The following is a 113102-nucleotide window of genomic DNA, read 5'->3' as shown; positions in this document are numbered from 1 at the left end:
GTTCGTGGTGTCGTTCATCTCGAACGTGTTGGTGGCGGGTCTGATCGTGTATCTGGGTGACCAGTTGGGGGTGGGTGGGCAGTTGTCCACGGGTGTGGTGGTCGTGTTGGGGGTGCGGATCTTCGGGAACGTGGCGGCGATCCGTCGGCACCTGTTCCGGGCGTAGGTTGGTGTCGTGAGCGACGAGCATCGGGAGACGGGTACCGGGTGGCCGCAGCAGCCGGTGGAGCCTGCGGGCCCGGAGGTTGAGCCTGATCCGCGGCCGGACGCGCCGGATGCGGACGAGTTGAGTCCGTTGGTGCCGGAGGAGGCGCCCCGGGAGCAGCCGGCGGAGTCGGGTGGCGACGACGGTGCGACGGTGAACCTGGCGGAGGCGGCGTCGGCGGAGGCGGTTGAGGGTCCGGCGGCGGGTGCGGCGGGGCGGAGGGTGTCTCCGGCGGGGGTGATGATCGCGACGTTGCTGGCGTTGTTGGGGTTCACGTTGGTGGTGCAGTTGAAGACGACCTCGACGGACCCGACGTTGGCGGCGACCCGGCAGGAGGATCTGGTGCGGATCTTCTCGGATCTGGATTCCCGGGAGAAGCGTCTGCAGCAGGACATCGAGGGCCTGGAGGACAGTCAGCGGCAGTTGCGTTCGGGTGAGCAGGGTCGGCAGGCGGCGTTGGAGGAGGCGACGAAGCGGGCCGACGAGTTGGGCATCCTGGCGGGTACGTTGCCGGCGCGGGGGCCGGGGTTGGCGGTGCGGTTCGAGCCGGGTGGCAAGCCGATCCGGGCGGACCGGGTGTTGGATGCGGTGCAGGAGTTGCGGGGTGCGGGTGCGGAGGCGATGCAGATCTCGGGTGGGGATCGGGCGTCGGCGCGGATCATCGCTTCGACGTACTTCCTGGACGGGGCGGGGGACGTGTTGGTGGTGGACGGGCGGCCGTTGACGGGTCCGTACACGATCACGGTGATCGGTGATCCGGAGACGATGCGTACCGCGTTGAACATTCCGGGCGGGGTGGCCGCATCGGTTCGCGGTGACGGCGGTAACGTGAGCGTCGAGGAACGTGAGGTGGCCGAGGTTTCGGCGCTACACGCGCCGTTGAAGCTGGAACACGCCCGTCCGGTCTCCTGACCGGCGCGGCCGCGCCGGGTGGTCCCGGTGCACCGATGGATGAGGGACGCGCTGGTGATTCCTGAGGATCTGCGTTACACCGCCGAGCACGAGTGGGTGGTGGGTGCCGAGGGCGGTAACGTCCGGGTGGGTGTCACCCAGTTCGCGCAGGATGCGCTGGGTGACATCGTGTTCGTCCAGTTGCCGGACGCCGGTGCGGTGGTGGAGGCCGGTGAGTCGTTGGGTGAGATCGAGTCGACCAAGAGTGTGTCGGAGATCTACGCGCCGGTGAGTGGGACGGTGTCGGCGCGCAACGAGGCGTTGGCCGACACTCCTGAGGTGATCAATTCTGATCCGTACGGTGCGGGTTGGTTGGTGGAGATCGTGCCGGCGGACCCGGCGGCGGTGGACGGGTTGTTGACCGCTGACGCGTACCGTGAGCTCACCGAGAGCTGAGTGGTGTCGTGCCGGGCGTGGGTGTTTCTGCCGCGCGTCCGGTTGCCCTGCATTTCGGCGCTGGCTAGGCTCGCCCAGTCGACCGAGAACCCCAAATTGGTGCAGCGTTGGGTAATTGCCTTCCTGGGCAGGGGGAGCCAGCCGTCGGGTGATCTTCCCGGGGGCCGTACCCACCGTTATCCTGTGCTGACCGAAACTGATCCGTGAGGTGGTCCCATGACGCGCCCAGGCGACGAGTTCCCCCCGCTCGACGTCACTTCGACGCTCAATCTCGGTTCGTTGGACGAAGTGCTGGAGGGTCCGGACACCGATGTGGTGCCGAGTCGGATGTCCGGCTCGTTGCCGCCGGGGATGGCGCTGCTGGTGGTTCGTCGGGGCCCGAATGCGGGTGCCCGGTTCCTGTTGGACCATGATGTGACGACGAGTGGCCGGCATCCGGACAGTGACATCTTCCTGGACGATGTGACGGTGTCGCGGCGGCATGCGGAGTTCCATCGGGATTCCGGGACGTTCACGGTACGGGACGTGGGGAGTCTGAACGGCACCTACGTGAACCGGGAGCGGGTGGAGGCTGCCACGTTGAGCAATGGTGACGAGGTGCAGATCGGTAAGTTCCGGGTGGTGTTCATCGCCGGTCCTCGCCCGGAGGAGGAGGCCGGCCGGGGGTGAACGAGCCTGCGGCCTCCATGCCGTCCGGGGCGGCCCGGTCGCACCCGCTGATGAGTATCGGTGAGGTGTTGGGTCAGCTGCGGGTGGAGTTTCCGGACGTCACGATTTCGAAGTTGCGGTTCCTTGAGGCCGAGGGTCTGGTGGAGCCGCAGCGGACGGCGGCGGGGTACCGGAAGTACAGCTGGGATGATGTGGCCCGGTTGCGGTTCGTGTTGACTGCGCAGCGTGATCAGTATCTGCCGTTGCGGGTGATTCGTGAGCAGTTGGCGCAGTGGGACGGTGGTGAGGAGACGCCGGGTCGGCAGCGGCCGACGTTGGTGGCGGTGGGTCCCGGTGGTGAGGTGCCGGGCCGGTCGGCGGAGGAGCCTGAGTCGCAGGTGCGGCTCGGGCGGGCCGATCTGGTGGCGCGTAGTGGGATCGCCGAGTCGACGTTGGGTGAGTTGGAGCGGCTGGGGGTGTTGGTGCCGGATCCGCCGGGGTGGTACGACGCGGATGCGTTGATCATCGCGCGGGCGGTGGCGGGTTTGGCGGCGTACGGGTTGGAGCCTCGTCATCTGCGGGGTTACCGGTCGTCGGCGGATCGTGAGGTGGGTTTGTTCGCGCAGTTGGTGGCGCCGTTGGCGCGGCAGTCCGATCCGGCGGCGCGGGCGCGGGCGGCGGAGACGGCGCGGGAGTTGGTGGCGTTGTCGCAGCAGTTGCATGCGGCGTTGGTGCGGGTGGGGTTGCGGTCGACGTTGGGTCGGTGACGGTTCGGTTGGTGTGTGCGGAAGGTTCTGCCCCGGGAAGCGTGCCGTAGGCTTGCCGGGGTAACCCTTTTCCGGCGCGGTGCGGGGCTGGTGCGGTGGGGACGGCCGTGTCGCGGTCCGTGTACCGTGCAGGGACGGGGCGCGGTGCGGGTGTAGGCGACAACGACACGGAGGCGGCGGTGCGCGAGCTGAGCGTGGTCGGGGTTCGGGTGGAGCTGCCCAACAACCAACCGATCGTCCTGCTCAGGGAGGTCGAGGGCGACCGCTATCTGCCGATCTGGATCGGTGCGGTCGAGGCCACGGCCATCGCCTATGAGCAGCAGGGGGTCAAACCGGCCCGGCCGTTGACGCATGATTTGTTGCGGGACGTGCTGGCGGCGTTGCAGGCGCCGTTGCGGGCGGTGGAGATCACCGAGTTGAAGGAGAACGTCTTCTACGCTGATCTGTTGCTGGGTGACGGGGTGCGGGTGTCGGCCCGGCCGAGTGATTCGATCGCGTTGGCGTTGCGGGTGGGTGCGCCTATTCGTTGTGCGGAGCAGGTCCTCAGTGAGGCGGGGATCGTGATTCCCGACGAGCAGGAGGATGAGGTGGAGAAGTTCCGGGAGTTCCTGGAGCAGGTGCGTCCGGAGGATTTCGCGGGCTGATCGTGGCTTCGTGGTGGGTGTCGCGGTGGCGATGCCGGTGGTGTGGTGTGTCGTCGCGCGGCGTGTCGCGGCGGTTTCTCCGTGGTAACCCCTTGGTGCGGCGTTAGGGTTGCCGTGTCGAGGGGTGTGCGTCGGTGGCACCGGCGTGTTACCGCACTGACGGGGAGGTTGTCGGGATGCACGAGCCACGGGAGCCTGAGCCAGGTGTGGAGCGGGGCGAGTCGGTGTCGTCGGTGCCGTTGGAGGGTGACGGCGCGGTCGGGTACCGGGGTGTGACGGCCTGTCATGCGGCGGGGATCAGTTACCGCCAGTTGGACTACTGGGCGCGGACGACGCTGGTGGTGCCGAGTGTGCGGGACGCGTCGGGTTCGGGTACGTCGCGGTTGTACTCGTTCCGCGATCTGGTGGTGTTGAAGGTCGTGAAGCGGTTGCTGGACGCCGGGGTGTCGTTGCAGAACATCCGTAAGGCGATCGAGGCGTTGCGGTCGCGGGGGGTGGAGGATCTGGCGGGGATCACGCTGATCTCGGACGGGACGACGGTGTACGAGTGCCGGTCCCCGGAGGAGGTGGTGGATCTGTTGCAGGGTGGTCAGGGGGTGTTCGGGATCGCGATCGGTGGGGCGTTCAAGGAGATCCAGGGTTCGTTGTCGCATCTGCCGGCGGAGCCGGCGGTGCCGGGTGGTGGTGAGGTGGTTCCGGCGGCGCAGGAGGGTGTGTCGTCGGGGGTGGTGGGTGACGAGTTGGCGGCGCGGCGGGCGCGGCGTCGGGCGGGTTGATCGGGGTGGTGTGGACGCCGCGGCCGGGTTCCGGTCGCGGCGTCGTCATGCCATAAGGGACGTTCCGGGATGGAGCGCTGTTGTTGACAGGTGTGGTTCGGCCAGGAATCCTGTCCAGGGCGATCACCAGAGACACCGATCAGGTCACGGTGAGTGACGGTTGGTGGTGGCGTCGAGCTGATGCGTGGAGCATGGTGCGGGGGTCGCATCCGTGCTCCCGCCGAGGACGGGAAACGAACCGAAGTGCACATCGATCACTATGTCGGCCTGGGTTCCGTGCGGGCCGGTGGTGCTGTCGCCGATCATGCCGCCGAGTTGCGTTGCCCGGTCACCGCCGCGTCGCCTGCCGAGCCGGTCGGCTCCGCCGGGGACGTGCTGGCCGAGGCGACGGAGTTCCTGGAGGCGTTGCACGCCGAGCGGCGGTTGCCGGGGTTGGCGGCGCGGCTGGCGGAGGTGCGTGAGGAGGTCGCGTTGACCGGCTCCTACCGGCACACCGGGGAGGAGTTGGTGTACGGGGCGAAGGTGGCGTGGCGGCAGTCGGCGCGGTGTGTGGGTCGGGTGCGGTGGGCGGGTTTGCGGGTGCGGGACCGGCGGCACGTGACGACGGCGGCGGGGATCGCGCAGGAGTTGTCGGCGCATCTGGCGGCCGGGGACAACGGGGGTCGGATCCAGTCGGTGATCACGGTGTTCGCGCCGGACCGGCCGGGGGTGGGTCCGCGGGCGCGGATCTGGAACGACCAGTTGGTCCGTTACTGCGGTCATGTGCGGGCCGATGGTGGGGTGTTGGGTGATCCGGCGCAGGTGGCGATGGTGCGGGCGGCCCGCCGGTTGGGGTGGCGTCCGCCGCCGGTGCCTGGTCGGTTCGACCTGTTGCCGTGGGTGATCGAGACGGCGCACGAGTCGCCGTCGGTGTGGGAGGTGCCGCGGGAGTTGGTGCGGGAGGTGGCGTTGAGCCATCCGGACCATCCGTGGTTCGCGGATCTGATGCTGCGTTGGCATGCGCTGCCGGTGATCAGTAACATGCGTCTGCGTATCGGTGGGGTCGACTACAGTTGCGCGCCGTTCAACGGTCACTATCTGGGTGACGAGATCGGGACCCGGAACATGGGCGACCGGGAGCGGTACGACCAGTTGCCGGTGGTGGCGGCGGGGTTGGGGTTGGACACGTCGCGGGAGGACACCCTGTGGCGGGAGCATGCGGCGCTGGTGTTGAACCAGGCGGTGCTGCACTCGTTCCGGGTGGCGGGGGTGCGGGTGTCCGATCCGCACACCGAGTCGGAGTTGTTCATGAAGTTCTGTGCGCAGGAGGAGCGGGCGGGTCGGCCGGTGCACGGTGACTGGTCGTGGTTGAACGGGAGTGTGGGGTGGGCGGCGTTGCATGCGGTGCATCACCGTTACTACGACACCCGGGTCCCGAATCCGAATCTCTGGCAGACTGACCGCGTTTACGACCCGGATGGTGTGGTGGCGATGACGTTGCGTGAGCGTCATGACGTGGCTCGCGCGCAGGAGGACTGACGATGGACAACGCGGCGTTGCGCCAGAGTTGGAGCCAGTTCTCCGCTGCCGGGCCGGAGGCGGCGAAGTATTTCTATGCCACGTTGTTCGTGGTGGCGCCGGAGACGCGGTCGATGTTCCCGACGAACATGCAGTACCAGGAGGACAAGCTCCTGGCGGCGTTGGGGCACATCATCACCAGTTTGGACGATCCGGACGCGTTGACGGCGTTCGCGCAGCGGTTGGGTGCCGATCATCGGCGGTTCCACGGTCAGGACCAGCGGGGCAATCCGGTGGTGTTGGGGGAGCGGCACTACATCTGGGTGGGTCAGGCGTTGCTGGCCACGTTGGAGCGTTTCCTCGGCCCGTACTTCACGCCGGCGTTGCGGGCGCAGTGGGCGACGGCGTACGAGCTGGTGGCGAAGATGATGCTCGACGGGGCGGCGGAGGCGGAGCGGTCCTCGCCGCCGCACTGGGAGGCGGAGGTGGTGACGGCGGAGCGTCGTCGCGCCGACATCGTGGTGTTCACGGTGCGTCCGAACTATCTGTGCAACTACCGGCCGGGGCAGTCGTTGCCGGTGCAGGTGCCGCAGTTGCGGACGTGGCGGTACCTGTCGCCGGCGAACGCGCCGCGGGCGGACGGGACGATCGAGTTCCACGTGCGGGCGGCGGGCCGGTTCTCCACGCATCTGGTGCGCCGGTTGCGGGCCGGTGAGCGGTTGTTGTTGGGGCATCCGACGGGGACGGCGTTGTCGTCGTACGACCGGTCGCCGCACCTGCCGTTGTTGTTGATCGCCGGGGGGACGGGGTTGGCGCCGTTGCGGGCGGTGGTGGAGGCGGTGCAGCAGGGCGCGGGGCGGCGTACGACGTTGGTGATGGGGGGTCGTACCCCGGACGACCTGTACGACGAGGCGGCGGTGTCGCGGTTGGCGGCGATGCCCCCGGCGGCGGGTTGGCAGCATGGGGGCACGGGTTGGTTGCGGTATGTGCCGACGGTGGAGACGGGGTGGGGATGGCAGGGGGCGATCGGTCGGGCGGGTGACACGGCGGTGCGGTTGGGGCCGTGGGCGGACACGGAGATCCTGGTGTGCGGGAGTCCGGAGATGACCCGGGACACGGTGGGGATCCTGGTGCGTTCGGGTGTGGCGCCGGAGCAGATCCTGACGGAGAGCTACGATCATTCTCTCTATCCGCCGCTCGCCGAGGCCGGTGCCGTGGGCCCGCGCGACTTCAGTGGGACAGGTGCCCGATGAGCGTCGACCACTCCGACCGGGTCGGGGCCGAACAGGGTGAGATCGCCCGCCAGTTGTCGGTGTTGGAGGAACGGCGGTTCCGGGGCAGCCACTGGTTGTCCGCCGTCGAGGTCGAGGCGGTGGCGCGGGCGGCCGATGAGCGGATCGGGTTGCTGACGGCGGAGTTGGAGCGGCAGCGGCGGGAGAACCAGGGGCTGCTGAGCCAGGTGGAGATGCTGCGGCACGGGACGTTGCCGAGCACCGCGCCGCAGGGCCCGGACCCGATGACTGTCGAGTTGGCGATGCGGGCGCAGGACGAGGCGAACCGGACGATCGGTGAGGCCAGCGCGGAGGGCGCGGAGATCATCGCCGATGCGCGGCGGCAGGCCGAGGAGATCATCGCCGAGGCGCACCGGCGGGCCGGTGAGGTGGGCGCGGCGGGTCCGTCGCCGGCTGCTGGTCCGTCGCCGGAGTTGGCGGGGAAGTTGCAGGTGTTGGAGGAGCGGCACGCGGCGGCGTTGGCGGCGGTCGCGGCGGCGCAGCAGCAGTTGAACAGGTGGCAGTCGTATCTTGCGGCGCAGTCGGACCAGTTGCGGGCCGACGCGGCGGCGGCCGGTGGGGCGAGCGCCCAGTTGCGGGCGGTGCTGGGCGGTTGAACCGCGCCGGCCACCGGTGGGTGGGTCGCCGCCGGTGGGGTGGTTGAGGCAGCATGGACGGGTGACGGAGACGATCGACGCGGTGGCCGCCCTGGTGGCGGCCGGTGGGGTCGTGGTGTTGAGCGGGGCGGGCCTGTCCACCGAGTCGGGTATCCCCGACTACCGGGGGCCGACGGGTGCGGCCCGCCGGCACACGCCGATGACGTATCAGGCGTTCGTCGGGGACCCGGCGGCGCGGCGACGCTACTGGGCGCGGAGTCACCTGGGGTGGCGCACGATCGTGGGGGCGACGCCGAACGACGGGCACCGGGCGGTGGCCCGGTTGCAGGACGCCGGTCTGGTCGACGGGGTGATCACGCAGAACGTCGACGGTCTGCACACGGCGGCGGGTAGCGGGCGGGTGGTGGAGTTGCACGGCCGCCTGGACACGGTGGTGTGTCTGCGCTGCGGTGACCGTACGTCCCGGGCGGAGCTGGACCGGCGGCTGGTGGCGGCGAATCCGGGTTTCGACGCGACCGTCGCGGTGGTGAATCCGGATGGTGACGTGGATCTCGACGATGCCCGGGTGGCCGCGTTCCGGATGGTCGACTGCGGGTGTTGTGGCGCGGGGATGCTGAAGCCGGACGTGGTGTTCTTCGGGGAGGCGGTGCCCGCGGCGCGGGTGGCGCGGTGTTTCGCGATGGTCGACGCGGCGCGGGCGGTGCTGGTGCTGGGGTCGTCGTTGACGGTGTTGTCGGGGCGGCGGTTCGTGCTGCGGGCGGCGAAGTCGGGCATTCCGGTGGTGATCGCCAACCAGGGTGTCACCCGTGGTGACGGGTATGCGTCGCTGCGGGTGGACGCCCCGTTGGGGCGGTTCCTGCCGGCGCTCGCCGACCGGGTGGCGGCGGTCGTGCCACCCGGGTCGGGCCTGGTGCCGGCCGGCTGACATCCGCGCGGGCGGGGGACGACATCCGCCGGTAACGGGGGCGCTGGTAGCGTTGACCGTGCCGACACCACCCGCGCGGGAGAGATCGCCCAGCAGTATCCGGGCGGCGCCGAAGGGGCAGATTCTCCCCGGAACCTCTCAGGCAGAAGGACCGCGACGGGCAGGCACTGTGGAGCGCCCTGTGGCGTGACTCAGGGGGAGGCCGATCCGTCGACCTCGCCGCCTGAGTCAGGAGCGTCACGCATGACCGTAGAGCAGTTCGCCGACCGGCACATCGGTCCCGGTCCGCACGACGAGCGCCGCATGTTGGAGGCCGTCGGCTACGGGTCGATCGACGAGCTGATGGACGCGGCGATTCCCGAGGTGATCCGCTGGCACGGGACGTTGGATCTGCCGGCGCCGGCCACCGAACGGGAGGCGATCGCGCAGTTGCGGGCGTTGGCGTCCCGGAACACGGTGGCGGTGTCGATGATCGGCCTGGGCTACCACGGCACCCACACCCCGGCGGTGATCCGCCGTAACGTGCTGGAGAACCCGGCCTGGTACACGGCGTACACGCCGTACCAGCCGGAGATCAGTCAGGGCCGGTTGGAGGCGCTGCTGAACTTCCAGACGATGGTGACGGACCTGACCGGCCTGGCGACGGCGAACGCGTCGATGCTCGACGAGGCGACCGCGGCGGCGGAGGCGATGACGTTGGCGCGGCGGGCGTCGAAGAGCCGCAGCACGGTGTACGTGGTCGACGCCGACGCGTTGCCGCAGACCGTCGCGGTGCTGTGCGGCCGGGCCGAACCGTTGGGTATCGAGGTGCGGGTGGTCGACCTGGAGACGCAGGAGTTGCCGGCGGAGTTCTTCGGCCTGCACCTGCAGTATCCGGGGGCGTCGGGGCTGGTGCGGGACCATGCGCCGTTGGTGGCGGCGGCGCACGCGGTGGGCGCGTTGGTGACGGTGGCGGCGGACCTGTTGGCGTTGACGCTGCTGCGTGCGCCGGGGCGGATCGGGGTGGACATCGCGGCGGGCACCACGCAACGGTTCGGGGTGCCGATGGGCTTCGGTGGGCCGCACGCCGGTTACCTGGCGGTGCGGGCCGGGTTGGAGCGGATGCTGCCGGGCCGGCTGGTCGGGGTGTCCCGGGACGCGGCCGGTGAGCCGGCGTACCGGTTGGCGTTGCAGACGCGGGAGCAGCACATCCGGCGGGAGAAGGCGACCAGCAACATCTGCACGGCGCAGGTGCTGCTGGCGGTGATGGCGGGCATGTACGCCGTCTACCACGGGCCGGACGGGCTGCGGCGGATCGCCCGTCGGACCCGGTCGATGGCGCTGCGGTTGGCGGCGGGGCTGCGTGCCGGTGGCGTCGAGGTCGCCGACGGGGTGTTCTTCGACACGGTGACGGCGGTGGTGCCGGGTCGGGCGCAGCGGGTGGTGGTGGCGGCGCGGGAGCGGGGGGTGAACCTGCGGCTGGTCGACGCCGACCGGGTGGGGGTGTCCTGCGACGAGACGACCACCGGGGAGCACCTGGCGGTGGTGTGGGAGGCGTTCGGGGTGGACCCGGTCGTCGGTGACGTCGAGGAGGCGGTGCCGGCCGGGTTGGCGCGGGACACCGATCTCCTGACCCATCCGGTGTTCCGCAGCCACCACTCGGAGACGGCGATGCTGCGGTACCTGCGTCGGCTGGCGGACTTCGACTACGCCCTGGACCGGGGCATGATCCCGTTGGGGTCGTGCACGATGAAACTGAACGCGACCACCGAGATGGAGCCGGTGACCTGGCCGGAGTTCGCCCACCTGCACCCGTTCGCCCCGCCGGAGCAGACCGCCGGTTACCGGGAGCTGATCGGGCAGTTGGAGGGGTGGCTGGCGGAGGTGACCGGCTACGACGCGGTCAGTGTGCAGCCCAACGCCGGGTCGCAGGGTGAACTGGCCGGGTTGTTGGCGATCCGCGCGTACCACCGGGACCGGGGTGACGGTCACCGGGACGTGTGTCTGATCCCGTCGTCGGCGCACGGCACGAACGCCGCGTCGGCGGTGATGGCCGGGATGCGGGTGGTGGTGGTCGGCTGCGACGCCGACGGCAACGTCGACCTGGTCGACCTCGACGCGAAGATCGACAAGCATCGGGACGCTCTCGCGGCGATCATGGTGACGTACCCGTCGACGCACGGGGTGTACGAGACGGGCATCGCGTCGCTGTGCGCGAAGGTCCACGACGCCGGCGGGCAGGTGTACGTCGACGGGGCGAACCTCAACGCGCTGGTCGGGTTCGCCAAGCCGGGCCGGTTCGGGGCGGACGTGTCGCACCTGAACCTGCACAAGACGTTCTGCATCCCGCACGGCGGCGGCGGGCCGGGGGTGGGGCCGGTGGCGGTGCGGGAACACCTGGCGGCGTACCTGCCGGGTGACCCGACAGGTGAGCGGGCGACCGGTGCGGCGGCGATCTCGGCGGCCCGCTACGGGTCGGCGGGCATCCTGCCGATCCCGTGGGCGTACCTGCGGATGATGGGCGCGGCAGGGCTGGCCCGGGCGACAGGGGCGGCGGTGCTGGCCGCGAACTACGTGGCGGTGCGGCTGCGGGACCACTTCCCGGTGCTGTACGCCGGCAACAAGGGCCTGGTGGCGCACGAGTGCATCCTGGATCTGCGGCCGTTGTCGAAGGCGACCGGGGTGAGTGTCGACGACGTCGCGAAGCGGCTGATCGACTACGGGTTCCACGCGCCGACGATGTCGTTCCCGGTGGCGGGGACGCTGATGGTGGAGCCGACCGAGAGTGAGGACCTGGCCGAGCTGGACCGGTTCTGTGCCGCGATGATCGCGATCCGGGCGGAGATCGACGAGGTGGCGTCGGGGCGGTGGCCGGCGGGGGACAACCCGCTGAGCAACGCCCCGCACACCGCGGCGATGGTGTCCGGGGACCAGTGGCCGCACCCGTATCCGCGGTCGGTGGGCGCGTACCCGGCCGGGGTGGACCCGGTGGGGAAGTACTGGCCGCCGGTGCGGCGCGTCGACGGCGCGTACGGCGACCGGAACCTGGTGTGTTCGTGCCCGGCGCCGGAGGCGTTCCAGGACTGAGGAGCGGTGCCGGGGCGGCGGTCGTGCCGCCCCGGTGCGGCGACCGGGGGAGGGCGGCCCCTGCGTGGGGGCTAGCCTGGTGCGACAGGTCGGCGACGCCGACGCATCGTGACCGGGTCAGGCGACGAGGGCGTGCCGGGCCGGCCCGCGGTGCGGGGCGATGGTGCTGCCGTCAGGGAGGAGTTCACCGGTGTCCTCGAAGACGATGACACCGTTGCAGAGCAGGCTCCAGCCCTGCTCAGGGAAGCAGGCGATGACCCGGGCGGCGTCCCGGTCGGTCGCTTCGGCGGAGGGACAGGGGATCTGGTGCTGGCACATCGGGTTCTCCGGACTGTGGGGGCACTGTGTCATGGTTCACATGACCAGTGACGCACAGTACCAAGGGACCGCGCATCGGATCGAGCGGCCTTCCGCCATGTTGCCCGGAAATCCGCTGAACGGATGAGGAAGAATCAGCCACCCGGCGTGGAAACGCTCCCAACGGTGCCGGTCGACGTACCCGCAGTACCGGCCCCCTGCCGCAGCGTGCTCGTCGAACGGGACCGCTACCTGTGGCACGTCACCGACGGTGGCGACCCCGCCGTACAGATCACCGACTTCCTCACCGCCCACGGCCTGCCCGTCGACGACCTGACCCGCCCGGCGACCCACCGCACCGACGGCCCCTGCGGCGCCGCCCTGTTCGTCTCCGCCGCCGCCGGCGCCCGGATGGCCGGCGCACCCACCGGCCCCGCCAGCCCCGTGCCCACCCTTCCCGACGTCGCCGTCGTCGTCTACGACCACGGCACCCGCCGCCCACCCCCCACCGGACCCGCCCCCGACCGGCTGCGGGTCGGCCCCTGGCGGGACAGCTGGACCACCAGCCAGCACGCCGACGCCGTCCGCGCCGTCCGCGCCGCCATCGGCCGCGGCGACGTCTACCAGGTCAACGTGGTCGGCCACGCCGCCGCCACCTACACCGGCGACCCCCGGCCCGCCCTGGCCCGCCTCGCCGGCCTGCCCGGCGCCCGCTACGGCGGCACCCTGCACGGCGACGGCTGGAGCATCGGCTGCGCCTCACCGGAGACCCTCGTCGCCGTGCACGACGGCCGGATCGTCACCCGCCCCATCAAGGGCACCCGCCCCGCCACCCCGGCCGGCCGCCGCGACCTGCTCGCCTCCGCCAAGGAACGCGCCGAACACATCATGATCGTCGACCTGGAACGCAACGACCTCGCCCGCATCGCCCGCACCGGCTCGGTGACCGTCGACGACCTGTTCACCGTCCGCCGCTGGTGTGACCTGTGGCAGGCCGAGTCGACCGTGTCGGCGACCCTCGCCGACGGGACCGGCCTGACCGACCTGCTGCGCGCCACCTGCCCCGGCGGCTCGGTCACCGGCGCGCCCAAACACGCCGCGCTGGCGCTGATCGCCGCCGTGGAACCCGTCGGCCGGGGCGCCGGCATGGGCGCGTTCGGCTGGATCGGCCCCGGCCACCTCGACCTGGGCCTGACCATCCGCACCGCCGCCGCCGATCACGACCGGCTGCACCTGTGGGCCGGCGGCGGCATCACCTGGGACAGCGACCCCGCCGCCGAGGTCGCCGAGGCCGCCGCCAAGGCCGCCCCGGTACGGGCCCTGCTCGCCGCCGGCCGACCACACCCGGGCCGTTAGGGTGACGGCATGCACGTCGAGTACAGCGGCACCGGCGACCCCGCCCGCAGCCTCGCCCTGCTCTGGCGCACCCGCGAGAGGAGCAGCCGCAGCGGCGACCTCGGCGTCGACCAGATCGTCCGGGCCGCCATCGACGTCGCCGACGCCGAGGGCCTCGCCGCGCTGTCCATGCGCCGGGTCGCCGAACGCCTCGGCGTCGGCACCATGTCCCTCTACACCCACGTGCCCGGCAAGGGGGAACTGCTGGACGTCATGCTCGACACCGTGCACGGCGAAACCCCCCGCCCCGCCGACGTCCCCGGCGGCTGGCGCGGTCGCCTGGAACGCATCGCCCGGGACAACTGGGCGCTGTACCTGCGCCACCCGTGGCTGTTGCAGGTCGCCACCACCCGCCCCCCGCTGGGCCCCCAGGTCACCGCCCGCTACGACTACGAACTACGCGCCGTCGAGGGCACCGGCCTGACCGACCTGGAGATGGACGCCGTGGTCACCCTCGTCGACTCCTACGTCCACGGCGCGGTACGCGGCGCGGTGGAGGCCGCCCAGGCCACCGGCCGCACCGGCCTCACCGACGAACAGTGGTGGCACGCCCACGCCCCCTACCTGGAGAAGGTCATGGACCCGACCCGGTTCCCCACCGCCGCCCGCGTCGGCGCCGCCGCCGGGCAGGAGTACCAGGCCGCCACCGACCCGACCCGCGCCTTCGAGTTCGGCCTGGCCCGCGTCCTCGACGGGATCGCCGCCCTGATCGCCGACCGGTGCGCCGGGTCACCGCCGCCGGTAACCCCCCGATAGCCTTCCGGACATGACCGTACGCCCGATCCGGATCATTGGTGACCCCGTCCTGCGCACCGCCTGCACCCCGGTGACCCGCTTCGACACCGCCCTGCACCAGCTCGTCGACGACCTGATGGACACCCTCACCGGCGAACCCGGCCGGGCCGGCGTCGCCGCCCCCCAGATCGGCGTCGACGCCCAGGTGTTCGTCTACGACGCCGACGGCCACCGGGGACACCTGATCAACCCCACCATCGAACTGTCCGACGACACCCAGGACGACGACGAGGGCTGCCTGTCCATCCCCGGCCTGTACTTCCCGACCCGCCGCGCCCTGCACGCCACCGTGCACGGCGTCGACCGGCACGGCGACCCGCTGACCATCTCCGGCAGCGGATTCCTCGCCCGCGCCCTGCAACACGAGACCGACCACCTCGCCGGCCGGCTCTACGTCGACACCCTGCGCGGCGACGTCCGCCGCAAGGCCCTGCGGGAGATCCGCGCCGGCCGGTTCGACTCACCCCGCCGCCACCGCTGACCCCGACCCGACGGCCAACGAGAACTCACCGAACCCGGCGACCCGGGTGAACCCCAACCGTTCGTAGAGGCGCACTGCCACCGCATTGTCGGCCCGCACGTTCAACGTCACGTGGTCGACGCTCGCGGCCAGCCGGGCACACAACGCGGCGACCACCCGAGCGCCCAGACCCCGCCCCCGCACCGCCGGACGGGTGGTCACGTTCCCCACCGCGGCCACCCGGTACGTCGGCGACCACACGTGCACCCCGGCGACCGCCACCAGGGCGTCCCCCTCGCGTACCCCCACGTAGTGGCCGGTGTCGAGCATCCGCGCGTCGAACCAGTTCCCCGGGTACGCCACCGCATACAGGTCCCGCAACGCCGGCAGGTCCGCCGCGCCGAGCACCTCACCCAGCGCGGCGACACCGGCCAGCCGCCCCGGGTCGGTCAACGCCATCCGCAGGTGCGCCCCCGCCGGGGTGACGACGTACCGGCCCGCCAGGACCCGCTCCAGACCGGGGGACAGGTGCGCGTACAGCCGGGCCGGCAGCACCGGGGCCACCTCGTCGAGCAGCGCCGCCATGGCCGCGCCGTCCCGCTGCGCGGCGAACGCCAGCAGCACCGGCTCGGCGGCCCCGTGGTACAGCAGCACGACCTGGTCGTCCCGCCGGAACCACGACGTGTACGGCCAGAAGAAGTCGTCCAGGTCACCCAACTGGTAGGCGTGCAGCACCGGATCACGGCGCAACAGCGCCGCCAGCACGGCACGGTCGTGTTCGGCGCGGACCGGCACCGGTCAGCAACGACCCGAGGGAAGGTTCTCGTCGGCCCACCGGGCCAACTCGTCAAGCGCCGGCAGCAGGGCCGCGCCCCGCCCGGTCAACTGGTAGCTGACACCCAGCGGTGGCCCCTCCCGCACCGTGCGGCTGACCAGGCCGACCCGGGCCAGCTCACCGAGCCGGTCCGACAGCACCGACTCACTGATGCCCGGCAGCGCCCGCGCCAGCTCGGCGAAGCCCGCCGGCCCCTGGGCGAGGGTGCCCAGGATCATGCCGTTCCACCGCTTGCCGAGGAACGCGAACGCCCGGGACAGCCCCCCGGGACAGGCGCGGGGCCCGCCTTCGGTCGGGGAGCACGTCGTCATCGTCCCAGCATACGTGGTCTTCAACTCACCGTAGCCACTTCGAAAAAACTAGCTGCTACCGTAGTCGCAGCAACCGCGATCCGACCGGAGGACACCATGACCGACGTACTGCCCGACCACCTGATCACCCTCGACCCCCACGCCCAGGCCCAACTGTTCACCGAAGCCCGCACCGCCAACACCTTCACCGACACCCCCGTCAGCGACGAACAACTCCGCGCCATCTTCGACCTCGCCAAGTACCCACCCACCGCCATGAACGTCCAACCCCTGCGCGTGCTGTTCGTCCGCCCCGGCGAAGGCCGCGACCGCCTCCTCACCCACGTCGCCGACGGCAACCGCGCCAAGACCGCCACCGCCCCCGTCGTCGCCGTCCTCGCCGCCGACACCGACTTCCACGAACACCTCGACACCGTCTTCCCCATCCGCCCCGGCATGCGCGAACACTTCGCCGCCGACCCCACCACCCGCGACGCCATGGCCAGGTTCAACGCCGGCCTCCAGGTCGGCTACTTCCTCCTCGCCGTCCGCGCCGCCGGCCTCGCCGCGGGACCCATGGGCGGATTCGACCCCGCCGGCGTCGACAACGAATTCTTCACCGACACCGGCTGGAAGTCCCTACTCCTGGTCAACATCGGCCACCCCGGCCCCGACGCCTGGCACCCCCGGCTGCCCCGACTCGACTACGACACCGTCGTCCGACACGCCTGAACCACCCCGAACCCACCAGTGGCTGGCTCGCCGAGCACCCGCTCAGCCGGCCAGCCACTGGTCGTAACCCAACCGCGCCACCAACGCCAACACCACCACCAGCAACACCACCCGCACGAACCCCGCACCCCGCCGCAACGCCATCCGCGCCCCCACCGCCGCCCCCGCCACATTGCACACCGCCATCGCCAACCCCAACCACCACCACACGTGCCCCGTCACCGCAAACACCACCAACGCCCCCAGATTCGTCCCCGCGTTCACCACCTTCGCCATCGCCGACCCGTGCAGAAAATCCGCCCCCACCAACACCGTGAACGCCACCACCAGAAACGTCCCCGTACCCGGCCCGACCAACCCGTCATACAGCGCGACACCCACCCCCGCCACCACCACCGCAGCCACCACCCGCCCCCGCGTCCGCCGCCGCGGCACCGCCACCGTCCCCAACCGCGGCCGCAACACCACGAACAACGCCACCACCACCAACACCCCCAACACCACCGGCCGGTACGCCCCCGCCGGCACCGAACCCGCCAACACCGCCCCCACCCCCGCACACCCCACCGCCAACACCGCCGCCGGACCCGCCACCCCCCAATCCACACGCGTCCGCCGCGCGAACGTCACCGCCGCCGTCGACGTACCCGCGATCGCCGCCAACTTGTTCGTCCCCAACGCCGTCGCCACCGGCACCCCCGGCGCCGCCACCAACAACGCCGGCAACAACAACAACCCACCCCCACCCACCACCGCATCCACCCACCCCGCCAGGGCAGCCGCAGCCAACAGAGTCGTCAACGACACAGGATCCACGGCCGGCCATTCTCCCCACCCCACCCGGCCACCCACCCACCCGAGTGGCCCACCTCACCGCCCCCGCCGCCCCCGCAACCACACCCCCACCACACCCACCGCCACGAACACCAGCACCGAACAACACAACAACTTGACCATCCAGCAACTGTCCCACGCCACGTAGGGTGCACACGTGCGCCTGGCCACCTTCAACCTGCTCCACGGCCGCTCCCTGACCGACGGACTCGTCGACCCCGACCGCCTCACCACCGCCGTCCACGCCCTCGACGCCGACATCCTCGCCCTCCAGGAAGTCGACCGCGACCAGTCCCGCAGCGGCCACCACGACCTCACCACCATCGCCGCCCACGCCCTCGACGCCCCCGAACACCGCTTCGCCGCCGCCGTCGTCGGCACCCCAGGCGAACACTTCCGCCCCCTCCGCCACGACGACGACGGCCACGGCGAACCCTGCTACGGCATCGGCCTGATCAGCCGCCACCCCGTCCGCAGCTGGCACGTCACCCGCCTCAACCCCGCACCCGTCCGCTCACCCCTCCACACCCCCGGCCCCGGCGGCGGCCTCATCCTCCTACGCGACGAACCCCGCGTCGTCCTCGCCGCCGTCCTCGACACCCCCCACGGCCCCCTCACCGCCGCCGCCACCCACCTCTCCTTCGTCCCCGGCTGGAACGCCCACCAACTCCGTCGCGTCGTCCGCGCCCTACGCGCCCTACCCGCCCCCCGCATCCTCCTCGGCGACCTCAACCTCCCCGCCGGCCCCGCCCGCCTCCTCACCGGCTGGCACCCCCTCGCCCGCCGCCCCACCTACCCCGCCACCGCACCCCGCGTCCAACTCGACCACATCCTCGCCGACCCCCACGACCGGCACCGGCTACCCCCGGTCACCGCCACCGCCACCCCCCGCTCCACCATCTCCGACCACCGACCCCTCATCGTCGACCTCGGCTGACCCGCCCCCACCCGGTCACCCCCACCCCGCAGCCCGCTGCGCCGCCCGCAACGCGTTACGGAACAACATCGCCACCGTCGTCGGACCCACCCCACCCACCCGCGGCGTGATCGCCCCCGCCACCCGCGCACACGACTCGTCCACATCCGGCAACAACCGCCGACCCTCGTACCGCACCCCACCACCCACCACCACCGCACCCGGACGCACATGCTCCGGCCGCACGATCCCCGGCACCCCCGCCGCCGCCACCAGGATCTCCGCCCGCCGCGTGTACCGCGGCCAGTCCACCACCCCCGTGTGCACCACCGTCACCGCCGCATTCGCCGTCGGCCGCTTCTGCGCCAACAACATCGCCAACGGACGCCCCAACGTCGCCCCCCGACCCAGCACCACCACCTCCCGCCCCGCCACCGGCACCCCGTGGAACGCCAACAACGCCTCGATCCCCGCCGGCGTACACGGCACCGGACCCGGCAACCCCAACGCCAACCGCCCCAGGTTCACCGGATGCATACCGTCCACGTCGGAATCCGGATCCAACACCTCCAACGCCCGGTCGTAATCCAGCTGCCCCGGCACCGGATGCTGCACCAACACCGCATGCACCCCGGCATCGTCGTTGAAATCCCGCAGCACCCCGTGCAGATCCGCCTGCGTCGCCGACGCCGGCAACCGCACATGCGGCGACGCGAACCCCAACTCCGCCGCCTGCCGAGACTTGATCCGGATGTAGCCCGCGCTCGCATCGTCGTCACCCACCAGCACCGTCGCCAACGCCGGCACCACACCTGCCGCCCGTAACGCCGCCACCCCCTCGGCGACCTCGGCGAGAATCCGATCCGCCACCGGCCTACCCGGCAACAGACGCGCCGCACCACCCGACGCAGAAGAAGAAGAGACGGACATGGCTCACCTCGACCACGGAGGCCCAGGCGGTCGACCCCCGCGACGAGCTCCCCGATGGTTGACCCATCCCCGTGCCGCCAGTCGCGTCCACCCCACCATGCCACAACCACCCCCACCCCGAGCGCCCGCGCCGCGTGACACACCCGGCACCACCCCACCCTCAGCCGGGCCGCCCTCCCGACACCAACCCCACCAACACCCGATTCGTCCGGTTCGACCGCACCGCCGCCCGCTGCTGACCCGCCGTCACCTCGATGTACGTCTGCGACGACGCCAACGACGCATGCCCCAACAACCGCATGATCTCCGCCGCCCCCGCCCCCTCCTCGGCCAACCGGGTCGCGAACGTGTGCCGCAACGCGTGCAACCGCGCCCCCGCCGGCACCCGATCGGTGATCCCCGCCCGCCGGTAACAGGAATCCACCAGATACTGCAACCCACCCCGCCGCAACGGCGCACCCCGCCGATCCACCAGCAACACCCCGTCCGGGCGTACGCTGCGCGCCCCGAACCGCCGCCGCCGACTCTCCAGGTACGCCGACACCACCTCGTCCAACTCCGGCTCCACCGGCACCACCCTCGGCCGACCGCCCTTACCGGCCACCGCCACCCGCCGCTCACCGGCCCGCCCCGACACCGACGACACCCGCAACGCCAACAACTCCGCCAGGCGCAGCCCCGCGCACAACGCCAACGCCAGCACCGCCACGTCCCGCTCCGGCCACGGATCACGCTGCCGCGCGTCCGCACGCGACACCGACGCCAACAGCACCTCCGGGGTGTCCTCACCCCGCAACGGCTTCGGCTGGGGGAGCGGCGCCCGGGGACGCCCCACCGCCGGCATCGGATTGCCCGCCACCACCTGCTCGGCCACCAGGAACGAGAAGAAGCCGTTCCAACTCGACCAGGCCCGGTGTACCGACGCCGCCGCCCGGGGCGCGGCGAACCGGGCGAACGCCGCCCGCATCACCCGGGGGGAGAGGGCGGAGATCATCAGTTCGTCGGGGGACAGGGGAGGGGTGCACTCCTCGCCGGCCAGCGCCGCGACGGCCCGCAGATCCCGCCGGTACGCCTCCTGCGTGTGCGGGGAGGGCTTCCGGGTGGCCCGCGCGGTCAGGAACTCCTCGATGAGCCGCCCAACCGATTCGTCCCATTTATCATGCATAAGGGATATTATGCATCCTTTTCGGGTTGCCGGCCACCGAGGGGGAGGGGAGCGGCGGCAGGCCGCACCGACGGTCCCCTGTGCCTGGTCACACCCGCCGGCGCACTCCACGGCCGCCGGCCGCGCCCCCAGCCTTGTGGCTGCGGAGGTCCGCCGAGTCCGCCGTGGAGCACCAACTCGCGGCGCGCATCACGGGCCTGCCGGTGTCGGCCCGACATCGCAGCGCACCGGCGGCCGTCTCGGCCGGTGCCCGCACCGGTAGCCCACCCGGCGACATGTCACGCGCCACAGTGACGTGTCTCGGGGGTGCGCGGCGGGTGTGGACCGCGGGTGGACGGTCGCGACCCCCGGCCACCGGCAGGTCGGAGGAGACCCCTCTTCCGGTTTACTTTACATAATGCATATTATCGAATCACTGTCGGGGCGCTGGCGGGGCCGTTCGGCTCACCGGGGTGACCGCTGGGCGCGGTGTCGGTTTGCCCGTGGCGGGCGGCGTGGGCATGTGACGGGGGCACGCCACCGCGATGTTCCGGAGAGGAAGCACCGATGCTGTCCGCACTCGACCGTCGGCACACCGTCGCGCCGCCCGGTTACAGCCGTTGGCTGATCCCCCCGGCGGCGCTGGCGATCCACCTCTGCATCGGCCAGGTCTACGCCACCAGCGTCTACAAGAACTCCCTGATCGCGCACTTCGACGCGAGTCAGACGGCGATCGGGGTGATCTTCAGCATCGCGATCGTGATGCTGGGGTTGTCGGCGGCGGTCGCCGGCACCTGGGTCGAGGCGAACGGGCCGCGTAAGGCGATGTTCGTCTCGGCGTGTTTCTGGGCGGCCGGGTTCGGCGTCGGCGCGCTGGGCATCGCCGCCGGGCAGCTGTGGCTGCTGTACGTCGGGTACGGGCTGCTGGGCGGGATCGGGCTGGGCATCGGCTACATCTCCCCCGTCTCCACGTTGATCAAGTGGTTCCCGGACCGGCCGGGCCTGGCCACCGGTCTGGCGATCATGGGTTTCGGGGGTGGGGCGATGGTGGCCTCTCCCCTGTCGCGTCAGCTGCTGTCGTTGTACGACTCCGGGTACGACCCGGCCGACGCCGGGTCGAGCGCCTCGGGGTCGGCGCTGGTTTGGTTGTTCGTCACGCTCGGTGTCGGCTACTTCGTGATCATGATGTTCGGGGTGGTCAACGTGCGGGTGCCGGCGGCGCACTGGCGGCCGGCCGGGTTCGATCCGGCGGCGGTGGCGGCGAAGCCGCTGGTGACCACGGCGAACGTGTCGGCGGCGAACGCGGTGCGGACCCGGGCGTTCTGGCTGCTGTGGGTGGTGCTGTTCTGCAACGTGACCGCCGGGATCGGGATCCTGGAGCAGGCCAGCCCGATGATCCAGGACTTCTTCCGTGACGGCGGCGGCTCGGCGGTGTCGGTGGCCGCGGCGGGCGGGTTCGTGGGCCTGTTGTCGCTGTTCAACATGGCCGGTCGGTTCGTCTGGTCGTCGACGTCGGACGTGCTCGGCCGTAAGCCGATCTACCTGGTGTACCTGGCTGTGGGGATGGTGCTGTACGCGGCGCTGGCCCTGGTCGGGCAGGCGTCGACGGCGCTGTTCGTGCTGCTGGCCTGCGTCATCCTGTCGTTCTACGGTGGTGGGTTCGCGACCGTTCCGGCGTACCTGCGGGACCTGTTCGGCACGGTCGAGGTGGGGGCGATCCACGGCCGGTTGTTGACGGCGTGGTCGGCGGCGGGGGTGGCCGGGCCGTTGATCGTCAACGCGTTCCTGGACGCGCAGGGTGAGCCGGGGACGTTGACGGCGTCGGCGTACCGGCCGGCGTTGTTCACGATGGTCGGGGTGCTGGCGGTGGGGTTCGTGGCGAACCTGCTGGTGCGTCAGGTGCCGCGGCGGTACCACGAGCCGACAGGTGGGCGGGACACGGATGTGGTGACGACGCAGAGGGATGGCGCGCGATGAGTGAGGTTGGTCCCCGGGGGCAGCGGGTCCGGTTGTGGGTGTCCTGGTCGGTGGTGTCGGTGCTGCTGGGGTACGGGGTGGTGCAGACGGTGCTGACGGCGGCGAAGCTGTTCACCGGGTGACGGGCGGGCGGCGGTGAAGGGGGTGTCGGGCTCCCGTGTGGCCGGTCAGAGGCCGCCGGCGACGCGCAGCACCGCGCCTGTGGTGTAGGTGGCGTCGGGTCCGAGCAGCCAGGCGACGGCGCCGGCGACCTCGTCGGGTTCGCCGGCGCGACCGAGGGGGATGCGGCCGGCGGCGGTGTCGGCGCGGTCGGGTATGCCGGAGTCGGCGTGGATGTCGGTGCGGATGATGCCGGGGGCGACGGCGTTGACCCGGATGCCGCGGGGGGCGAGTTCCTTGGCCAGGCCGATGGTGAGGGTGTCGGTGGCGGCTTTGACGGCGGCGTAGTGGATGTATTCGCCGGGGCTGCCGAGGGTGGCGGCGGCGGAGGAGATGTTGACGATGGCGCCGCCGCGGGTGAGCCGGTGGGTGGCCTGTTGGGCGCACAGGACGTAGCCGATGAGGTTGACGTCGACGACGCGGCGCAGGTCGTCGGGGCGTAGTGCGGTGAAGGGGCCGATGGGGCTGGTGACGCCGGCGTTGTTGACCAGGGCGGTGAGGGGGCCGAGGTCGGCGGCGGCGGTGAAGAGGCGGTCGATGTGGGTGGGGTCGGTGGTGTCGGCGGGGACGGCGACGGCGCGGCCGCCGAGGCGGTGGACGTCGGCGACGACGGTGGCTGCGGCGGCGTGGTCGTGGCGGTAGCCGATGGCGAGGTGGTGGCCGGCGGCGGCGAGCCGTCGGGCGATGGCGGCGCCGATGCCTCGGCTGCCGCCGGTGATGACGGTGACCGCGGTCATGTGCCTGCGCTCCCCTGCCGGTCGGTGTGCGGTGGTGTGACGGTACCTCCGTCCCGATGTGGTGGGCAGGGTGTGGATGCTCACCTGGCGCGGTGGCGCGGTGGCGCGGTGGTGGGCGGGGTGATCGCTTACGCTCTTCGCGTTTCGGACGGATCGGATCGGTGGAGGTGTGTGGTGGGTGTGAGTGTCGGTGATCTGGTGGAGGATTTCGTGCTGCCGGATCAGACGGGTGCGCCGCGGCGGTTGTCGGAGTTGTTGGCGGCGGGGCCTGTGGTGTTGTTCTTCTATCCGGCGGCGATGACCCGTGGGTGTACGGCGGAGAGTTGTCATTTCCGGGATCTGGCGGCGGAGTTCGCGGCGGTGGGGGCGCAGCGGGTGGGGATCAGTCGGGATCCGGTGGAGAAGCAGGCGGAGTTTTCCCGGATGCACGGGTTCGACTATCCGTTGTTGTCGGATGTCGACGGTGTGGTGGCGCAGGCGTTCGGGGTGCGGCGGCGGTTGCCGTTGGGGCCGTTGAGCACGCGGCGGATGACGTTCGTGATCGGTCAGGACCGGCGGGTGCTGGCGGTGGTGCACAGCGAGTTGGGGATGAACGAGCACGCGGACGAGGCGTTGCGGATTCTCGGGGGTTGATTGTCCGGGTGTCGCAGTCGGCTGGTATCAAGGCAGGGATAAAACACGTGTACGAAAGAGGGTTGTGATGGCGGGCCAGGGTTTGTCCGATGACGAGGTGCGGGGTATCCGGGAGGCGTTGGCGGCGGGGCGGAAGCCGAAGGTGGTGTTCACCGCGTCGGCGGGGCAGATCGCCGGGCAGGTGGGTCAGGTGGTGGAGGTGACCGATCCGGCGGTGTCGGACGAGTTCGTGGTGGTGCGGTTCGGGCGGGACGAGTTGCCCTTCTCCCCCGCCGATCTGGAGGTGGCGCCGAGGGGTGCGGGTCGTCGGGTGGTGGAGGCGAAGGCGGAGCCGGTGGTGGAGCCGCCGGTGGAGTCGACGTCGGCGCCGGAGTTCGTGTTGGACACGCCCCGGGTGCCGGTGCAGCGTCGGGAGGAGTCGAGGGTGGAGCAGGCGGTGCCGGTGGAGAAGCCGGCGGCGCGTCGGCCGGTGAAGGTGGCGAAGCCGAAGGGGCCGGCGGGGTTGACGGTGACGTTGGCGTATGCCGACGGTGAGTGGACGGTGGCGGCGCAGCAGGGGGCGAAGGCGTTGGCGAAGCCGTACGTGGTGAAGCCGGCGGAGGCGTTGCGGATGGTGGCGTTGGTGGATGTGCCGGGGGTGCAGGAGGCGGTGGAGCAGATCCTGTCGGCGGAGCGGTCGGAGGCGGAGCAGCAGGCGGAGAAGTTGCGGGCGGAGTTGGCGGAGATCGAGGCGCGGTTGGCGGAGTTGCGCGAGGCGCGGTGAGGTGGGGCCGGTGACGGCTGTGGTGGGGGCCGGTCGGGGGTTGTGGGCGGGGGCCTGCGGGTCGGCGGCCCCCGCCGGGGTGGGTCAGAAGTAGTCGCCGAGTTGGGCGGGGCCGGCGGCGGCGAGCAGGTCGAGGGGGGCGGGGTCGGTGCCGGTGGGGTGGTGCAGCAGGCCGGCCTGGGCGATGGTGCGGGCGGTGGCGGCGCCGGTGTAGAGCAGGGCGAAGCCGCGGACGGTCAGGTGCAGGTCGGCGGGGGCGGTGGTGCGGCGCAGGTCGCCGTGGCCGTCGGTGATCTCCAGGTGCCAGGTGCCGGTGTTCCAGTCGGCGAGCGGGTCGTCGAGGGTGAAGGTGGCGGTGCCGTGCAGGTGTGTCGGCCAGCCCCGGTCGCGGACGGCGCGGGTGATGTCGACGGGGCGGTGCATCCAGGTGTCCTGTTGGTGTTCGCGGGCTTTCTCCACCGGGAGGTGGGGGGTGAGGGGGTCGCCGGGGAGCAGGGTGAGGCGCAGGGTGGGGGCGACGCTGTGCCAGCTGGCGAGGATGCCGACGAGTTCGCGGGCGGCGTCGGCGGTGGTGGCGGCGAGGTCGTCGATGGTGATGGTGCCCTGGTCGCCGTAGTTGTTGCGGCGGTTCCAGCCGGCGTAGCCGACGAGGTGGCCGTGGTGTTCGACGAGGGTGAGACCGTCGTAGGGCAGGGTGTGGTCGGTGGTGTGGCGGGCGCGGTGGTGGTCGTGCAGGGGGCCGCTGCGGGCGAGTAGGCCGCGGCGGTGGCGGACGGTGTGGGTGTGTAGTTCGTCGGCGGCGGTGAGGTCGGTGGGGGTGCCGGGGCGGACGGTGAGGTGTGGGCTGGGGTGGTGGCGGGTGAGCAGGGCGGTGGGGAGGTTGACGGTGCGTAGGGTGCCTGTGGTTTCCCAGCCGCAGGCGCGGTAGGGGGTGGCGACGGTGGGGAACAGCGCGCTGATGGCGGCGCCCCGGTCGTGTGCGCCGCGCAGCAGGGTGGTGAGCAGGGCGCGGGCGACGCCTCGGCCGCGGGTTTCGGGGGTGACGGCGACGCCGGCGACGGCGACGGTGCGGCCGTCCCACCACTGGTGGTGGTGCAGGTCGACGGCTTTGCCGATGAGGCGGCCGGTGTGGTCGAACGCGCCGTAGCGGGTGGTGCCGGGGGTGGTGGTGGGTGGTGGCGCGGGTTGCGGGTCGGAACCGAAGGCGGTGCGGCCGAGGTGCCAGGCGGCGGTGGTGTCGTCGTCGGTGAGTTCCCGGACGTGGGGGTCGTGCGACATGCGGCGACGATAGCGGTGGGTGGGTGGGGTGGCGACGGGTTTGTGGTGGGACGCGTTGCGGGGCCGGTGCGACCCCCTCGCTCCGGCCCCGCGTCCCCGCGCCCCTCGCGCGTCTTTCAGTGTTGCGGGATGTTCTGTACCCCGATCCGCTTGCGGAACACCCAGTAGGTCCAACCTTGGTAGGCGAGGACGATCGGGGTGAAGACGACGGCGACCCAGGTCATGATTTTCAGCGTGTAGGGGGTGGAGGCGGCGTTGGTGGCGGTGAGGGTGCCGGCGGGGTCGCCGGTGGAGGGCATGACGTTGGGGAACAGGGCGGTGAAGAGGGTGGCGACGGCGAGGGCGATGGCCAGGGCGGTGCCGGTGAAGGCCCGGCCTTCGCGGCGTGCCCGGGCGGCGGCGAGCGCGCCGAGCAGAGCGATGGCGGCGCCGGCGGCGAGGGCGATGGCGGCGGGGTTGGCGCGGATGGTGAGGGTCCAGGTGAGGAAGGCGACGGCGACGACGGCGGTGCCGGCGCCGAGGGTGACGGCGAGGGTGCCGGCGCGGTGGCGGATGTCGCCGGTGGTCTTGAGGGCGAGGAAGACCGCGCCGTGGGTGAGGAAGAGGCCGAGGGTGGTCAGGCCGCCGAGCAGGGCGTAGGGGTGCAGCAGGTCGATCAGGCCGCCGACGTATTCGTGGTCGGCGTCCAGTGGTACGCCGCGGAAGATGTTGGCGAAGGCGACGCCCCAGAGCAGGGCGGGGATGGCGGAGCCCCAGAAGATGGCCTGGTCCCAGCGGCGTTTCCAGGAGGCTTCGGGGCGCTTGTGGCGGTATTCGAAGGCGACGCCGCGGGCGATGAGGGCGAGCAGGATGAGCAGTAGGGGCAGGTAGAAGCCGGAGAAGAGGGTGGCGTACCACTCGGGGAAGGCGGCGAACATGGCGCCGCCGGCGGTGATGAGCCAGACCTCGTTGCCGTCCCAGACGGGGCCGATGGTGTTGATGAGGACGCGGCGTTGCCTGTCGTCGCGGCCGAGGACGGGTAGGAGCATGCCGACGCCGAAGTCGAAGCCTTCGAGGATGAAGTAGCCGGTGAAGAGCACGGCGACGAGGAGAAACCAGATGGTGGTCAGTTCCACGGTGGGGCTCCGGGTCAGTAGGCGAAGGCGAGCGGGCGCTCGGCGTCGTCGGTGTCGTCGGGGGTGGGGTCGGGGGTGACGTCGGGTACGCCGGCGCGGGCGTAGCGCAGGAGGAGTTTGAGTTCGATGACGGCGAGGGTGGCGTAGATGAGGGTGAAGGCGGTGAAGGAGGTGAGGACTTCGGTGAGGGAGACGCTGCGGGAGACGCCGTCGCGGGTGAGCATCTCGCCGAAGACGATCCAGGGTTGGCGGCCCATCTCGGTGAAGATCCAGCCGAAGGAGTTGGCGAGCAGTGGGAGCGCGGGCATGATCAGGCCGGCGCGCAGCAGCCACCTGTTGGTGGGGGTGCGGCCCTTGCGTTGGCTCCAGAGGACGAGCAGGGCGATGGCGGCGGCGGCGAGCCCGAAGCCGATCATGAAGCGGAAGCTCCAGTAGGTGACCGGGATGATCGGGGTGTAGCTGCCGGGGCCGTACTGGCTGGCGTACTGGGCCTGGAGGTCGTTGATGCCGTGGACGGTGCCGTTGGGGTCGCCGGTGCCGAGGTAGGACAGCAGGTAGGGGATCTTGAGGGCGAAGATTTCGCGGCTGCCGTCGAGGCTGCCGACGGTGAGTACGGAGAACGAGGCCGGGCTTTCGGTGGTGTAGAGGCCTTCGGCGGCGGCCATCTTCATGGGTTGCACCTGGGTCATGATCTTGCCTTGGATGTCGCCGGTGAGGACGACGAGGGTGGAGGAGATGAGCACGACCCAGGCGCCGAAGCGGGTGGCGTGGCGGTAGGCGTCGGTGTCGGGGCTGTCGCGGCGGCGCATGACGTGCCAGAGGCTGACGGTGGTGACGAGGGCGCCGGCGACGAGGAACGCGCCGGCGAGGGTGTGCGGGAAGGTGATGAGGGCGACCTTGTTGGTGAGGACGGCGACGAAGTCGGTGAGTTCGGCGCGTCCGGTGTCGGGGTTGAAGCGGTAGCCGACGGGGTTCTGCATGAACGAGTTGGCGGCGAGGATGAAGTAGGCGGACAGGTTGGTGCCGATGGCGGCGGCCCAGATGCTGGCCAGGTGCAGGCGTTGGGGGAGCCGGTCCCAGCCGAAGATCCACAGGCCGATGAAGGTGGATTCGAGGAAGAAGGCGACGAGGGCTTCGATGGCCAGGGGTGCGCCGAAGATGTCGCCGACGAAGCGGGAGTAGTCGGACCAGTTCATGCCGAACTGGAATTCCTGCACGATGCCGGTGACGACGCCCATGGCGAAGTTGATCAGGAAGAGTTTGCCGTAGAACTTGGTGAGTTTGAGGTATTTCTCGTCGCCGGTGCGGTGCCAGCGGGTCTGGAGGATGGCGACCAGGACGGACAGCCCGATGGTCAGTGGTACGAAGAGAAAGTGGTAGACGGTGGTGACACCGAACTGCCAGCGGGCGACGTCCAACGCGTCCACCGGGATTCCCCCTGCCGTTGATACTACGAGACGTAGTAGATACTACTGCGTGTCGTAGGTTGCCGGGCAGGGTCGGGGGTCCCGACCCGACCCGGGACCAATGACCCTGATCACCACAGGCCGCACGACCCGGCTCCGGTCCTCCCCCACGCCCGTGCGACCATCGGCGACTGATGGACACCCCGCGCCCCGGCTGGCAGCCACCACGGTTCTGGCGTGCCGCCCAACTGCTCGCCCGGCTGGTCGTCGCCCTGTTCGCCCGGCTGGAGGTCAGCGGGGACGTCCCCGCGCACCTGCGCCGGGGGCCGCTGATCCTGGCCGCCAACCACATCAGCCCCTTCGACCCCATCGTGCTGGGCGCGGCCTGCCGGGCCCGGGGCGTGTCGCCCCGCTTCATGGCCACCGGTGGGCTGTTCCGCACCCCGGGGCTCGGCGCGCTGATGCGCCACGCCGGGCACCTGCGCGTCGACCGGGGCAGCAGCGCCGTACGCCGGGCGCTCGACGACGCCGCCGCGGCGGTCACCGCCGGGTCGGTGGTGCTGGTCTACCCGGAGGGACGCATCGGCCTGGACCCCGGCATGTGGCCCGAACGCGGCAAGACCGGCGCGGCCCGCCTCGCCATGGCCTGCGACGCCCCGGTGGTGCCCGTGGCCCAGTGGGGGTCGCACGAGGTGCTGCCCTACCGGGCGCCCCGGGGGATGCTGCGCGCGTTGGCCCGGGCGCTGGTGCGCCGCCCGGTGATCCGGGTCCGCTTCGGCGCGCCGCTGCACCTGGGGGACCTCTCCCCCGCCGCGTCCGGCGCGGCCCGCCGGGGCACCGACCGGATCATCGACGCGATCACCGACACCCTGGTGCCGCTGCGTCCCGACGAACCGGACCGGCCCCGGCACGTCGACCCGGGGCGTCCCGTCGACACCAGCCGGGTCCACCGCCGCCCGGCGACCGGGGCGACGCCGGTGGACCGTCGCCCCACGGAAGAAGGTCAGGCATGAGTGAACCGACCGTACTGGTCACCGGCACCTCCAGCGGCATCGGGCTGGAGGTCGCCCTGGGCTGCGCGCGGGCCGGCTGGCGGACCGTGGCGACCATGCGGGACGTGTCCCGTGCCGCGCGGCTGCGGGCCGCCGTCACCGCCGCCGACCTGGTCGACCTGGTCGACGTCCGGCAGCTCGACGTGGTCGACCCGGCGTCGGTCGCCGCCGCCGTCGCCGGTGTCGTCGACAGGTACGGGCGGCTCGACGCGGTCGTCAACAACGCCGGCGCCGGTCACCTGGGCACCCTGGAACAGGAGGGCGTCGACGCGGTCCGCGCCGTCATGGAGGTCAACTTCTTCGGGGTGCTGCACGTCAGCCGGGCCGCCCTGCCGCACCTGCGGGCCAGCGGGGGCCGGTTGGTGACCGTCAGCAGCGTCGGCGGGGTGATCGGGCAGCCGTTCAACGAGGCGTACTGCGCGGCGAAGTTCGCCGTCGAGGGGTTCATGGAGTCCCTCACCCCGGTCGCCGCCACCGTCGGGGTGGCCGTCACCGTGGTCGAGCCGGGGGCGGTGGCCAGCGAGTTCGTCACCAACGTCGGTCTCGACCGGGACGCCGCGGTGGCCGCCGCCGGGGCGTACGGGCCGGGGCTGCGGGCGTACCTGCGGCGGACCGCCGACGCGTTCGCCGCCGCGCAGTCCCCCGCCGACGCCGCGGCCACGGTGGTCGCGGCGGTCACCGGCCCCACCCCGCCGCCGCGGATGCAGACGTCGGTGACGGCCCGGCAGTTCGTCGGGCTGAAACTCGCCGACCCCGACGGCACGGCGGTCACCGCGCTGACCGGGGCGTGGATCGACTGACCCGCCCGGCCGGGCCTGCCACCGTGGGGCGACAGCCACCGGCCGACCGTCCACCGGCCACCGGGGGGCGGGCATACTGCGCTGCGTGTCGACCCGACCCGGCTACCTGGACGCCCCCACCCCGCTGGCCTTCGCGCACCGCGGCGGCGCCGCCGACGGCGACGAGAACACCGTCGCCGCGTTCACCCGGGCCGTCGACCTGGGTTACCGGTACGTGGAGACCGACGTGCACGCCACCGCCGACGGGGTGTGCGTGGTCTTCCACGACGCCACCCTGCGCCGGGTCACCGGGGAACGGGGCCGCCTGGCCGACCTGCGCTGGGCCGACCTGGCGACGGTGCGGGTCGGCGGCGCGGCGGTCGTGCCCCGGCTCGACGACGTGCTGGCCGCCTGGCCGCAGATCCGGTTCAACATCGACGTGAAGGCCGACGCCGGCGTCACCCCGGCCGTCGAGGCGGTCACCCGGGCCGGCACGGCCGACCGGGTGCTGCTGGCGTCGTTCAACGACGCCCGGCTGGACCGGCTGCGCGCGGCCACCGGCGGCCGGGTCGCCACCGGCCTGGGCATGCGCGGGGTGGCCCGGCTGTGGCTGGCGTCGCGGCACGGCCGGCCGGTGCGGTTGCCGCCGTCGGTGGTGGCCGCGCAGGTGCCGCCCCGCTACGCCGGGGTGCCGGTGGTCGACCGCCGGTTCCTGGACTACTGCCGCCGGCTGGGGGTGCAGGTGCACGTCTGGACGATCGACGAACCTGCCCGGATGCACGACTTACTGGATCGTGGTGTGGATGGCATCATGACCGATCACGTCGGCGTGCTGCGCGACGTCTACCGCAGCCGCGGCCTCTGGGCCGCCTGAGCCCCGAGGACCCCGATGGCCGACCCGGTCACCACCACCCCCACCACCGTCGACACCCCGGCGGGCCTGCGCCGGGAGCGGCGCGGCTGGTATCTGTACGACTGGGCCAACTCGGCCTTCCAGACCACCGTCATCACGGTGTTCCTCGGCCCGTTCCTCACCACCGTCACCGAACTGGCCGCCGGCTGCGAACTGGGCGCGGACCGCTGCGACGGGTACGTGCACCCGCTGGGCGTCCGGGTCGCCGCCGGCTCGTACTACCCGTACCTGATCTCGCTGTCGGTGCTGTTGACCGTGTTCGTGCTGCCGGTGGTCGGGGCGATCGCCGACCGGACGGTGCACAAGAAGCGGCTGCTGGCCGGGGCGGCGTTCACCGGCGCCGGGGCGACCATCGCGATGGCGCTGGTCACCGGCGACCGGTACCTGCTCGGTGGGGCGTTGTTCCTGGTCGCCAACATCGCCTTCGGCGCGGCGGTGGTGGTGTACAACTCGTTCCTGCCGCAGCTGGCAGGCCCGGACGAACGCGACGCGGTGTCCAGTCGCGGCTGGGCCATCGGCTACCTCGGCGGTGGGTTGCTGCTGGCGTTGAACCTGGTGGCGGTGACCCTGCTCAGCGAGGACGACAACCCGCAGCGCACCCTGGACCTGGCCCGCTGGTCGATCGTGTCGGCCGGGGTGTGGTGGGCGGTGTTCACCCTGGTGCCGCTGCGGTGGCTGCGGGAGCATCCTACCGCCGAGGCGTTGCGCGGGGCTGGCCGCAACGTGGTCACCGACGGGTTCCGGCAGCTCGGCCGGACCCTGCGGGAGATCAAGGCGTATCCGTTGACGCTGTTCTTCCTGCTGGCGTTCCTGGTCTACAACGACGGCATCCAGACGGTGATCACCCTGGCCAGCCAGTACGGCACCGAGGAGTTGCGGCTGGGGCAGAGCACGCTGATCGTGACGATCCTGCTGGTGCAGTTCCTCGCCTTCGGCGGGGCGTTGGCGTTGGGGGCGTTGGCGCGGCGCATCGGCGCGTGGAAGACGGTGCTGCTGTCGCTGGTGCTGTGGACCGCGGTGATCATCGGGGCGTTCCGGTTGCCCGCCGAGGCCCCGCTGCCGTTCATGATCCTCGGTGGGGCGATCGGTCTGGTCCTCGGCGGCAGCCAGGCGTTGAGCCGGTCGCTGTTCAGTCAGCTCATCCCCGCCGGCAAGGAGGGCGAGTACTACGGGTTCTACGAGATCAGCGACAAGGGCACCAGTTGGCTCGGCCCGCTGGCGTTCGGCTTGGTCTTCCAGCTCACCTCCTCCTACCGGGTGGGTCTGGTCTCCCTGCTGATCTTCTTCGTGGTGGGGTTCGCGTTGCTGGCCGCGGTGCCGATCCGCCGGGCCATCGTCGCCGCCGGGAACACCCCGCCCCGGGTGCTCTGACCATCGGCCCGATCCACCCGCGCCGATGGGCTAGGCTGCCCCGACGTGACCGACGACGCCGCTGCCACCCCCACCTGCCTGGCCCGTCCCCTGCCCGGCCCGGACGACGGGGGGATCGGCTGCGCCGCCGCGCGGGGCGTCGACGGCCGTCCGTTGCACGCCGCCGCGTTGAAGTTCTTCTGGGGCCCGATGGACTGCGGCAAGTCGACGATGGCGTTGCAGATGAACTACAACCACGCCCGGCAGGGCCGCCGGGGGCTGGTCACCACCCGCATCGACCGCTCGTTGGGGCCGCGGGTCACCACCCGCATCGGGCTGGCCCACACGGCCGTGGAGGTGACCGACGAGCTGGACCTGCGGGCCCTGGTCCGCGACACCTGGGCCGAGGGGGTCCGCATCGACTACCTGATCTGCGACGAGGCGTCGTTCTACGACGTGGCGCACGTCGAGCAGATGGCCGAACTGGTCGACGGCTACGACGTCGACGTGTACGCCTTCGGTCTCGCCACCGACTTCCGGTCCTGCCTGTTCCCGGCCGCCCGGCGGCTGTTCGAACTGGCCGACGAGGTGGCCCGCATCCAGGTGGAGGTGCTGTGCTGGTGCGGGCGGGAGGGGCTGCTCAACGCCCGTGTCGTCGACGGGCGGGTGGTCCGCGAGGGCGCGCAGGTCGTCATCGGTGACACCGTCGACACCGCCGACGTGCGCTACCAGGTGCTGTGCCGGCGGCACTACCGCTCCGGCGACCTGGGCCCGCGCGCCTGACCCGGCCGGCGGTCAGTACGGGTCGCCGCAGACCCGCCACTCGCCCTCTTCCTTCACCACCGGCAGCCGCCGCTGCTCGGCGGCCCCACCGTCGCGGGTGACCCGCACCGTCACCTCCCCGGCGGGCCGGCCGCCCCTGGTGCGTACCGACACGTCGAGGATGTCGTAGCCGGTGACCACCGGCGGGGTGCGGACCCAGCCGGCGAAGCCGACCTCGCTCCACCGGCTGCGGGTCGGCGCGCACAACCGCCGGTAGGCCTGGTCGACCTCACCGGCGGACAGCTCCCGGAAGAACCCGTCGGCGGTCTCCCGCACCGGGCCGGTGGCGCCCGCCACCACCTGTACGTTCCACAGCCCCAGCCCGGCCACCCCGACCAGGCACAGGCCGACGGCGAGAGCACCCAGGACCAGGCCGGTGCGCACCGGGCGACGCCGCCGCGCCGGTCGGGTCCACGCCTGCTGCACGCTCATCACCTGCGACGGTAGGCGGACGGGCCGGGGCGCGCAGGCGGTTCGGCCCCTGTCGCGCGGCCGGGGCGATCGTCTACCGTCGGCGCACACCCCTGGTGAAGGAGCGACGGATGAGCCGCTACGTGCAGCCGGTGCCGGAAATCGACGACCCGTACACCGGTGACCGGCTGCTGCGGTCGTGGCTGACCCGGCAGCTCGGCGCGGACGGGCACACCGCCGCGCGGGACCGGCTGACCGCGCTCGCCGCCGACGTCACCGGGCCGCTGCGAGCCGCGCACGCCGACGCCGAGGCCCACCCGCCGACGCTGGTCCGCTACGACCCGTGGGGCGCCCGCGTCGACCGGATCGACACCAGCGCCGGCTGGCGGGCGCAGCGGGCCGCCGCCGCCCGGCACGCCGTGGTCGCCCTGCCCTACCTGGAGTCGGCGCGCGGCACGTGGGGGGCCGCCGCCCGCGTCGTCCAGCACGCCCTGCTGCACCTGTACGGGCCGGAGTCGGCGACGTTCTCCTGCCCGGTGGCGATGGCCGACGGGGCCGCCGCGCTGCTGAGCAGCCCCGACGTCGACGCGCAGGTGCGCGACGCCTGGCTGCCCCGGCTGGTCGCCACCGACCCGGACACGGCGATCGTCAGCGGGCAGTGGATGACCGAGTCGCAGGGCGGTTCCGACCTGTCCGGCACCGGCACCCTCGGCCGGCCGGCCGCCGACGGGTCGTGGCGGCTGACCGGGGAGAAGTGGTTCTGCTCGGCCGCCGACGCGGCGATGGCGGTGGCGTTGGCCCGGCCGGAGGGGGCCGGGCGGGGCAGCCGGGTCCTCGCCCCGTTCCTGGTGCCCCGCTACGCGGCCGACTCGCCGCTGGCGGGGGTGACCGCCGCCCCGGACGGTCCCGCCCCCGGCGTGGTGGTGCGGCGGCTCAAGGACAAGTTGGGCACCAGGGCGTTGCCGACCGCCGAGATCGGGTTGCGGGACGCGTACGCGCTGCCGTTGGGTGACCCGGCGGTGCCGGGGCTGGTGCGGGCGATGACCCTGGTGGTGGTGACCCGGGTGCACAACGCGTCGGCCGCCGCGTCGGGGATGCGCCGGGGACTGTCCTACGCGACGGCGTACGCGCGCCACCGGCGGGTGGCCGGTGGGCTGCTGGCCGACAATCCGCTGCACCGGGCCACCCTCGGCGCGTTGGCGGTGGACGCGGCGGGCGCGTTCGCCCTGGCCGGGCACGCGTTCGCGTTGCTCGGCCGGGTCGAGGTCGGCGGTGATCCGCAGGCCGCCGCCGAGCTGCGGGTGGTCGCGCCGCTGGCGAAGCTGGCCACCGGCCGGCTGGCGGTGTCGTCCGCCGCCGAGTACGTGGAGGCGTTCGGTGGGGCCGGCTACGTCGAGGATACCGGCGTGCCCCGGCTGCTGCGCGACGCGCAGGTCCTGCCGATCTGGGAGGGCACCTCCAACGTGCTGGCCGTGGACGTGCTGCGCGCGGTCACCCGGGAGGACGCGGCCGGCCCGCTGTTGGCGCGGCTCACCGCCGCCGCCGACGTGGCCCGCCCGTTGTCCCCGGCCCTGGCCGACACCCTCGCCACGGTGGCCGGGGAGCTGCGGGCCACCCTCGGTGAGGTCACCGCCGACCCGGCGTCGGCGACGGTCCTGGCCGGCGCGCGCGGCCTGGCCTTGCGGATGGCGTACGCGTTGGCGGCGGCGCTGCTGGTGGAGCACGCCGCGTGGGGTGACGGGCAGGCCGAGGTGGCCGCCCGGTTGTGGGCGCGGCGGTGGCTGCGGCACGAGGACGTCTGCGCCGACGCCCACCACCACCTCGACCTGCTCACCTGACCCGGGTCAGCGCCCCGTGCAGGAACAGGTCGACCAGGTCGGTGGTGGACGGTGCCGTGGTGGCCAGCGGGCCCGGCGGGGACAGCTGGCCGAGGAACAGGTCGGCGAGCCGGTCGGGCGGGAGCCGTAGCCGGTCGGCGTCGGGGGTGAACAGGGCGGCCACCGCCGACCGGACCGCCGTCGTCGCGCCAGGCGGTGGCGGGTCGGGGCGGGCCCGGCCGGCGGCGTGCAGGGCACCGAGCACCGCGCCCAGCCGGGCCAGGTGGGCGTGGACCGCCACGGCGGCCTCGGTGAGCCGACCGGTGAGGGGCTGGTGTCGGTCGATGCGGGCCAACCGGTCGAGCAGCGCGTCGGGGCGCAGGACCTCGGCCACGCAGGCGTCGAGCAGCGCCTGTTTGTCGGCGAAGGCGCGGAACACGGTCGCCTCGCCGATCCCGGCGGCCCGCGCCACCTCGGCCGTGGTCACGGTGGTGCCCCGGCGGGTCAGCAGGGGCAGCGCGGTCTGCACGATCATGGCGCGGCGGCGGTCGGCGGTCATGGCCGGCGCGCGTCGTCGGCGTCCCCCGGGTGCCGTCATGGCACCACCCTCGGCAGTGGGCGCTCACTGCGTCAATCGGTTTTCTCAGCCGCGCCGCCGGGCTCGCGCCGCCCAGATGACGTACGCCGGGTCCCGGTCGAGGTTGTGCCGGTCCCGGTCGTAGCGGCGGGTGGTCCGTGGGTCGGCGTGCCCCATCGCGTCCTGTACGTCCTCCAACGGCACCCCCTCCTCGCGGGCGGTGGTGGCGAAGGCGTGCCGCAGCGAGTGCGGGGACAGTTTCGCCGCCGCCGCGATGCCCGCCGTGGCGGCGAGCCGGCGCACCAGCCGGAACACCGAGTGCCGGTCGAGTCGGCCGCCGGTGGTGGTGGCCAGCAGCGGCCCGGTCAACGCCTCGACGGCCACCCCGGCCGCAGCCGCCCGTTCGGCCAGGTAGGCGTCGAGGGCGTACGCGGTGCCCGGGGTGAGCGCCCGGCGGCGGGACTTGCCGCCCTTGCCGACGAACCGGACGCTGCGGTGCCCGCGTTCGGCGCCGAGGTCGGTCAGGTCGAGGGAGACCAGTTCACCGACCCGCAGGCCGAGGTCGGCCAGCAGGGCGACGGCGGCCCGGTTGCGGGCGGCGGTCGGGCCGGTGTCGGCGTCGGCGGCGGCCAGCAGCGCGTCGACCTCCTGGGGGGTGAGGCCGACGGTGGCGGAGTGGTCCCGGTCGATGCGCGGCCGGTCGGCCCCGGAGACCGGGTTGGTGTCGACCGCCCGCAGCTTCAGAAGGAACTCGTACCAGCTGGACAGGGCGGACAGTTTCCGGGCGACGGTGGCCGGGGTCAGCGGCCGGCCGCTGCGCGCCGCCGGGGTCGCCTCCAACTGCCGGGCGTAGGCGTTGACGTCGAGGAAGGTGGCCCGCAGCGGGTCGAGGTCGCCGCCGGCGCACCAGGTGAGCCAGCCGGCGATGTCACGGCGGTAGGCGTCGCGGGTGTGTGCCGACAGTCGACGGTTGCGCAGCCACGCCTCGGTGAAGTCGACAGGTGTGCCGGCCACCGCGGGGCGGGTCGGGGTGCGGGGCAGGACGGGGCCGTCGGGACGCAGCATGCGAGAAAGACTCTCAGCCCCGGTGGGTAATCACGGTGAGGCGCGCCCGAGCGGATTGCCCGACGCCCGGGCGCGACAGCATTAGGCCCGGTGGGGGCCGGTGCGGCCCCCACCGTGGGCGTGGCGGTCAGGCGGTGATCTGCCGGTGTCCGTTACCGGCGGTGACCGGGACCCGACGCGGCTTGGCCCGCTCGGCGATCGGGATGCGCAGCGTCAGCACCCCGTGCTCGTAGGCGGCCTCCAGCCGGTCGGTGTCGAGGGTGTCGCCGAGGAACAGCTGCCGGGAGAAGGTGCCCATCGGCCGCTCGGCCGCGACCAGTTCGACGGTGTCGGAGGTGGGGCGGCGGCGCTGCGCCCGGACGGTCAGCACGTTGCGCTCCACCGTGCAGTCGATGCTGTCGGGGTCCACCCCGGGCAGGTCGAACGCGGCGTGGAAGTGGTCGCCGTCGCGCCAGGCGTCCAGGTGCATCACGGCGGGGCGGCTGGTGGTGCCGAAGAGCTGCTCGGCGAGCCGGTCGATCTCACGGAAGGGGTCGGTACGCATCAGCATGGTCGTGCCTCCTCGGTTTCCTCGGGCCGAAGGTTTCCAGTGAAGTTGAGTCGGGGTGACTCAACTCGTACTTCAGTATTTACCTCGTCCCGGCGCGCCCGTCAACCCACCCGCGCAGCACCTCGTCGACCCCGCTGCGGCGACCGGGCGGCATCACGCAGGCGTGCCTCGTCGGCGAGCGCGCCCGCCAGCGCCTGTGCGGTCATGCCGGTCACCCTGCCAGCCGGTCGACGCGTGCCGCCGGACGTTTCCACACCGGCCGGGGCGGAGCCGGCGCACGGCGGTCAGGAGGACTGGACCTCGTCGAAGAGGGCGAGGGCCGCGGCCGGGTCCGGGCCGACCAGGCGTTCCAGACCGGCCGTGGTGATCGCCGCCCACCTGCCGGCCCGCGCCCACATCCGTTCCTCCCAGGCGCGCACCACCGCGTCCAGGTCGTCCGGGTCGGCGGCCACGGACTCCGCGAGCTCGGCGCCGTCGAGCATCGCCAGGTTCGCGCCCGCCCCCAACGGCGGCATCAGGTGCGCGGCGTCACCCAGCAGCGTCACCCCACGCACGTGGGCCCAGGTGTGCGACGGGGGTAACACGTGGATGGGGCGGTGGACGAACGTGGTGCCCCGACCGACCAGGTCGCGCACCGGTTGCGCCCACCCGTCGAACAGGGCGAGCAGAGCCGACCGCGCCGCCTCCACGTCGGTCAGGTCCAGCCCCGCGTGCCAGTCCAGCGGCGCGCGGAGCTGCACGTACACCGTGACGTGGCCGCCGCTGTTGCGTTGGGCGACGATCCCGCGGTTCACCCCGTATACGGCGACGGCACCGTCGCCGATCAGCTCGGCCAGGTCCAGGTGGCGGGTGTCGACGTCGTCGAGAGAGGTCTCGACCATGGTGACGCCTGTATACCGCGGGGTCACCGGCGACACCGTGGGCCGTACCCGCGACCACGCGCCGTCCGCGCCGACCACGAGGTCGAACGTCTCCTGCCGCCCGTCGGCGAAGTGCACGCGCGTGCCGTCCCCGGGCACCACCCGGGTCACCTTCCGCCCCCACCGCACGTCGAGCGGGCCGAGCAGCAGGTCACGCAGTTGTCCACGGTCGATCTCCGGATTGGCCCGCTCGTCCGGCCGGGGTCGCCAGTCCCGCAGCACGGTCCCCGCCTGGTCGAGGATGCGCATGGCCTGCCCCTCGGGACGCGACAGCTCGCGGAACCGTGCCAGCAGCCCCGCCTTGTCCAGCGCCAGTTGGCCCAGCCCCTCGTGCAGGTCAAGGCTGCCGCCCGGGGGACGGGAGTCGGGCCCGCGATCACGTTCCAGGACGACGGCAGGATGGCCGAGGCGGTGCAGGACCCGGGCGAGGGTGAGGCCACCGGGTCCGGCGCCCACCACCGCGATACGTTGTCTCATATCAATACACTGTATTGATCCTGATCGTGTCGTCGCCGCCCGCCTGAACGCCGGCCCGATGCGGCTGTACGGCCACCTGTCCACCAAGGACGAGTTGTTCGACCTGATGGTGGGCGCCGTCCACGCCGAGGTCCTCCCCGACACGCAGCCCGGCGACTGGCGGGAGACGCTGCGGGTCGTCGCCCACCGCACCCGGCGGACCGTGCTGCGGCACGAGTGGCTGGCCGACCTGCTCGGCGGCCGCCCCACCCTGGGACCGAACGGCCTCGCCGTGGCCGAGGCCCAACTGGCCGCCCTCGACGCCGTCGCCACCAGACTGCCCCGACCGCCCGGGTGACCCGGGAAACCCGGTTGTCGGCGACGGCGTCGCTGGCCAGGGTGTGCCCATGTCCCATGAACTGTTCGCCGTCACGGCGGCCACCGGAGCCCTCGGTCGCCGCGCCGTCGCCCAGCTACGTGAACGGGTCGGGCCCGACCGGGTCGTGGCCGTCGCCCGCGATCCCCACCGCGCCCGAGCCCTGGCGGTCGCCGTACGCCACGGCGACTACGACGTCCCCGACACGCTGGTCGAGGCGTTCGCTGGGGTCACGCGGCTGCTTTTCGTCTCGTCCCCCGAACTCGATCCCGCCCGCCGCACCGAACAGCACCACGCCGTCGTCACGGCGGCGGGACAGGCCGGAGTCACCGAGGTGGTCTACACCAGCTTCCACCCGATCGCCGGCCTCTTCGACGCCCACCGGGCCACCGAGGAGGCGCTCGCCGCGGCGGGCCCGGCCCACACGGTGCTGCGGAACCCGTTCTACACCGAGCCGTTCGTCGACGCGGCGGCCCGTGACGCGGCGGCCGGGGCGGCGCTGGTGCACGCGACCGGGGGGCGGAACCTGACCACCGCCACCCGGGCCGACCTCGCCGAGGCCGCCGTTGCCGCTCTCCTGCGCCCCGACACCCGGGGGCGGACCTACACCCTCAGCGGACCGGCGTGGACGTACCCGCAGGTGGCCGCCGCCCTCGGCGTCGAGGCCCAAGCCGGCGTGGTGACCGGGCCGATGGGCTGGCTGCACGCGTTGGCCCGGGCCGGCGTCCTGGACGTGTCGACCGACCACCTACGTGAGCTGCTCGGACGGACGCCCACCGGCATCCTCGACCAGCTCCGGGAAACCCACCCGCTTCCCTGAGGCCGGCACGCACAACCAGATCCCTGCGCCGAAGCGGGATGCAACAGAACAGTCATTATGGTGTGACACCGTTATGCCCGTTTTGGCGGTCTCAATTAACGAATTACTGTTACCGGCAATCTGTTAATGGGTCGCGGTTGGTCCGGCGGACCACGGAGGCAGGCTGTCGCCGCCAGGCCCACCGTGGGCCTGCGGGAACAGCGGGTCGCTGCCGTGCAGGACCAACGTCGCGTCCGGTGCCATGTCCGCCAGCAGCGGTACGCCGAGCGGCTGCCGACACGGCCCGCCGGGTGGCCATCACCTCGGTCACCGCCGACCGGGTGTCTTACGGTGACGAGCACGGCCCGGGCGGGCATGCCCGCCCGGGCGACAGCACAGGCCGTGGGTGCGACCCTGGCTCGGGCGCAGGCCGCCCGGGACCGGCTCACCGATCTCGCCAGGCGATGCGATCCTCGGCGTCCATCTGGCCCGCGACGACCGCGCCGCCGCAGGACGGCCAGCACCTGTGGGGCACTCTCGCCGCCGTGCGGCCGGTGAGGAGGCCGCCGCCACACGACCCGGCCCGCGGGCCACGATGGTGCGAGGATCGGCCGCATGCCCACCGAGGAACAGTTGACCGGTCGCGGGGTCCGGGACGCGATCGACGACCTGACCCGCACGCTCGGCCCGCACACCGACCGGGACTGGACCGGCCCCGCCGGTGACCTGGCCTGGTCATGCTGGACCACCGCCGCGCACATCGCCCACGACCTGCTCGGCTACGCCACCCAGCTCACCGGCCGGCCCGACACCGCGTACCTGCCGCTCGACCTCCGGGTACGCCCCGACGCCACCCCGGCACAGGTGCTGGTGGTGGTGGCCGCCTGTGGAGGGCTGCTCGCCGCCGCGCTCGACACCGTCCCCGAGCACACCCGCGCCTGGCACTGGGGGCCCTGCGACCCGCCCGGCTTCGCCGCCATGGGCATCGCCGAGACGCTGCTGCACACGTACGACATCACCCGGGGACTCGGGGTGACGTGGCGGCCGCCGACGGCGCCCAGCGCGGCGGTGCTGGGGCGGCTGTTCCCCGACGCGCCCGCGGGTGACCCGGTCGACGTGCTGCTCTGGATGACCGGGCGGGCCACCCTCGGTGAGCGGCCCCGCCGCGTCGCGTGGACCTGGCGGGCCGCCGTCGAGGACCCGGCGACGCGATGACGGTCATGCCGGCGGCCGACGCCACGGCCAGCGCCACCGGGGGCGGCGCGTCGGTGGCGGGGTCGCCGGGACGGGCAGGACCGGTGCGCTGCGGGTGGCGCGGTGGGCCCGCCACTGGCGCAGCACCGCCTCGGTGTCGACCGGACGGACCGTCACCCGGGGCCCTGCGGGGTACCGCAGCCACGCCACGATCTCCTGGTTGAGCAGCCCGACGAACTCCCGGACCGACTCCTCGGTGGGCAGGTCACGGACCTCGTCGGGCACCTGCTCGACCCGGCGGCGCAACTGCAACGGGGTGGGCAGCAGCAGGTCGGTGGGCAGCGCCTCCCGCTCCAGGAAACTGGTGATCCACCAGGACTCGTCGTAGGGGACGTCGCGGCCGGGGATCGGCTTGCCCATGCCGGGCAGGTTGTCGAACTCGCCCCGTTCCTGGGCACTGCGGATCTGCGCCTCGACCGAGGCCTCCCACGCGTCCACCATCCTCAGGACACCTCCCCCGCCACCGTATCCGCCCGGCCGTCACCGGTGCAGCGCCCACGGGGCGGGGGACATTCCCGACGTTCAGCGGTGGTGCCGCACGTGGCGGTGCCCGTCGAGAGGGAACGGCGGCCGGGCGGGCAGCACCTCGACGAACGGGAAACCGCTCTTGTCCGCCACCCGGCAGGACGCCGGGTTGTCCAGTTGGTGCAGCAGTTCCAGCCGGACCAGCCCGGTCGCGGCGAACCTGGTGAACGCCCACCGGCTCACCGCGTCCACCGCCCGGGGCGCCACCTGACGGCCGCGCGCCGGCCCGGCCGTCCAGTAGCCGATCTCGGCGTCGGCGCGGCCCGGCACCACGTCCTTGAGCAGGACGCAGCCGACCACCCGGTCACCGTCGGGCGCGGGTTCGCAGACGGCGAAGCTGAACCGGCGGCCCGCCGCCCAGCCCTGCCGGTTGCCGTCGACCCAGCGTCGGGCCTGGCCCGGGGTGGTCAGCGGGTTACGGGTCCGGGCCCGTAGCTCCGGGTCCCGGTACGCCTCGACCAACGCGTCAACGTCGTCGTCGCGCCAGCAGCGCAGGAGCAGTCCGGGTGCGGTGACGGTGGGGGCGGCCCGCAGGGTCACAGACATCTGAGCAGTGTGGCCGCTGCCCCGCCCGTCCGGAACCCCTGCCGGGCACGGGAGACGTGCCGCACCGACGCGGCGTAGGGGTGCGGGCACGGACGGGGCGGGACCGGTGCGGGCCACCGGGAGGACGCCCGTGCGCGGTCTTCCACGGCCCGCGGCGTTCGGGCGCAGGCCCCGCCACGCGTTTCACCGGGCAGACCGCGTTGACGACCGATGGAGAGCCGACTGTGGTGGGCTGTCAGCGGCCGGTGGAGCCGTCGATTCTCTCGCGGATGATGTCTGCGTGCCCCGCGTGGCGTCCGAGCTCCTCGATCATGTGGACCAGCACCCATCGCTGCGACGGCGGCAGGGCGCCGCGGCCGGGCGGCCGGGGTGCCGGCTGGGTCAGATCGGTCCAGGTTTCGATGACCTGGTTCGCCTGCTCGATCGTTGCCCGGCAGGCGGCGAGCAGGCCGTCGACGGTTTCGTCACGGGTGGGCTGGAAGGTGCGCCGCATGGTGGTGATCGGCTTTTCGAGGAAGTAGAACCCCTCGACGGCGGTCACGTGTTTGATCAGCCCGAGGAGGTTGGTGCCGGAGGGCACACCGGCGGTGCGGACCTCGGGCTCCGGCACGTCGGCGACCTTGTCCATGATCGCGTTGCGGAGGTAGTCGATGAATCCGACCAGGGTGGCCTTCTCCCCGGGGGCGGTCCATGCGGGCCCGGTGTCCTTGCGTTTCCTGGTTCGGGTGGTCGGCGGCATCAGCTTTTCCGATCATGTCGTCGGACGAGCAGGACGTTGTCGGTGACGGTGGCGGTCCGGCCTCCCGGTCCGGTGGCCCGGCGGTGCTGCGTGTCGGCGCGTACGACGGACCACCGGGCCGGGTCGAGGGCGAGTTCGGCCGCGGTCTCGCCCGGTGAGGGGTGGTGCGTGTCGGGATCCTTGTTCCACGACCAGGGTGCGGTCGAGCCGTGGTCGACGATCAGGAGATGACCGCCGGGGCGCAGTGCGTGCGCCGCGGTACGCAGTGCTCGCGCGCGGTCCAGCGGGAAGGGGGTGTGCAGGTACTGCGCGGAGATCAGGTCGAACTGCCCGTCCGGGAAGCTCCGGGCCAGATCGTGCTGTTCGCCGGTCACCCGGCCGTCGATGCCGAGTTGCCGGGAGCGTGCCCGCACCCGTTGCACGGCGGCGCGGGAGATGTCCACGGCGGTGACCCGCCAGCCGTGCCGGGCGAGCCAGATGGTGTCGCCGCCGGCGCCGCATCCCAGGTCGAGGGCATCGCCGGGTCGCAGTGTCCCGGCTGTCTCTTTCAACACCGGGTTGGGGTGCCCGGTGCCGCCGCCGCGCCGGGCGCGGTGGTGCTGTTCCCAGAACGACCCGGCATCGAGTGTGTCGGTCATCGGTCCGCCCCTCTCGCTGTCGTCAGGACGAGCGCGGCCGTGACGGCTGCGGCGGTGCGCGGCCACCGTGCCGCCGGTCGCGACGTTGTTGCTGATGTGAGCATCGTTGTCTTACCTCCGCCACCAGGATGACCAGCGGCGTTGCCTGTTTGCGAGGAACGTTGCGGATCCGCATCATGGGCTCATGAACGTCACGTCGCACGACGTCCTTGCGGGCGTCGGCCCGCGCCTGCGCGCACTCCGCAAGGCCCGGAACATCTCGCTGGCCGCCCTGGCGGCAGAGACCGGTCTGACCGCGAGCACGCTGTCGCGTCTTGAGAACGGGAAACTGCGCCCGACACTGGAGCAGCTGCTGCCGCTGGCGCGGGCGCACGGCGTCCCGCTCGACGAACTGGTCGCGGCCCCGCCCACCGGCGACCCACGTATCCACCTGCGGCCGGTCCGGCGGTCCGGCTTCACCGTCGTGCCGCTGACCAGACGTCCCGGAGGCATCCAGGCCTACAAAGTGATCTACCCACCGGCCGGGAGATCGGCCACGACGACCCTGCAGACCCACGAGGGGTACGAATGGTTCTACGTACTCAACGGACAGGTCAGGCTCGTCCTCGGTGACCAGGAATACCAGCTGGGCCCCGGCGAAGCCGCAGAGTTCGACACCCGCATCCCGCACCAGATCGGCAGCGCCGACTCCCGGGCCGCGGAGCTGCTCACGCTCTTCGGTGCGCAAGGCGAGCGCGCCCACCTGGCGCCGTCCCCGGCATCGCCCATCTGAACGAGGCGGTGGCGACCGGCCGACCCGCTCAGACCGGTGACGGCCGGGGTGCCGCCGTCGGCAGTTCCCGGTTCACCGGGCCGTCGACCGCGGCCACGGCCAGCCCGATCGCGTAGAACATCACCGACAGGTTCATGTCGGTGAAGCCGTAGAACGGGGCGAGGGCGAGGGCGACCACCGGCACCACGCTCAGCCACCGGCCGGCGGCGGACACGGCGACGGCGGTGCTGCGGACCAGCACCACGAGCAGGGCCAGCAGCGTCAGCAGGGCGGGGATGCCGTGGCTGTACATGGTCAACCAGACCTGGCCCTGGGTGCCGAGGGGTTCCGCGCCGGTGGTGGTGTCGGCGCTGCGCGGGGCGCCGTAGCCGAGCAGCGGCGAGTGCAGGACCGCGTCGAGGGTCTGCCGGTACAGGTCGGCGCGGTCCCGGGTCGAATCGGTGTTCTCCACCCGGTTCATGATCATGTCGCCGACCGGGACGACCAGGGTGACCACCCAGGCCACGGCCACTCCGGCGGCGATCGTGCCGATCAGCCGGACGTCGCCGCGCACCAGGGCGCGCAGGCCGAGGTAGAGCAGGCCCACCCCGAGGCCGACGAACATGCCCCGGTTGAGGGTGAGGAACGCCGGCACCAGCGCCAGCGGCAGGGACACCAGCAGCACCCGGCGCAGCGGCCCGGTGCGCACCGCCGACAGGTACGCCAGCACGCACGGCACCAGCAGCGCGAACCCCGTACCCCAGTTGTTGGTGTACGGGTACGGGGCGGCCGTCCGGTAGTACGGGTTGCGGCCGGTGGGGTTGAACTCGGTGGAGTGCACGTGGGTGACCGCCCGGATCATCCGCTGCCCGGCCAGCCCGTCGGGCAGCAGCACCTCCACCGGGGTGGTCAGCGCCAGCCGGGGGGCGAGCACACCCACCCAGCCGAGCGCCACCATCGCCAGCCAGAAGAACAGCACCGGTCGGAACAGCCGGTCCCAGCGGGCCCCCTGCCGGGCGGCGGTGTAGGCGTACAGGTAGACCACGAGGGCGGTGAGGACGAAGCCCAGCCGCAGGCCGTAGACGAGCAGGCTGCTGGCCTTCTCCAGCCGGGTGGCGCTGACCACGATGAGGCTGACGAGGACGAACCACAGCGCCGAGCCGGGCGGCCAGGACACCCGGCCGTGGGCGAGCAGGACCACCGCCAGCAGCATCCCGAACAGCGTCCAGCCAAGGTAGAGGCTGCCGAGCAGCCACCACAGCGGCATCGCCGCGAACATCAGGTACAGCGGCCAGAGCGGCAGTGCGCGCGGTGGTGCAGCGTTCCTCGTCCCCACCGGGGCAAGGTTAGGCGGGCGGGGCCGGGTCGGTCATCGGCGGAGTGGCTGTGACGGACGCCATCGGGGCCGGTTGCTCGCGGATCACCGCGACGCCCCCGGCCGGTAGGACCACCGTGCCGTCGGCGGGGACGCCGGTGAGCAGGTCGATGCCGGTGGCCGGCACCCGCTGCGGCCGGTCGGTGTGGTTGAGCAGGAACAGCCAGCTCGCCTGTGGGTGGGCGCGGCGTACCGCCTCCACGCCGGGCGGGGCGTCCGGGCAGACCGGGGCGACGCCTGCGGTCCGGGCCACCTCGGTGAGCAGCCGCCGGTAGGTGCGGTCGTCGGGTCGGGTCGACAGGTACCAGGCGGTGCCGTCGCCGATGCGGTGCCGGGTCACCGCCGGGCGGCCGTCGAGGACCCCGCCGACGTACGTGCCGACCGGTTCGGCGCCGTCCAGTTGGAGGGTCTCCGACCAGATCCGGCCGGTGCCGCCGCCGGAGAGCAGCACCTGTTCGTCGGCGGCGAGCGGATGGAACTCCTCCACCCGCAGGCCGAGCAGGTTGCGGTACGCGCCGGGGTAGCCGCCGAGGTGCACCCGGCCGTACGGGTCGGCCACGCCGCTGAGGTAGCCGACCAGCAGGTGCCCGCCCGCCTCGACGTGCTCGCGGACCCAGCCGGCGGTGGCGTCGTCGGCCAGGTAGACGGCGGGTAGGACGAGCAGCCGGTACCGGTCGAGCGGGTCGCCGGGGACGACCACGTCGCAGCCGTACCCGGCCCGCCACAGCGCGCGGTGCGCGGCGGCGAGTTCGGCGTGCCCGTCGAGCAGGGTCGAGGGCATGCCGGGGTGGCGCAGCGCCCAGCCGCTGGCGGCGTCGAAGGCCAGTGCGATCGACGCGGTCACCTCGCCGGTGGTGACCTCGGCGAGCCGGTCGAGGTGCTCGCCGAGTTGGACCGTCTCGCGGAAGACCCGGCTGTCGGGGCCGGTGTGCGGCACCAGCGCGGAGTGGAAGCGTTCCGCGCCGCCGGCCGGTGCCCGCCACTGGAAGAACATCGCCCCCCGGGAGCCGCGGGCCACGTGGGACAGGCTGTGCCGGGCCATCCGGCCGGGTTCCTTGGTGTGCGAGCGGCCGGTGGTGTGGATCTGGCTGGCGGCGCTCTCCATCAGCAGCCAGGTGGCCGGCCCGTCGGTGGGGGCCGGTCCGCGTCGGGTGGTGGCCCGGTGGCGGCCGTGTCGCGCCCAGCCGCGCGCCAGGTCGGCGGCGAGGGCGGTCTGTTCCTCGGCGCCGCCGTCGACCGCCGACGGGTAGTGGTCGACGGCGACCAGGTCCACCTCGGCCGCCCAGCGGGCGTGGTCGACCGGCACCCAGTCGCCGAGGACGTAGTTGGTGGTGACCGGCAGCGCCGGGTTGGCCGCCGTGAGCAGGTCACGTTGTTCGACGTACGCGGCGAGCAGGGTGTCGGACCAGAACCGGCGGAAGTCCAGCAGTTGGCCGGGGTTGCCGAGGTACTGGGTGGCCCGAGGGGTGCTGACGTGCGCCCAGTCGGTGTAGTGCTGGCTCCAGAAGCTGGTGGCCCAGGCGGCGTTGAGGGTGTCCAGGTCGCCGTGGCGGTCGACGAGCCAGTGGCGGAACGCGGCCTCGGCGTGCGGGCAGTGGCAGGTGGTGCCGTACTCGTTGTGCACGTGCCACAGGGCGACGGCCGGGTGGTGGGCGTAGCGGGCGGCGAGGGTGGCGGCGATTCCCCGGGCGGCGGCCCGGTAGGCGGGGGCGGCGGCGCAGTAGGTGTCGCGGCTGCCGTGGTGCAGCCGGACGCCGTCGGCGGTGACCGGCAGCGCGTCGGGGTGCGCCAGCGAGAACCAGGGTGGTGGGGAGGCGGTGGGGGTGGCCAGGGCGACCCGGATGCCGCCGTCGTGCAGCAGGTCCAGCACCTCGTCGAGCCAGCCGAAGTCGTGGCGGCCGGGGGTGGGTTCGAGCCGGGACCAGGCGAACACGCCGACGGTGACCAGGTTGATCCGGGCCCGGCGCATCAGGGTGACGTCCTCGCGCCAGGTGGCGGCGGGCCACTGCTCGGGGTTGTAGTCACCGCCGTGGCAGAGTCGGCCGTCGTCCCACATACCCACCATCCCGTCGACTTTGTTTGATAGGTGTCCAAACTATGGAGACGATTTACCCATGTCAATCGGGTTGATCGCCGGTCAATCGAAGTCACTCGTTGACAGTTCGTTGGGAAGGCAAAGAAACTGTCGGTACCGCCGGAAAACGCTCCCGAGGAGACGCCGATGCCGTACCGACCGCCGCTGGTCCCGTACGAGACGTTCGTGGCCGACCCGCCCGACCTGCCCGTACGGGAACCGGGCGAGGACGGGGTCGCCACCGTCGGCCGGGCCGAGGTCGTCGCCACCGACGGGCACGGCGTCACCGTCAAGGCCACCCTGTCCGACGGCGGCAGCCTGGTGGTCCGCCTCGACGCCGCCGGCCACGGCGTGATCCGGGTACGCCTCGCCGAGGACCCGCAGGCCCGCAGCCGCTCGGCCCGCGCGTTGCCCCTGGTCCACCCCCGGCCCCACCTCGCCGCCCTCACCGTGGACGACACCCACGTGCTCATCGACGCCGGAGCGGTCGTCGCCGAGATCCGCCTCGACCCCTGGCACCTGCGGTTCCTCACCCCCGACGGGCGGGTGCTGCTCGACCAGGACCCGGGCACCCGGGACATCAGCGGCCGACGCCGCACCCTGCCGTTCGGCCGCAGCAGCGTCGACGGCGCGCCCGTCGCCTGGCACGAGAGCTTCGTGGCGTTCGGCGACGAACGGTTCGTCGGCTTCGGGGAGAAGTTCACCCCGCTGGACAAGCGCGGCCAACGGGTCCTGATGTGGAACTACGACGCCTTCGGCGGGGAGTCCGACCGGTCCCACAAGAACGTGCCGTTCTACCTGTCCGACCGAGGCTACGGGGTGCTGGTCGACAGCGGCATGCCGGTGCAGTTCGACGTCTGCCAGTCCACCCACAGCGCCGTGCAGATCCTCGTCCCCGACGACCTGCTCGACTACTACGTGCTCGCCGGCCCCACCCCCACCGAGGTGCTGGACCGGTTCGACGAGCTGACCAGCCGGCCGTACCTGCCGCCGAAGTGGGCCTTCGGGGCGTGGATATCCTCCGGGTTCTACCCCGACAGCCAGCAGCGGGTGCTGGAGCGGGCCCGGCGCATCCGGGACCGCGACATCCCCTGCGACGTGCTGCACCTGGACTGCTACTGGCAGGTCGCCGGCCGCTGGTCGGAGCTGCGTTGGGACGACGAGGCGTTCCCCGACCCGGCCGGGATGCTGGCCACCCTCACCGGGCAGGGCTTCCGGGTGTGCCTGTGGATGAACCCGTACCTGATGACCGGCAGCCCGCTCTACGCCGACGCGGCCCGCGCCGGCTACTTCCTGCACCGCGCCGACGGCAGCACGTACGTCGCGGACGTGTGGCACGGCAGCTACCCGGCCAGCGCCATCGTCGACTTCACCAACCCCGACGCCGTCGCCTGGTTCCGGGGGTTGCTGCGGCCCCTGCTGCAACAGGGGGTGGCGGTGTTCAAGACCGACTTCGCCGAGGCGGTGCCGGCCGACGCGGTGGCGCACAACGGCATGACCGGCGTCGAACTGCACAACGTCTACACCCTGCTGTTCAACGACATCGTCGCCGACCTGACCGAGGAGGTCGCCGGGCACCGTACGGTGTGGGCCCGCTCGTCGTACCTGGGCGGGCAGCGGCACAGCGCGCAGTGGAGCGGCGACGTCAACGCCACCTGGCCCGGCCTGGCCAGCACCCTGCGCGGCGGGCTGTCGCACGGGCTGTCCGGGGTGCCGTTCTGGAGCCACGACACCGGTGGCTTCCACGGCACCCCCGACCCGGACCTGTACGTGCGGTGGACCCAGTTCGGGGCGCTGTCGCCGCTGGTCCGGCTGCACGGCACCACCAGCCGGCTGCCCTGGGACTTCCCCGCCGAGACCGAACGCGACGCGGTGGCCGCGCTGCGGCTGCGCTACCGGCTGATGCCGTACCTGTGGTCGGCGGCCGTGGAGGCGGCGCGCACCGGAGCGCCGATGATGCGGGCGCTGCTCGTCGACACCCCCGAGGACCCGACCGCGTGGACCACCGACCTGCAGTACCGCCTCGGCGTCGACCTGCTCGTCGCCCCGCTCACCGACCCGTCCGGGCGGCGGGCCGTCTACCTGCCCACCGGCGACGACTGGATCGACGCCGGCACCGGTGAACGGCACGGCGGCGGCCGGCACCTGCGGATCGACGTGCCGCTGCACCGGCTGCCGCTGTTCGTCAGGCACGGCGCGCTGGTGCCGCTGGTCGCGGCCACCAGCACCGTCGGCGACGGCCCGTTCGACGACGTCACCCTGGTCAGCTGGGGCGGCGTGGACGCCCGCACGGTGCTGCACGACGTCGACGGCGACACCGTGGTGGAGGCGCTGCGCGACGGCGACACCCTGCGGGTCCGCACCGACGGGCCGCTGCGGGTCCGCCGGCTGGGTGTGGTCGGCGACGGCAGCCCCCGCCGGCTGCTGCTCAACGGCGAACCGGTCAGCCCGACGCCGTTCGTGCCGTGGTTCCCGCCGGACTGACCCCACCGGGTGCCTGTCCGGGCTCCGGACGGGCCGCTAGAGTTAGTTGAGTTTCCAGCCGAACAGACGTACCGACGGTGCACCGGCACGCCGACGGCGTCGCCCACCGGCCGACCCGGCGTGCCCGTGCGGGGTCGGCCGGTGGGCGATGATGCACCGCCACGGCACCACCCACCGTCGGGCGCAGGGAGCGGACAGACCGTGATCAGCATCCACAACGAACCACAGCCGACCGACCTGGGCGACGTCCGGGTGGCCAACCGGGCCGTGGTCCTGCGGCACGTCCGCCTGCACGCACCCTGCTCCCGGGCCGACATCGCCGCCACCACCGGCCTCAACAAGGCCACCGTGTCCAGCCTGGTCACCGAGCTGCTCGACAGGCGACTGGTCCGCGAGACCGGGCTGACCGGCAACCGGGTCGGCCGGCCGGCCACCATGCTCGTGCTCGACGGCGCCCCGTACGCGGCGCTGGGCCTGCAGATCGGCGCGGACGACCTGGTGGTGGTCGCCGTGGACCTGGGCGGCAACCGGCTGCTCACCTGGCGACGGGCGTTCCCCGCCCCGACCGCCTCCCCCGCCGACACCGTCCGGGCACTGGTCACCCTGGCCCGCCGCGCGATCGGCCGGGTCACCGGGCAGGGCCGCACCGTGCTCGGCCTCACCGTCGGGGTGCCCGGCCTCGTCGACACCGCCGGCGGGGTGCCCCTGGCCAGCGGCCTCGGCTGGCGGGACGTGCCGCTCGCCGCCGACCTGCGGGCCGCGCTGCGCGAGACCGGGTTCACCGTCACGGTGGACACCGACGCCAACCTCGCCGTGCTGGCAGAGCAGCGGCACGGCGCGTACGCCGGCGCCACCGACCTGGTCCACGTCACCGGTGGGCTCTCCGTCGGCGCCGGGGTGCTCGCCGGCGGGCGGCTGCTGCGCGGCGGCCGGGGCCACGCCGGGGAACTCGGCCACCTCTGCCTCGACCCGGCCGGGCCACCGTGCCCGTGCGGGCGACGCGGCTGCCTCGCCGCGGTGGCCGCGCTGCCGGCCGTGGTGGCCCGCCTCCTCCCCGACGCCACCCGGGACGGCCCGGTCACCGACTACCTGCCGGAACTCGACCGGATCGTGGCGTCGGCCCGGCAGGAGGAACCCGCAGTGCTGGCCGGTCTCGCCGAGATCGGCCGGCACCTCGGACACGGGGCGTCGATCCTGGCGAACCTGCTCAACCCCGAGGCGATCGTGGTCGGTGGGCACTTCGCCACCCTCGCACCCTGGCTGCTGCCGGCCGCCCGCGCTGAGCTGGTCACCCGGACCCTCGCCCCGCAGGCCGGAGGCTGCCGCCTTGACGCCTCCACGCTGGACTCCGCCGCCACCGCGCTGGGCGGCGCGACCGCCGCGTTGGCCACCATCGAGGCCGGTCGACTCCCCGCCGGCTGATCCGGGTGCCGGTCACCCCTTGACCGGCCGACGCGCAGGTGCCAACCTCGAACCGCCGCCCCGTCGTTCGGGCACCCGGGGCGGCACGTTTTTCGCAGTCGTCGAAGCGCTTCGCCGCTCCGGGCCGACGACCGCCACCACCCTCACCGCGCGATGCCGCACGTCACCACGGCCGTCGAAACGCTTCGACCGCCGGCCGGACGCCTCACCGCGAGCCACCGGAAGGTAACCGCAGATGAACGACCCCACCGGACCGTCCCCCGAAGCGCACGCCGACGACCTGCTGGCCCGGCTCACCCTGCCGGAGAAGATCGGCCTGCTGCACCAGTGGCAGGCCCCCGTGCCCCGGCTGGGCCTGCCCGGCTTCCGCACCGGCACCGAGGCGCTGCACGGGGTCGCCTGGCTCGGCCCGGCCACCGTCTTCCCGCAGGCCATCGGCCTGGCCAGCAGCTGGAACCCCGAGCTGATCCGGGCCGTCGGCGACGCCGTCGGCACCGAGGTACGGGTCAAGCACCAGGCCGACCCCACAGGCGTCGGACTCAACGTGTGGGCGCCGGTGGTCAACCCGCTGCGCGACCCCCGCTGGGGCCGCAACGAGGAAGGCTGGTCGGAGGACCCGGGGCTGACCGGCCAGCTCGCCACCGCCTACGCGTCCGGGCTGCGCGGCGACCACCCCCACCGGCTGCGCACCGCCCCGACTGTCAAACACTTCCTCGGCTACAACAACGAGACCGACCGGGCCACCACCTCCAGCGACCTGCCACCCCGGGTCCTGCACGAGTACGAACTGCCCGCCTTCCGCGCCCCCCTCGCCGCCGGCGCGGCGGTTGCCGTGATGGCCTCCTACAACCTGGTCGACGGGGTGCCCGCGCACCTGAGCCCGCTGCTCGACGGCGAACTGCGCCGGTGGACCACCGACGAGGTGATGGTGGTCGGCGACGCCGGGGCGGTCACCAACATCGCCGGCGTGCAGGGCCACCTGCCCGACCACGTCACCGGCTTCGCCGCCGCCCTACGCGCCGGCATCGACAACTTCACCGAGGACGACACCGACAGCGCCCCGACCGTCCGACGCATCACCGAAGCCCTGCACCGGGGACTCGTCGACGAATCCGACGTGGACCGGGCGGTACGACGCATCCTCACCGTCCGCATCCGCCTCGGCGACCTGGACCCACCCGGGCAGGACCCGTTCGCCGGGGTCTCCCCCGACGTGCTCGACAGCCCCGCCCACCGGGACCTGGCCCGCGAAGCCGCCCGCCAGTCGATCGTGCTGCTCGACAACGACGGGCTGCTGCCACTGCCCACCCGCACCCCACCCCGGATCGCGGTCCTCGGCCCGCTCGCCGACACCGTCCACGAGGACTGGTACAGCGGCACCCTGCCGTACGCGGTCACCGTCCGGGAGGGACTGGCCCGGGAACTACCCACCGTCACCCACCACTGCGGCGCCGACCGGATCGCGTTGCGCGTCGGCGACCGGTACGTCCGCTGCCCCCGCTCCTGCGAGGGCGGCCCGCTGACCGCCGACGACAGCCGCGACGGCACCTGGTTCGACGTGTTCGACTGGGGGCAGGACGTGGTGGCGCTGCGCGCCGTCGCCAACGGCCGGCACGTCGGCGCCGACGACGACGGGGCACTGGCCAACGACCGCCCCGGCCCGGGCGGCTGGATCGTGCGGGAAACCTTCCGCTTCCGGCACCGCCCCGACGGCACCGCGCTGCTGCACCACCTCGCCACCGGCGCGTACGTGCGGGTCGACGAGACCGGGCGGCTGCGCGCCGACGCCACCGACCCGGACACCGCCACCGCGTTCACCGTCGAACTCGTCGCCGACGGCGCGGCCGAGGCCGCCGCGTTGGCCGACGCCGCCGACGTGGCAGTCGTCGTCCTCGGCAACCACCCGATGGTCAACGGCCGGGAAACCGAGGACCGCGTCGACCTGGCCCTGCCCGCCGGGCAGGAGCGGCTGCTGCGCGCCGTGCACGCCGCGAACCCGCAGACCGTGCTGGTGCTCACCAGCAGCTACCCGTACGCGGTGGGCTGGGCGCACGAGCACCTGCCGGCGGTGCTGTGGTCGGCGCACGGCGGCCAGGAACACGGCACCGCCCTGGCGCAGGTGCTGCTCGGTGTCACCGACCCCGGCGGCCGGCTCACCCAGACCTGGTACCCCGACGCCGCCGACCTGCCCGACCTGCTCGACTACGACGTGATCGGCGCGGACAGCACCTACCTCTACTACCGGGGCGAGCCGCTGTACCCGTTCGGCCACGGCCTCAGCTACGCCCGGTTCGACTACGCTCACCTGCGCGTCGACACGCCGACGGTCAGCGCCGGCGGCGAGGTCGAGGTGAGCGTCGAGGTCACCAACACCGGCGACCGGGAGGGCGAGGAGATCGTGCAGCTCTACACGCGGCAGCGCCGTTCCCGGGTCAAGCAGCCGCTGCGGCAGCTCCGCGACTTCACCCGGGTCACCCTCGCCCCCGGCCAGCGGCGCACGGTCACCCTGCGGCTGCGCGCCGACGACCTTACCTGGTGGGACGAGCAGCGCGGCGGCCCGGTGCTGGAGGACGCCACCCACACCCTGCTGGTCGGCCGCTCCGCCCGCGACATCCGCGCCGTCGGCGCGGTGACCGTGCACACCCGCGCCGCCGCGCCGCGGCCCCGCCCGGCCGTGGCCGCCGGCGGCACCCGGTGACCGGCACCCCCGGGCGCAGCCGCAAGTCGCCCGACCAGGTCACCATCGTCGACGTCGCCCGGCACGCCGGGGTGGCGGTCAGCACCGTGTCGTACGTGCTCAGCGGCAAACGGGCCATCTCCGAGGTGACCCGCACCCGGGTGCTGGCCAGCATCCGGGAACTGGGCTACCACCCCAACGCCGGGGCGCGGGCGCTGGCCAGCCGACGCGCCAACACCATCGCCCTGGTCCTGCCGCTGCGCGCCGGCATGCAGGTGCCGGTGGTGATGCAGTTCGCCATCGCGGTGGTCACCACCGCCCGCCGGTTCGACCACGACGTCCTGCTCGTCACCTCCGACGAGGGGCCGTCGGGTCTGCGCCGCATCGCCGGCAGCGCCATGGTCGACGGGATGCTGGTGATGGACGTCGAGCTGGACGACTCACGGGTGCCGCTGCTGCGGGACCTGACCCGGCCCAGCGTCCTGATCGGCGTCCCCGCCGACCCGACCGGTCTGACCTGTGTGGACCTGGACTTCCACCGCGCCGGGCAGGTGTGCGTGGAACACCTGGCCCGGCTCGGGCACCACCGGGTGGCGCTGCTCGGCGCTCCCGCCGCCGTCTACGACCGGGGCACCGGCTTCGCCCACCGCACCCGCGCCGGGGTGACCGCCGCCGCCGACCGGCACGGCGTCACCGTCGTCACCCAACCCTTCGAGGAGGGGCCCGCCGCGATCCGTCAGGAACTCGCCGACCTGCTCGACCGGCACCCCGACCTGTCGGCGCTGGTGGTGCAGAACGAGGCGGCCGTCGGGCCGGTGCTGGCCTGCCTGCCCACCCTGGGACGACGGGTGCCGCAGGACATGTCGGTGGTGGCGATCTGCCCCGACCAGTTCGCCGAACAGGCCGCGCCCCGGATCACCTCGGTGCCGGTGCCCGCCGAGGAGATCGGCCGACAGGCGGTGACGTTGCTGATGCGTAAACTGCACGACGAACCGGTGCCGGAGGTGACGCTGCTGCCGCCCCGGTTGACCATCCGGGACAGCACCGCCGCGCCGACGGCCCGGACCCCCCGGTGACCGGCGGACCACCCCCGTCGGCACACCGGATCTGGGACGACGCCCCGGCCGCCGACTGGCCCGACGCCTTCCTCACCGGCAACGGCGAGTACGGGCTGATGGTCCCCGGCGACCCGCACGCCGAACGGCTGGTGGTCAACCACCACCGGTTCGTGCTGCCCAACGGCACCCACGACGCGCGGGCCCCGCAGCTGGCCGCGCTGCTGCCCCGGATCCGGGAACTGGTCCTCACCGGCCGCCGCGCCGAGGCCGGTGCACTGCTCACCGGGGGCCGGGACCTGGCGTGGACCCAGTCGTACCATCCGGGGTTCGCGCTGACCGTCGACGCCCCCGCGACGACGGTGCGCAACTACCGGCGGCACACCGACTTCACCACCGGTGAGGTGGTGGTGCGGTGGTCCGGGCGGCGACGACGCAGCTTCGTCTCCCGCGCCGACCGGCTCGTCGTCACCCACCTCGACCAGGGCGACTGCGTCGTCGGGGCGACAGGTGACCTGCCCGGCCGCCCCGACACGGTGCACTACGACACCACCGCCTACCGCCACGACGGACTGGTGTTCCTGCGGGTGCGTGGCCGCTACCCCGACGTCGGCGGCGCGTACGGCTTCGAGGGGGTGACCCTGGTCCGGGGCGACGCCGAACCCGCAGGTGACCGGGTGCTGGTACGCGGGCCGGCGCTGCTGACCACCGCCCTGGAGCGCACCGCCACCGCGGCGTGGCCCACCGCCGCGCAGCAGCGGCGGCTCGCCGACGGCCCGGCCGACTACCCGACGCTGCTGGCCCGGCACGTCACCCGGCACACCGGCGCCTACCGGCGGGTCGACCTGGACCTGGCGGTGCCGGCGGCCGACCGGGACCTGCCCGTGGGCGCGCTGCTCGCCCGGCACGCCACCGCCGGTGACCGGTGCGACCCGGCGCTGCTGGAACGACTCTTCCACGCCGGCCGGTACCTGCTGTTCAGCGCCAGCGGGGTGCTGCCGCCCCGGCTGACCGGCATCTGGACGGGTTCCTGGGACGCGGCCTGGGCGGGGGACTTCACCACCGACGCGAACCTCAACCTGCAACTGGCAGGCGCGAACGTCGGCGCGTTGCCGGAGGTGACCGCCGCGCACGCCCGGCTGGTCCGCGCCCAGATCGGGCACTGGCGGGACAACGCCCACGCCGTCTACGGGGCACGGGGGCTGCTGGCGCCCAGCCGCACCGACGGTGAACACGGGCACCTGTTCCACGTCCACCCGCAGTGGCCGTTCACCGCGTGGCTGGCCGGCGCGCACTGGCTGCTGCACCCGCTGTACGAACACCACCAGGTGACCGGGGAGCCGCTGGGGGAGGTGGCGGATTGGCTGGCCGAGGTGGCCGACTTCTTCACCGACGTGCTCACCGACGTCGACGGGCAGCCGGCGCTGGTGCCGTCGTACTCGCCGGAGACCGGGCCGCTCGACGACACCGGCCGGCCGGTGCCGGTCGCCGTGAACGCCACCATGGACGTCGCCGCCGCCCGGCACGCGATGGCCGTCGCCGCCGAGGTGACCGGGACGGACCGGTGGGCGGCTGCCCGGGCGCGGCTGCCCGGCTACCGGGTCGACGCGCGGGGCGCGTTGGCCGAGTGGGCGTGGCCCGGGTACCGGCCCGACGACGACCACCGGCACGTCAGCCACCTCTATCCGGTGTGGCCGACCGGGGAGATCGACCCGGACGACACCCCGGAGTTGGCGGCGGCGGCGCACCGGGCGTTGACCGTCCGTGGCGACGAGGACGGCTCCGCCCACGGCACCCTGCACCGGGCCCTGGCGGCCGCCCGCCTCGGCGACGGGCCGCTGGTCGGGGCGTACCTGCGGCGGATCGTCGCGGCGGACATGTTCTTCCGGTCGCTGATGAGCGCCCACAACCCGGGCCGGGTGACCTACAACGCCGACGCGGCGCACACCCTGCCGGCGGTGCTGATCGAGGCGCTGGTGCAGTCCCGGCCGGGACTGCTGCGGCTGCTGCCGGCGCTGCCGCCGGGCCTGCACCGGGGGGCGCTGCGCGGGGTGACCTGCCGGGGCAGGATCACCGTCGAGGAGCTGACCTGGGACGACGCCCGCGTCACCGCACGGCTGGTCGCCGCCACCGGCCAGCGGATACGGGTCCGCAGCCCCTACGGCGACACCGGCTGCGACCTGCCGGCGGGAACCCCGGTGCGGGTGACCCACCGCCGGTGACCCGGCGGGTCACAACGCGTCGGGCCGGCACAGGGCGGGATGCCGCTCCCCGGGGCGCGCGTACCAGGGGGTGTCGTCGGGGGCGGCGGCGGTGTCCAGCCGCAGCCGCGCCCACTCGTCCAACTCCGGCAGCGCGTCGGGGGCGAACCAGCCGACCTCGGTGGACTCGTCGCCGTCGGCGCGGGGCCGCCCGCCGACCGGCCGGCACCGGAACCAGACGTTGAGGTATTCGCAGGCGTCGCCGTTGGGGTAGACCACCGGGTGGGTGGCGACCCCCGCGATCCGGTCGACGACGACCCGTACCCCGGTCTCCTCCCACACCTCCCGCACCACCGCGTCGGCGGGCTGTTCCCCCGGGTCGACCACGCCGGCCGGCAGCGACCAGCGGCCGTTGTCGCCGCGGCGGGCCAGCAGCACCCGGCCGGCGTCGTCGCGGACCACCCCGGTCACCCCGGGCAGCAGCAGCAGGTCGTGTCCGACGTGGGCACGCAACCTGACGATGTACGGGGAGACGGCCACCGGCCCACGGTAACGGTCCCGCACCGACCCGGTGGCGTCGGACCCGCCCGGGGTGGCGGCACGCACGACGGCGGGGGCGCGCCGGGGTGTCCCGGGCAGCCTCTAGACTTCCCCGTCGATGGACCCGCAGCCCACCACCCCCGCCACCGACCTGCGTCCCTGCGCGCACTGCGGCCGTGACGTGCCGCAACGTGCCGGTGCGGGACGCCCGTTCCGGTACTGCCGGGACAACGACGGCGCCTGCCAGCGGGCGTCGCGCAACTCGCGGATGCGCCACCGCAACGCCCCCGGCCTGCCCGGTCAGGTGGCCCGCGCCTGGGAGGTCGTCGACCGGCTCGACCAGGTGGTGCAGACCCTCACCGAGGCGTTGCACGCCGAGCTGTCCCCGGCCGGGGTGCAGCGGCAACTCGCCCAGGCCCGCGCCGACGCCGCCGCCGAGATCGCCGCCGCGCACACCGCCCGCGACGAGGCCCGCGAGGCCGCCGAGTCGGCTGCCGCCGACACCGCCCGCGCCCGGCAGGAGACCCGGGCCGCGCTCGCCTCAGCCGACGCGGCCCGCCACCGTGCGGAGCAGGCCGACGCCCGCGCCGACGCCGCCCGGGAGCAGGCCGAACAGGCGCTCACCGCCGCCGACACGGCCCGCCGGGACGCCGCCGCCGCCCAGGCGCTGCGGGTGCAGGCCGAACGGGACCGCGACGCCGCCCGCCACGAGCTGCGGGCCCTGCGCGCCGAACGGGACACCGCCCGGCAGCTCGCCGCCGACCTGACCGTCGACCGGGACGCCGCCCGCGCCGACGCCGCCCGGCACGCCACCGACGCGCAGCGGGCCGTCGCCGACGCCACCGCCGCCCGCCAGGAGACCCGGCAGGCGCACGCCGCCGCGACGGCGGCCCACGCCGACGCCACCGCCGCCGCCGACCAGGCCCGGCAGGCCGAGGCCGCGGCGCAGGCGGCCCGCGCCGACGCCGACGCCGCCCGGGAGGAGGCCGCCGCGCGGACCGCCCGCGCCGGGGAGGGACTCGCCGCCGCGCTGGCCCGGGCGGACGCCCTGACCGCCGAGCTGGCGCAGGCCCGCACCGAGGTGCAGCGGGCGCACCGGGCGTCGGCCGCCGACCGGGACCGACTGGCCGACCTGGACCGGGCGCTGGCCGACGCCGCCGCCGCCCAACGCCGCGCCGGTCAACTCGCCGACCAGGTCAGCGACCTGGCCACCGCGTTGGCGCGGCTCAGCGGTCAGTCGTCGGGCTGAGCCGCGTCGGCCGGGCGGCCTGCACCTCGACCCGGGTGTCGTGGAACGTCGGCCCGCCACCGAGGTCGGTGTCGCGGACCCCGGTGACCGCGTTGACGGTGCTGCCGCCGGGACTCAACCGCGCCCAGTACGCCTTGTAGGTGAACGCCAACCCGGGGCGGGTGGCGTCGTCCACGGCGACGGTGGCCAGGAACTCCCCCCGGTCGTTGTGCACCCGCGCCGGGTCACCGTCGGCCAGGCCGCGGGCGGCGGCGTCGACCGGGTGCAGGTGGATGCGGGGCGGCCCGGTGCGGCTGCGGTGCCACGGCAGCGACGCGAACGTCGAGTTGAGGAAGAACCGGCCCGCCGGGGAGATCAACGCCAGGGGGAACCGGCGGGCCAGCGCGGCGTCGGCCACCTCCACCGGCGGGGTGTACCCGACGAGCGGGTCGACGCCCTGCCCGGTCAGCCGCGGATCGTGGAACCGGGCCCGCCCGTCGTGGCTGGGAAACCCACCCTCGGCGTACGGGGCGGAACCGACGGCGACGCCGGTGGCCCGCACGTACGTCCGGCGGGTCAACCCGTCGTAGTCGACGCCGGTGCCGTCGAGGAGTTGCCGTGCCAGGTCCTCGTCGCTGTCGCGCAGCCGGGGATGGTCCAACCCGAGGGCCGCGGCGATCCGCCGGAAGATCTCCGTGTTGGGCAGCGCCTGCCCCGGCGGGTCGAGCACCGGCCGGTTCAGGGTGGCGTAGTGGTGGCCGTAGGAGGTGTGCAGGTCGAGGTGTTCCGGTTGCATGGTGGCCGGCAGCACCACGTCGGCGAAGTCGCAGGTGTCGGTCCAGCGTTGCTCCAGCACCACCGTGAACAGGTCGGCGCGGGTCAGGCCGCGCCGCAGCCGGTTCTGGTCGGGGACGGTCGCGACCGGGTTGGTGTCGAAGACCACCAGCGCGGTGACCGGGGGGTCGGCCTCGTCGGTGAGCGCGGCGGCGAGCCGGCTCATGTTGATCGACCGGGCCGGCGGGGCGGGCATCCCGGCGGGCCGGGCCACCCGGTCGGCGTCGATGCGGTGGTGCCCGCTGGTGGTGGCCAACGCCCCACCACCGGGATACCGGAAGTCGCCGGTGAGCAGGGGGATCGCCGCGATGGCCCGGACCGCCTGCCCGGCCCCGGCGTGCCGTTGCAGACCCAACCCGATCCGGATGGCGGTGGGGCGGGTGGTGGCGATCCGCTCACCCAGGTCCCGCACCACGTCGACGTCGAGACCGCACTCGGCGGCGGCGCGGGTCACCGGCCACTCGTCGAGGCGGGCCTGCAACCGGTCCCAACCGACGGTGTGCGCGGCCACCCACTGCCTGTCGACCGCGCCGAGGTCCCGGACGTGCCGCATCACCCCCAGGGCCAGCGCGGCGTCGGTGCCGGGCAGCGGCGCGACGTGCGTGTCGCTGCGGGCGGCGGTGTCGGTGCGCAGCGGGTCGATGGTGACGACGTGGGCGCCCCGCTGCTGGGCCTGCCGCACGAACGGCCAGTGGTGCAGGTTGGTGGAGAGCAGGTTCGCCCCCCACAGGACGACCAGTTTCGCCTCGACCACCGCCTCCGGTTCGAAACCGACGGACCCGCCGTAGACCGACCCGAGGGCGGCCCGGGACGCGGCCGTGCAGATGGTGGTCCGCAGCCGCGACGCCCCCAGGTGCGCGAACAGCCGCGGACCCATCGACCAGCCCTGCACCAGCCCCATCGTGCCGGCGAAGTAGTAGGGCAGGACCGACTCCGGGCCGTGCACGTCGATGCTGGCGCGCAGACCGTCGGCGACCCGGCGGACCGCCTCGTCCCACCCGGCCGGCCGGTACGACACCGGTCCGACACCCTTCGGGCCGACCCGCACCAGCGGGGTGGTCAGCCGGTCGGGCCCGGTGACCGCGTCGAGGTAACGGTTCACCTTGCCGCACAACGCGCCCCGGGTGAACGGATGCTCCGGGTCGCCGCGCAGCGCCACCGGCCGCCCGTCGGTGACGGTGAGCTGCCAGACGCAGGTGTCGGGGCAGTCCAGGGGGCACGCGCCGGGATGCACGGTGGTGGCCATGCCGCGGATGCTATCGTCACCGGCCGCCCCGGCACGGCCCGTCACCGCTGCCCCGGCGGCCGGCGGCGGCTACCATCGCGGTGCACACACCGATGTCGCCCCGGCCGGGGCGAACCCGCCGGGTCGGTGTGGTGGCCGGCTACCCTTGCGGGGGTCGTCCCACCCGCCGGGGCGGGAATGCCCCGGCGGTGACCGGCCGTTACACCGGAAGACCAGCACCACGAGCGAGGGGAAGTCGAACATGGGCGAGCGCATGCTGCGCGGTAGCCGTCTGGGCGCGGTCAGCTACGAATCCGACCGCAACACGGAGCTCGCGCCGCGCCAGACCCGCGAGTACCTCTGCGCCAAGGGTCACCAGTTCGAGGTGCCGTTCGCCGTCGACGCCGAGGTCCCCACCACCTGGGAATGCAAGTTCGACGGCAGCGTCGCCCGGCTCGTCGACGGCACCGAACCGGAGCAGAAGAAGGCCAAGCCGCCGCGTACCCACTGGGACATGCTGCTGGAGCGGCGGTCCATCGCCGAGCTGGAGGACATCCTCGCCGAACGGCTCCAGGAGGTCCGCACCCGCCGCGGCCGCGCCTGACCCGACAACGACGACGCCCCCGGGACCTCCCGGGGGCGTCGTCGTGTCCAGGGTTCAGGGCCGGCGGGGTTCCACGATCTCCCCCTCGATGGCCCGCCCCTCGTCGACCACCTGCGGGGCCACCACGTCGTCCTCGGCCGGCGGCGCGGCCGGTTCCCCCCGCCGCACCCGCACCGTACGCGGACCGAACAGGTCACCGGCGACCATCGACGACACCCGCCGCTCGGTGGCCCGCTGCACCCCGGCCCGCGCCAACCGGCGCACCGGCGGCACCAGCAACAACACCCCCACCAGCCCACTGAGCAGGCCGGGGATCGCCAGCAGCAACGCACCGGCCAACCCGACCAGCCCGTCGGTCACCTGCCGGCCCGGCGGCTGCCGGGACTCCACCGACGTGCGGAACCCCCGCCACGCGCGCATCCCCTCCCGGCGCAGCAACACCAGCCCCAGCAGGGACGCGGCGAACACCAGCAGCACCGCCGCACCGAACCCGACGGCCCGGCCCACCCCGACGAACACGGCCAACTCCGCCACCACCGCCAGCAGCAAAGCCGGTGGCACGAACCTCAGGTATCGGCGCATCTCACCTCATCCGCGTCGCGCGGCACCCGCTCACCGCCACCGGCCGGACAATGCCCGCGGGGCGACAGGGCCGCCCCTCCAGCATGCCACGCCCCCACTCACGGCCACCGGTCGTGACCACGACGCCACCGCCTCGGCCGCCGGTCCCGCAACCCCCAGGTGGTGATCCGCCACAACGCCTCGGCCACGATCAGCGGGCTCATCTTGCTGGCCCCCCGCTCCCGCTCCACGAACGTGATCGGCACCTCCACGATCCGCACCCCCGCCCGGTGCGCCAACCGTGACAGCTCCACCTGGAACGAGTACCCCTGCGAACACACCGACTCCAGCCGCATCGCCCGCAACGCCGACAACCGGTACACCCGGAACCCGCCTGTCGCATCCGACACCGGCATCCCCAACGCCATCCGCGCGTACAGGTTCCCGCACCGCGACAGCAGCAGCCGCCGCCACGGCCAGTTCACCACCCGCGCCCCACCCACCCACCGCGACCCGATCACCACGTCCGCGTCCCGGGCCGCCGCCAACAACGCCGGCAGGTCCTCCGGTGCGTGCGACCCGTCGGCGTCCATCTCCACCACCGCGTCGTAGCCGTGCTGCCGCGCCCACCCGAACCCGGCCAGGTACGCCGCCCCCAACCCCTGCTTGCCGGGCCGGTGCAGCACGTGCACCTGAGCGTCGGTGCCGGCCATCGCCTCCGCCAGCGTCCCCGTGCCGTCGGGGCTGTTGTCGTCGGCGACCAGCACGTCCACCGCCGGGGCGGCCCGACGCACCCGCGCCACCACGTCGGCGACGTTGTCGGCCTCGTTGTAGGTGGGGATCACCACCAGCACCCGGCCCACCCCCGGCTGTCCCCCGGCTGCCTCGCCCACCGTCTCCCCCGTTCCTGCCGGCTCACCCGGCGGCGGTGACCTCCCGGCGACGCCGCACCGCCCCCGCGACGACCAGGGCGGCGACCGCCAACCCGGTCAGGACCACCTCCGGCCACCGTCCGGCCCGGGTGGCCGGGGTACGCCCGTCGGCGAGCGGCACGTCCCGCACCACCACCGCCCGGGTGTTGAACCCGGTGGCGTCGCTTACCCGCCCGTCGGGGGCGACGAACCCGGACACCCCCACCGTCGAGGCCATCAACGCCGCACGCCCGTGCTCCACCGCCCGCAACCGCACCATCGCCAACTGCTGCCGGGCCTCCGCCACGTCGAATGTGGCGTTGTTCGTCTGCACCACCAGCAACTGCGCCCCACCGTCGACGGTGTCGCGCACCAGAGCGTCGTAGGCCACCTCGAAACAGATCACGTCCCCCAGCACCACCGCACCCGCGTCGACCACCCCCGGCGTCGACCCCGGCACGAAATCGGCCCGCACCCGGTCGACCTGCGTGGACACCGCACGCGCCAGCGACCGCATCGGCACGTACTCGGCGAACGGCACCGGATGCCGCTTCGTGTACACCTGGCCCAGATCCGGGCCGCTGCCCGGCCGCCACAGGATGCCCGCGTTGCGGACCTCCCCGTCACCCGGGCCGGCGAGCACCGCACCGACCAGGATCGGCGCGCCGACCGCGTCGGCGGCCCGGGAGATTCGCGCCCCGGCGGCGGCGTTGCGCAACGGGTCGATGTCCGAGGAGTTCTCCGGCCACACCACCAGGTCGGGACGCCGCTCGGCACCCGAACCGACGCGCTCCGCCAACTGCAACGTCGCGTCGACGTGATTGTTCAGCACCGCCTGCCGCTGGGCGTTGAAGTCCAGACCCAACCGGGGCACGTTGCCCTGCACGATCGCCACCCGCACCGTGCGGCCCCCCGCGTCGGCCCCCGACGGCACCAGCCACCCCACCGCCACCAGCAGCACCACGCCCGCCGCCAGCCCGGCCACCGGCTGCCACCGCACCCCCGGCCACCGCCGCCACACCGCCACCAGCAGCAACCCGCCAGCCACCGCCACCACCCCGGTGACCAGCGGCGCACCCCCCAACCACGCCCAGCCCAGCAGCGGCGACGCGTCCTGACTGAACGCCAGCCGCCCCCACGGGAACCCACCGAACGGGGTACGGTCCCGCAGCGCCTCCTGCCCCACCCACAACACCCCGGTCACCGGCGGCCACGCCCACCGCCACCGGTCCACCACCGGCGACACCCACGCCGTCGCCGCCCCCAGCACCGCCAGATAGCCGGCCTGCAACAACGACAGCAGCACCCACGGCAGCAGCCCGGTGTGCAGGTTCGTCCACGCCAGCAGCGGCGCGAACAACGCCACCCCGGTCAGGAAACCCAACCCGGCGCCCGCCCGCAGCCGCCGCCGGTGCGTCGCCGCCGCCAACCCGGCCACCCCGACCGCCGCCAACGGCCACCAGCCGTACGGGGGGAACGCCGCCAGCAACGCCAGCCCGGCGGCCACCGCCACCGGCACCGCCACCCGCAGCGGCAACGGCGACCGGACCGGCCGCACCACGGTCGGGGTACGCGTCTCATCCCGGTCGAGCGTCGTCACCGGCACCTCACCACGATCACGGGCCGAAGGCTACCCGCCCCACCCCGCGACCCCGACGCCACCGAGCCTCGGCGACCTCAACCTCCCCGCCGGCCCCGCCCCGAACCGGCCGAGGTCACCCCCGCCCCACCCGGGCGGCAGCCGATCCGGGAACCGGTCGTAGCGGGCGGACACGAAATCGGGGCGCGGCCTAAGCCGCGCCCCGATGCTCCCAGGCCCTTCCCGGCCGGTGGGGCGAGAACGAGCGACGCCGACCTTCGGACCGACCCGACGGTGGACTGGCTGCCCCCGCCTGGCCGTTGTCTACTGGCCGTGCCCCTCACCCTGCCCGTACACCGGTAACCGCGGCCGGTTCGCGCCGCCCCGCCGACCCCCGCCCGCTGGACCTGGCCGCCGCGACGCGATGCACCAACAATGTCGCTCGGCCAGCGGACGAAGGGACGAAGCGAACAACAGCCGCTTCCCGTAGTAGGACTCAAAGACGGTACGGCCTACACCCCCGCCGCTGTCAACCCACCCCGGCCAGTCGCACCCACCGCACCGGCGTGTCGCGTCGGCGCGTCTCAATCCCCACCCAGATGCCGCCGCAGCAACGACCCCGCCGCCCCCGGATGCTCCCCGGCGAGCAACCCACCGGCGGCCAGCACGTAATCCACGTCCACCACCGGCCGCGCCGCCCGCGGCAACGGCCACCCCCCGGCATGATCGGTCAACACCTGCGTCAACACCCCCACCGCCGCCCCCGCGTCAGCGTGACGCAGCACACCACCGGAACCCACCAGCAGCCGCACGTCCCGCAGATCCCGCCCCGCCCGCTCCCCCGTCGCCGCACCCCGGGCATGCCGACGCAACGCCACCGTCGCCGCCAACGCCGCGATCCGCCCCTCCACCGCCCGGTCCCGACCGTCGACCGGCAGGAACCCCGGATCGGCCGCCCGCACCGCCGCCGCCACCCCCAACGCCTCCTGCCCCGCCGCATCGAGCAGCCGCTCCTCCACCGCCGCCCGCACCACCCCCGGCGCGCTCCACCGCATCCCCAGGTCACCCTCCACCGTGCGGGCCCGCCACAACGTCCCCGCCACCTCCCGACCCGGCCCGTCAGCCCGCTCGTCAGGCGTCAACACCGAATACACGTCGGTGGTCGCCCCACCCACGTCCACCACCACCAGGTCACCACCCACCACGTCGGCGAGGACCTCCACCCCCGTCAACACCGCATCCGGGGTCGCCGCCCGCACCAACCGGCCGAACCGGGCCCCCCGCGACAACCGCTTACCACCGATGACGTGCCGCAGGAACACCTCCCGGATCGCCGCCCGCGCCGACGCCGGCGCCAACACCCCGATCCGGGGCAGCACGTTGTCCGCCACCGTCACCGGCACCCCCGCCGCCGCCAACACCCCCCGCAGCCCGTCCCGCACCTCGACGTTGCCGGCCACCACCACCGGCACCCGCCACCGGGCCCGCGCCAACCGGGTCGCGTTGTGCGTCACCGTGTCGACGTCCCCACCGTCGGTGCCACCCACCAGCAACACCACGTCCGGCCGGGCCGCCCGCACCGCCGCCACCTCCGCCGCCCCCAACCGACCCGCCGCCACGTGCACCACGTTCGCGCCCGCCGACAACCCCACCCGCCGACCCGCCTGCGCGGTCACCAACGGCTCGTAACCCACCACCGCCAGCCGCAACCCGCCACCCGCCGACGAACACACATACCACGGCAGCACCCCCGCCGGCCCCGCGCCGGCCCCGTCGACCGCCGCACCCACCGCCGCGTCCAACCCGTGCAGCACATCCGTGCCGACCGACGTGGGCGCCGACGCCGCCCCCACCAACCGGCCCGCATCCAGATCCACCACCGCCGCCTTCGTCCAGGTCGACCCGACGTCGGCGCAGACCGCCAGCCTCACGCCGCCGCCGCAACGACCACGGTGCCCGTCGCCGTCACCGCCACCACCGGCTCCACCAACACCTCCGCCGCCGACCCGCCCCGCTCCGGCCGCCCCCGGCACACCACCCGCGCCACGAAGTCGATCCCCCGGCTGCGGGTACCCACCCGCACCACCGTCGCCGTCACCTCCACCACGTCACCCGCCCGCACCGACGACACGAACTGCACGTCCGAGTACGACGCGAACAACCCCTCGTCACCATCGGTACGGATACACACCTCCGTCGCCACGTCCCCGAACAACCCCAACACGTACGCCCCGTCCACCAGGTTCCCCGCATAGTGGGCATGCGCATACGGCACGTACCGCCGATGCGTCACCGTCAACCCCACCCGTGCACCACTCATCCCCGCGCCTCCCTGCTCGTCACCAACGCGTGCACCAGATACGACGCCACCTCACCCGGCGTGGTACCCCGACTGAAAATCCGGTCCACCCCCAGCTCCGCCGTCATCGTCTCGTCGAACCGCGGCCCACCCACGATCAGCAACGGCCGCTTCCCCGCCGGCATCGCCTCCCGGAACGCCGCCGACATCTCCCGCGTGTTGTGCAGATGCGCATCCCGCTGCGTCACCACCTGCGACACCAGCACCGCATCCGCCCGCTCCCGCCGGGCCGCCTCCACCAACTCCGGCACACTCACCTGCGCGCCCAGGTTCGACACCTTCAACTCCCGGTAGTACTCCAGGCCCTTCTCCCCGGCGATGCCCTTCACGTTGAGGATCGCGTCGATGCCCACCGTGTGCGCGTCCGTGCCGATACACGCCCCCACCACCGACAGCTTGCGCCGCAACCGCCGCTTCACCACCGCGTTGACCTCCTTGGCCGACAGCAGCGGATAGTCCCGCTCCACCACCTGCACCGCCGACAGGTCCACCAGATGGTTCACCCGCCCGTACACCACGAAGAACGTGAACCCGTCACTCATCGGCTTCGCGTGCACCAGCATCGCCGGATCGATGCCCATCCTGTTCGCCAACTGCACCGCCGCACCCTCGGCCCGCTTGTCGTGCGGCACCGGCAACGTGAACGACACCTGCACCATGCCGTCACCCGTGGTGTCCCCGTACGGCCGCACGATCGTCTTCTCGCTCATGAGGACTGCTGCTCCAGGATCTCCGTGGCCGGGTTGTAGTAGTCCGCCTCGTGCCGCGCCACCCCGTCCAGGCCCTTCCCGCGGTCCGCGGGCCGCTTCATGATCCCGAACGTGCCCTCGGCGATCGCCGTCAACAACGACTGGTCCCCGATCCGCTCCAACAGATCCACCGCCTCACCCAACACCCGGTGCGCCCGCTGCTGGATGAAGCCACCCGACGCCGGCACGAAATCCTCGTGCAGCCCCCCCGCCGCACCCAACACGTACCGCACGTTCTGCAACGCGATGTCCCGGTCCGACAACCACGGCGTCACCACCGCCTCGGTCATCATCCCCACCAGCAGGATCCCCTGCCCCGTCATCGCCCCCACCAGATTGAAGAACCCGTCCAGCAGATTCCCCCGGAACACGTCACCCGTCATGTGCTTCGTCGGCGGCATCCACTTCAACGGCGCATCCGGAAACAACTCCCGCGCCAACAACGCGTGCGCCAACTCCAGCCGGAACGACTCCGGCAGATCAGGGTTGATCTCGAACGCGTGCCCCAGCCCCAACTGCCCGTCCGCCAACCCCGCCTCGTGCGCGAAGAACTCGTTGAGCAACTGCGACACCGTCACCGTGTGCGCCTCGTCCACCGCGTCAGCCGTGGTCAGGTAGTTGTCCTCACCGGTGTTGATGATGATCCCCGCCCGCGCGTGCACCTGCCGCGAGAACCGCTGGTCCACGAACGTCCGGATCGGATTGATGTCCCGGAACAGGATCCCGTACATCGAATCGTTGAGCATCATGTCCAACCGCTCCAGGCCCGCCAACGTCGCCATCTCCGGCATACACAGCCCCGACGCGTAATTCGTCAACCGCACGTACCGGCCCAACTCCCGCGACGAGGAGTCCAACGCCGCCCGCATCAACCGGAAATTCTCCTGCGTCGCGTACGTGCCCGCGAAACCCTCCCGGGTCGCCCCCTCCGGCACATAGTCCAACAACGACTGCCCCGTCGACCGGATCACCGCGATCACGTCCGCACCCGCCCGCGCCGCCGCCTGCGCCTGCGGAATGTCCTCGTAGATGTCCCCGGTCGCCACGATCAGATAGATCCACGGCCGCTGCTTCGGGTCCCCGTACCGCTTGACGAGACGCTCCCGCTCGGCCCGCCGCCTGTCGATCTGCCGCACACCCGCAGCAACCGCCTTGCGGGCCGCCCGCCGGGCCGCCGTGGCAGCCCTACCTGTGGGCTGCGCGAACCGCACCGACCCGGCGGCGGCCTTCTGCGCCAGCAGCGTCACATCACCGACCTGCTCCCGCGCCAACGCGTCGAACACCGGCACCGCCACCCCGTGCCCCAACCCCACCTCCGCCACCACCGCGTCCACCAGCCGGTTCACCCACGGAATACCGTCCGGGTCCGCACCGGTCACCCCCGCCAGCCGCAACACCGCCCGCTCCACCGACACCGTGGTGTGACCACGCGCCAACTCCACCACCGGCTGCCCGGCCCGCCGCGCCAACTCCCGCGCCCGCGCCACCAACACCGGATCCAGGCCAAGCTTCCCCGTCACGACACGCCTTCCTCATAGATGACCTCACCACGCAGCACCGTCGCCCGACACACCGGCAACGGCGTCGGATCCGCCGGCCCCCGCAACTCCGGATCGTCGGACTGCACCACCGGCAACCCCCGCTCCACCCCCGCCGGGGCCTCCCACACCGCGAACGTCGCCGGCGCCCCCTTGGCGATCACACCCTCGTTGTCCAGATGCACCGCCCGCCACCCACCCCGGGTGTGCGCCGCGAACGCCGCCCGCACACTCATCCGCTGCGCCGCACTGTGATGCGCCGCCGCCGCCCGCACCGCCCCCCACGGATCAAGCGGCGTCACCGGCGAATCCGACCCGAACGCCAACGCCACACCCACCCCGTGCATCGCCCCCATCGGATTCGACTCCAACGACCGGGCCAACCCCAACCGCGACTCGTACATCCGACCCGCACCACCCCACAACCGGTCGAACGCCGGCTGCATCGACGCGACGATCCCGAACTCCACGAACCCGGCGATCAACGCCTTGCTCATGATCTCCGCATGCTCCACCCGGTGCCGGGCCGCCCGCACCCGGTCCGTACCCAACACCGCAGCCGCCGCCGCGAACCCCGCCAACACCGTCCCGATCGCCGCGTCACCGATCGCATGGAACCCGCCCTGCACCCCGTGCGCCGCACAGTCCACCAGATGGTCACGCACCTGATCCGCGCTCAGATAACCGTGCCCACACCCCTCACCGTCGCGGTACGGCCCCGACAGGTGCGCCGTCCGCGACCCCAACGCCCCGTCCGCGAACAGGTCACCACCCGCCCCCACCGCCCCCAACTCCCGCGCCCGCGCCGCCCCCGACAACTCACCCCAGTACCCGTACACCTCCGGCAACCCCGCACCCGAAAGACCCAACAGCCCCGTGAAATCCTCCTCGTCGGAGATCTCCGGACCACCACACTCGTGCACCGCCGCGATCCCCAACGACGCCGCCCGCGCCAACGCCACCCGCTGCGCCGCCACCCGCTGCCCCCGCGTCACCCCGGCCCGCGCCGCCGCCCGCACCACATGGTGCGCGTCCAGCCGCAACCACCCCGACGCGTCGAAACCCGGCAAACCCGCCACCTGCGGACACGCCGCCAGCAACGCCCGCGACACCAACGCCGAATGGATCGACGCCTGCGACAGATACACCCGCCGGCCACCCGCCGCCCGGTCCAACCGCGCCGCGTCCGGCAACGCCGCATCAACCCAACCCGACTCGTCCCAGCCGTGCCCCAACACCACCGCGTCCGACGGCAGACCCGCCGCGAACGCCGCCACCGCGTCCAGCAACCCGGCCGCCGACCGCACCGACGACAGATCCAGACCCGACAACACCAACCCGGTGTCCGTCGCGTGCACGTGCGCGTCCACGAACGCCGGCGTCACCAGCGCCCCACCCAGATCCACCACCCGGTCGGCGACCGGCGCGTCCGCGTCCGCACCCAACCAGGCGATCCGCCCGTCCCGCACCAACAGCGCCGTCGCGCTCGGCTCCGCCGGACAGTGCAGCACTCCACCGCGGTACAACGTCGAGGGGTTCGTCATGGCACTCAGTCTGCCGCCAACCGGGACGCGAAGAGACCACGTACCCCCGGCTCCGACCGCACCAACCCCAACGCCAACTCCGCGTGCCCCGGCACGTAACCGTTGCCCACCAGCATCGTCACGTCCGCCGCCAGCCCCTCCGCACCCAGGGCCGCCGCCGCGAAACTCGTCGCCATCGAGAAGAAGATCACCGTGCCGCCGTCCGCCGTGGCCAACACCGCACCGTGCTCACACCCCGGCACGTCCACGCACACCACCGTCACGTCCGCCGGCCCACCCAACGCCTGCGTCACCGCCGACGACACCCCCACCGGGTCCCGGGCGTCAGCCAACGCCACCACCGACGCCAGACCGGCCGCCACCAGCGCATCCCGCTCCGCCGACACCGGCACCACCCCCACCGTACGACCGGCACCCGCCCGCCGCGCCGCCGCCAACGACAACGAACCGCTCTTGCCCGCCCCACCGATCACCGCCACCGCCACCGGCGACCCGTCACCGGCCCGCTCCCGCCGCGCCACCTGTTCGGCGACCACCCGGGCCGTCAACGCCGGCGCCCCGCACACGTCCAGCACCGCCAACGCCAACTCCGGATGCAGATCCGCCGGCAGCACCGCCGCGATCGACCGGGCGAACAGGATCGCGTACCCGTCACACGGCACCTGCTCGCTACGCCCGTCCCAACGGGCCAACCCGTCGAGGATCGTCAACGGGGTAAGCGTCAACGACACCAACGTCGCCACCCGGTCACCCACCGTCAACCCCAACGGCGACCGCCGGCCGGCCTCCTCCACGGTGCCGATCAGCATCCCACCCGAACCGGTCACCGGATTCTGCATCTTGCCCCGCGCCGCCACGATCTCCAGCACCTCGGCCCGGACCTTCTCCCCGTCCCCACCGTGCTTCTGCGCCAACTGCCGGAAACTCGCCGCGTCCAGGTTCAACCGCTCCACCCGGATCCGCACCTCGTTGGGGGCGATCCGCGGGTCGGCGTCCAACCGCCAGGCCGCCTGCGGCAGCACCCCCGCCGGTTCCACGACGCGGTGCAGACCCACCGGTGACGTCACGCCGACCTCCCCTCTCCACCGCCCGAAGCCCCGACCAGGACTCGCATCGCGGGAAAACTTACGGCAGACTAATTTCTTCACCGGATATTTTCCAGTAGCCTTCGGGATCTACCGATCATCGCCCGCCGGTCACCCGGCCACGCAGCACGAGGAGGGGCCGTGACCCAGACCCAACCGATGGCGACCATCCCCGGGCCCCGCCCCGCCCCGGCCGCCGCACCCACCGCCGGGCAGCCCTACGAATACCGCCGCAACCCCCTGGTCGAACCCGACTGGACCCGCTTCCCCGGCTGGCGCGACGTCACCCGCGAACAGTGGGAGAACGCCCAGTGGCAACGCGTCAACTGCGTCAAGAACATCAAGCAGCTACGCGCCGTCCTCGGCGACACCGTCGACGAGAGCTTCTACACCGACCTCGCCGCCGACCAGCACGCCCTGGCCACCATGTCGATGCTGGTGCCACCCCAGATGATCAACACGATGGTGCCGTTCGCCCCGATGACCACCGAAGCGTTCCGCGCCGACCCCATCCGCCGCTACATGATCCCCGTCGCCGCCGACCGGCGCACCGACTGGCCCTCGCACCCCTACGCCAGCCGCGACTCACTACACGAACACGACATGTGGGTCGCCGAGGGCCTTACCCACCGCTACCCCACCAAGGTCCTCGCCGAACTGCTCTCCACCTGCCCCCAGTACTGCGGCCACTGCACCCGCATGGACCTGGTCGGCAACTCCACCCCTGCCGTCGACAAACTCAAACTCACCCTCAAACCCGTCGACCGCTACGACGCCCACATCGCCTACCTCAAGGCCCACCCCGGCGTCCGCGACGTGGTCGTCTCCGGCGGCGACGTGGCCAACGTCCCGTGGCGCAACCTTGAGTCGTACCTCATGCGGCTGCTCGAACTCGAAACCGTCCGCGACGTCCGGCTCGCCACCAAGGCCCTGATGGGCCTGCCCCAGCACTGGCTCCAGAACGACGTCGTCGAGGGCCTGGAACGGGTCGCCCGCACCGCCGCCCGACGCGGCGTCAACCTGGCCATCCACACCCACGTCAACCACGCCCAGTCGATCACCCCGCTGGTCGCCAAGGCCGCCCAGACCGCCCTCGACGTCGGTGTCCGCGACGTCCGCAACCAGGGCGTGCTCATGCGCGGCGTCAACGCCACCGCCCCCGACCTGCTCGACCTCTGCTTCGCCCTCCAGGGTGAGGCAGGCATCCTGCCGTACTACTTCTACATGTGCGACATGATCCCCAACGCCGAGCACTGGCGGGTCCCGGTCTGGCACGCCCAGCAGCTCCAGCACGACATCATGGGCTACCTGCCCGGCTACGCCACCCCCCGGATCGTCTGCGACGTCCCCTTCGTCGGCAAACGCTGGGTGCACATGCTCACCGAGTACGACCGGGAACGCGGCATCTCCTACTGGACCAAGAACTACCGCACCTCCATCGAGTCCGCCGACCTGGAGGCGCTCAACAAGCGCTACGCCTACTACGACCCGATCGACACCCTCCCCGAGGCCGGCCAACAGTGGTGGGCCGCGCACCGCGACGACTGACCCGCACCACCCCGCCGCCCCCGCGATCCGGACCGGTCACGGGGGCGGCGGGCGTCACGCCCCGCGCGGGGCGTACATGATCACGGCCACGCCGAGCAGACAGATCGCCGCGCCCGTCAGGTCCCACCGGTCCGGCCGGAAGCCGTCGACCAGCACCCCCCACCCCAGCGACCCGGCCACGAACACCCCGCCGTACGCGGCCAGGATGCGGCCGAAGTTCGCCTCCGGCTGGAACGTCGCCACGAAACCGTAGACACCCAACGCGAGCACCCCGCCGGCGATCCACCACAGGCCCCGGTGTTCCCGCCAGCCCTGCCAGATCAGCCACGCCCCACCGATCTCGGCGAGCGCGGCCAGGACGAACAACACCAACGAACGGGCGACCAGCATGCCCGCACGCTAACCCGGGTGACCCCCGCACCGTGTCCAGGGGCCACCCGGCCGGCGCGGACGTCAGCGCATGGCGTCCCGTACGTCCCTACCGGCGTCCTTGACGTGCTCGCCGGCCTGCCGGGCCCGCGCCTCGCTCTGCTCGGTGGCGCCCTCGGCCCGCATCCGCTCGTTGTCGGTCATGTCGCCGAGCCGCTCCTTCGCGGCGCCGGTCAGCTCCTGGGCCTTGTTCTTCGCCTTGTCGGTGAAGCTCATGTCGCCTCCTGTCGCTGCCGCAGTCACGGGGCGGTGGCCCCGTAGCGGTGGCGTCCCCGATCCGGCCGACCCGAAACGGAATCGCGCCGTAGGCGTTGATGGGAACGGGGGTGCGCCTTGGCGCACCATCCGTAAGGCATCCTAGGACAATAGGTGGCCGGCTGGGGCCGGCGGATGCTGGTTGACTGGGCGGATGAGCGAGATCATCCTGATCCGGCACGGCGAGACGACGTGGAGCGCCAGCCGGCGGCACACCTCGTACACCGACCTGGAGCTGACCCCCGACGGCGAGCGGCAGGCCCGCGCCCTGGCCGGGGTGCTGACCGGGCAGCGCTTCGCCACCGTGCTCGCCAGCCCCCGACGGCGGGCGCTGCGCACCGCGCAACTCGCCGGCCTCACCGTCGACGGCACCGACGACGACCTCACCGAGTGGAACTACGGCCGGTACGAGGGCCGCACCACCGCCGACATCCACACCGAGCGCCCCGACTGGGACATCTGGACCGACGGCTGCCCCGACGGGGAATCCCCCGACCAGGTCGGGGCCCGGGTCGACCGGCTGCTCGCCCGACTCACGCCGCTGCTGGCCCAGGGTGACGTGGGGCTGGTCGGGCACGCCCACCTGCTGCGGGTGCTCGGCGCCCGGTGGATCGGCCTGCCCGCCGCCGGTGGCGGCAAACTGCGCCTGGACACCGCCACCGTCAGCGTGCTCGGACACGAACACGGCCGTCCGGTGATCCTGCGCTGGAACGGCCGCTGAGCGGCAGCTACGCCGGGGCCTCCGCGCCGCCGCGGGCGCGGCCCCGCAGCCCACTCACGGCCACCTTCGGCGGACGCCCCTCGTACGGGGTGGACAGCACCACCGTCGTGCGGGTGGTGACGTTCGCGGCGGTGCGGATCTCCTGGAGCACCCGTTCCAGGTCGGCCGGCCCGGCCACCCGCACCAGGAGCAGGTAGAAGTCCTCTCCCGCCACCGAGTAGCAGGAGTCGATCTCGGGCAGGTGGGCCAGCCGCTCCGGCGCGTCGTCCGGCTGCGAGGGATCGAACGGCCGGATCGCCACGAACGCGGTCATCGGCAGGTCCAACGCCTCGAACGACACCCGGGCGGTGTACCCGTTGATCACACCGCGCTGTTCCAGCCGGCGGACCCGCTGGTGCACGGCCGAGACCGACAGGCCGACCCTCTCCGCCAGGTCCGTGTACGACAGGCGGCCGTCGGCGGTCAGCGCGGCGACGATGGCACGGTCGATCTCCTCCACCCGTGCAACCTACCCGGTGGAGCGCTCCCCTGGCGACGACGTCCCGCCCGATGTGACGCTCAGCGGGCCGCCCGGTCGCGCACCGCGTCGGCGGCGAAGTTGAGCACCTCGACCAGATCCTCCTCGTCGAGGAAGGGCAGATCGGTGAGGATGTCCGTCACCGACATGCCCTCCGCCATCATCGCCAGCAGGGTCGCCACCGGGACGCGGGACTGCCGCACGCACGGGGCGCCGCCCATCACCTCGGGGTCGATGGTGATCCGGGGAAACGTCACCGGCACAGGCTAGTCCCTCGCCAGCGCCCGGGAGATCACCAGCCGCTGGATCTGGTTGGTGCCCTCGACGATCTGGAGCACCTTCGCCTCCCGCATGTACCGCTCGACCGGGTGGTCGGCCACGTACCCGGCCCCGCCGAGCACCTGCACCGCGTCGGTGGTCACCCGCATCGCCACGTCGGTGGCGAACAGCTTCGCCTTGGCCGCCTCGATCGAGTACGGCCGGCCGGCGTCGCGCAGCCGCGCCGCCGCCAGGGTCAGCGCCCGCGCGGCGGAGATCTGGGTGGCCGCGTCGGCCAGCAGGAAACCCAGCCCCTGGAAGTCGATGATGGCCCGGCCGAACTGCTGCCGCTCCCGGGCGTAGCCGACGGCGTAGTCCAGCGCCGCCTGGGCCAGACCGACCGCGCAGGCGGCGATGCCCAGCCGCCCCGAGTCCAGGGCGGACATCGCGATGGTGAAGCCCGCGCCCTCCCCGCCGATCAGCCGCTCGGCCGGCACCCGGGCGTCGTCGAAGGCGATCTGCGCCACCGGCGACGAACGCAGCCCCATCGTCCGCTCGGCCGCCTGCGGGACGATGCCTGGCGTGCCCCGGTCGGCCAGCAGGCAGGAGATGCCCTTCGGGCCCGGCCCGCCGGTCCGACAGAACACGTTGTAGAAGTCCGCCACCTGGGCGTGCGTGATCCACGCCTTGACCCCGGTGACCCGGTAGTCGTCGCCGTCGCGGACCGCCCGGGTGGTCAACGCGGCGGCGTCCGAGCCGCCCTGCGGCTCCGACAGGCAGTACGCCCCGAGCAGTTCCCCGCCCACCAGTTCCGGCAGCAGCTTGCGTTGGGCGTCGGTGCCGAACTCGGCAAGCGGGTAGCAGGACAGGGTGTGCACGCTGACCGCCTCGGCGACCGCGAGCCACCGGCCGGCGAGGATCTCCAGCACCTGGAGGTAGACCTCGTACGGCTGGGCCGCGCCGCCGTGCTCCTCGGCGTACGGCAGGCCCAGCAGGCCGGCCCGGCCCAGGGTGCGCAGCACCTCCCGGGGGAACTCGGCCCGCTCCTCGAATCCGGCGGCCCGGGGCGCGAGTTCCCGGTCGGCCAGTTCGGTGGCGAGGTCGAGCAGGTCGTGGGCCTCGTCGGTGGGGAGGATGCGGTCGACAGTCATAGCGCGATGAACTCCAGGGGTGGGTGAGCCGCCGCCCGTCGTCCGTCGGGCGCCACCCCGTCAGCTTAACGGTCGTTCGGGTCGGGGCCCAGTCCGGCGTGGGCCGACGCCACGGTGAACCGCGCCCGCCGCGGCTGCGTACCACCGTGCTGACCGAGTCCGGGCGGTTCATCCGCACCCGGCCGCGGGGCTGACCGGCCGCCGCTCCGTCAACCGGTGACGACGCTGCCGACCCGGCGGACCCGGTCGGCGTGGGTCAGCACGTCCACACTGTCGACGTACTGGTCCACGGCGCCGACCAGCGGCCGGTCCCGCAGCGCCGGGTCGACGATCGCGGCCCGCAGCGCGGTGGCCAGGCGCGGTGCGTCCAGCACCAGGAAGGGCCGCCCGTGGAAGGGCCGGGCCGCGACGTCGACCGGCCCGGCCAGCCCGGTGTCGTTGGTCCACCCGGCGACCGTCTCCAGCGCCCGCACCAGCCCCGCCTGCCGGTGCGGCCAGTCACCCGGCCCGAGCGCGTCCGCCAGCGCCGCCACCACCGGGCCCGCGTCCGGCAGCGCGGCGAACACGCTGCCGAGCCACTTGTCGTACGGCGGCCAGCGGCGACGGGCCAGCAGGCCGAGCCGCATCAGGTCCCGGGCGACGCGGGCGGCCACCAGCCGGCTGCCCAGCGCGTCACCCACCTCGGCGCACCGGCCGACCAGGTGCTCGGCGTGCCCCACCCGGGTCCACCCGGCGGCCAGCACGTGCCGCCACACGTCGTCCGGATACCAGGCCAGGGCGTCCCGGACCGCGCCGACCGTGCCGGGCAGGCCGTCGTGGAACACCGCGCCGCCGGTCAACTCGGCCAGCCGCTGGGTCGGCAGGGACAGCCAGTCGGCGGTGGTGACCGCGACGGTCGGATCGAACCCGAGCCGGCCCCGCAGCCAGTCCCGCCATTCGAACACCTGCACCCCGCAGCGGTCCCCGGCGGCGTCGGGCACCCCCAGCCGGGCGGTCGGCCAGCCGAGGAACCGGGTCGGTCGGCCCAGGAAGAGAGGCGGCAGCTCGGCCAGCGCCGTCCGCACCGACGCCGCCTCGGCCGCACCGGCGAGGAAGACCTGCGCCCGGGGCCCCCAGTCGTGGTCGGTGGAGCGTTCGGTGTCCAGACCCAGCAGCTCCGAACCGCCGTCGAGCAGCCCGGCGGAGTAGCGCAGGCCCGGCAGACGCCGCGCCAGCAGCGGCCCCACGACCTCGTCGTGGAAACGCCGACACAGCACCAGACCGGGCACGAATTCCATCCCCGCAGTCTCACCCGGCGGCCACCGTGCCGTCACGCCGGTTTCCCACAGGCACCCCACCCCCTGGCGGAACCGTCACCGGCGGTCGGTCGTTGGGCCAGCCGTGGACGCGGGACACCGCGCTGCACGTCGTACCGAGCGGCCCGGTCCCGGACCGGGCGGAGGGAGGGATCGTGCCGTCGACCCGGCTGGTCGTCACGCTGATCGCGGTCGCCGTGACCGCGCTGCCCGGCACCGCACCGGCGGACGCCGCGCCGCGCTGCCGGCCGGCCGACCCCGCACCGCCCCGCAGCGCGGCGTGCGCCGGCCCGGACCGGGCCGGACCCGTCGGGGCGTCCACCGCCGGGCGGGTCACCGTCGACGGCCGTCTCGCCCGGTACAGCTGGCCAGGGGTGTACTTCGAGGGTCGGTTCCGGGGCACCGGGGTCGGGATCGTCCTCGACGACGCGGTCAACGACTACACGGTCGACGTCGACGGGGCGACCGTGGCGACCCTGGTCACCCCGGGGCGGACCACGTACCGGGTGACCGGGCTGACCGCCGGGCGGCACACCGTACGCCTGGTCAAACGCACCGAGAGCCCGACGGCGGCCGGCGCGTTCGGCGGCTTCGTCGCCGCCCCCGGCGGGCGGGTCCTGGCCCCGCCGGCCGCCCGCCGCCGGCAGATCGAGTTCATCGGCGACTCGCTGACCGTCGGCTACGGCAACCTGTCGACCGGGCGGGAGTGCACCGACGCCGAGGCCACCCGACGCACCGACGCCGACCTCGGCTTCGGCGCGCTCACCGCCCGCCGGCTGGACGCCGACTACCAGCTCAACGCGTACTCCGGCCTGGGGATGGTACGCAACCACGACGGCGGCAGACCCGATGTCACCTACCGCACGTTCTACCCCCGGTCCCTGCTCGCCGTGGACGGCGACGTCTGGGAGCGGCCCGCCAGCTGGCGACCGCAGCTGGTCGTGGTCGGGTTGGGCGCCAACGACTTCGCCACCGACCTGCGTCCCGACGAGGCGTGGACGCCGCAGAGCCTGAGCCGCGCCTACCGGGACGCCTACCACCGGTTCCTCGACCGGCTCCGGGTCCGGTACGGCCGGGACACCCTCGTCGTGGTGACCGCGCAGCACCTGTGGAACACCACCGCCTTCGCCGAGGCCGCCGCGCAGGTGGCACGGGAACGTCACGACCTGGTCCGCTACTGGTACCTCGACGGCACCGGCCTGGACTACGGCGGCTGCCGCTGGCACCCGTCCCGCAAGGACCACGAGGTGATCGCCGAGCGGCTCGGCGCGTTCCTGGCCACCGTGCCGCTGCGCTGGTGACCGTGGCGGGCACGGCCGGTGGGCGTCCCCCATGTCGTCGGTGGGGTGTGCCAGGCTGTCGGGCGTGGCAGACCAACAGCCGATCCTGCTGATCGACGCCCCCAGCCTCTACTTCCGGGCCTACTTCGGGGTGCCCGAGTCGGCGGCGCGGACCGACGACGGCCAGCCGGTCAACGCCGTGCGCGGGTTCCTCGACATGCTCGCCCAACTGGTCCGTACCCGCCGGCCCGACCGGATGGTCTGCGCGCTCGACCACGACTGGCGGCCCGCCTGGCGGGTGGAGCTGCTGCCGTCGTACAAGGCGCACCGGGTCGCCCCGGCCGGCGGCGAGGAGGTGCCGGACACCCTCTCCCCGCAGGTGCCGGTGATCCTCGACGTGCTGGCCGCGATCGGCATCACCGCCGTCGGCGCGACCGGCTACGAGGCCGACGACGTGCTGGGCACCCTGGCGGTAACCCAACCCGGCCCGGTGGAGGTGGTCTCCGGCGACCGGGACCTGTTCCAGCTCGTCGACGACGACCGCCGGGTCCGGCTGCTCTACGTCGGTCGCGGGGTGGCCAAGCTCGACGACTGCGACGACGCCGCCGTCCGGGCCCGCTACGGAGTCCCCGCCGACCGGTACGCCGACTTCGCCGCCCTGCGCGGCGACCCGAGCGACGGGCTGCCCGGGGTGCCCGGGGTGGGCGAGAAGACGGCCGCCCGGCTGATCGACCGCTACGGCGGCCTGCCCGGTATCCTCGCCGCGCTCGACGACCCCGGCTCCGGCTTCGCCCCGGGGCTGCGCGCCAAGCTCGACGACGCCCGCGACTACCTGGCGGTGGCCCCGAAGGTGGTCCGGGTCGCCACCGACGTCCCGCTGCCGGCGCTGCCGACCGCGCTGCCCACGGCGCCCGCCGACCCCGACCGGCTGCTGGAGCTGGCCCAGCGGTGGAACCTGGCCGGCTCGTGCCGGCGGCTGGTCGACGCCCTCGCCGCCCGGCCCTGACCGGCCGCCGGCACCCCGACGCCGGTCAGCGTGGCGGAGGGGCGTCCCGGCGGGACGGGAACGGGGTGCCCGGCCGGCCCAGGGTGGTCGACCGGCTGCGCAGGCCCACCGGGTCCGGGGCCGCCTCCGGTTCGACCACCGGCGCGCCTACCTGCCGGGCCTGCAGGTAGGCGGCGGCGGCCCGGTCGTCGTCGGTGGGCGCGGCCAGCAGCGCGTAGACCAACCCCACCACCACGAAGATCACCGCGAGGACGATCGGCACCAGCAGGGTGCTCACCCCCGCGCCGGTCACCTCGCCGCGCTGCCCGTGCAGGTGCACCGACAGGGCGCTCATCCCAGTGAAGTGCATGCCGTTGACCGCCACCCCCATCAGCAGGGCGGAGCCGGCGATCGCCAGTCCCCGGCGGACGGTCATCGCCAGCCACAGCGCCACGGTGGCCGCGACGATGGCGATGGCCACCGACAACCCGACCCGGGTGGCGTCGTAGTCCAGGTCACCGTTGAGCCGCATCGCGGCCATCCCGGTGTAGTGCATGGCCGCGACGCCGATGCCGGTGAACAGGCCGCCGCCGATGACCTTCGCGGCGCTGAGCCGGCCGGTGCCGACGATGGCCAGACCGATCCCGACGGCGGTGACGGCGATCACCGTGCTCGCGGCGGTCAGCGGCACGTCATACCGGATGCGGGTGCCGGTGACGGCGAACCCGAGCATGGCCATGAAGTGCATCGCCCAGATCGCGGTGCCACCGATCGCCCAGGCGGCCAGCAGGCCCCACCAGAAACGCTGACCGGAACCGGTGGCGGTACGGATCCGCCCGGCACAGACCAGACCGAGGAACGAACCGAGCACGGACAGCGCGTAACTCAGCGCCGGTGTGATCCACCCGTACTCAAAGTGATTGATCTCCGCCACGGCGGTCTTCCCCCCACTCGTTACCGGCGCGTAGGCGACCGCGCCCGAGCAATGATCGGGGAGCCTGCGAGCAGGCGCAACAGCGACCCCCCGGCAATCCGGGGGGTGCCGTCACGGTGACCGTCCGATGCGTCGATTCACCGCCCGACGGTGACCGAAAGTGATGATCAGGCGGAGGTGTAATGGGCGAGTACGCCCCGGTTCACGGCGGCGATCGCCTGCCGTGCGGTGGCCCGCAGTTCCCTCGACGCGCCGCCGGAGTCGGATAGTTGACCGAGCAGGTCGGCGACCTGTCGGGCCCAGCGGACGAAATCCCCGGCGGGCATCTCCCCGTCGAACTGGTGCCCGCTGGCGAGCACCTTGGCCAGGGTCTCCCCCCGAGCCCACCGGTAGATCGGCCAGGCGAACCCGAGATCCGGCTCCCGGGTCGCGGTCAGCCCCCGCTGCGCCTCGTCGGCCTCGATCTCGCTCCACAACGTGAGCGTCTCGTCGACCGCGTCGGCGACCGGCCCACGCGGCAGCGACGCCCGCTCGTCGACGTCCCGCCGGGCCTCGAACACCACCACCGAGACGGCGGCGGCCAACTCCGCCGGGGACAGGCCGTCCCAGACACCCCGCCGCAGACACTCGGCGACCAGCAGGTCGGCCTCCGTCCAGATCCGGCCGAGCATCCGACCGGCGTCGGTCACCCCGCCGTCGGCGGACAGGTAACCCCGGGCCGTCAGCAGGGCGACGATCCGGTCGAAGGTCCGGGCCAGCGAGCCCGTCCGCCCCGACACCCGCTGCCGCAGCTCCTCGGTGTCCTTCTCCAGCCGCCGTCGCCGCTCCGCCCACCGGGCGTGGTCCTCCCGCTCCGGGCAGGCGTGGCAGGGATGCCGCCGCAACTCGGTGCGCAGCTGGCTGAGCCGGTGGTCATCGCCGACGGCCTGCCGGGACCGGCCGCCCCGCCGGCCACCGTGCCGGTCCAGGCCGGTGCCGCTGACCTCGGCGGCCAGATCCCGCCGGGCGGCCGGCGACCGGTGGTTGAAATGCTTGGGCACCCGGATGCGGGCGAGCACCTCGGCCGGGGTGGTGAAGTCGCCGGGACTGACCCGACCCGCCCACCGGTCCTGGGTCAGCACCAGCGGCCGGGGCTCACCGAACCCCCCGGTCGCCGGATCGAGGACGACCGCGAGCCCGGCCCGCCGCCCCGACGGCACCCGGATCACGTCACCGACCCGCAACCGCTCCAACGCCGCCACCGCGGCGGCCTTGCGCTGGGTCTGCCCCTGCCGGGCGATGGCCCGCTCCCGGTCGGCGATGGCCACCCTCAGCGCGAAGTACTCGTCGAAGTCACCCTGGTGGCAGGCCGCCTCGACGCCGTACGCGTCGATGGTCTCGGTGTTGCGCTGCACCTGACGGGCCAGCCCGACCACCGACCGGTCCGCCTGGAACTGGGCGAACGACGACTCCAGCAGCGCGCGGGCCGGCTCCGCACCCACGCTGCCGACCAGGTTGACCGCCATGTTGTACGACGGCCGGAAGCTCGACCGCAACGGATAGGTGCGGGTGGAGGCCAGACCCGCCACGTGCCGGGGGTCGGTCTCTGGCGACCACACCACCACGGCGTGCCCCTCGACGTCGATGCCCCGTCGACCGGCCCGCCCGGTGAGCTGCGTGTACTCCCCCGGAGTCAGATCGACGTGGGCCTCGCCGTTGAACTTGACCAGCCGCTCCAGCACCACGCAACGCGCCGGCATGTTGATGCCCAACGCCAGGGTCTCGGTGGCGAACACCGCCTTGACCAGACCCCTGACGAACAACTCCTCGACGACCTCCTTGAACACCGGCAGCATCCCGGCGTGGTGGGCGGCCAGACCACGCTCCAACCCGTCGAGCCACTCCCAGTAGCCCAGCACGGTCAGATCCTCGCCGGGGATCGCGGTGACCCGGGACTCCACCACCCGACGGATCTCGGCGCGTTCCTCCGCCGAGGTCAGCCGCAGACCGGCCGCCAGGCACTGCTGCACGGCGGCGGCACAGCCGGCCCGGCTGAAGATGAACAGGATCGCCGGGAGCAGCCCCTCCCGGTCGAGCCGGTCGACGATGTCCGGACGCAGCGGCCCCCGCCAGCGCGGACCACGCCGACCGCCACCGGGCCCGGCGCCGCGCCCCTCCCCCAGCTCCAGCCGACGGGTCTGCTCCCGGGTGTAGCGCAGCAACTCGGGATGCACGTCGTGCTTACGGGCCGCGTCGGCGTCGTGGAACAGGTCGAACATCCGCCGGCCGACCAGCATGTGCTGCCACAACGGCACCGGCCGGTGCTCACTGACCACCACCGCCGTCTCGCCGCGCACCGTGACCAGCCAGTCGGCGAACTCCTCGGCGTTGGAGACCGTCGCCGACAGCGACACCAGGGTGACCGAGGAGGGCAGGTGGATGATCACCTCTTCCCAGACCCCGCCCCGGAACCGGTCGGCGAGGTAGTGCACCTCGTCCATCACCACGTAGGCCAGGCCGGCCAGGGTCGCCGAACCGGCGTAGAGCATGTTGCGCAGCACCTCGGTGGTCATCACCACCACCGGGGCGTCCCCGTTGATCGCGTTGTCGCCGGTCAGCAGCCCCACCTGCGCGGCACCGTAGCGCTGCACCAGGTCGTGGTACTTCTGGTTGGACAGCGCCTTGATCGGCGTGGTGTAGAAGCACTTGCGCCGGGCGACGGGCGCACCCTCGGCGGGCGACGCCGCCCCCGGCGCGCCCCGCAACGCCAGGTGCACGGCGAACTCACCGACCACCGTCTTGCCCGCCCCGGTCGGGGCGCAGACCAGCACCCCGCTGCCCCGCTCCAGCGACTGGCACGCCTCACGCTGGAAGTCGTCGAGGTCGAACCCCAGGTCGAGGGTGAACTCTTCCAGGGCCGGGAACTGGGCGGCCTCGGCAGCCCGGCGACGTGCCTCGGCGTACCGCTCGGCGGGGCTCGACATGTCAGCAAGATTAATCGGTACCACCGACGCTCACCCGGCAAGGCCGTCCGGCACGACGGTCGGAGCGGGTCGGTAGGGTGCACGACGTGCCGGATCATGCCGAACCGTCCCAGACCCCGAACGGCGTCACGCACGCCACCCGGGCGGGCGCGTCCCGCCAGCGCGTGGAGGCGGTGCTCTTCGACTTCCACGGCACCCTCGCCCAGGTCGAACCGGCCCACGACTGGGTGGTCGCCGCCGCGGCGACGTGCGGGGTCGAACTCGAGCGGATGCGGGCCACCGCGCTGGCCGACCGGCTGCTCACCGCCGGCCGGGCCGGCGGCCCGCTGCCCGCCCGGGTACCGCCCCGGCTGGCCGAACTCTGGGCCGACCGGGACCTCTACGAACACGCCCACCGGGCCGCGTACACCGGACTGGCCGAGACGGTGGACGCCGGGATCGAGGGCTTCGCCGAGGCGCTCTACGACCGCGTGCTGGCCCCCGACGGCTGGGTGCCCTACCCGGACACCGCGCCGGTGCTCACCGCGCTCCGCGACGCCGGCATCCCGGTGGCGGTGGTCAGCAACATCGGGTTCGACATCCGCCCGCTCTTCACCGCCTGGGGCCTGGCCGACCTCGTCGACGCGTACGCGCTGTCGTACGAGGTGGGGCGGTGCAAGCCGGACCCGGGCATCTTCCTGCGCGCCTGCGGGATGCTGCGGGTGGACCCGGAGCGGACCCTGATGGTCGGCGACACACCGGCCGACGCCGGGGCCGTCGCCGCCGGCTGCGGGGTGCTGGTGCTGCCGGCCGCCGGACCGGGCCGCCCCAGCGGCCTCGGCACCGTGCTCGACCTGGCCCTGCCCTCCCCGTGACCGGCTCGTCCGGCCGGGCGACGGCGGTCGGGCTGGTGCTCGGCGGGGCGTTGTCGGTGCACTTCGGCTCCGCCGTCGCCGCGCTGCTCTTCCCCCGGGTCGGCGTCCCCGGCACGGTCACCCTCCGGCTGGCCATCGGGGCGGTGCTGATGCTGCTGGTGTGCCGCCCCCGGCTGCGCGGGCACGACCGGGCCGACTGGCTGGCCGTCGGCGCGTTCGGGCTCGCGCTGGCCGGCATGAACTCGGTCTTCTACCAGGCCATCGAACGCATCCCGCTCGGCCCGGCGGTGACCCTGGAGGTGCTCGGGCCGCTCACCCTGTCGGTGCTGACCGCCCGCCGGTGGACGGCGTGGTGCTGGGCGGGCCTCGCGCTGGCCGGGGTGGCGCTGCTCGGCCAGGGCGGCTTCGACCGGCTGGACCCCGTCGGCGTCGGCCTCGCGCTCGCGGCGGGCGCGCTGTGGGCCGCGTACATCGTCTGTTCGGCGCGGGTCGGCGGGCGGTTCCCCCGGGCCGACGGGCTGGCCCTCGCCCTGGCCCTGGCCGCGCTGCTGTCCCTGCCGTTCGGCCTGGCCGACGCCGGGGCACGGCTGTGGCATCCGGGGGTGCTCGCCCTCGGGGCCGGGCTGGCGCTGCTCGCCTCGGCACTGCCCTACACGCTGGAAATGCTGGCCCTGCGCCGGCTGGCCACCTCGACGTTCGCCGTGCTGATGAGCCTCGGTCCGGCGCTCGCCGCGCTCGCCGGCTGGCTGATCCTGGGGCAGGATCTGCACCCGGTCGAGGTGCTGGCGATCGGCTTGGTGGTCGTCGCCAGCATCGGTGCGGTCCGGGCCGCCGCCCCGGGTGGGCCGCTCACCGCAGCAGACGCACCGCCCGAGGCACCGCGCTGATCCGTACCGGCAGGTCCAGGGAGCGTTCGCCGTCGGCGTACGTGGTGATGCCCCCGGCGGCCAGTTCCACCGTACGGGCCCGGAAACTGCTCGCCAGCGGATGCGTCACGTGGGTGCCGGCGTAGATGCGCGGTTTGACCCGGATCAGGGTACGTCTGTCGAACCGGCCGCCGACCACCACGTCCAACAGCCCGTCGGTCAGGTCGGCGGCGGGGCAGATCCGCATCCCGCCCCCGTAACGGGCACCGTTGCCCACCGCCACGAGCACCGCGTCCACCTCGTGCGGGACGTCGTCGAGGCGCAGCGTGTAGCGGCGCGGACGCAACCGGGCCAGCTCGACGAGGATCGCCAGGTCGTACCGGCGGGGGCCGCGCGGCCAACGCATCCGGTTGGCCCGCTCGTTGACGATCGCGTCGAAGCCGGCGGCGAGGACCGCCCCGTACCAGCGGTCGGTGCCGTCGCCGCCGGTCATCCGGGCCAGGTCGACCGGACGGGTACGGCCGGCCCGCAGCGCGTCGGCGATCACCGCGACGGCGGCGAGCGGATCGGCCGGGAAACCCGCGTCGGCGGCGAAGTCGTTGCCGGTACCGACCGGCACCGGGGCGAACGGCACCGGCGTACCGCCGACCGCCTGCAGGGCCCGGTGGACCGTGCCGTCGCCACCGACCGCGACCACCGCGGACGCCCCGGCGGCGACCGCCGCGTGGCAGGCCGCCTCCGCCCCGGCGGGGTCGTGCGCGGTGAGCAGTTCCACCGGGCGGCCGGCGGCGGCGAGGCCGTCGAGGACCCGGGGCAGCAGCGCCCGGTGCCGGCCGCGCCCGGCGACGGGGTTGGCGAGCACGGCGACCGGACCGGCCGCCCGACGATCGTCTGCGGTCACGGCGAGCACCGTACCGGCTCGACCGCCCTGCTGGCCGATCTCGATCCGCTCTTTTCCCGCCCGGTTCCGCGGGCGGTTGTTCCGGCCGGTCTGCTGGTAGGAGGTGTCACCACCCCTAAGGCATCCTAGGCTGCTAGGTGGGGTGGATCGGCCGGCCTCGTCACCCGCGCACGGCGATGACACGCCGCGCGGGTGACGAGGCCGCCGCCAGCCGGTGCCGGGACCGGCCGGCGGCGCACGGAACCGGCCGCCGGGGATGCCGGATGTGGCGGATCAGCCGTGGGCCTTCTCCTGGCAGGGGACGCAGAAGCGGGCCTGCGGCAGCACCTCCAGCCGTTCGGCGGGGATCGACACCTGGCAGCGTTCGCAGCGGCCGTAGCTCCCCTCGGCGATCCTGCGCAGCGCGCCGGCCAGGTGGTCCAGGCTCTGCCGGGTGGCCGCGATCAGCGCGCCCCGGGTGTGCGCCTCGGCCGGGTCGCCGGTGTCGGCGGTCAGCTCGGTCAACCGGGCGGTCTGCGACGCGAACTGGTCGGTGAGGCTCTCCCGGAGCATGGTCAGCCGGTGCTGGTCGGCCTGGTCGTGCAGATCGGTGCTCATGGACGGGTCCTTTCGGGCTCGGTGCCCCGGGTCACCGGGGCGGGAAACAGAAAAAGGGCCGAAGCCTGCTGGCTTCGCCCTGGTGGCCGTTCCGGAGGATGCTCGCTCTCCGGGTGGGCCACGCCCGGCGGGGATCGGGCTCGGCCGCCCCTGGGTGGGCACGACGGCGGGCAGGGGCGCGCCGGGAACCGCCGCCCCGCGCCGGCCGACCACGACCACCGCCACCGGGGAACCGGTGGCGGTCGGACGAGGGCTGACGGCCGGGAACATGCGGCCCACCATATGCCGTGTCCAGGAGAAAACCAACGGATAACCACCGTCGGGCCGCCCACTCCCGGACCGCCGTCGGCGGCACGGACGCCGGGCCCGACCGCTGTGCTTACATGGGCACCATGGCACAGCCGGTGATCCTCACCATCGACGACGACCCCGCCGTCTCCCGGGCGGTCGCCCGCGACATCCGCCGCCGCTACGGCGACCGCTACCGGGTGGTCCGGGCCGACTCCGGCCCCGGCGGGTTGGAGGCGCTGCGGGAGATCAAGCTGCGGGGCGAACGGGTGGCGGTGATGCTGGCCGACTACCGGATGCCCCAGATGAACGGCATCCAGTTCCTGGAGGCCGCGATGGACCTCTTCCCCGCCGCCCGCCGGGTGCTGCTGACCGCGTACGCCGACACCGACGCGGCGATCGACGCGATCAACGTGGTCGACCTGGACCACTACCTGCTCAAGCCGTGGCACCCGCCGGAGGAGAAGCTCTACCCGGTGGTGGACACCCTGCTGGAGTCCTGGGCGGCCAGCCCCGACCAGGCCAGCGACGAGATCCGGGTGGTCGGGCACCGCTGGTCGGCCCCGTCGTTCGCGGTCCGCGACTTCCTCGCCCGCAACCTGGTGCCCTACCGCTGGCTGCTCACCGACGACCCGGAGGGCGGTCGGCTGCTCGCCGCCGCCGGGGCCGACGCCACCGACGTGCCGCTGGTGGTCACCCCGGACGGCAAGGCGCTGATCGCCCCGACGGAGGCGGAACTGGCGGCGGTGGCCGGGCTCACCGTCGCCCCGTCCGCCGACTTCTACGACCTCGTGGTGGTCGGTGGCGGGCCGGCCGGGCTCGGCGCGGCCGTCTACGGGGCGTCCGAAGGGCTGCGCACCGTGCTGGTCGAGCGGCGGGCCACCGGCGGCCAGGCCGGGCAGAGCAGCCGGATCGAGAACTATCTCGGTTTTCCCGACGGGGTCTCCGGCGCCCAGCTCACCGACCGCGCCCGTCGGCAGGCGCTGAAGTTCGGCGCGGAGCTGCTCAGCACCCGCGAGGTGGTGGGGCTGGAGAGCGCCGGGGCGGCCCGGCTGCTGCACTTCGGTGACGGCAGCACCATCGCCGCGCACACGGTGGTGCTGGCCACCGGGGTCTCCTACCGGGTGCTCGACGCGCCCGGCCTGGCCGACCTGACCGGGCGCGGGGTGTTCTACGGCGCGGCGTCGACCGAGGCGCCCAGCTGCGTCGACCAGGACGTCTGGATCGTCGGCGGGGCCAACTCCGCAGGCCAGGCGGCGGTGCACTTCTCCCGGTACGCCAGCCGGGTGCACCTGCTGATCCGGGGCGCCGACCTGACCGCGTCGATGTCGTCGTACCTGATCCAGCAGTTGGACCGCAACGACCGGATCGTGGTGCACCCGCACACCGAGGTGGTCGGCGGCGAGGGCGACGACCACCTGGAACGGTTGCGGTTGCGGGACACCCGCAGCGGCGACGTCCGCGAGGTGGACGCCTCGTGGCTGTTCATCTTCATCGGCGCGGAGCCGCGCACCGAATGGCTGGACGGGGTGCTGGTGCGCGACGGGCGGGGCTTCATCGTCGCCGGCCCGGACCTGACGGCGGGGGGCCGGAAACCACCGGAGTGGGCCCTCGCCCGCGACCCGTACCACCTGGAGTCGAGCCTGCCGGGGGTGTTCGCCGCAGGTGACGTGCGGGCCTCCTCGGTCAAGCGGGTCGCCTCGGCAGTCGGTGAGGGTGCGATGGCCGTCTCGTTGGTGCACCGCTACCTGGAGGCACAGTGAGCGACTCCGACGAACGACTCACCCCGGACCAGCTGCGGGAGCTGTTCCTGTTCGCCGCCCTCGACGCCGGACAGCTCGACTGGCTGGCCGAACACGGCCGGGTCGAGCAGCGGGCCGCCGGCACCGTGGTCTACGCCGAGGGTGCGGAGGCGACCTGCTTCTTCATCCTGCTGTCCGGCACCGTGTCGATGAGCCGACGGGTGCACGGCGACGACCTGGAGGTCACCCGCACCGACCAGCGCGGTGTGTACGGCGGGGCCACCCAGGCGTACCTCGGCGCACAGGTCGACCAGGTCTACCTGAACACGCTGCGGGCGGTCACCGACGCCACGTTCCTGGTGCTGCCCGCCGAGACGTTCGCCCACGCGGTGCGGACCTGGTTCCCGATGGCGATGCACCTGCTGGAGGGGCTGTTCTTCGGGATGCGCGACACCCAGACCATCATCGGCGAGCGGGAACGGCTGCTCGCCCTGGGTTCGCTGTCGGCCGGGCTCACCCACGAGCTGAACAACCCGGCCGGCGCGGCGGTGCGGGCCACCTCGGCGCTGCGCGACCGGGTCGCCGGGATGCGGCACAAGCTGGCGATGATCGCCGACGGCCGGCTCGACGGCCGGCGGCTGCACACCCTGGTGGAGTTGCAGGAAGAGGCGGTGAAGCGGGCCGCCCGCGCGCCGCAGCTGTCCCCGATGGCGGCCAGCGACGCCGAGGACGCGTTGGCCGACTGGCTGGACGAGCAGCGGATCACCGCCGGGTGGGACCTGGCGCCGACGCTTGTCGCCGCCGGCCTGGACACCGCGTGGCTGGAGCAGGTCCGCGAGGTGGTCGGTCGGCAGGACCTGGAGTCGGCGGTGCGATGGCTGTCGTACACGTTGGACACCGAGCAGTTGATGGCCGAGATCGACGACGCCGTCACCCGGATCTCCACCCTGGTCGGCGCGGCCAAGCAGTACTCGCAGCTGGACCGGGCCCCGCACCAGGTGGTGGACGTGCACGACCTGCTCGACGCCACCCTGGTCATGTTCAAGGCCAAGGTCCCCCCGGGGGTGCGGGTGGTCCGGGAGTACGACCGGGACCTGCCCCCCGTTGCGGCGTACGCGGCCGAGCTGAACCAGGTGTGGACGAACCTGATCGACAACGCGCTGTCGGCGATGGGTGCGGACGGCACCCTGACGTTGCGCACCGGCCGGGCCGGCGACCTGCTGGCCGTCGAGGTCGTCGACACGGGACCAGGCATTCCCGAGGCGGTCCGGCCGCGTATCTTCGAACCGTTCTTCACCACCAAGGCCGTCGGTGAGGGCACCGGGCTGGGGCTGGACATCTCGTACCGGATCGTGGTCAACAAGCACCACGGCGACATCCGGGTGGAGAGCGTGCCGGGGGCGACCGTGTTCCGGGTGCTGTTGCCGTTCACCGCCCCGGCCCGCGCCACCGACCCCAGGGGACGCTGACAGCGAACCGTTCCGTCCAGGACCACCGTGATCGCGCGGTCACGGAGGATAATGGTTGGTCGCCGCCGGGGGCAAGTAGTGGTTCCCCTCCTGTCGCGCGGGCAGGCCCGCCCATACGCTCGGCCCCGGGGAGTCTGCCGTCCGCCGCAGCCGGCCGGCAGGTCGCCGCACCCCGTCCCCGACGCAGGCGGAGGCCACCGTGACCATCGACCGGGTGACGACCGGGCCGGCGACCGCCGGTGCCCCGGTCGGCTACACCGTGGAGGAACTCGCCCGCAAGGTGGGCATGTCGGCGCGGAACATCCGTGCCCACCAGGCCCGCCGGCTGCTGGCGCCCCCGGTGCGTCGGGGTCGGGTCGCGCTCTACGACGACTCCCACGTCCGCCGGCTGGAGGCCATCCTGACGCTGCAACGGCAGGGCTTCAACCTGGTCTCCATCGAGGCGATGCTCGGCGTCCGCAGCGGTGACGAGACCCCCGACGGGCTGACCGCGATGCTGCAACGGTTGGCCGCCGAACGTCCCGCGTTGACCCACGCGCTGACCCGGCACGGGGTGATCGGGCGGGCGCCGGACGGGACGGTGCGCACGGTGCGGCCCCGGCCGTTGCGTGCCGCGTTGGACCTGCACCGGGTCCGGATGGGCACGGTGCCGGCGTTGCAGGCGCTCAGTGAGGTGCTCGACAGCGTCCGGCCCCTCGCCGACGAGCTGGTCGCGGAGGTCACCGCCCGGATGTTGACGCTCGCCCCCGAACTGGGTGGCAGCGGGTCCCGGCCGGCGTGGTCCGACGGGGACCGGGAGACGATCCTGCTCACCCAGGGGGTGGTGAACGTGCTCACCGAGGCGTTCCGGTTGGCGGTGGAGCGCCAGGCCGAGGCGCACATCGCGGGCCTGCTGGGCAACGGCTCCGGCCCGGCCACGCCCGTCGGGGACGGCACCCTGGTCGACGAGGGCTGACGCCGGGCGTCCGGGTCAGCGGTCGGTGTCGTCGAAACGGGACACCCAGGCGACCAGACCGGACCGGGACTCCACGCCCGCCTTGCGGTAGATCCGGGTCAGGTGCGCCTCCACCGTGCGGGGGCTGATGTGCAGCTGGCGGCCGATCAGGCGGTTGGTGACGCCGGTGGTGGCCAGGCGCGCGATGTGCCACTCTCGGTCGGTCAGGGCGGTCTCGGTGAGCGCCCGTACCGGCCGGGCCAGTCGCAGGCCGACCCGTTCGGTGCCGCACCAGGCGGCCAGCTCCTGTGCCCGGCGGCGGGCCCGGGCGGCGGGGCCACCCTGGTCCACCGCCTCGGCGGCCCGGGCCACGGCGACCAGGGCGAGGCTGTGCCGCAGCGTCATGCCGGCGGCCCGAAACCGGTCCGCCGCGGTGCGCAGGTACGGCAGGGCCGTCAGCATCTCGCCCCGGGCGAGCAGCACCTCCCCGTACGCCGATTCGGCGAAGGCGTGCTGCCCGGGCAGGCCGAGCAGGTCGGCGGCGGCCAACGCGGCGCGGGCCCGCCGGTACGCCTCGGGCAGGTCCCCGGCGGCCAGGGCGGCGGCGCAGAGCAGTTCGTGCCACATCGGCCGCAGGGAGGCCTGCAGGCGGGAGAGCCGGCTGTCGCCACCGGCGTCGGTGAGCATCTCCACACAGGTGGCGGGGTCCCCGGCGAGCAGCGTCGCGGTGGCCAGCGCGGTCGCCGCGGTCCGTCCCGACCAGCTGTCGAGGTCGTTGGCGAGGTCCACGGCGGTGCGGGCCAGGGCCACCGCCCGCTCGTCGTCGCGCGGACCGCCGCGCCACGCGGTGGCCTGCGCCTCGAAGGCGAGGGCGAAGCTGAGCAGGGAGCGGCTGCCGATCCGGCGGGCGATGCCGCCGGCCTCGGTGGTCAGGCCGATCACGGCACCGAGCTGGCCCCGGTGGTAGGCGACCTGGCTGCGGCCGAGCAGCAGTTGGCACAGCCCGTCGTCGCGGTGGGCGTCCCGGACCAGGGCGATCCCCCGGTCGAGGTGCCGGGTGGCGTCGGCGGGGCGTTCCACGAACAGCTCGGCCAGTCCGAGCGCCAGCAGGCAGTCGGGGTGCTCGCGCAGGTCCCGGTCGGACAGCGCGTCAACGATCGGCGCGCCGGCGGCGAGCAGTTCCCGGGCGATCCGCACCTCGCCGTCGTGGGCGGCGGCGAGTCCGCGCACGGCCAGCAGGCCGGCCCGGTCGATGCCGCTGGCCTCGCCGACGGGCGCGCCGCCGGGCACCGGCGACGGGTGACCGGACAGGATGCCGATCGCGCCGAGTTCGGTGGCGAGTTGGTACGCCCCGGCGGTAGGCGTCGGTGTTCCGACCAGTTCCCGGCGGCTGATCGCGGCGGCCTCGGCGTAGTTGCCGAGCAGCCGTTCCACCCGTACCCACTGGGCGACGGCGGCGGCCCGGCGGCCCGGCGGGTCCACGGGCAGTTCGGGGACGACCTCCCGCAGCAGGGTGCGGCTCTCGGCGAGGTTGCCCATCTCGCCGGTGATCCGGGCCAGCAGCAGGGTGACGTCGTGCCGGCTGTCCGGGGAGCCGGCCGGCGGGCGCACCGCGTGCAACGCCGTACGCAGCCAGCGGACGGCCAGTTCCGGGGCGTCGCCGCGGATCTCCTCGGCGGCCCGGCAGAGCACGTCGACGTAGGGTTCGACAGGCCGGCCGTGGGGCAGGCCGAGCAGGTGTTCGGCCTGGGCCACCCGCTCGGCCGGCGGGGCCTGCCGGGCGAGCAGCGCGGTCAACGCCCGGTGGTGCGCCTCCGCCCGCCAGGCCGGATCGGTGTCCTGGGTGACCGCCACGCGCAGCACCGGATGCCGGAAGGTGAACCGTGCCGTGGCCGGGACGACCCGCAGCAGGTCCCGGCGGACCAGTCGCCAGGCGGACTCGGTCACCTGCCGGGCCGGCAGACGGGCGACCTCGACGAGCAGGTCCACCCCGCACGGTGTGCCGCACACGGCCGCGGCGCGCAGGCAGGTCGCGTCGACCGGGGGCAGGCCGGCCCACTCGGCGCGCAGGGTGGCCACGGCCCGGTCGGTGAGCCGGTGTCCGGCGGTCGGCGGGGGGTCCCGGTCGCCGTCGGCCGGCCCGACGCCGTCCAGCGCGGCGAGGTAGCCGGGGTTTCCGGCGGCCCGGTCGTGGCGGCGGCCCAACTCGGCCGGGTCGTCGTGCGGGTACAGCGCGACGGTTTCGGCGAGGCTGAGGGGTCCCAGTTCGATCCGCTCCCGGACCCGGCCGCCGGGGACGACGGCGTCGGGCGGGCCGAACGGCATCGCGGTGTCGAGCTGGCGGGGCCGGTAGACCAGGATCAGCAGCAGCGGCGCGGGCACCGGGTAGCGCAGCAGGTGGGTGACGAGCCCGATGGACGAGGTGTCGGCCCAGTGCAGGTCGTCCAGGACGAGGGCCAGCCCGTCCCGGGCGGCCAGGGTGAGCAGCCGGCGGGCCAGTTGGTAGGTGCGGAACTGGCGTACGTCGAGCGGGCCGACGGCGCGGCCGGCCGGCGGGCCGTCGGGTTCGGCCCCGGCGGTGGGCTGCCGCGGGTCGGCCCGGGCGGGGCGGGGGGCGTCGAAGGCGTGCCGGAAGACGTGGAACGGGATGTCCCGCTCAGCCTCCACGCAGGTGCCGACGGCTCGGGGCAGGGCCGGGACGCAGCCGTCCAGGGCGGCGTGGACGAGGCGGGTCTTGCCGATCCCCGGGTCGCCGACCACCTCGCACACCACCTGGGTGCCGGTGCGGACGCTGTCGGCGTGGGCGGCGCGGACGCGGGCGATTTCCGGCTGTCGCCCGACGAATGGTGAGCCGGACAGCGCATCCTCCAGCCCAGCTGCCGTCACGCAGATCACGTGTATTCCCTGCGACACTCCAATGGATTGCCGGGACTATACCGGTGGCCGGGAACACGAGGAACATCGATGTCGCGGGGGTGACCGAACGATTCGGCCCACTGACCGTACGGGTGGGGGAGTCGGCCGTTTCCGGTGTGGCGTAGGGCGTACCGGCGGCTGCCGGCGGTCAGGGGGTGGCCGGGGCGACGGGCAGCGCGGCGATCAGTCGGATCTGCGCGGTACGGGACTCGTCGATGCGTCGGGCCAGGTCGCGGACGGCCGGGGCGACCGCCACCGCCAGGTGCGCCCGGGCCAGCGCGGCGGCCTGCCGCTGCTGCGGCACCAGCACCGCCACCAGGGCGGCGTCGTAGCCGGCTTCCGGGGTGCCGCGCAGCAGCGCCACCGGGTCGGGGGTGTCGCCCGGGTCGGGGTGGGTGTGCCGGTGGTGTCCGGGGTCCGGGCCGGCGGCGGTGATCCACTGGCGGGCCTGGGCCACCTCGTCGGTCTCGGTGGCGTCGATCGCCGCGACGAGGGTCCGCAACCGGGGTTCCCGGACCCGCTGCGGCGCGGCCCGGACGATGGCCAGGGTCCGCTCCTGGTGGGCCGTCATGGCGTGCAGGAACACCAGGTCGAGTCCGTCGACCACGGTAGTCGCGCCCGACGGTGCCGGTGCGGGCGTAGGGGTGGCCGGGGGCGCGGCGGGCGCGCACCCGGCGAGCAGCAGGGCCGCCACGGCGGCCACGGCGGCCCGGCGTCGGCGGCCGGGCCGACCGACGGTCGCGGCCGGCCGGCCGCCGCCGGCCCGTCGGGGGCCGGCGGCGGGTAGGGGCGGGACGCCCGGTCGGTGTGGCGGCATGGTCGGCGGCCGGGTCAGATCCGGGTCCACAGGGCGGGCACGTACGGCGGTTCCCAGCCCGGCAGTGCGGTGTGCGCCTGCCGGCACCGGTAGCTCACCGCCTGGTAGGTGACCACGTCGCCGACCTGGTAGCTGCGGCCGGCCGTCCAGCTGCCGCCGGCGGTCGGCGGGGCCGTCTGGGTCGGGGTCGGGGTGGCGGTACGGGTCGGGGTGGGCGTGGGGCCCGGGGTACGGGTCGGCGACGGGCTCGGCGTGGGGGTGGGGCCGGTCGCGCCGATCTGCACGTCCACGCAGGAGTAGAAGGCGTTGGCGGTGTCGGAGATGTTCCAGACGGCCAGGATCTTCTGCCGGCCGGTGAAGCCGCCGAGGTTGACGGTGTGCGAGACGGTGGCGTCGGGTTGCCGGCCGCCGCCGTCGACGACGCCGACCCGGGTGCCGCCGATGAAGTACTCCCAGTTGCTGGTGGCGTGCCGGGCGGTGTTCACCCAGGTGAAGGTGACGGTGCTGCCGACCGGGGTGGCCGGCCAGCCCCGGCTGTCGTCGTCCAGGACGTTGAACTGGGTGATCCCGGCGCTGCAACTGCGCAGCCCCTTGACGCCTTCGACGCTCTGTGGTTCGTAGCGGATCTGGCCGCAGTCGGGCACCTTGCCCTGGGCGCAGAGGGCCTGGCGGCTGGGCGGGGCGGAGACGTAGCCGTGGGCCTGGGCGGGCGCGGCGAGGCCCAGGGAGGTGACGACGGCACCTGTCGTCACCAGGGGGACGGTGATCGTGCGGCGCATGGGGCACTCCTCGACGGGGCGGGCGGCCGTCCGGCGGCGGGCGGCGGGGGTTGCGGCCCGTACGGCGGATCGACCTGGGACGATTGCCACCACCGTAAATTAAAGTTTGTTAACAGTAAAGACGTCTTCCTGTTTTGCGTGCCGGGTAGGTCCCGCCACCGGGGACTGTCCCGACCCGCGACGGGTATGCGCGCTCGCATGGAGTGCCGAGGGCGGGTCCTCGTGATCTCGGCGGATGTCGGTGCCGGCCACGACACCGCAGCCGGCGAACTGGCCCACCGGCTGCGGGAACGCGGCTTCACGGTGGACCGGCTGAACCTGCTTGACGTGCTGCCGCGCCCGGTGCGCTGGCTGTTCCGGGAGGCGTACCGGGACGTGCTGCGCTGGCTGCCCCGCGGCTACGACGCCCTGTTCACCCTGACCGCCCGGTCCCGGCTGTCCGTCGCGCTGATCCGCGGCCTGCTACGACCGGTACGACGTCGGATGGGCCGGGCCATCCCACCGGACACCCTCGCCGTGGTGACCACCTACCCCTTCGCCAACCAACTCCTCGGACCGCTGCGCCGGCAGGGTCGGCTCGGCGTCCCGGTGGTCAGCTACGTCACCGACTTCGCGCTGCACCCCACCTGGCTGAGCCCCGGCGTGGACCGGTACTACGCGCTGCGGCACGCCGAGGTGCCCCCGGTCGACGCCGACGCCACGCCGGTCACGACGGTGCGACCGCTGGTGTCACCCGCCTTCGGCGGCGCGCACCGCATCGACCGGCGGCAGGCCCGCCGCCGGTTCGGGCTGCCCGAACGGGACCGGCTGGCGCTGATCGTCGCCGGGGCGTGGGGCGCCGGGGACGTCGAGACCACGGTGGCGGAGGTCGGGGCGACCGGCTGGGCCCGACCGGTCGTGGTGTGCGGGCGCAACACCCCGCTCTACGACCGGCTCCGCCGGGACTGGGAGCACGTGTTGGGCTGGGTGGACGACATGCCGACCCTGATGCGCGCGGTGGACGTCGTGGTGGAGAACGCGGGCGGCCTGACCTGCCAGGAGGCGCTCTCCGCCGGGGTGCCGGTGGTGACCTACCGGCCGCTGCCCGGACACGGGCGGGCCAACGCCGGCATCCTCGCCCGGGCCGGCCTGACCCGACGCGCGTCGTCGGTGGAGCAGTTGCGGCCGGCGCTGATGGAGACCACCGGCCGGCAGGACCGGTTCGTCCCGCTGTCCGCCGACCCGGCCGACGTGGAGGCACTGGTCACCGAGATGGCCGCCGTACCCGGCACCGGCCAGGCGTACCACCGGCCCCGCCGGCACCTCGGCGATGCCGTGGCGGTGGTCGCGGCGCTGCTCGCGGCGTCGCGGGGCCGCCGGTGAGGCAGCGGACGGCGGGCCTGCTGGTGGCCGGGCTGGCCGCCGTCGGCCTGCACGGGACGCCGGCGGTCACCGCCCTGCCGGCGCTGCGGGGACGGCTGCTGCACCGGCTCGACGGGGTGGGACCGCCGGACCGGATCGCGCTGACCTTCGACGACGGCCCCGATCCGCAGTCCACCCCGTACTTCCTGGAGGTGCTGGCCGCCCACCGGGTACGGGCGACGTTCTTCCTGCTCGGCTCCATGCTGCGACGGCACCCCGACGTGGGACGGCGGCTGGTCGCCGCCGGGCACGAGGTGGCCCTGCACGGCGGGGAACACCGCAACCTGCTGCTGCGGGGGCCACTGGCCACCGGTCGGGACCTCGCCGCCGCGCACGCGCTGACCGTCGCCGTCACCGGGCAGGTTCCCCGGTTCTACCGTCCCCCGTACGGGGTGTTGACCGGACCGGCTTTGCTGGCCGCCCACCGGCTGGGCCTGCGGCCGGTGCTCTGGACCTGCTGGGGACGGGACTGGACCCGTACCGCCGACGCCCGGTCGGTGCTTGCCGAACTCCGTCGCGGACTGCGCGGCGGCGGCACCGTGCTGCTGCACGACTCCTCCTGCGCGGCGGCCCCCGGGGCGTGGCGGGCCGCCCTCGACGCCCTCCCCCACCTGCTCGACGAGTGCCGGCAGCGGGGGTGGGCGGTGGGCCCGCTCGGCGACCACCTGGACGGGACGTGACCCTCGCGGTGCTGTCGCGGGCGGGCGGGTCCGTCGGCGGATCAGGCCGGGCAGGACGCGGCCGAACGGCGGCCGGCGATGGTCGGGTAGACCTGCTCCACGATGGTCAGCAGGGTGGCGGTCAGCAGCAGGTGCACCTGGTCGCGGTCCAGCGCGCCCCGCTGGAGCCACTCCCGGGCGGTCGAGGTGGCCAGCCCCCCGTACGCCCGGATCATGCCGCGCAGCTCGGCCCGGCAGGTGGTGACGTCGGCCAGCCCCACCGCGACGAGCACGCTGTCCGCCGCGACCTCCTCGGCCTCGGTGAGCACCCGGGCGACGTCGGCGTCGTGGCCCATCCCGCCGGCGGTGACGGCGGCCAGCCAGGAGTCGCGGTGCCGGGAGACCACGTCGAGGAACCAGGTGACGCTGGCGTCGACCCGGGTACGCAGGTCGCCGTCGGGCAGCCGCTCGACGGCGACCCCGGGCACCGTCACCATCACCCGGACGACCTCCAGGTAGAGCTGCTTCTTGGTGCCGAAGTAGTGGTTGATCAGGCCCCGGGCCACCCCGGCTTCGCGGGCGACGTCGGTGGTCGACACGTCCGCGTACGGGCGCGCGCCGAACAGCCGTACCGCGCAGGCGAGGATCTGTCCCCGCCGGGCGTCGGGCTCCAGCCGCCGTCGCCGGGGTTCGGTGTCAACGCTCATCCGCCGAACCCTATCTGCAGGTGGGCGCGGCGTGTCCCGGGTCGGCGGGCCGGTCCCGTCAGCCGGGCGGCGGGCGGGGTGCCGGTCATCGGCGACGGGACCGACGCCGGACGATGATCAAGGATTGTTGACACGTCGCCAACAGGGCGTGAGGGTGGACCCATGCCGACGCCTGGACTCGACACCTACACCCCGCCGTGGCGCGCGCCCGAGCACGACGACCTCGCCGACCTGGCCCGTGACTTCTTCACCCGGGAGGTGCTGCCGCACACCGAACGGCTGCTGGCGCAGGGCCACCCCGACCGGGACCACTACCGGCGTGCCGGTGAGCTGGGCCTGCTCGGCCTGTCCGTGCCCGAGGAGTACGGCGGGGGCGGCGGCGGCTTCACCCACGAGGCGGTCCTGCTGCACGAACAGACGCACGTCGGGGAGAGCACCCTCGGGCTGGCCGTGCACAGCGGCATCGTCACCGGCTACCTCGTCGCCTACGGCAGCGCCGAGCAGAAGCGGCGCTGGCTGCCCGGACTGTGCCGGGGGGAACTGGTCGGGGCGATCGCGATGACCGAACCCGACGGCGGCTCCGACCTGCAGGCGATGCGCACCCGGGCCGTCCGCGACGGAGACGACTACCTGGTCACCGGGGCCAAGACGTTCATCAGCAACGGCGGCCTCGCCGACCTGGTCGTCCTGGCCGTCAAGACCGACCCGACCCGGGGCGCCGCCGGCATCTCGCTGCTGGTCTGCGAGGTCGGCGACGAACCGGCCGGATTCCGGCGGGGCCGGCTGCTGTCCAAGATCGGGCTGCACGGCAACGACACCGCCGAGCTGTTCTTCGACGGGCTGCGGGTGCCGGCGGACCACCTGCTCGGCGGGACCGAGGGGCTCGGCTTCGGCCAGATGATGCGGCAACTCCCCCAGGAACGCCTGGTCATCGGCGTCGGCGCGGTGGCGGCGATGCAGCGGGCGGTGGAGCTGACCACCGCGTACGTCAAGGAACGCAACGCCTTCGGCAAACCGCTGATCGGTCACCAGAACACCCGGATGGTGCTTGCCGACTGCGTCACCCGGACCCGGGTCAGCCGGGTGTTCCTCGACGACTGCATCGGCCGGCACGACCGGGGCGAGCTGGACGTGGCCACTGCGGCGATGGCGAAAGCGTGGCTCACCGAGGGACAGTGCGAGATCGTCGACAGGTGCCTGCAACTGTTCGGCGGCTACGGATACACCACCGAGTACCCGATCGCCCGGATGTACGCCGACGCCCGGGTGCAGAAGATCTACGGCGGCACCAACGAGATCATGAAGGAGCTGATCGCCCGTGCCCTCTGACCCCGACGCGCCCGCCGGCGGACCGCTGGCCGGGGTGCGGGTGGTGGAGCTGGCCAGCCTGGCCCCGGCCCCGTTCGGCTGCATGGTGCTGGCCGACCTCGGCGCGGACGTGGTGCGGGTCGACCGGCCGGGCGGCGTCGGCCCGGGACGGCTGAGCGTACCGACGACCGGCCCGCTGCACCGGGGACGGCGGGTCACCACGCTGGACCTGAAGACCCCCGCCGGGGTGGCCGACCTGCTGCGCCTGGTCGAGCGGGCCGACGTGCTGGTCGAGGCGTACCGGCCGGGGGTGGCCGAGCGGCTCGGCTTCGGGCCACGGGCCTGCCGGGACCGCAACCCCCGCCTGGTGTACGCCCGGATGACCGGCTGGGGACAGGACGGCCCGTTGGCCGCCCGCGCCGGGCACGACATCGACTACATCGCGCTAGCCGGCGCGCTGGAGCCGCTGGGCCGCCCCGGACACCGCCCGCACGCCCCGCTGAACCTGCTCGGCGACTTCGCCGGGGGTGGGATGCTGCTCGCCACCGGGGTGCTGGCCGCGCTGCTGGAACGGGAACGCTCAGGTCTCGGGCAGGTGGTCGACGCCGCGATGGTCGACGGGTCGGCGCTGCTCACCGCGTTCCTGCACGGGATGCTCGGCGCGGGCCGGTGGAGCGCGCCGAGGGGCGGCAACCTGCTCGACGGCGGGGCCCCATTCTATGACACCTACCGCACCGCCGACGACCGGTTCGTGGCGGTGGGCGCGCTGGAACCGGCGTTCTACACCACGCTGCTGACCGGGCTCGGCCTGGCCGACGACCCGACGCTGCCCGCCCAGTACGACCCGGACGGCTGGCCGGAGCTGCGCCGCCGGTTCGCCGCCCGGTTCGCCGAACGCACCCGCGACGAGTGGACGGCGGTCTTCGCCGGCCTCGACGCCTGTGTCGCGCCGGTGCTCGCCCCCACCGAGGCGCACCGCCATCCGCACAACGCCGCCCGGGGCACGTTCGTCGAGGTGGACGGTGCGGTGCAGCCGGCGCCGGCGCCCCGGTTCGCCCGGACGCCCGCGCCGCCGCCCCGGCCCGCACCGGACCCGGCCGACCCGCTGGACGTCGCCACCATCCTCGACGACTGGGCCGACCGACCGTGACCTGCCGGCCCGGCTGCCGCCGCGACCGGCTCCGCCGTGCTCCGGGGCCGGTGCTCAGCCCACCGGGACGGCGGCGGGGCGCGTGGGCGTCGGGTCCGGTAGTTGGCGGTCGTGCCACCGGCTGAGCAGCGCCAGTGAGGTGACCGCGCCGACCAGCGCGAGGAACATGTCCCACTGGGTGTCCCAGACGTCGCCCTGGGTGCCGAGGAAGTCGTCGGCGGCGGAGCCACCGGCCACCGAGGACCACCACTCGATCATCTCGAAGAAGGCGCTGAAGGCGAGGCAGGCGCAGACCACCAGCGGGGCGAGCCACCGGCTGCCGCGCAGCGGGGAGCGCCGGGCCAGGATCTCGCGGACCAGGATCGCCGGGACGAAACCCTGCACGAAGTGCCCGAGCCGGTCGTACGGGTTGCGGGAGAGGTCGAGGGAGTCGCGTACCCAGTCGCCGGGCGGGACCCGCGCGTAGCTCCAGTGGCCGCCGACGACGAGGACCAGCGCGTGCGCCGCCAGCAGGCAGCACAGCAGGGTGGTCAGCGGGAACCGCCGCCACACCAGCAGCACGACCGGCACGCCGACGATCACCCAGACCGTCTCCAGCAGCCAGGTCAGCCGGTCGTACGGCCGGACGCCGGAGAGCACCAGCGCCGCGACGACGAGACCCAGCAGCACCGGCGGGACGAGCGTACGGGCCCGCGTCACGGCGACCACCTGTTCGATGTGTGGGGCCGCCCAGTCGCCGCCCGGCCGCCGACGATAACAGCGCCCGCACCCGGTCGCGGTCGCCGGGCCGGGCGTCCCGGTCGACGTCGGACGGGGAAATTGCCACTGTTCTCCATCTATCGGCTCTGTGCAGGCGGAGGCCTACCATCGTCCGGTGCTGACCCCGGGCGGGGCGTCGGCGGCGTGTCGGTGGCATGTCGGCGCGGTGTCAGCCCGCCGGCGCACGCTGGCCGGCATGACAGCTGAGTTGATGATCGAAGCCGAGGGCCTGGTCAAGACCTTCGGGTCCACCCGGGCGCTGCAGGGGGTGGACCTGGCCGTGCCCCGGGGCACCGTGCTCGGGGTGCTCGGCCCCAACGGGGCCGGCAAGACCACCGCCGTGCGCATCCTGTCCACCCTGCTGGTCCCCGACGCCGGCACCGCCCGGATCAACGGCCTCGACGTGGTACGCCAGGCCGAGCGGGTCCGGCAGTCCATCGGCCTCACCGGCCAGTACGCCTCCGTCGACGAGGACCTGACCGGGCGGCAGAACCTGGAACTGTTCGGGACGCTGCTGGAACTCGGCCGGGCCGGCGCGCGGCGGCGGGCGGCCGAACTGCTCGACTGGTTCGACCTGACCGCCGCCGCGAACCGCCCGGCCAAGACCTACTCCGGCGGGATGCGCCGCCGGCTGGACCTGGCCGCCAGCCTGGTCGGCTCACCGGACGTGATCTTCCTGGACGAGCCGACGACCGGCCTCGACCCGGCCAAGCGCGAGGACATGTGGGACGTCGTCCGGTCGCTGGTGACCAACGGGGCGACCGTGCTGCTCACCACCCAGTACCTGGAGGAGGCCGACGCGCTGGCCGACGCGATCACGGTGATCGACCACGGCCGGGTCATCGCCCACGACACCCCGGACGGGCTCAAGTGGGTCGTCGGCGGGCAGACCCTGGAGGTGCGGCCGACCGACCCGGCGCAGTTGGCCCCGACGGCGGCGATCCTGTCCCGGGTGGGCTCCGGCGCGCCCGCCGACGAGATCCGCAGGGGCGTGCTCGCGGTGCCGGTCACCGACGACTCCGCGCTGACCGAGAGCGTCGCCCGGCTGGCCGCCGCCGGCATCACGGTCACCGAACTCTCGCTGCACCTGCCCAGCCTCGACGAGGTCTTCTTCACCCTCACCGGCCGGACCGCGGCCGACGACGACACCACCCGTACGGAGGTCGCCGCATGAGCACCCTGACCGGCACCCCGCCCCGCACCGGGCCGACGCTGTCCACGGTCGTGGCCCAGCCCCGGCCGCTGCGCCTGCTGCGGCACTCGCTGGCCCTGGCGAAGCGTAGCCTGATCAAGACCTGGCGCACCCCCGAGGCGTTGATCGACGTCACCCTGCAACCGGTGCTGTTCCTGGTCATCTTCGTGTACGTCTTCGGCGGCGCGGTCGCCGGATCCACCCACGACTACCTCCAGTACCTGCTGCCGGGCATCCTGGCGCAGACCATCGCCACCGGGTGCATCGCGATCGGCGTCAACCTCAACACCGACATCGCCAAGGGCATCTTCGACAGGTTCCGTTCGCTGCCCGTCCCCCGGTCCGCACCGCTGGTCGGCGCGGTCTTCGGCGACGTGGTGCGGTACGTGATCGTGACCGTCTCGACGCTGGCGATCGGTTACCTGCTCGGTTTCCGGATCGAGTCCGGCCCGGTGCAGGCGCTCGCCGGTTGCCTGCTCGCGGTGCTGTTCGCGCTCTGCCTGAGCTGGCTGCCCGTCTACGTCGGGATGAAGGTCCGCACGCCGGGCGCGGTGCAGGGGGTGATGTTCGCGCTGATCATGCCGTTGAGCTTCGCGTCCAACGTGTTCGTCGCCGCCGGCACCCTGCCGGGCTGGATGCAGGCGGTGGTGACGGTGAACCCGCTGACCCACCTGGTGACGGCGATGCGCGGACTGTTCCTCGGCAGCCCGGTCGGCAACCACGTGTGGTGGACGCTGCTGTGGTGCGCCGGCTTCGTGGCGGTGTTCATGCCACTGGCGCTGCGCGCGTACCGGCGGCGGGTCTGATCCGGCCGAGCAGGTCGGCCATCAGCTCGCCGACACGGCCGGTGGCCGCGGCGGCCGGCCGCGCCCGCCACCCGGCCAGCAACGGCTCCCGCCGCGCCTCGTCACCGAGGGCGGCGGTGAGCCGTTCCCCGATGCCCGACGGGAAGAACGCCGCCGAGTTGCTGCCCAGCCGGGTGCCGAGCGCGAACAGCTCCCGGGCGGTCCCGACGTCGTCGCGCCAGGCGGCGAGTTCGGCGCCACCCAACGCCCAGGTCCCGATCACCGGCAGGTCCCGCGACGACAGCGCCTCCGCGCCGGCGGTGGCCAGCAGCTCGGTGGCGCGGAGGTCGACGTCGCGTCGGGCGGCCGGCCACACCTCGGCGATCCGCAGGCGCAGCACCGCCACCGCGACCCGCAGCACCACCCGGGGCTGCGGCGGCGGGCCGGTCCACCCGGCCAGCGAGCGGACCACCGCGTCGGCGTGGTCGAGCGCCTCGGCGTGCCGCCCGCGCTGCCAGGCGAGGCGGGCCAACCCCAGGCCCGCCTGCGCGGTCTCCACCTCCTCCCCCCGGCCGGGGGTCGCCGTCTCGACCAACCGCTGCTCGGCCGCCGGGTCACCGCGCAGCGCGAGCTGCACGTCCAGCACCACCTGGGCGGCGCGGACGTCCTGGGTGGCGCCGATCAGCTCCATGTGGTGCACCCCGCGCGCCAGCCACTCGGTGGACCCGCCGTCGGTGGGGGTCAGGCCGTGCCCGACGACCTGCGCCGCCATCGCCATCCCCCAGTGGTCGCCGGCCGTCTCGAACCGACGGTAGGCCTGCTCGGCGTCGGTCACCGAGGCCGTCGGCAGACCCCCACTGTCCCCGATCGCCGCGCGGGCGAACAGGCCGAAGCCCTGCACGTACGGGTCGGGATGCTCGATCAGGGTGGTGGTGCCCGGCAGCGCCTGCTCCGGGTCGAGCTGGTCGAACGCCGGCAGCACCGAGGCGAGCACCGCGTGCCGGGAGGAGACCTCCCGGGGCCGCTCGGCCAGCAGCCGGCGCAGGGCCCGGCGGGCGAGCACGGCGAGCCGCAGCGGGCCGGTGATGCCGGCGTTGACCACCACCAGCAGGCACATCCAGGTCAGCCGGTCGGCGTCGGGCAACGACCGACCGCTGGCCCGGCCGGAGACGATCGCGGAGCCGCGTCGCCGGTCGGGGGCGTCGAGGTGCAGCAGGGCCCGCGACCAGCCGGAGACCTCCAGGTGCAGGCCCCGCACCGCCCACAGGTGGAACAGCGGGGTGGCGATGTCCACCACCGCCGGTTCGTCGTCGTGCCCGGCCGCCCACCGCAGGCCGGCGACGAGATTGTCCTGCTCGGCGGCACACCGGTCGAACGCGTCGAGCTGGTCGGGACCGATGAACCGGTCGAGCAGCCCGACCGCCTGCCGCCGGGCCCAGCCGACCAGGCCGGCCATGGCCGGGGCACGGTCACCGGCGGCGTCGAGCCGGGCCTCGCCGTACTCGCGGACGGTCTCCAGCATCCGGTAGCGGGGTGGGCCGTCGCCCTCGACGAGGGTCAGCAGGGACTGTTCGACCAGCCGCGCCAGCCCACGCCGGACGTCGGGGAGGCCGGCGACGGCGGCGGCGAGGTCGGCGGTGAACGGGGCGGGGACCACCGCGACCCGCTGGAGCAGGTCCCGGTCGGCGGGGGCGAGCAGTTCCCGGCTCCAGTCGACCATCGCCCACAGGCTCGCGTGCCGTTCCGGCAGGCCGCGCAGCGCGGCGTCGAGCAGCGCGAACCGGTCGGTCAGCCCGGCGAGCACGTCGTCGATCGGCATGTGCCGCAGCCGGGCGGCGGCCAGTTCGAGGGCCAGCGGCAGGTTGTCCAGCCGGTGACACAGGGCCAACGCCCGGTCGGTGTCCCAGGTGGGCACCGCACCCCCGGCGCGGGCCCGGGACTCGACCAGCGCCACCGCGTCGGCGTCGGGCAGCACGGTCAACCGGTGCACCCGCTCCCCGGCCAGGCCCAGCGGTGCCCGGCTGGTCGCCAGCACGGCCACCTCGGGTGGGCTCACCGCGAGCAGGTCCGCGACGACCGCCGCCACCGGGTCCAGCAGGTGTTCACAGTTGTCCAGCACCACCAGGCCGTCGAGATCCGGCGCCAGGGCACGCAGCCGCTCCTGCGGGGTGAGCACCCGGCGGTCGAGGCCCAGGGTGCCGCCGGCCGTCGTGGTGTCCGCCCCGCCGAGGGTCGCCAGGACGGCGGGCAGCACCTCCTCGGCGGCCCGCAGGCCGGCCAGTTCGATCACCCGGGCCGGTCGGCCGGCCGCCACCGCCCGGCGTACCACCTCGGCGGCGAGCCGGGTCTTGCCCGCGCCGCCGGTGGCCACGACCGTCACCAGGGCCGCCTCGGTCAGCGCCGCCTCCACCGCCTCGACGTCGCGTTCCCGGCCGACGAGCGCGGTCACCGGCCGCCGCCACCCGGACGGCAGCACGCTCCGGGTGGACGCGGTCGGCGACGCCGGGCCGGTCGGGGCGGACAGTTCGCCCCGCAGCAAGGCCAGGTGGACCTGGCTGATCAGCGGTGACGGGTCGGTGCCGTAGCGATCGGCCAGGTCGGTGCGTAACCGCGCGACCACCTCCAGGGCCTCGGCGTCGCGCCCCTGGGCGGCGAGCATCCGGACCAGCAGGGCGGCCGACGGCTCGTCCGGCGGGGTCCGCGCCACGAGCCGCCGCAGGTCGCCGTCGTCGTACGGGCCGGGGCCGGTCAGTGCCGCCTCGGCGCGCAACGCGACGACGTCGACGAACAGCCGGCCGGTCGCGCCGGTGCCACACTCCGGGACCTCGGGGAACAGCGCCCGGGCCGCGTCGGCGGCGTCCCGGGCGGCCGGCCCGGCACCGCCGCGCAGGGCCGCCCGGCCCTGTTCCAGCAGCGACCGGGCCCGGACCGCGTCGACGGTGACCTGCTCGGCGGGCAACCGGTAGCCACCCGGGACGGCGACCACCGGCAGTCCGAGTCGGCGTACCCGGGAGACCAGGGCCTGCACCGCGCCGGTCGCGTCGTCCGGCGGCGTGCCGTCCCACACCGCGTCCACCAGCAGCGGGGTGGAGACCGCCCGGCCCCGCGCGTCGACGAGCGTGCGGATCACGGCGGCGAGCCGTTCGCCCCGGACCGGCCGGCCGTCGACGGCGAGCGGGCCGAGGATGCTGATCTGCACGGCTCCAGCATCCCCCACCGGGACACCCGGCCGACGCCGTCCCCCGGTTCAGCGGCGGGTCCGCCGCGCCCGGACCACCCCCACCAGCGCCGCCAGCAGCAGCCCGACGCCGATCACCCCGACCCCCAGCAGCAGCGACCGGGTTCCGTCGACGCCGGTCCGGGGGCCCACGGCGGGGGTCGTACCCGGGGACGCCGCGGCGGGCACGCCGGTGGACGCCGTCGGGGCGGGCGGGGACGATGCGGCCGGCGTGGGGGCCGACGGGCGGGCGTAGCGCAGCACCGTCGGCAGGGTGCCGGGGGGCTGACCGGCGGTCTCGGAGACGGTGAGCAGCCAGCGGCCGTCCCGGCTGTAGCTGATTGACTCGCCCTGCGGCTCGTCGGGCAGCGGTACGGTCCGGGGCGTGCCGCCGGTCAGGGCGGCCACCACGTCGCCGTCGGTCACCTCGTACTCGAAGGCGTCGGCGTAGGTGCGCAGCACCACCCGGCGGCCGTCCGGCGCGGTGGCCCCGCCGGTGACCAGCCGGCGGCCGAAGAACGAGTACGGGTTCGGGGTCGTGGTGAGCGGCAGCCGGAGCTGCCCGGCCAACGTCATCGGCACCGTCGCGCCGGCCCGCAGCGGCCCGGCCGGCACGTAGACGCCGGCACTGCCGCCCTGCTTGGTCACCACCACCGGCCGGCCGGCCCCGTCGAGCAGCAGCGCCTCCGCGTCGTGCGCCCCGTCGGGGTACGTCAGGCGGTGCAGCACCGGCCGGCGGGCCCCGGGGGCGAGCTTCCACAGCGCCACCGTGGACCGGGTCCGGTCGTTGTCGCCGATGTCGGCGACCCACACCGTGCCGTCCGCGCCGACCGCCAGGTCCTCGGTGTCGCGGGGCCGCGACGGGTAGGCCACCGTGCGCACCACCGCGCACCGGGGGTCGAGGAAGAAGATGCGCCGCCGGGACGCCTCGTCGGCACCGTCGTTGACCATCACGAACCCGGAGTCGGTGGCGGCCATGCCGGAGATCTCGGTCAGCCGCCCGTCACGGACCCGGCACACCGTGGCCGCCGCCGCGTGGGCCGGGTCGGGGGCGACCACCGTCGTCGTGCCGACGACGAGCAGCGTGGTGAGCAGTGTCGATACGCGGGTGGCCGTCCGCCGCGTCATCGACCCTCCCCCGCCGTGGCCGGCGACGCCCGCCGCCGACGATCCGAGCACAGGAGCTTGCCTGTCGCCGTACACCGGCGTCAATGCCGCCACCCCGCCGGGCACTGAGGCGTACGCCACCGCGTCGCGGACGGGTACGGGCCGGCGCGGCCGGCGGCCGGTGACTAGCCTGGGCCGGTGCCTCCACGCCTGCCCCACCCGGACCCGGGCACGCCGGACACGACGGGGCCGCTGCGGTACATCTGGTGGCTGGTCCGCTGCCAGCCGTGGCGGGTGCTGCGCGGGTCGCTGTTCGGCACGGTCTGGATGGTGGGGCTGTCGGTGCGGCCGTTCCTGGTCGCCCGCGCCGTCGACGACGGGCTGCGGACCGGCGACACCGCCGCGTTGCTCGGCTGGGTCGCCGCGATCGTGGTCGCCGGGGCCGCGCTGGCCTGGGCGGGCATCATGCGGCACCGGACCATGACGTTCATCCGCGAGGACGCCAGCGCCCGCTCGGCGGCCGTGCTGCTGCGGCAGCTCGCCGGGGTCGGCGCGGTGCTGCCCCGGCGGCTCGCCGCCGGTGACGTCGCCACCGTCGGCGGGTACGACATCGTGCGCACCTCGCAGGTGCTCACCCTGACCGGCCCGGGGGTGGGCGCGGTGCTGGCGTACGCGGTCGCGGCCGTGGTGCTCTGGTCGATCGACCCGGTGCTGGCGCTGGTGACGCTGCTCGGGGTGCCGGTGGTAGCGCTGGTGGTCGGCCCGCTGCTGCGCCGGCTGGAGCGGGCCGAAGCGGTCTACCGGCAGCAGCAGGGCGAGCTGACCACCCGGGCCGACGACATCGTGGCCGGCCTGCGGGTACTCGCCGGGGTGGGTGGCCGGCACCTGTTCGCCCGCCGGTACGCCGCCCGGTCGCAACGGCTGCGGACCGAGGGCTACCGGGTGGGTGCGGTGCTCAGCTGGGTCGACGCGCTGACCGCCGTCATCCCCGGGGTGTTCCTCGCCGTGGTGGTGTGGCTGGCCGCCCGCACGGCCGTGGCGGGCGGGATCACCATCGGGCAACTGGTGGCCGTCTACGGCTACGTGGCGGTGCTCATCGTGCCGGTCTGGTTCCTGCTGGAGGGCAGCTACCAGTTGATCCAGGGCCGGGTCGCCGCCCGGCGGATCGTCGACCTGCTCCGGCTCGCCCCCGACCCGGTGGGCGGCCCGGCGACCCGGCCCGCCCCGGCCGGACCGGCCCCGCTGCACGACCCGGACAGCGGGCTGACGGTCCCGGTGGGCCGGTTGGTCGGCGTCGCCGCCGACGACCCGGCCGACGCGACGGCCCTGGCCGACCGGCTGGGCCGGTACGTCACCGGCGCGGTCACCTGGGGCGGGGTCCCGTTGACGGCCGTCGACCTCGACGAGGTGCGCTCCCGCATCCTCGTCGCCGACCACGACGGGTATCTCTTCGCCGGGACGCTGCGGCAGATCCTCGCCGGCCCGCACGGCACCGTCGACGACGCCCGGATCGACGCGGCGCTGCACGTGGCGTCGGCCCGCGACGTCGTCGAGGGGCTCCCCGACGGCCTCGACGCCCCGGTCGGCGACCGGGCCCGTACCCTCTCCGGCGGTCAGCGGCAGCGGGTCCGGCTGGCCCGTGCCCTGCTCGCCGACCCGGAGGTGCTGATCCTGGTCGACCCGACGTCGGCGGTGGACGCGCACACCGAGGCCCGGGTGGCGCAGCGCCTGCGGCAGGCCCGTGCGGGTCGCACGACGGTGCTGCTGAGCACCTCACCGGTGCTGCTCGGGCACGCCGACACCGTCGCCCACCTGCGCGGCGGCCGGATCACCGGCACCGGGACGCACGCCACGCTGCTGGCCGCCGACCCGGACTACCGGCGGCTGGTCTGGCGGACCAGCGGCACGGACGACGCGCCGGTCGGGCGGGCCGGACGGTGACGAAGCTCCCGGTCGCGGGCCCGGCGGTGGTCCGGCGGGCCGCCCGCGACATGCTCGCCGGCGACCGGTGGGCGGTCGCCGGGGTGCTGGCGTTGCACAGCGCCGCCGCCCTCGCCGGGCTGGCCGCGCCGTGGCTGATCGGGCGGATCGTCGACCAGGTCACGGCCGGCGCCGGGGTCGGCGCGGTGGACCGGTCGGCGCTGGCCATCGGTGGCTGCGTGCTGGTGCAGGGGTTGCTCGCCCGCTACGCCCAGTACGCCGGGCACCGGTTCGGCGAGCGGGCGGTGGCCCGGCTCCGCGAGGACTTCGTGACCCGCCTGCTCGGCCTGCCCGTCTCGGTGGTCGAGCACGCCGGCACCGGTGACCTGGCCACCCGGAGTTCGGTGGACGTGTCCACGGTGGGCACCATGCTGCGCGACGTGGTGCCGGTGGTGGTCATCGCGGGGACCCAGTTGACGCTGCTGTTCGGCGCGGTGTTCCTGCTGGACCCGCTGCTCGGCCTGGTCGCGCTCGCCGGGCTCCCGTCGATCGCGGTGGTGGTGCGCTGGTACCTGCGCCGGGCCGCCCCGGCCTACCTGGCGGAGGGGGCGGCCACTGCGGAGCTGACCGAGGCGCTCGCCACGACCGCCGAGGGTGCCCGCACCGTGGAGGCGCTGCGGTTGGGCGGCGACCGGGTCGCCCACGGCACCGCCCGAATCGGCGCGGTGTGGACCTCCCGGCGGGCCACCCTCGCGCTGCGGTCGGTGTTCTTCCCGGTGGTGGAGGGCAGCTATCCGATCCCGATCGCCGCCGTGCTGCTCACCGGGGGTGTCCTGCTGTCGCGGGGGCGGGTCAGCCTGGGCGAGGTGGTCGCCGCCGCGCTCTACCTGCAACAGGCGGTCGACCCGCTGGACCGGCTGTTGCTGTGGGTCGAGCAGGCGCAGCGCGGCGTCGCCTCGTACGCCCGGGTGCTCGGGGTGGGGCAGGTGCCGCCGGAGCCCCGGGGCCGGGCGGCCCTGCCCACCGGGCGCGTGGTGCAGGTGCGCGGGGCTACGTTCCGGTACGCGGACGGCCCGCAGGTGCTGCACGGCATCGACCTGACGGTCGCGGCGGGGGAACGGCTGGCCGTGGTCGGCCCGTCCGGGGCGGGCAAGTCCACCCTGGCCCGGTTGCTCGCCGGCATCGACGTGCCCGACCGGGGGGTGGTGAGCCTCGGCGGGGTCGCGGTCACCGACCTCGACCCGGCCGAGCGCCGCCGCCGGATCGCCCTGGTCACCCAGGAACACCACGTCTTCCTCGGTACGCTGCGGGACAATCTGGCGTTCGCCGCGCCGGGCGGCACCGACGCGCAGTTGCGGGCGGCCCTGGAGGCGGTGGGGGCCGACTGGTACACCGACCTGCCGGACGGTCTCGACACCCCGCTCGGGGCCGGGGTGCGGGACCTGGGCCCGGCCGAGGCCCAGCAACTGGCGCTGGCCCGGCTCGTGTTGGCCGACCCGGACATCCTGATCCTCGACGAGGCGACCGCCGCGCTGGACCCGACGACCGCCCGGC

104 protein-coding genes and 2 riboswitches (2 of these 106 cut by a window edge) are annotated in these 113102 nt (G+C 73.7%); of the genes, 55 read left to right on the top strand and 49 right to left on the bottom strand.

The genetic code is table 11. The annotated features are described in order from the left end of the window. The 12 genes from Q2K16_RS04660 to gcvP all read left to right on the top strand — a co-directional run. Nucleotides 1-166, top strand: partial view of a small basic family protein gene (locus Q2K16_RS04660; RefSeq protein ID WP_067311500.1) — the end only. Its footprint begins 167 nt before the window's first position; only the last 166 of its 333 coding nucleotides appear in the window; its start codon lies off the left edge, out of view; its stop codon occupies nt 164-166. 9 nt (nt 167-175) lie between these two features. Further along, nucleotides 176-1117 carry a DUF881 domain-containing protein gene (locus tag Q2K16_RS04655; RefSeq protein WP_302743752.1) on the top strand — a complete coding sequence of 314 codons (942 nt, stop codon included), beginning with the start codon at nt 176-178 and terminating at the stop codon, nt 1115-1117. Nucleotides 1118-1171: 54 nt separating this feature from the next. Then, complete coding sequence (gcvH, locus tag Q2K16_RS04650; RefSeq protein WP_302743751.1) at nt 1172-1552, top strand: glycine cleavage system protein GcvH; 381 nt, start codon at nt 1172-1174, stop codon at nt 1550-1552. Between the two features lie 216 nt (nt 1553-1768). Then, nucleotides 1769-2221: an oxoglutarate dehydrogenase inhibitor Odhl gene (odhI, locus tag Q2K16_RS04645; protein WP_067311506.1), complete on the top strand. Its 453-nt coding sequence runs from the start codon at nt 1769-1771 to the stop codon at nt 2219-2221. 50 nt (nt 2222-2271) lie between these two features. Continuing rightward, nucleotides 2272-2967 carry a transcriptional regulator FtsR gene (ftsR, locus tag Q2K16_RS04640; protein ID WP_194823312.1) on the top strand — a complete coding sequence of 232 codons (696 nt, stop codon included), beginning with the start codon at nt 2272-2274 and terminating at the stop codon, nt 2965-2967. A gap of 179 nt (nt 2968-3146) precedes the next feature. Further along, the gene (locus Q2K16_RS04635; RefSeq protein WP_302743748.1) at nt 3147-3611 is read left to right on the top strand and encodes a bifunctional nuclease family protein; all 465 of its coding nucleotides are present in this window, start codon (nt 3147-3149) and stop codon (nt 3609-3611) included. A 176-nt stretch (nt 3612-3787) separates the two neighbouring features. Next, nucleotides 3788-4387, top strand: a complete 600-nt coding sequence (locus Q2K16_RS04630) for a MerR family transcriptional regulator (RefSeq protein ID WP_302743747.1) — start codon at nt 3788-3790, stop codon at nt 4385-4387. 315 nt (nt 4388-4702) lie between these two features. Continuing rightward, nucleotides 4703-5905 carry a nitric oxide synthase oxygenase gene (locus tag Q2K16_RS04625; protein ID WP_489671899.1) on the top strand — a complete coding sequence of 401 codons (1203 nt, stop codon included), beginning with the start codon at nt 4703-4705 and terminating at the stop codon, nt 5903-5905. Nucleotides 5906-5907: 2 nt separating this feature from the next. Continuing rightward, complete coding sequence (locus tag Q2K16_RS04620; RefSeq protein ID WP_302743745.1) at nt 5908-7137, top strand: globin domain-containing protein; 1230 nt, start codon at nt 5908-5910, stop codon at nt 7135-7137. Continuing rightward, nucleotides 7134-7772, top strand: coding sequence for an SPFH domain-containing protein (locus Q2K16_RS04615; RefSeq protein WP_302743743.1), 639 nt, complete (start codon nt 7134-7136; stop codon nt 7770-7772). Before Q2K16_RS04620 ends, Q2K16_RS04615 begins: the two co-directional genes overlap by 4 nt. A 61-nt stretch (nt 7773-7833) precedes the next feature. Next, entirely contained in the window at nt 7834-8697 is an 864-nt protein-coding gene (locus Q2K16_RS04610) for an NAD-dependent protein deacetylase (RefSeq protein WP_302743742.1), read from the top strand. Nucleotides 8698-8763: 66 nt separating this feature from the next. Next, nucleotides 8764-8861: riboswitch (glycine riboswitch) on the top strand. A 79-nt stretch (nt 8862-8940) separates the two neighbouring features. Beyond that, complete coding sequence (gene gcvP, locus Q2K16_RS04605) at nt 8941-11763, top strand: aminomethyl-transferring glycine dehydrogenase (protein WP_302743740.1); 2823 nt, start codon at nt 8941-8943, stop codon at nt 11761-11763. A 117-nt stretch (nt 11764-11880) separates the two neighbouring features. On the opposite strand, the gene Q2K16_RS04600 is transcribed toward gcvP, so the two are convergent. After that, complete coding sequence (locus Q2K16_RS04600; RefSeq protein ID WP_088647339.1) at nt 11881-12081, bottom strand: DUF5999 family protein; 201 nt, start codon at nt 12079-12081, stop codon at nt 11881-11883. A 123-nt stretch (nt 12082-12204) separates the two neighbouring features. Here Q2K16_RS04600 and Q2K16_RS04595 point away from each other — a divergent pair, with 123 nt between their 5' ends. The 3 genes from Q2K16_RS04595 to def are packed head-to-tail and all read left to right on the top strand — an operon-like array spanning nt 12205 to nt 14731. Beyond that, on the top strand, nt 12205-13416 hold the full coding sequence (locus Q2K16_RS04595; RefSeq protein WP_302743738.1) for a chorismate-binding protein: 1212 nt from the start codon (nt 12205-12207) through the stop codon (nt 13414-13416). 9 nt (nt 13417-13425) lie between these two features. Further along, the gene (locus tag Q2K16_RS04590; RefSeq protein WP_302743737.1) at nt 13426-14211 is read left to right on the top strand and encodes a TetR/AcrR family transcriptional regulator; all 786 of its coding nucleotides are present in this window, start codon (nt 13426-13428) and stop codon (nt 14209-14211) included. 10 nt (nt 14212-14221) lie between these two features. Beyond that, complete coding sequence (gene def / locus Q2K16_RS04585; protein WP_302743736.1) at nt 14222-14731, top strand: peptide deformylase; 510 nt, start codon at nt 14222-14224, stop codon at nt 14729-14731. Here the strand turns inward: def and Q2K16_RS04580 are convergent. Both Q2K16_RS04580 and Q2K16_RS04575 read right to left on the bottom strand, forming a co-directional pair. After that, nucleotides 14711-15505 carry a GNAT family N-acetyltransferase gene (locus Q2K16_RS04580; RefSeq protein ID WP_302743735.1) on the bottom strand — a complete coding sequence of 265 codons (795 nt, stop codon included), beginning with the start codon at nt 15503-15505 and terminating at the stop codon, nt 14711-14713. The two genes, def and Q2K16_RS04580, sit on opposite strands and share 21 nt — an antisense overlap. Before the next feature lie 3 nt (nt 15506-15508). Next, a complete protein-coding gene (locus Q2K16_RS04575; protein ID WP_302743734.1) occupies nt 15509-15856 on the bottom strand; it encodes a winged helix-turn-helix transcriptional regulator in 348 nt (115 codons plus the stop codon). A gap of 96 nt (nt 15857-15952) precedes the next feature. On the opposite strand from Q2K16_RS04575, the gene Q2K16_RS04570 reads away from it, so the two are divergent. Then, complete coding sequence (locus Q2K16_RS04570; protein WP_302743733.1) at nt 15953-16567, top strand: malonic semialdehyde reductase; 615 nt, start codon at nt 15953-15955, stop codon at nt 16565-16567. A gap of 42 nt (nt 16568-16609) precedes the next feature. On the opposite strand, the gene Q2K16_RS04565 is transcribed toward Q2K16_RS04570, so the two are convergent. Continuing rightward, nucleotides 16610-17329: a sulfite exporter TauE/SafE family protein gene (locus Q2K16_RS04565; protein ID WP_302746367.1), complete on the bottom strand. Its 720-nt coding sequence runs from the start codon at nt 17327-17329 to the stop codon at nt 16610-16612. A gap of 229 nt (nt 17330-17558) precedes the next feature. Here Q2K16_RS04565 and Q2K16_RS04560 point away from each other — a divergent pair, with 229 nt between their 5' ends. Further along, the gene (locus Q2K16_RS04560) at nt 17559-18338 is read left to right on the top strand and encodes an endonuclease/exonuclease/phosphatase family protein (RefSeq protein WP_302743732.1); all 780 of its coding nucleotides are present in this window, start codon (nt 17559-17561) and stop codon (nt 18336-18338) included. Between the two features lie 15 nt (nt 18339-18353). Here the strand turns inward: Q2K16_RS04560 and Q2K16_RS04555 are convergent, their stop codons facing one another. Continuing rightward, entirely contained in the window at nt 18354-19247 is an 894-nt protein-coding gene (locus tag Q2K16_RS04555; protein WP_302743730.1) for a bifunctional 5,10-methylenetetrahydrofolate dehydrogenase/5,10-methenyltetrahydrofolate cyclohydrolase, read from the bottom strand. Nucleotides 19248-19260: 13 nt separating this feature from the next. Then, nucleotides 19261-19337, bottom strand: a riboswitch (ZMP/ZTP riboswitch). A gap of 70 nt (nt 19338-19407) precedes the next feature. Then, complete coding sequence (locus Q2K16_RS04550) at nt 19408-20412, bottom strand: tyrosine-type recombinase/integrase (protein ID WP_302743728.1); 1005 nt, start codon at nt 20410-20412, stop codon at nt 19408-19410. Nucleotides 20413-20958: 546 nt separating this feature from the next. Between Q2K16_RS04550 and Q2K16_RS04545 the strand changes: the two genes are divergently transcribed. Together Q2K16_RS04545 and Q2K16_RS04540 are read left to right on the top strand one after the other, a co-directional pair. Further along, nucleotides 20959-22368, top strand: a complete 1410-nt coding sequence (locus Q2K16_RS04545) for an OFA family MFS transporter (protein WP_302743726.1) — start codon at nt 20959-20961, stop codon at nt 22366-22368. Continuing rightward, nucleotides 22365-22490, top strand: coding sequence for an MFS transporter small subunit (locus Q2K16_RS04540; RefSeq protein ID WP_302743724.1), 126 nt, complete (start codon nt 22365-22367; stop codon nt 22488-22490). The genes Q2K16_RS04545 and Q2K16_RS04540 overlap by 4 nt, the downstream gene beginning before the upstream one ends. 45 nt (nt 22491-22535) lie before the next feature. Here Q2K16_RS04540 and Q2K16_RS04535 read toward each other — a convergent pair whose 3' ends face one another. Next, complete coding sequence (locus Q2K16_RS04535) at nt 22536-23264, bottom strand: SDR family oxidoreductase (RefSeq protein WP_302743722.1); 729 nt, start codon at nt 23262-23264, stop codon at nt 22536-22538. Between the two features lie 171 nt (nt 23265-23435). Between Q2K16_RS04535 and Q2K16_RS04530 the strand changes: the two genes are divergently transcribed. Then, the gene (locus tag Q2K16_RS04530; protein WP_489671898.1) at nt 23436-23897 is read left to right on the top strand and encodes a peroxiredoxin; all 462 of its coding nucleotides are present in this window, start codon (nt 23436-23438) and stop codon (nt 23895-23897) included. 67 nt (nt 23898-23964) lie between these two features. Next, nucleotides 23965-24660, top strand: coding sequence for a hypothetical protein (locus tag Q2K16_RS04525; protein ID WP_302743720.1), 696 nt, complete (start codon nt 23965-23967; stop codon nt 24658-24660). A gap of 84 nt (nt 24661-24744) precedes the next feature. On the opposite strand, the gene Q2K16_RS04520 is transcribed toward Q2K16_RS04525, so the two are convergent. From Q2K16_RS04520 to Q2K16_RS04510, 3 genes are all read right to left on the bottom strand, one after another. Next, nucleotides 24745-25938, bottom strand: coding sequence for a GNAT family N-acetyltransferase (locus Q2K16_RS04520; RefSeq protein ID WP_302743718.1), 1194 nt, complete (start codon nt 25936-25938; stop codon nt 24745-24747). 116 nt (nt 25939-26054) lie between these two features. After that, nucleotides 26055-27053 carry a cytochrome d ubiquinol oxidase subunit II gene (gene cydB / locus Q2K16_RS04515; RefSeq protein ID WP_302743716.1) on the bottom strand — a complete coding sequence of 333 codons (999 nt, stop codon included), beginning with the start codon at nt 27051-27053 and terminating at the stop codon, nt 26055-26057. A gap of 14 nt (nt 27054-27067) precedes the next feature. Further along, nucleotides 27068-28480 (bottom strand): cytochrome ubiquinol oxidase subunit I, encoded by a 1413-nt coding sequence (locus tag Q2K16_RS04510; RefSeq protein ID WP_302743714.1) that lies wholly within the window; start codon nt 28478-28480, stop codon nt 27068-27070. A 173-nt stretch (nt 28481-28653) separates the two neighbouring features. Here Q2K16_RS04510 and Q2K16_RS04505 point away from each other — a divergent pair, with 173 nt between their 5' ends. The 5 genes from Q2K16_RS04505 to Q2K16_RS04485 all read left to right on the top strand — a co-directional run bounded on the left by Q2K16_RS04505 (nt 28654) and on the right by Q2K16_RS04485 (nt 33336). Then, entirely contained in the window at nt 28654-29472 is an 819-nt protein-coding gene (locus Q2K16_RS04505) for a lysophospholipid acyltransferase family protein (RefSeq protein WP_302743713.1), read from the top strand. Next, entirely contained in the window at nt 29469-30311 is an 843-nt protein-coding gene (locus Q2K16_RS04500; RefSeq protein WP_302743712.1) for an SDR family NAD(P)-dependent oxidoreductase, read from the top strand. Before Q2K16_RS04505 ends, Q2K16_RS04500 begins: the two co-directional genes overlap by 4 nt. An 85-nt stretch (nt 30312-30396) precedes the next feature. Further along, nucleotides 30397-31164 (top strand): glycerophosphodiester phosphodiesterase family protein, encoded by a 768-nt coding sequence (locus Q2K16_RS04495; protein WP_302743710.1) that lies wholly within the window; start codon nt 30397-30399, stop codon nt 31162-31164. A gap of 15 nt (nt 31165-31179) precedes the next feature. Further along, nucleotides 31180-32574 carry an MFS transporter gene (locus Q2K16_RS04490; RefSeq protein ID WP_302743708.1) on the top strand — a complete coding sequence of 465 codons (1395 nt, stop codon included), beginning with the start codon at nt 31180-31182 and terminating at the stop codon, nt 32572-32574. A gap of 45 nt (nt 32575-32619) precedes the next feature. Continuing rightward, nucleotides 32620-33336, top strand: a complete 717-nt coding sequence (locus Q2K16_RS04485; protein ID WP_489671849.1) for a thymidine kinase — start codon at nt 32620-32622, stop codon at nt 33334-33336. Between the two features lie 12 nt (nt 33337-33348). Here Q2K16_RS04485 and Q2K16_RS04480 read toward each other — a convergent pair whose 3' ends face one another. Continuing rightward, a complete protein-coding gene (locus Q2K16_RS04480) occupies nt 33349-33807 on the bottom strand; it encodes an Rv0361 family membrane protein (RefSeq protein ID WP_302743706.1) in 459 nt (152 codons plus the stop codon). Nucleotides 33808-33917: 110 nt separating this feature from the next. On the opposite strand from Q2K16_RS04480, the gene Q2K16_RS04475 reads away from it, so the two are divergent. Then, on the top strand, nt 33918-35624 hold the full coding sequence (locus Q2K16_RS04475; protein WP_302743704.1) for an acyl-CoA dehydrogenase family protein: 1707 nt from the start codon (nt 33918-33920) through the stop codon (nt 35622-35624). Here the strand turns inward: Q2K16_RS04475 and Q2K16_RS04470 are convergent. From Q2K16_RS04470 to Q2K16_RS04455, 4 genes are all read right to left on the bottom strand, one after another. After that, nucleotides 35617-36201: a TetR/AcrR family transcriptional regulator gene (locus tag Q2K16_RS04470; RefSeq protein WP_302743702.1), complete on the bottom strand. Its 585-nt coding sequence runs from the start codon at nt 36199-36201 to the stop codon at nt 35617-35619. The genes Q2K16_RS04475 and Q2K16_RS04470 overlap by 8 nt on opposite strands. 45 nt (nt 36202-36246) lie before the next feature. Then, nucleotides 36247-37245 carry a tyrosine-type recombinase/integrase gene (locus tag Q2K16_RS04465; RefSeq protein WP_302743700.1) on the bottom strand — a complete coding sequence of 333 codons (999 nt, stop codon included), beginning with the start codon at nt 37243-37245 and terminating at the stop codon, nt 36247-36249. Nucleotides 37246-37372: 127 nt separating this feature from the next. After that, nucleotides 37373-37795 (bottom strand): Hsp20/alpha crystallin family protein, encoded by a 423-nt coding sequence (locus tag Q2K16_RS04460; protein WP_302743698.1) that lies wholly within the window; start codon nt 37793-37795, stop codon nt 37373-37375. Nucleotides 37796-38079: 284 nt separating this feature from the next. After that, nucleotides 38080-39192 carry an FAD-dependent oxidoreductase gene (locus Q2K16_RS04455; RefSeq protein ID WP_302743696.1) on the bottom strand — a complete coding sequence of 371 codons (1113 nt, stop codon included), beginning with the start codon at nt 39190-39192 and terminating at the stop codon, nt 38080-38082. Nucleotides 39193-39250: 58 nt separating this feature from the next. On the opposite strand from Q2K16_RS04455, the gene Q2K16_RS04450 reads away from it, so the two are divergent. The 3 genes from Q2K16_RS04450 (at nt 39251) to Q2K16_RS04440 (ending at nt 41561) form a co-directional block, all read left to right on the top strand. After that, nucleotides 39251-39529 (top strand): TetR/AcrR family transcriptional regulator C-terminal domain-containing protein, encoded by a 279-nt coding sequence (locus Q2K16_RS04450; protein WP_302743694.1) that lies wholly within the window; start codon nt 39251-39253, stop codon nt 39527-39529. Between the two features lie 49 nt (nt 39530-39578). Then, a complete protein-coding gene (locus Q2K16_RS04445; RefSeq protein WP_302743693.1) occupies nt 39579-40367 on the top strand; it encodes an NAD(P)H-binding protein in 789 nt (262 codons plus the stop codon). A 594-nt stretch (nt 40368-40961) separates the two neighbouring features. Then, the gene (locus tag Q2K16_RS04440; protein ID WP_302743691.1) at nt 40962-41561 is read left to right on the top strand and encodes a maleylpyruvate isomerase N-terminal domain-containing protein; all 600 of its coding nucleotides are present in this window, start codon (nt 40962-40964) and stop codon (nt 41559-41561) included. 3 nt (nt 41562-41564) lie between these two features. On the opposite strand, the gene Q2K16_RS04435 is transcribed toward Q2K16_RS04440, so the two are convergent. The 4 genes from Q2K16_RS04435 to Q2K16_RS04420 form a co-directional block, all read right to left on the bottom strand. Then, the gene (locus Q2K16_RS04435; protein ID WP_302743690.1) at nt 41565-42041 is read right to left on the bottom strand and encodes a DnaJ family domain-containing protein; all 477 of its coding nucleotides are present in this window, start codon (nt 42039-42041) and stop codon (nt 41565-41567) included. Between the two features lie 81 nt (nt 42042-42122). Continuing rightward, complete coding sequence (locus Q2K16_RS04430) at nt 42123-42671, bottom strand: GNAT family N-acetyltransferase (RefSeq protein ID WP_302743689.1); 549 nt, start codon at nt 42669-42671, stop codon at nt 42123-42125. Nucleotides 42672-42906: 235 nt separating this feature from the next. Then, nucleotides 42907-43410: a DinB family protein gene (locus tag Q2K16_RS04425; RefSeq protein WP_302743688.1), complete on the bottom strand. Its 504-nt coding sequence runs from the start codon at nt 43408-43410 to the stop codon at nt 42907-42909. Then, complete coding sequence (locus Q2K16_RS04420; protein ID WP_302743687.1) at nt 43410-44048, bottom strand: class I SAM-dependent methyltransferase; 639 nt, start codon at nt 44046-44048, stop codon at nt 43410-43412. Before Q2K16_RS04420 ends, Q2K16_RS04425 begins: the two co-directional genes overlap by 1 nt. 184 nt (nt 44049-44232) lie before the next feature. Between Q2K16_RS04420 and Q2K16_RS04415 the strand changes: the two genes are divergently transcribed. Further along, nucleotides 44233-44820: a helix-turn-helix domain-containing protein gene (locus Q2K16_RS04415; protein WP_302743685.1), complete on the top strand. Its 588-nt coding sequence runs from the start codon at nt 44233-44235 to the stop codon at nt 44818-44820. A gap of 28 nt (nt 44821-44848) precedes the next feature. On the opposite strand, the gene Q2K16_RS04410 is transcribed toward Q2K16_RS04415, so the two are convergent. Further along, entirely contained in the window at nt 44849-46135 is a 1287-nt protein-coding gene (locus tag Q2K16_RS04410) for an O-antigen ligase family protein (RefSeq protein WP_302743683.1), read from the bottom strand. Between the two features lie 10 nt (nt 46136-46145). Continuing rightward, nucleotides 46146-48239 carry a beta-galactosidase gene (locus Q2K16_RS04405; RefSeq protein WP_302743682.1) on the bottom strand — a complete coding sequence of 698 codons (2094 nt, stop codon included), beginning with the start codon at nt 48237-48239 and terminating at the stop codon, nt 46146-46148. A 156-nt stretch (nt 48240-48395) separates the two neighbouring features. Here Q2K16_RS04405 and Q2K16_RS04400 point away from each other — a divergent pair, with 156 nt between their 5' ends. The 5 genes from Q2K16_RS04400 (at nt 48396) to Q2K16_RS04380 (ending at nt 58108) form a co-directional block, all read left to right on the top strand. Further along, on the top strand, nt 48396-50732 hold the full coding sequence (locus Q2K16_RS04400; RefSeq protein WP_302743681.1) for a TIM-barrel domain-containing protein: 2337 nt from the start codon (nt 48396-48398) through the stop codon (nt 50730-50732). A 201-nt stretch (nt 50733-50933) separates the two neighbouring features. After that, nucleotides 50934-52154 (top strand): ROK family transcriptional regulator, encoded by a 1221-nt coding sequence (locus Q2K16_RS04395; RefSeq protein WP_302743680.1) that lies wholly within the window; start codon nt 50934-50936, stop codon nt 52152-52154. A gap of 235 nt (nt 52155-52389) precedes the next feature. Continuing rightward, complete coding sequence (locus Q2K16_RS04390) at nt 52390-54852, top strand: beta-glucosidase family protein (RefSeq protein WP_302743678.1); 2463 nt, start codon at nt 52390-52392, stop codon at nt 54850-54852. Beyond that, the gene (locus Q2K16_RS04385; RefSeq protein WP_302743677.1) at nt 54849-55907 is read left to right on the top strand and encodes a LacI family DNA-binding transcriptional regulator; all 1059 of its coding nucleotides are present in this window, start codon (nt 54849-54851) and stop codon (nt 55905-55907) included. Before Q2K16_RS04390 ends, Q2K16_RS04385 begins: the two co-directional genes overlap by 4 nt. Continuing rightward, nucleotides 55904-58108, top strand: a complete 2205-nt coding sequence (locus tag Q2K16_RS04380; protein WP_302743676.1) for a glycosyl hydrolase family 95 catalytic domain-containing protein — start codon at nt 55904-55906, stop codon at nt 58106-58108. Before Q2K16_RS04385 ends, Q2K16_RS04380 begins: the two co-directional genes overlap by 4 nt. Before the next feature lie 9 nt (nt 58109-58117). On the opposite strand, the gene Q2K16_RS04375 is transcribed toward Q2K16_RS04380, so the two are convergent. Beyond that, nucleotides 58118-58627 (bottom strand): NUDIX hydrolase, encoded by a 510-nt coding sequence (locus tag Q2K16_RS04375; RefSeq protein ID WP_302743675.1) that lies wholly within the window; start codon nt 58625-58627, stop codon nt 58118-58120. A 118-nt stretch (nt 58628-58745) separates the two neighbouring features. Here Q2K16_RS04375 and Q2K16_RS04370 point away from each other — a divergent pair, with 118 nt between their 5' ends. Further along, nucleotides 58746-59876, top strand: coding sequence for a hypothetical protein (locus Q2K16_RS04370; RefSeq protein ID WP_302743674.1), 1131 nt, complete (start codon nt 58746-58748; stop codon nt 59874-59876). On the opposite strand, the gene Q2K16_RS04365 is transcribed toward Q2K16_RS04370, so the two are convergent. After that, the gene (locus Q2K16_RS04365) at nt 59854-61935 is read right to left on the bottom strand and encodes a molybdopterin-containing oxidoreductase family protein (RefSeq protein WP_302743672.1); all 2082 of its coding nucleotides are present in this window, start codon (nt 61933-61935) and stop codon (nt 59854-59856) included. The two genes, Q2K16_RS04370 and Q2K16_RS04365, sit on opposite strands and share 23 nt — an antisense overlap. A gap of 241 nt (nt 61936-62176) precedes the next feature. Here Q2K16_RS04365 and Q2K16_RS04360 point away from each other — a divergent pair, with 241 nt between their 5' ends. Continuing rightward, complete coding sequence (locus Q2K16_RS04360; protein WP_007070998.1) at nt 62177-62518, top strand: RNA polymerase-binding protein RbpA; 342 nt, start codon at nt 62177-62179, stop codon at nt 62516-62518. A 54-nt stretch (nt 62519-62572) separates the two neighbouring features. On the opposite strand, the gene Q2K16_RS04355 is transcribed toward Q2K16_RS04360, so the two are convergent. The 9 genes from Q2K16_RS04355 to kdd form a co-directional block, all read right to left on the bottom strand. Next, complete coding sequence (locus Q2K16_RS04355; protein WP_302743664.1) at nt 62573-63100, bottom strand: FxsA family protein; 528 nt, start codon at nt 63098-63100, stop codon at nt 62573-62575. A 98-nt stretch (nt 63101-63198) separates the two neighbouring features. Beyond that, the gene (locus Q2K16_RS04350) at nt 63199-63972 is read right to left on the bottom strand and encodes a polyprenol monophosphomannose synthase (protein WP_302743662.1); all 774 of its coding nucleotides are present in this window, start codon (nt 63970-63972) and stop codon (nt 63199-63201) included. A 22-nt stretch (nt 63973-63994) separates the two neighbouring features. Beyond that, the gene (lnt, locus tag Q2K16_RS04345) at nt 63995-65590 is read right to left on the bottom strand and encodes an apolipoprotein N-acyltransferase (RefSeq protein ID WP_489671848.1); all 1596 of its coding nucleotides are present in this window, start codon (nt 65588-65590) and stop codon (nt 63995-63997) included. A 563-nt stretch (nt 65591-66153) separates the two neighbouring features. Next, complete coding sequence (locus Q2K16_RS04340) at nt 66154-67500, bottom strand: glutamate mutase L (protein ID WP_302743661.1); 1347 nt, start codon at nt 67498-67500, stop codon at nt 66154-66156. Next, on the bottom strand, nt 67497-67889 hold the full coding sequence (gene kal / locus Q2K16_RS04335; protein WP_302743660.1) for a 3-aminobutyryl-CoA ammonia lyase: 393 nt from the start codon (nt 67887-67889) through the stop codon (nt 67497-67499). Before kal ends, Q2K16_RS04340 begins: the two co-directional genes overlap by 4 nt. Then, nucleotides 67886-68638, bottom strand: a complete 753-nt coding sequence (gene kamE, locus Q2K16_RS04330) for a lysine 5,6-aminomutase subunit beta (protein ID WP_302743658.1) — start codon at nt 68636-68638, stop codon at nt 67886-67888. The genes kal and kamE overlap by 4 nt, the downstream gene beginning before the upstream one ends. Then, complete coding sequence (gene kamD, locus Q2K16_RS04325; RefSeq protein WP_302743656.1) at nt 68635-70197, bottom strand: lysine 5,6-aminomutase subunit alpha; 1563 nt, start codon at nt 70195-70197, stop codon at nt 68635-68637. The genes kamE and kamD overlap by 4 nt, the downstream gene beginning before the upstream one ends. Further along, nucleotides 70194-71759 carry an amidohydrolase gene (locus tag Q2K16_RS04320; protein WP_302743654.1) on the bottom strand — a complete coding sequence of 522 codons (1566 nt, stop codon included), beginning with the start codon at nt 71757-71759 and terminating at the stop codon, nt 70194-70196. Before Q2K16_RS04320 ends, kamD begins: the two co-directional genes overlap by 4 nt. Nucleotides 71760-71764: 5 nt before the next feature. Next, nucleotides 71765-72826: an L-erythro-3,5-diaminohexanoate dehydrogenase gene (gene kdd, locus Q2K16_RS04315; RefSeq protein ID WP_489671847.1), complete on the bottom strand. Its 1062-nt coding sequence runs from the start codon at nt 72824-72826 to the stop codon at nt 71765-71767. Nucleotides 72827-72985: 159 nt separating this feature from the next. Between kdd and Q2K16_RS04310 the strand changes: the two genes are divergently transcribed. Next, on the top strand, nt 72986-74392 hold the full coding sequence (locus Q2K16_RS04310; RefSeq protein ID WP_489671846.1) for a KamA family radical SAM protein: 1407 nt from the start codon (nt 72986-72988) through the stop codon (nt 74390-74392). Between the two features lie 54 nt (nt 74393-74446). Here Q2K16_RS04310 and Q2K16_RS04305 read toward each other — a convergent pair whose 3' ends face one another. Together Q2K16_RS04305 and Q2K16_RS04300 are read right to left on the bottom strand one after the other, a co-directional pair. Further along, the gene (locus tag Q2K16_RS04305) at nt 74447-74782 is read right to left on the bottom strand and encodes a YnfA family protein (protein WP_302743652.1); all 336 of its coding nucleotides are present in this window, start codon (nt 74780-74782) and stop codon (nt 74447-74449) included. Between the two features lie 63 nt (nt 74783-74845). Beyond that, nucleotides 74846-75037: a CsbD family protein gene (locus Q2K16_RS04300; RefSeq protein ID WP_088647084.1), complete on the bottom strand. Its 192-nt coding sequence runs from the start codon at nt 75035-75037 to the stop codon at nt 74846-74848. A 193-nt stretch (nt 75038-75230) separates the two neighbouring features. On the opposite strand from Q2K16_RS04300, the gene Q2K16_RS04295 reads away from it, so the two are divergent. Continuing rightward, complete coding sequence (locus tag Q2K16_RS04295) at nt 75231-75797, top strand: histidine phosphatase family protein (protein WP_302743649.1); 567 nt, start codon at nt 75231-75233, stop codon at nt 75795-75797. 7 nt (nt 75798-75804) lie between these two features. On the opposite strand, the gene Q2K16_RS04290 is transcribed toward Q2K16_RS04295, so the two are convergent. From Q2K16_RS04290 to Q2K16_RS04275, 4 genes are all read right to left on the bottom strand, one after another. Beyond that, a complete protein-coding gene (locus Q2K16_RS04290) occupies nt 75805-76296 on the bottom strand; it encodes an Lrp/AsnC family transcriptional regulator (protein WP_302743648.1) in 492 nt (163 codons plus the stop codon). A 59-nt stretch (nt 76297-76355) separates the two neighbouring features. After that, entirely contained in the window at nt 76356-76571 is a 216-nt protein-coding gene (locus Q2K16_RS04285) for a DUF433 domain-containing protein (protein WP_302743647.1), read from the bottom strand. Between the two features lie 9 nt (nt 76572-76580). Next, the gene (locus Q2K16_RS04280) at nt 76581-77723 is read right to left on the bottom strand and encodes an acyl-CoA dehydrogenase family protein (protein WP_302743645.1); all 1143 of its coding nucleotides are present in this window, start codon (nt 77721-77723) and stop codon (nt 76581-76583) included. 209 nt (nt 77724-77932) lie between these two features. Further along, nucleotides 77933-79000 (bottom strand): DUF4037 domain-containing protein, encoded by a 1068-nt coding sequence (locus tag Q2K16_RS04275; protein ID WP_302743643.1) that lies wholly within the window; start codon nt 78998-79000, stop codon nt 77933-77935. A gap of 173 nt (nt 79001-79173) precedes the next feature. Here Q2K16_RS04275 and Q2K16_RS04270 point away from each other — a divergent pair, with 173 nt between their 5' ends. Continuing rightward, complete coding sequence (locus Q2K16_RS04270; protein WP_302743641.1) at nt 79174-80319, top strand: SGNH/GDSL hydrolase family protein; 1146 nt, start codon at nt 79174-79176, stop codon at nt 80317-80319. Between the two features lie 31 nt (nt 80320-80350). Then, nucleotides 80351-81304, top strand: a complete 954-nt coding sequence (locus tag Q2K16_RS04265; RefSeq protein ID WP_302743640.1) for a 5'-3' exonuclease — start codon at nt 80351-80353, stop codon at nt 81302-81304. A gap of 25 nt (nt 81305-81329) precedes the next feature. Here the strand turns inward: Q2K16_RS04265 and Q2K16_RS04260 are convergent, their stop codons facing one another. Both Q2K16_RS04260 and Q2K16_RS04255 read right to left on the bottom strand, forming a co-directional pair. Further along, nucleotides 81330-82217, bottom strand: coding sequence for an MHYT domain-containing protein (locus tag Q2K16_RS04260; RefSeq protein ID WP_302743639.1), 888 nt, complete (start codon nt 82215-82217; stop codon nt 81330-81332). Between the two features lie 167 nt (nt 82218-82384). Continuing rightward, the gene (locus Q2K16_RS04255) at nt 82385-85180 is read right to left on the bottom strand and encodes a DEAD/DEAH box helicase (RefSeq protein ID WP_302743638.1); all 2796 of its coding nucleotides are present in this window, start codon (nt 85178-85180) and stop codon (nt 82385-82387) included. Between the two features lie 86 nt (nt 85181-85266). Between Q2K16_RS04255 and Q2K16_RS04250 the strand changes: the two genes are divergently transcribed. Both Q2K16_RS04250 and Q2K16_RS04245 read left to right on the top strand, forming a co-directional pair. Next, nucleotides 85267-86034 carry an HAD family hydrolase gene (locus tag Q2K16_RS04250; RefSeq protein ID WP_489671845.1) on the top strand — a complete coding sequence of 256 codons (768 nt, stop codon included), beginning with the start codon at nt 85267-85269 and terminating at the stop codon, nt 86032-86034. Beyond that, a complete protein-coding gene (locus Q2K16_RS04245; protein ID WP_302743637.1) occupies nt 86031-86921 on the top strand; it encodes an EamA family transporter in 891 nt (296 codons plus the stop codon). Before Q2K16_RS04250 ends, Q2K16_RS04245 begins: the two co-directional genes overlap by 4 nt. Here Q2K16_RS04245 and Q2K16_RS04240 read toward each other — a convergent pair. Then, nucleotides 86884-87810, bottom strand: coding sequence for a diacylglycerol kinase family protein (locus Q2K16_RS04240; protein ID WP_302743636.1), 927 nt, complete (start codon nt 87808-87810; stop codon nt 86884-86886). The two genes, Q2K16_RS04245 and Q2K16_RS04240, sit on opposite strands and share 38 nt — an antisense overlap. A 264-nt stretch (nt 87811-88074) precedes the next feature. Beyond that, nucleotides 88075-88398 carry a TraR/DksA family transcriptional regulator gene (locus tag Q2K16_RS04235; protein ID WP_302743635.1) on the bottom strand — a complete coding sequence of 108 codons (324 nt, stop codon included), beginning with the start codon at nt 88396-88398 and terminating at the stop codon, nt 88075-88077. A gap of 392 nt (nt 88399-88790) precedes the next feature. Here Q2K16_RS04235 and Q2K16_RS04230 point away from each other — a divergent pair, with 392 nt between their 5' ends. The 3 genes from Q2K16_RS04230 (at nt 88791) to Q2K16_RS04220 (ending at nt 92852) form a co-directional block, all read left to right on the top strand. After that, nucleotides 88791-90449, top strand: a complete 1659-nt coding sequence (locus Q2K16_RS04230; RefSeq protein WP_302743634.1) for an NAD(P)/FAD-dependent oxidoreductase — start codon at nt 88791-88793, stop codon at nt 90447-90449. Continuing rightward, nucleotides 90446-91897: an ATP-binding protein gene (locus Q2K16_RS04225; protein ID WP_302743633.1), complete on the top strand. Its 1452-nt coding sequence runs from the start codon at nt 90446-90448 to the stop codon at nt 91895-91897. The genes Q2K16_RS04230 and Q2K16_RS04225 overlap by 4 nt, the downstream gene beginning before the upstream one ends. A gap of 199 nt (nt 91898-92096) precedes the next feature. Next, nucleotides 92097-92852 (top strand): MerR family transcriptional regulator, encoded by a 756-nt coding sequence (locus tag Q2K16_RS04220; RefSeq protein ID WP_302743632.1) that lies wholly within the window; start codon nt 92097-92099, stop codon nt 92850-92852. A gap of 15 nt (nt 92853-92867) precedes the next feature. Here Q2K16_RS04220 and Q2K16_RS04215 read toward each other — a convergent pair whose 3' ends face one another. The 3 genes from Q2K16_RS04215 to Q2K16_RS04205 all read right to left on the bottom strand — a co-directional run bounded on the left by Q2K16_RS04215 (nt 92868) and on the right by Q2K16_RS04205 (nt 97343). Continuing rightward, on the bottom strand, nt 92868-95717 hold the full coding sequence (locus Q2K16_RS04215) for an ATP-binding protein (RefSeq protein WP_302743631.1): 2850 nt from the start codon (nt 95715-95717) through the stop codon (nt 92868-92870). Between the two features lie 178 nt (nt 95718-95895). After that, nucleotides 95896-96594 (bottom strand): DUF305 domain-containing protein, encoded by a 699-nt coding sequence (locus Q2K16_RS04210; protein ID WP_302743630.1) that lies wholly within the window; start codon nt 96592-96594, stop codon nt 95896-95898. Further along, nucleotides 96579-97343 carry a lytic polysaccharide monooxygenase gene (locus Q2K16_RS04205; protein ID WP_302743628.1) on the bottom strand — a complete coding sequence of 255 codons (765 nt, stop codon included), beginning with the start codon at nt 97341-97343 and terminating at the stop codon, nt 96579-96581. The genes Q2K16_RS04210 and Q2K16_RS04205 overlap by 16 nt, the downstream gene beginning before the upstream one ends. A gap of 222 nt (nt 97344-97565) precedes the next feature. Here Q2K16_RS04205 and Q2K16_RS04200 point away from each other — a divergent pair, with 222 nt between their 5' ends. Then, entirely contained in the window at nt 97566-98705 is a 1140-nt protein-coding gene (locus Q2K16_RS04200) for an MGDG synthase family glycosyltransferase (protein ID WP_302743627.1), read from the top strand. Beyond that, nucleotides 98702-99424 (top strand): polysaccharide deacetylase family protein, encoded by a 723-nt coding sequence (locus Q2K16_RS04195; RefSeq protein ID WP_302743626.1) that lies wholly within the window; start codon nt 98702-98704, stop codon nt 99422-99424. The genes Q2K16_RS04200 and Q2K16_RS04195 overlap by 4 nt, the downstream gene beginning before the upstream one ends. A gap of 41 nt (nt 99425-99465) precedes the next feature. Here the strand turns inward: Q2K16_RS04195 and Q2K16_RS04190 are convergent, their stop codons facing one another. Further along, nucleotides 99466-100110, bottom strand: coding sequence for a TetR/AcrR family transcriptional regulator (locus Q2K16_RS04190; RefSeq protein ID WP_302743625.1), 645 nt, complete (start codon nt 100108-100110; stop codon nt 99466-99468). 162 nt (nt 100111-100272) lie between these two features. On the opposite strand from Q2K16_RS04190, the gene Q2K16_RS04185 reads away from it, so the two are divergent. Both Q2K16_RS04185 and Q2K16_RS04180 read left to right on the top strand, forming a co-directional pair. Continuing rightward, nucleotides 100273-101439, top strand: coding sequence for an acyl-CoA dehydrogenase family protein (locus Q2K16_RS04185; RefSeq protein WP_302743624.1), 1167 nt, complete (start codon nt 100273-100275; stop codon nt 101437-101439). Then, nucleotides 101429-102568: a CaiB/BaiF CoA transferase family protein gene (locus Q2K16_RS04180; RefSeq protein ID WP_302743623.1), complete on the top strand. Its 1140-nt coding sequence runs from the start codon at nt 101429-101431 to the stop codon at nt 102566-102568. The genes Q2K16_RS04185 and Q2K16_RS04180 overlap by 11 nt, the downstream gene beginning before the upstream one ends. Before the next feature lie 54 nt (nt 102569-102622). Here Q2K16_RS04180 and Q2K16_RS04175 read toward each other — a convergent pair whose 3' ends face one another. Then, a complete protein-coding gene (locus Q2K16_RS04175) occupies nt 102623-103267 on the bottom strand; it encodes a DUF2238 domain-containing protein (protein WP_302743622.1) in 645 nt (214 codons plus the stop codon). A gap of 256 nt (nt 103268-103523) precedes the next feature. Between Q2K16_RS04175 and Q2K16_RS04170 the strand changes: the two genes are divergently transcribed. Both Q2K16_RS04170 and Q2K16_RS04165 read left to right on the top strand, forming a co-directional pair. Next, nucleotides 103524-104501: an ATP-binding cassette domain-containing protein gene (locus Q2K16_RS04170; protein ID WP_302743621.1), complete on the top strand. Its 978-nt coding sequence runs from the start codon at nt 103524-103526 to the stop codon at nt 104499-104501. Then, nucleotides 104498-105325 (top strand): ABC transporter permease, encoded by an 828-nt coding sequence (locus tag Q2K16_RS04165; protein WP_302743620.1) that lies wholly within the window; start codon nt 104498-104500, stop codon nt 105323-105325. Before Q2K16_RS04170 ends, Q2K16_RS04165 begins: the two co-directional genes overlap by 4 nt. Here the strand turns inward: Q2K16_RS04165 and Q2K16_RS04160 are convergent. Next, nucleotides 105285-108503: an ATP-binding protein gene (locus Q2K16_RS04160; protein ID WP_302743619.1), complete on the bottom strand. Its 3219-nt coding sequence runs from the start codon at nt 108501-108503 to the stop codon at nt 105285-105287. The two genes, Q2K16_RS04165 and Q2K16_RS04160, sit on opposite strands and share 41 nt — an antisense overlap. Before the next feature lie 48 nt (nt 108504-108551). Beyond that, complete coding sequence (locus Q2K16_RS04155) at nt 108552-109649, bottom strand: NHL repeat-containing protein (RefSeq protein ID WP_302743618.1); 1098 nt, start codon at nt 109647-109649, stop codon at nt 108552-108554. Nucleotides 109650-109922: 273 nt separating this feature from the next. On the opposite strand from Q2K16_RS04155, the gene Q2K16_RS04150 reads away from it, so the two are divergent. Both Q2K16_RS04150 and Q2K16_RS04145 read left to right on the top strand, forming a co-directional pair. Next, nucleotides 109923-111569, top strand: a complete 1647-nt coding sequence (locus tag Q2K16_RS04150) for an ABC transporter ATP-binding protein (protein WP_302746360.1) — start codon at nt 109923-109925, stop codon at nt 111567-111569. Between the two features lie 50 nt (nt 111570-111619). Continuing rightward, a protein-coding gene (locus tag Q2K16_RS04145; protein ID WP_302746359.1) for an ABC transporter ATP-binding protein crosses the window boundary here: on the top strand, nt 111620-113102 show its 5' portion. The gene runs 197 nt beyond the window's last position; only the first 1483 of its 1680 coding nucleotides appear in the window; it begins with the start codon at nt 111620-111622; its stop codon lies off the right edge, out of view.

It is taken from the genome of Micromonospora cynarisoli, assembly GCF_030518815.1.
Lineage (GTDB): Bacteria > Actinomycetota > Actinomycetes > Mycobacteriales > Micromonosporaceae > Micromonospora > Micromonospora wenchangensis.
This window is presented reverse-complemented; position numbering and strand designations above follow the sequence as displayed.

What these genes read in the sequence shown, in the direction of transcription:
- Q2K16_RS04155 (WP_302743618.1), bottom strand. Translation starts at nt 109,649, where the DNA reads ATGACGCGGCGGACGGCCACCCGCGTATCGACACTGCTCACCACGCTG.
- Q2K16_RS04470 (WP_302743702.1), bottom strand. Translation starts at nt 36,201, where the DNA reads ATGACGGCACCCGGGGGACGCCGACGACGCGCGCCGGCCATGACCGCC.
- gcvP (WP_302743740.1), top strand. Translation starts at nt 8,941, where the DNA reads ATGACCGTAGAGCAGTTCGCCGACCGGCACATCGGTCCCGGTCCGCAC.
- Q2K16_RS04590 (WP_302743737.1), top strand. Translation starts at nt 13,426, where the DNA reads ATGCACGTCGAGTACAGCGGCACCGGCGACCCCGCCCGCAGCCTCGCC.
- kamE (WP_302743658.1), bottom strand. Translation starts at nt 68,638, where the DNA reads ATGAGCGAGAAGACGATCGTGCGGCCGTACGGGGACACCACGGGTGAC.
- Q2K16_RS04255 (WP_302743638.1), bottom strand. Translation starts at nt 85,180, where the DNA reads ATGTCGAGCCCCGCCGAGCGGTACGCCGAGGCACGTCGCCGGGCTGCC.
- Q2K16_RS04370 (WP_302743674.1), top strand. Translation starts at nt 58,746, where the DNA reads ATGGACCCGCAGCCCACCACCCCCGCCACCGACCTGCGTCCCTGCGCG.
- Q2K16_RS04305 (WP_302743652.1), bottom strand. Translation starts at nt 74,782, where the DNA reads ATGCTGGTCGCCCGTTCGTTGGTGTTGTTCGTCCTGGCCGCGCTCGCC.
- Q2K16_RS04265 (WP_302743640.1), top strand. Translation starts at nt 80,351, where the DNA reads ATGTCGTCGGTGGGGTGTGCCAGGCTGTCGGGCGTGGCAGACCAACAG.
- Q2K16_RS04505 (WP_302743713.1), top strand. Translation starts at nt 28,654, where the DNA reads ATGGACACCCCGCGCCCCGGCTGGCAGCCACCACGGTTCTGGCGTGCC.
- Q2K16_RS04520 (WP_302743718.1), bottom strand. Translation starts at nt 25,938, where the DNA reads ATGTCGCACGACCCCCACGTCCGGGAACTCACCGACGACGACACCACC.
- Q2K16_RS04360 (WP_007070998.1), top strand. Translation starts at nt 62,177, where the DNA reads ATGGGCGAGCGCATGCTGCGCGGTAGCCGTCTGGGCGCGGTCAGCTAC.
- Q2K16_RS04405 (WP_302743682.1), bottom strand. Translation starts at nt 48,239, where the DNA reads ATGGTGGGTATGTGGGACGACGGCCGACTCTGCCACGGCGGTGACTAC.
- Q2K16_RS04165 (WP_302743620.1), top strand. Translation starts at nt 104,498, where the DNA reads ATGAGCACCCTGACCGGCACCCCGCCCCGCACCGGGCCGACGCTGTCC.
- Q2K16_RS04320 (WP_302743654.1), bottom strand. Translation starts at nt 71,759, where the DNA reads ATGACGAACCCCTCGACGTTGTACCGCGGTGGAGTGCTGCACTGTCCG.
- Q2K16_RS04415 (WP_302743685.1), top strand. Translation starts at nt 44,233, where the DNA reads ATGAACGTCACGTCGCACGACGTCCTTGCGGGCGTCGGCCCGCGCCTG.
- Q2K16_RS04460 (WP_302743698.1), bottom strand. Translation starts at nt 37,795, where the DNA reads ATGCTGATGCGTACCGACCCCTTCCGTGAGATCGACCGGCTCGCCGAG.
- Q2K16_RS04480 (WP_302743706.1), bottom strand. Translation starts at nt 33,807, where the DNA reads ATGAGCGTGCAGCAGGCGTGGACCCGACCGGCGCGGCGGCGTCGCCCG.
- Q2K16_RS04425 (WP_302743688.1), bottom strand. Translation starts at nt 43,410, where the DNA reads ATGCCGCCGACCACCCGAACCAGGAAACGCAAGGACACCGGGCCCGCA.
- Q2K16_RS04550 (WP_302743728.1), bottom strand. Translation starts at nt 20,412, where the DNA reads ATGCATGATAAATGGGACGAATCGGTTGGGCGGCTCATCGAGGAGTTC.
- ftsR (WP_194823312.1), top strand. Translation starts at nt 2,272, where the DNA reads ATGAGTATCGGTGAGGTGTTGGGTCAGCTGCGGGTGGAGTTTCCGGAC.
- Q2K16_RS04555 (WP_302743730.1), bottom strand. Translation starts at nt 19,247, where the DNA reads ATGTCCGTCTCTTCTTCTTCTGCGTCGGGTGGTGCGGCGCGTCTGTTG.
- Q2K16_RS04435 (WP_302743690.1), bottom strand. Translation starts at nt 42,041, where the DNA reads ATGGTGGACGCGTGGGAGGCCTCGGTCGAGGCGCAGATCCGCAGTGCC.
- Q2K16_RS04420 (WP_302743687.1), bottom strand. Translation starts at nt 44,048, where the DNA reads ATGACCGACACACTCGATGCCGGGTCGTTCTGGGAACAGCACCACCGC.
- Q2K16_RS04575 (WP_302743734.1), bottom strand. Translation starts at nt 15,856, where the DNA reads ATGACGACGTGCTCCCCGACCGAAGGCGGGCCCCGCGCCTGTCCCGGG.
- Q2K16_RS04615 (WP_302743743.1), top strand. Translation starts at nt 7,134, where the DNA reads ATGAGCGTCGACCACTCCGACCGGGTCGGGGCCGAACAGGGTGAGATC.
- Q2K16_RS04535 (WP_302743722.1), bottom strand. Translation starts at nt 23,264, where the DNA reads ATGACCGCGGTCACCGTCATCACCGGCGGCAGCCGAGGCATCGGCGCC.
- Q2K16_RS04455 (WP_302743696.1), bottom strand. Translation starts at nt 39,192, where the DNA reads ATGAGACAACGTATCGCGGTGGTGGGCGCCGGACCCGGTGGCCTCACC.
- Q2K16_RS04365 (WP_302743672.1), bottom strand. Translation starts at nt 61,935, where the DNA reads ATGGCCACCACCGTGCATCCCGGCGCGTGCCCCCTGGACTGCCCCGAC.
- Q2K16_RS04500 (WP_302743712.1), top strand. Translation starts at nt 29,469, where the DNA reads ATGAGTGAACCGACCGTACTGGTCACCGGCACCTCCAGCGGCATCGGG.
- Q2K16_RS04190 (WP_302743625.1), bottom strand. Translation starts at nt 100,110, where the DNA reads ATGAGCGTTGACACCGAACCCCGGCGACGGCGGCTGGAGCCCGACGCC.
- Q2K16_RS04445 (WP_302743693.1), top strand. Translation starts at nt 39,579, where the DNA reads ATGTCCCATGAACTGTTCGCCGTCACGGCGGCCACCGGAGCCCTCGGT.
- Q2K16_RS04295 (WP_302743649.1), top strand. Translation starts at nt 75,231, where the DNA reads ATGAGCGAGATCATCCTGATCCGGCACGGCGAGACGACGTGGAGCGCC.
- Q2K16_RS04465 (WP_302743700.1), bottom strand. Translation starts at nt 37,245, where the DNA reads ATGCTGCGTCCCGACGGCCCCGTCCTGCCCCGCACCCCGACCCGCCCC.
- Q2K16_RS04540 (WP_302743724.1), top strand. Translation starts at nt 22,365, where the DNA reads ATGAGTGAGGTTGGTCCCCGGGGGCAGCGGGTCCGGTTGTGGGTGTCC.
- Q2K16_RS04185 (WP_302743624.1), top strand. Translation starts at nt 100,273, where the DNA reads ATGCCGACGCCTGGACTCGACACCTACACCCCGCCGTGGCGCGCGCCC.
- Q2K16_RS04620 (WP_302743745.1), top strand. Translation starts at nt 5,908, where the DNA reads ATGGACAACGCGGCGTTGCGCCAGAGTTGGAGCCAGTTCTCCGCTGCC.
- Q2K16_RS04205 (WP_302743628.1), bottom strand. Translation starts at nt 97,343, where the DNA reads ATGCGCCGCACGATCACCGTCCCCCTGGTGACGACAGGTGCCGTCGTC.
- Q2K16_RS04600 (WP_088647339.1), bottom strand. Translation starts at nt 12,081, where the DNA reads ATGTGCCAGCACCAGATCCCCTGTCCCTCCGCCGAAGCGACCGACCGG.
- Q2K16_RS04275 (WP_302743643.1), bottom strand. Translation starts at nt 79,000, where the DNA reads ATGGAATTCGTGCCCGGTCTGGTGCTGTGTCGGCGTTTCCACGACGAG.
- Q2K16_RS04450 (WP_302743694.1), top strand. Translation starts at nt 39,251, where the DNA reads ATGCGGCTGTACGGCCACCTGTCCACCAAGGACGAGTTGTTCGACCTG.
- Q2K16_RS04490 (WP_302743708.1), top strand. Translation starts at nt 31,180, where the DNA reads ATGGCCGACCCGGTCACCACCACCCCCACCACCGTCGACACCCCGGCG.
- Q2K16_RS04475 (WP_302743704.1), top strand. Translation starts at nt 33,918, where the DNA reads ATGAGCCGCTACGTGCAGCCGGTGCCGGAAATCGACGACCCGTACACC.
- Q2K16_RS04235 (WP_302743635.1), bottom strand. Translation starts at nt 88,398, where the DNA reads ATGAGCACCGATCTGCACGACCAGGCCGACCAGCACCGGCTGACCATG.
- Q2K16_RS04230 (WP_302743634.1), top strand. Translation starts at nt 88,791, where the DNA reads ATGGCACAGCCGGTGATCCTCACCATCGACGACGACCCCGCCGTCTCC.
- Q2K16_RS04355 (WP_302743664.1), bottom strand. Translation starts at nt 63,100, where the DNA reads ATGCGCCGATACCTGAGGTTCGTGCCACCGGCTTTGCTGCTGGCGGTG.
- Q2K16_RS04570 (WP_302743733.1), top strand. Translation starts at nt 15,953, where the DNA reads ATGACCGACGTACTGCCCGACCACCTGATCACCCTCGACCCCCACGCC.
- Q2K16_RS04525 (WP_302743720.1), top strand. Translation starts at nt 23,965, where the DNA reads ATGGCGGGCCAGGGTTTGTCCGATGACGAGGTGCGGGGTATCCGGGAG.
- Q2K16_RS04430 (WP_302743689.1), bottom strand. Translation starts at nt 42,671, where the DNA reads ATGTCTGTGACCCTGCGGGCCGCCCCCACCGTCACCGCACCCGGACTG.
- odhI (WP_067311506.1), top strand. Translation starts at nt 1,769, where the DNA reads ATGACGCGCCCAGGCGACGAGTTCCCCCCGCTCGACGTCACTTCGACG.
- Q2K16_RS04440 (WP_302743691.1), top strand. Translation starts at nt 40,962, where the DNA reads ATGCCCACCGAGGAACAGTTGACCGGTCGCGGGGTCCGGGACGCGATC.
- Q2K16_RS04595 (WP_302743738.1), top strand. Translation starts at nt 12,205, where the DNA reads ATGAGGAAGAATCAGCCACCCGGCGTGGAAACGCTCCCAACGGTGCCG.
- Q2K16_RS04545 (WP_302743726.1), top strand. Translation starts at nt 20,959, where the DNA reads ATGCTGTCCGCACTCGACCGTCGGCACACCGTCGCGCCGCCCGGTTAC.
- def (WP_302743736.1), top strand. Translation starts at nt 14,222, where the DNA reads ATGACCGTACGCCCGATCCGGATCATTGGTGACCCCGTCCTGCGCACC.
- kal (WP_302743660.1), bottom strand. Translation starts at nt 67,889, where the DNA reads ATGAGTGGTGCACGGGTGGGGTTGACGGTGACGCATCGGCGGTACGTG.
- Q2K16_RS04170 (WP_302743621.1), top strand. Translation starts at nt 103,524, where the DNA reads ATGACAGCTGAGTTGATGATCGAAGCCGAGGGCCTGGTCAAGACCTTC.
- Q2K16_RS04280 (WP_302743645.1), bottom strand. Translation starts at nt 77,723, where the DNA reads ATGACTGTCGACCGCATCCTCCCCACCGACGAGGCCCACGACCTGCTC.
- Q2K16_RS04300 (WP_088647084.1), bottom strand. Translation starts at nt 75,037, where the DNA reads ATGAGCTTCACCGACAAGGCGAAGAACAAGGCCCAGGAGCTGACCGGC.
- Q2K16_RS04630 (WP_302743747.1), top strand. Translation starts at nt 3,788, where the DNA reads ATGCACGAGCCACGGGAGCCTGAGCCAGGTGTGGAGCGGGGCGAGTCG.
- Q2K16_RS04390 (WP_302743678.1), top strand. Translation starts at nt 52,390, where the DNA reads ATGAACGACCCCACCGGACCGTCCCCCGAAGCGCACGCCGACGACCTG.
- Q2K16_RS04400 (WP_302743681.1), top strand. Translation starts at nt 48,396, where the DNA reads ATGCCGTACCGACCGCCGCTGGTCCCGTACGAGACGTTCGTGGCCGAC.